General features: G+C 72.9%; 57 protein-coding genes and 1 pseudogene. 23 read left to right on the forward strand and 35 right to left on the reverse strand.

All coding sequences use genetic code 11. The features are described 5' to 3' along the window. The 13 genes from AB0435_RS13405 to AB0435_RS13465 all read right to left on the reverse strand — a co-directional run. A partial coding sequence (locus AB0435_RS13405; protein ID WP_366427036.1) for a DUF692 domain-containing protein occupies window positions 1-819 on the reverse strand: 819 nt, incomplete at its 3' end. 289 nt (window positions 820-1,108) lie between these two features. Then, window positions 1,109-2,905, reverse strand: a complete 1,797-nt coding sequence (locus AB0435_RS13410; RefSeq protein ID WP_366426994.1) for an ABC transporter ATP-binding protein — start codon at window positions 2,903-2,905, stop codon at window positions 1,109-1,111. Next, on the reverse strand, window positions 2,902-3,858 hold the full coding sequence (locus AB0435_RS13415; protein WP_366426995.1) for a cupin domain-containing protein: 957 nt from the start codon (window positions 3,856-3,858) through the stop codon (window positions 2,902-2,904). The genes AB0435_RS13410 and AB0435_RS13415 overlap by 4 nt, the downstream gene beginning before the upstream one ends. Before the next feature lie 99 nt (window positions 3,859-3,957). Further along, window positions 3,958-5,238 carry a lanthionine synthetase C family protein gene (locus AB0435_RS13420; protein WP_366426996.1) on the reverse strand — a complete coding sequence of 427 codons (1,281 nt, stop codon included), beginning with the start codon at window positions 5,236-5,238 and terminating at the stop codon, window positions 3,958-3,960. Further along, a complete protein-coding gene (locus tag AB0435_RS13425; protein ID WP_366426997.1) occupies window positions 5,238-8,429 on the reverse strand; it encodes a lantibiotic dehydratase in 3,192 nt (1,063 codons plus the stop codon). Before AB0435_RS13425 ends, AB0435_RS13420 begins: the two co-directional genes overlap by 1 nt. 90 nt (window positions 8,430-8,519) lie before the next feature. Continuing rightward, window positions 8,520-8,645 (reverse strand): hypothetical protein, encoded by a 126-nt coding sequence (locus tag AB0435_RS13430; RefSeq protein WP_366005598.1) that lies wholly within the window; start codon window positions 8,643-8,645, stop codon window positions 8,520-8,522. 189 nt (window positions 8,646-8,834) lie between these two features. Then, on the reverse strand, window positions 8,835-13,265 hold the full coding sequence (locus AB0435_RS13435) for a trypsin-like peptidase domain-containing protein (RefSeq protein WP_366426998.1): 4,431 nt from the start codon (window positions 13,263-13,265) through the stop codon (window positions 8,835-8,837). Beyond that, window positions 13,265-13,636, reverse strand: a complete 372-nt coding sequence (locus AB0435_RS13440; protein ID WP_366005596.1) for a CU044_2847 family protein — start codon at window positions 13,634-13,636, stop codon at window positions 13,265-13,267. Before AB0435_RS13440 ends, AB0435_RS13435 begins: the two co-directional genes overlap by 1 nt. Before the next feature lie 168 nt (window positions 13,637-13,804). Beyond that, window positions 13,805-14,251 (reverse strand): GNAT family N-acetyltransferase, encoded by a 447-nt coding sequence (locus AB0435_RS13445; RefSeq protein ID WP_366426999.1) that lies wholly within the window; start codon window positions 14,249-14,251, stop codon window positions 13,805-13,807. Between the two features lie 142 nt (window positions 14,252-14,393). After that, window positions 14,394-15,461 (reverse strand): hypothetical protein, encoded by a 1,068-nt coding sequence (locus AB0435_RS13450; RefSeq protein WP_366427000.1) that lies wholly within the window; start codon window positions 15,459-15,461, stop codon window positions 14,394-14,396. A gap of 254 nt (window positions 15,462-15,715) precedes the next feature. Beyond that, the gene (locus AB0435_RS13455; RefSeq protein ID WP_366427001.1) at window positions 15,716-17,230 is read right to left on the reverse strand and encodes a CoA transferase; all 1,515 of its coding nucleotides are present in this window, start codon (window positions 17,228-17,230) and stop codon (window positions 15,716-15,718) included. After that, window positions 17,227-18,198 carry a 3-hydroxyacyl-CoA dehydrogenase NAD-binding domain-containing protein gene (locus AB0435_RS13460; RefSeq protein ID WP_366427002.1) on the reverse strand — a complete coding sequence of 324 codons (972 nt, stop codon included), beginning with the start codon at window positions 18,196-18,198 and terminating at the stop codon, window positions 17,227-17,229. Before AB0435_RS13460 ends, AB0435_RS13455 begins: the two co-directional genes overlap by 4 nt. A gap of 26 nt (window positions 18,199-18,224) precedes the next feature. Continuing rightward, a complete protein-coding gene (locus tag AB0435_RS13465; protein WP_366427003.1) occupies window positions 18,225-18,962 on the reverse strand; it encodes an acetoacetate decarboxylase in 738 nt (245 codons plus the stop codon). 137 nt (window positions 18,963-19,099) lie between these two features. Between AB0435_RS13465 and AB0435_RS13470 the strand changes: the two genes are divergently transcribed. Next, complete coding sequence (locus AB0435_RS13470; RefSeq protein WP_366427004.1) at window positions 19,100-19,996, forward strand: LysR family transcriptional regulator; 897 nt, start codon at window positions 19,100-19,102, stop codon at window positions 19,994-19,996. 71 nt (window positions 19,997-20,067) lie between these two features. Here AB0435_RS13470 and AB0435_RS13475 read toward each other — a convergent pair whose 3' ends face one another. Genes AB0435_RS13475 through AB0435_RS13485 form a run of 3 tightly spaced genes read right to left on the reverse strand, consistent with a single transcriptional unit; the run spans window position 20,068 to window position 23,622 of the window. Next, entirely contained in the window at window positions 20,068-20,928 is an 861-nt protein-coding gene (locus tag AB0435_RS13475) for a geranyl diphosphate 2-C-methyltransferase (protein WP_366005590.1), read from the reverse strand. A gap of 37 nt (window positions 20,929-20,965) precedes the next feature. Next, window positions 20,966-22,156 (reverse strand): family 2 encapsulin nanocompartment cargo protein terpene cyclase, encoded by a 1,191-nt coding sequence (locus AB0435_RS13480; protein ID WP_366427005.1) that lies wholly within the window; start codon window positions 22,154-22,156, stop codon window positions 20,966-20,968. A gap of 50 nt (window positions 22,157-22,206) precedes the next feature. After that, entirely contained in the window at window positions 22,207-23,622 is a 1,416-nt protein-coding gene (locus AB0435_RS13485; RefSeq protein WP_366005588.1) for a family 2B encapsulin nanocompartment shell protein, read from the reverse strand. 663 nt (window positions 23,623-24,285) lie between these two features. On the opposite strand from AB0435_RS13485, the gene AB0435_RS13490 reads away from it, so the two are divergent. The 5 genes from AB0435_RS13490 to AB0435_RS13510 all read left to right on the forward strand — a co-directional run bounded on the left by AB0435_RS13490 (window position 24,286) and on the right by AB0435_RS13510 (window position 29,480). After that, complete coding sequence (locus AB0435_RS13490) at window positions 24,286-25,413, forward strand: FAD-dependent monooxygenase (protein WP_366427006.1); 1,128 nt, start codon at window positions 24,286-24,288, stop codon at window positions 25,411-25,413. Between the two features lie 93 nt (window positions 25,414-25,506). After that, complete coding sequence (locus AB0435_RS13495) at window positions 25,507-26,448, forward strand: VOC family protein (protein ID WP_366427007.1); 942 nt, start codon at window positions 25,507-25,509, stop codon at window positions 26,446-26,448. Between the two features lie 142 nt (window positions 26,449-26,590). Continuing rightward, entirely contained in the window at window positions 26,591-27,601 is a 1,011-nt protein-coding gene (locus tag AB0435_RS13500; protein WP_366427008.1) for an AraC family transcriptional regulator, read from the forward strand. Between the two features lie 126 nt (window positions 27,602-27,727). Then, window positions 27,728-28,138, forward strand: coding sequence for a helix-turn-helix transcriptional regulator (locus tag AB0435_RS13505; protein ID WP_366427009.1), 411 nt, complete (start codon window positions 27,728-27,730; stop codon window positions 28,136-28,138). A gap of 121 nt (window positions 28,139-28,259) precedes the next feature. Then, window positions 28,260-29,480 (forward strand): 4-hydroxybenzoate 3-monooxygenase, encoded by a 1,221-nt coding sequence (locus AB0435_RS13510; RefSeq protein ID WP_366427010.1) that lies wholly within the window; start codon window positions 28,260-28,262, stop codon window positions 29,478-29,480. Between the two features lie 14 nt (window positions 29,481-29,494). On the opposite strand, the pseudogene AB0435_RS13515 reads toward AB0435_RS13510, so the two are convergent. Further along, window positions 29,495-29,776: pseudogene (locus AB0435_RS13515) on the reverse strand (SAM-dependent methyltransferase); the annotation flags it as partial. Between the two features lie 154 nt (window positions 29,777-29,930). Between AB0435_RS13515 and AB0435_RS13520 the strand changes: the two are divergent. Then, on the forward strand, window positions 29,931-30,683 hold the full coding sequence (locus AB0435_RS13520; RefSeq protein WP_366427011.1) for a type 1 glutamine amidotransferase: 753 nt from the start codon (window positions 29,931-29,933) through the stop codon (window positions 30,681-30,683). A 61-nt stretch (window positions 30,684-30,744) separates the two neighbouring features. Here the strand turns inward: AB0435_RS13520 and AB0435_RS13525 are convergent, their stop codons facing one another. Both AB0435_RS13525 and AB0435_RS13530 read right to left on the reverse strand, forming a co-directional pair. Continuing rightward, window positions 30,745-30,978 carry a hypothetical protein gene (locus AB0435_RS13525; RefSeq protein WP_361520986.1) on the reverse strand — a complete coding sequence of 78 codons (234 nt, stop codon included), beginning with the start codon at window positions 30,976-30,978 and terminating at the stop codon, window positions 30,745-30,747. 1,142 nt (window positions 30,979-32,120) lie between these two features. Beyond that, window positions 32,121-33,368 carry an MFS transporter gene (locus AB0435_RS13530; RefSeq protein WP_366005619.1) on the reverse strand — a complete coding sequence of 416 codons (1,248 nt, stop codon included), beginning with the start codon at window positions 33,366-33,368 and terminating at the stop codon, window positions 32,121-32,123. Between the two features lie 89 nt (window positions 33,369-33,457). Between AB0435_RS13530 and AB0435_RS13535 the strand changes: the two genes are divergently transcribed. Next, window positions 33,458-33,910 (forward strand): helix-turn-helix domain-containing protein, encoded by a 453-nt coding sequence (locus AB0435_RS13535; RefSeq protein WP_366427012.1) that lies wholly within the window; start codon window positions 33,458-33,460, stop codon window positions 33,908-33,910. A gap of 139 nt (window positions 33,911-34,049) precedes the next feature. Here the strand turns inward: AB0435_RS13535 and AB0435_RS13540 are convergent, their stop codons facing one another. Further along, on the reverse strand, window positions 34,050-34,868 hold the full coding sequence (locus tag AB0435_RS13540; protein ID WP_366005581.1) for a helix-turn-helix transcriptional regulator: 819 nt from the start codon (window positions 34,866-34,868) through the stop codon (window positions 34,050-34,052). Window positions 34,869-35,000: 132 nt separating this feature from the next. On the opposite strand from AB0435_RS13540, the gene AB0435_RS13545 reads away from it, so the two are divergent. Then, the gene (locus AB0435_RS13545) at window positions 35,001-36,065 is read left to right on the forward strand and encodes an aldo/keto reductase (protein WP_366427013.1); all 1,065 of its coding nucleotides are present in this window, start codon (window positions 35,001-35,003) and stop codon (window positions 36,063-36,065) included. 141 nt (window positions 36,066-36,206) lie between these two features. Here the strand turns inward: AB0435_RS13545 and AB0435_RS13550 are convergent, their stop codons facing one another. From AB0435_RS13550 to AB0435_RS13580, 7 genes are all read right to left on the reverse strand, one after another. After that, window positions 36,207-37,274 carry an acyl-CoA dehydrogenase family protein gene (locus AB0435_RS13550; RefSeq protein WP_366427014.1) on the reverse strand — a complete coding sequence of 356 codons (1,068 nt, stop codon included), beginning with the start codon at window positions 37,272-37,274 and terminating at the stop codon, window positions 36,207-36,209. After that, window positions 37,274-38,443, reverse strand: a complete 1,170-nt coding sequence (locus tag AB0435_RS13555) for an acyl-CoA dehydrogenase family protein (protein WP_366427015.1) — start codon at window positions 38,441-38,443, stop codon at window positions 37,274-37,276. The genes AB0435_RS13550 and AB0435_RS13555 overlap by 1 nt, the downstream gene beginning before the upstream one ends. A gap of 57 nt (window positions 38,444-38,500) precedes the next feature. After that, entirely contained in the window at window positions 38,501-39,694 is a 1,194-nt protein-coding gene (locus AB0435_RS13560; protein ID WP_366005577.1) for a CoA transferase, read from the reverse strand. Window positions 39,695-39,868: 174 nt separating this feature from the next. After that, window positions 39,869-41,305 carry a CoA transferase gene (locus tag AB0435_RS13565; protein WP_366427016.1) on the reverse strand — a complete coding sequence of 479 codons (1,437 nt, stop codon included), beginning with the start codon at window positions 41,303-41,305 and terminating at the stop codon, window positions 39,869-39,871. Between the two features lie 69 nt (window positions 41,306-41,374). Further along, entirely contained in the window at window positions 41,375-42,112 is a 738-nt protein-coding gene (locus AB0435_RS13570) for a helix-turn-helix domain-containing protein (protein ID WP_366427017.1), read from the reverse strand. Between the two features lie 372 nt (window positions 42,113-42,484). Next, entirely contained in the window at window positions 42,485-43,174 is a 690-nt protein-coding gene (locus AB0435_RS13575; protein ID WP_366427018.1) for an SDR family NAD(P)-dependent oxidoreductase, read from the reverse strand. Further along, window positions 43,171-44,070 carry an NAD(P)H-binding protein gene (locus AB0435_RS13580; RefSeq protein WP_366427019.1) on the reverse strand — a complete coding sequence of 300 codons (900 nt, stop codon included), beginning with the start codon at window positions 44,068-44,070 and terminating at the stop codon, window positions 43,171-43,173. Before AB0435_RS13580 ends, AB0435_RS13575 begins: the two co-directional genes overlap by 4 nt. Before the next feature lie 68 nt (window positions 44,071-44,138). Here AB0435_RS13580 and AB0435_RS13585 point away from each other — a divergent pair, with 68 nt between their 5' ends. Beyond that, window positions 44,139-44,948, forward strand: a complete 810-nt coding sequence (locus AB0435_RS13585; protein WP_366427020.1) for a LysR family transcriptional regulator — start codon at window positions 44,139-44,141, stop codon at window positions 44,946-44,948. A gap of 4 nt (window positions 44,949-44,952) precedes the next feature. On the opposite strand, the gene AB0435_RS13590 is transcribed toward AB0435_RS13585, so the two are convergent. Together AB0435_RS13590 and AB0435_RS13595 are read right to left on the reverse strand one after the other, a co-directional pair. Then, entirely contained in the window at window positions 44,953-45,264 is a 312-nt protein-coding gene (locus AB0435_RS13590) for a nitroreductase family deazaflavin-dependent oxidoreductase (RefSeq protein WP_366427021.1), read from the reverse strand. Next, the gene (locus tag AB0435_RS13595; protein ID WP_366427037.1) at window positions 45,191-45,889 is read right to left on the reverse strand and encodes an FAD-dependent monooxygenase; all 699 of its coding nucleotides are present in this window, start codon (window positions 45,887-45,889) and stop codon (window positions 45,191-45,193) included. The genes AB0435_RS13590 and AB0435_RS13595 overlap by 74 nt, the downstream gene beginning before the upstream one ends. A 743-nt stretch (window positions 45,890-46,632) precedes the next feature. Between AB0435_RS13595 and AB0435_RS13600 the strand changes: the two genes are divergently transcribed. Then, complete coding sequence (locus AB0435_RS13600) at window positions 46,633-48,540, forward strand: ABC transporter ATP-binding protein (protein ID WP_366427022.1); 1,908 nt, start codon at window positions 46,633-46,635, stop codon at window positions 48,538-48,540. Window positions 48,541-48,623: 83 nt separating this feature from the next. After that, a complete protein-coding gene (locus AB0435_RS13605) occupies window positions 48,624-49,808 on the forward strand; it encodes a bifunctional class I SAM-dependent methyltransferase/NUDIX hydrolase (protein ID WP_366427023.1) in 1,185 nt (394 codons plus the stop codon). A 233-nt stretch (window positions 49,809-50,041) separates the two neighbouring features. Here AB0435_RS13605 and AB0435_RS13610 read toward each other — a convergent pair whose 3' ends face one another. Further along, window positions 50,042-50,935, reverse strand: coding sequence for an NADP-dependent oxidoreductase (locus AB0435_RS13610; RefSeq protein ID WP_366427024.1), 894 nt, complete (start codon window positions 50,933-50,935; stop codon window positions 50,042-50,044). Window positions 50,936-51,005: 70 nt separating this feature from the next. Here AB0435_RS13610 and AB0435_RS13615 point away from each other — a divergent pair, with 70 nt between their 5' ends. Continuing rightward, window positions 51,006-51,650, forward strand: coding sequence for a helix-turn-helix domain-containing protein (locus AB0435_RS13615; RefSeq protein WP_366427025.1), 645 nt, complete (start codon window positions 51,006-51,008; stop codon window positions 51,648-51,650). Between the two features lie 69 nt (window positions 51,651-51,719). Continuing rightward, window positions 51,720-52,082 (forward strand): cupin domain-containing protein, encoded by a 363-nt coding sequence (locus AB0435_RS13620; RefSeq protein WP_366002902.1) that lies wholly within the window; start codon window positions 51,720-51,722, stop codon window positions 52,080-52,082. An 85-nt stretch (window positions 52,083-52,167) separates the two neighbouring features. On the opposite strand, the gene AB0435_RS13625 is transcribed toward AB0435_RS13620, so the two are convergent. Further along, on the reverse strand, window positions 52,168-53,838 hold the full coding sequence (locus AB0435_RS13625) for an L-lactate permease (RefSeq protein WP_366427026.1): 1,671 nt from the start codon (window positions 53,836-53,838) through the stop codon (window positions 52,168-52,170). A gap of 210 nt (window positions 53,839-54,048) precedes the next feature. Then, window positions 54,049-54,792 (reverse strand): IclR family transcriptional regulator, encoded by a 744-nt coding sequence (locus tag AB0435_RS13630; RefSeq protein WP_366427027.1) that lies wholly within the window; start codon window positions 54,790-54,792, stop codon window positions 54,049-54,051. Window positions 54,793-54,880: 88 nt separating this feature from the next. Between AB0435_RS13630 and AB0435_RS13635 the strand changes: the two genes are divergently transcribed. Both AB0435_RS13635 and AB0435_RS13640 read left to right on the forward strand, forming a co-directional pair. Continuing rightward, window positions 54,881-56,056, forward strand: coding sequence for an aminotransferase class V-fold PLP-dependent enzyme (locus AB0435_RS13635; RefSeq protein WP_366002899.1), 1,176 nt, complete (start codon window positions 54,881-54,883; stop codon window positions 56,054-56,056). Between the two features lie 12 nt (window positions 56,057-56,068). Continuing rightward, window positions 56,069-58,972 carry an FAD-linked oxidase C-terminal domain-containing protein gene (locus AB0435_RS13640; protein ID WP_366427028.1) on the forward strand — a complete coding sequence of 968 codons (2,904 nt, stop codon included), beginning with the start codon at window positions 56,069-56,071 and terminating at the stop codon, window positions 58,970-58,972. 241 nt (window positions 58,973-59,213) lie between these two features. Here the strand turns inward: AB0435_RS13640 and AB0435_RS13645 are convergent, their stop codons facing one another. Beyond that, complete coding sequence (locus AB0435_RS13645; RefSeq protein ID WP_366427029.1) at window positions 59,214-59,543, reverse strand: hypothetical protein; 330 nt, start codon at window positions 59,541-59,543, stop codon at window positions 59,214-59,216. 265 nt (window positions 59,544-59,808) lie between these two features. Here AB0435_RS13645 and AB0435_RS13650 point away from each other — a divergent pair, with 265 nt between their 5' ends. After that, entirely contained in the window at window positions 59,809-67,782 is a 7,974-nt protein-coding gene (locus AB0435_RS13650; protein WP_366427030.1) for a type I polyketide synthase, read from the forward strand. A 70-nt stretch (window positions 67,783-67,852) separates the two neighbouring features. On the opposite strand, the gene AB0435_RS13655 is transcribed toward AB0435_RS13650, so the two are convergent. Beyond that, on the reverse strand, window positions 67,853-69,010 hold the full coding sequence (locus tag AB0435_RS13655; RefSeq protein WP_366427031.1) for a methyltransferase domain-containing protein: 1,158 nt from the start codon (window positions 69,008-69,010) through the stop codon (window positions 67,853-67,855). A gap of 404 nt (window positions 69,011-69,414) precedes the next feature. Between AB0435_RS13655 and AB0435_RS13660 the strand changes: the two genes are divergently transcribed. From AB0435_RS13660 to AB0435_RS13670, 3 genes are all read left to right on the forward strand, one after another. After that, window positions 69,415-69,963 (forward strand): hypothetical protein, encoded by a 549-nt coding sequence (locus AB0435_RS13660; protein ID WP_366002894.1) that lies wholly within the window; start codon window positions 69,415-69,417, stop codon window positions 69,961-69,963. 114 nt (window positions 69,964-70,077) lie between these two features. Continuing rightward, on the forward strand, window positions 70,078-71,424 hold the full coding sequence (locus tag AB0435_RS13665) for an FAD-binding oxidoreductase (RefSeq protein WP_366427032.1): 1,347 nt from the start codon (window positions 70,078-70,080) through the stop codon (window positions 71,422-71,424). Window positions 71,425-71,472: 48 nt separating this feature from the next. Then, complete coding sequence (locus AB0435_RS13670; protein WP_366002892.1) at window positions 71,473-71,805, forward strand: helix-hairpin-helix domain-containing protein; 333 nt, start codon at window positions 71,473-71,475, stop codon at window positions 71,803-71,805. 32 nt (window positions 71,806-71,837) lie between these two features. Here AB0435_RS13670 and AB0435_RS13675 read toward each other — a convergent pair whose 3' ends face one another. Continuing rightward, the gene (locus tag AB0435_RS13675; protein ID WP_366427033.1) at window positions 71,838-72,536 is read right to left on the reverse strand and encodes a helix-turn-helix domain-containing protein; all 699 of its coding nucleotides are present in this window, start codon (window positions 72,534-72,536) and stop codon (window positions 71,838-71,840) included. Window positions 72,537-72,811: 275 nt separating this feature from the next. On the opposite strand from AB0435_RS13675, the gene AB0435_RS13680 reads away from it, so the two are divergent. The 3 genes from AB0435_RS13680 to AB0435_RS13690 all read left to right on the forward strand — a co-directional run. Next, the gene (locus tag AB0435_RS13680; protein WP_366002890.1) at window positions 72,812-73,849 is read left to right on the forward strand and encodes a GDP-mannose 4,6-dehydratase; all 1,038 of its coding nucleotides are present in this window, start codon (window positions 72,812-72,814) and stop codon (window positions 73,847-73,849) included. A gap of 244 nt (window positions 73,850-74,093) precedes the next feature. Further along, window positions 74,094-102,689 carry a type I polyketide synthase gene (locus tag AB0435_RS13685; protein ID WP_366427034.1) on the forward strand — a complete coding sequence of 9,532 codons (28,596 nt, stop codon included), beginning with the start codon at window positions 74,094-74,096 and terminating at the stop codon, window positions 102,687-102,689. An 11-nt stretch (window positions 102,690-102,700) separates the two neighbouring features. Then, the coding region (locus tag AB0435_RS13690; protein ID WP_366427035.1) for a type I polyketide synthase at window positions 102,701-104,724 on the forward strand (2,024 nt) is incomplete at its 3' end.

Below are 104,724 nucleotides of genomic sequence, written 5' to 3' on the forward strand. Positions count from 1 at the left end.
ACCGCTCGCCGCAGCCGTTCCCGGATCCGGCGGCCCGGCGTCGAGCACCGCGCGTATGGCGTCGAGTTCGCGCGAGAGCTCCTGGGCCATCGGGTAGTCGCCGTCGCGTTCCAGGAGCACGCCGGGCGGGTCGGTGCGGGCGCGCAGGGCGGCGAGTACGTCCAGGACCGGCTCGGTCAGCGGGTGGGCGTGGGTGTCGTGCCAGAAGCCGGCGCGCTCGACACCGCCCGCGACGTGCGCGTACGCGACGGCGTGCAGCGGCAGGTCGTCGAGCGCGCGGACAGGGTCGGCGCCGAAGTTGACGTGGTTCGCGTGGAGGTTGGCGACGTCCACCAGGAGCCGCACCCCGGTCCGTTCGACCAGCTCGGCGAGGAACTGGGCCTCGGTCAGCTCGTCCTCCGGCCAGGCGAAGAGGGCGGAGGTGTTCTCCAGGGCCAGCGGCACCGGCAGGGCGTCCTGCGCGATCCGGACGTTCTCGGCGACGACGGCCAGCGCCTCGCGGGTCCGGGGCACGGGCAGCAGATGCCCGGCCTCCAGGGCGGGCGATCCGGTGCGTACGAACGCGACGTGCTCGGAGACCAGCGGCGAACCCAGCGCCACGGCACGGTCGGCCAGAGCGGCCAGCCGCTCCGGATCGGGGCGCCCGGCCCCGCCCAGCCCCAGTCCGACGCCGTGCGGCACCACGGTCAGGCCGCGCTCGCGGAGCAGTCGGAGCGACTTCGGAAGGTGCGTGGGGCAGATGGATTCGGCGACCACCTCGACCCAGTCGAGACCGGGCATGCGCTCGACCAGCAGGTCGATGTCCGGGCGCCAGCCCATGCCGATACCGAGCCGTTCCACCGGCTTGCCTCCCCCCACAGCAAGATCACTTGGGGGACACCGTAACCCTTTTGGTCAGGTTTTCGTAAAGACCGGCAAAAGGTGGGGTGTGCGGCCGGGTGCGCGCTCTGCGTACAGACGTCCTCCAGCCGACTTCGCCCTCTGGCGATCATCTGCGGCCAGGGTCCCGCGAGGCCATGGCCCGTCCCTACCTGCTCGGCCTCGCCGAGCCCGCCGAGCCCGAGCACTTCATCGGGCCTCCTCCGGCGGAGACCCCTTGGCCCTCCATTCACGAGTGGTCCAGCAACTGCGTGCGGACGAGCCGCGCGTAGAGGTCGTCCGTGGCGAGGAGTTCGCGGTGGGTGCCGGTGGCGCGGGCTCGGCCTGAGTCCAGGACCACTATCCGGCGGGCGTCGGTGACGGTGGACAGGCGGTGCGCGATGACGACGACGGTCGTCTCCCGGGCGATCTCGGCGACGGCGTCGCGCAGGGCCCGTTCGTTCTCGGCGTCGAGCTGGGAGGTCGCCTCGTCCAGCAGGAGCAGGCGGGGGCGGCGCAGCAGGGCGCGGGCGATGGCCACGCGCTGGCGCTGGCCGCCCGACAAGGCCGTGCCCCGGTGGCCGAGTTCGGTGTCCAGGCCCGCGGGGAGGCGGTCGACGAGTCCGTCGAGGCGGGTGAGCCGGAGGACCGCGTCCAGTTCGGCGGGGGACGCCCACGGCGCCGCTTGCAGGAGGTTGTCCCGCAGCGTGCCGGACAGGACGGGGGCGTCCTGCTCCACGTACCCGATGGTGGCCCGCAGTTCGGTCAGTGGCCAGTCCCGCAGGTCGCGGCCGTCGAGCAGGATCTGGCCGGAGCCGGGCTCGTAGAACCGCTCCAGCAGCGCGAACACGGTGCTTTTGCCGGCCCCGGACGGGCCGACGAGCGCGGTGAGCCCGCCGGCCGGGACGTCGAGCGACAGTCCGTCGAGGACGGTGGTGTCCCGGCCCGGATAGCCGAAGGAGACGCCCCGCAACTCCAGCGCGGAGGGCGCGGCTCGTGACGCGGGCGGCTCCGGAGCGTGGTCCGTGACGGGCTCGACGGCCAGCGCTTCGATCTCGTTGATGCGCTGGGCCGCGGCCGCGCCCCGCTGCACCAGACCCGCGCTCCCGGCGAGCTGGGTGAGCTGCGGGCCGATGAACAGCACGTAGAAGAGGAAGGCGACGAGCGTCGGCATGGTCATCTGCCCGGTGGCCACCCGCGTGCCGCCGAAGCCCAGCACGGTGAGGAACGCCAGCCGTACGGAGAGCCCGGAGGCCACCTCGGCGGCGGCTTCCCAGCCGGCGACGCGTACGCCGCTGAGCCAGGCCCGGCGTGCGGCGTCGCGGGCGGCCGCGGTCTCCTGCCGCTCCAGGCCGTTGGCCTTGACGGTGCGGAAGGCGCCGAGCGAGCGTTCCAGCGTGGCGCCGAGCTCGCCGGTGACCTGCTGGGAGGACCGGGCGGCGCGGCCGATCCGGGGCAGGGTGAGCGTGCCGATCCCGCAGACCGTGCCGATCATGGCGACCGTGGCACCCGCGAGCACGGCGTCGAGAAGGAACATCGCGGCCAGACCACCGAGGACCATCAGGGCCGAGGTCGCGCACGTCGCGAGGGCCTGGCCGGCGGCGGCCCGCAGCTGGGTGGTGTCGGAGGTCAGCCGGGCGACCAGGTCGCCGGGGCGCTGCCGGTCCATGTCGGCCACCGGCAGCCGCAGCACCCGGGCGGCCAGCCGCTCACGGGTGGTGCGCACGACACCTTCGGCGGTGCGTTCCAGCAGGTACGAGCCCGCCGTCGTGATCAGTACGGCGGCCAGCACCAGGGCGGCCAGGCCGACCGCGGACGCGGTGGGCGAGCCACCGGCGACGAGCCGGTCGATGAGGGCCTTGGCCGCCATGGGTTCGGCGAGCCCGGCCAGCCCGCCGAGGAGCGCGAGCGCCGCGCCCGCCGCGAGCCGGCCCCGGTGCGGGCGCAGATGGTGCGTCAGCAACAGGCGCAGCCCGGAAGGCGGTGCGGGCGCGGGTGCCGCGCGGCCGCCCGCCGGGGTGCCGAGCAGCGCTTCGGCGCTGCTCATGCGGTGCTCGCCGCGGAGTCGTGCGGTGCGCCGAGGCGGGCGGCCAGCGCGGCGATGCCCGGGTCGGCGCCGAGTCCGGGGACCGTGCCCTCGGCGAGTTGCGCGCGGCGCGCGTGCTCCACGACGGCCGCGGCGGTCAGCTCCGGCAGCCGGGTGCGGAACCGGTGGAGCAGCAGTTCGGCGGTCGCGTGCAGGGCGTCGTCGTCCAGGGGGCGGCCCGGCAGGGGGAGCGCGTCCAGCAGCAGGCGTTGCAGGGAGGCGAACAACTGTTGCGTGCTCACTTCCCGGATCGTGAGCGAGAGGTGGGAGGAGAGCCCCTCGCTGCCCACCGCCTGGTGGGCGAAGCCGCGGGGGATGTAGAGCACCTCCCCGGGACCGAGGGTGCCGTCCAGCAGGACCGGGCCCCCGTCGGCGGCCTCGCCGGGCTTCCAGTCGGGGCCGGTGGGGCCGCCGCACACCGTCCAGTGCTTGCTGCCGGTGCCCTGGAGCAGCAGGACATCGGCGTCGTCGCGGTGCAGGTCGAGCCCCTGCGCCCCTGGTGGGGTGACGAAGAAGAACGCCTCGACCCGGCGGCCGAGTTCGCCCTCCAGCCTGCGGGTCAGCGCGCGGGTGGCCGGGTGCCAGTGCTCGACGTTGCGCAGCACGACGGTGGCGCCTTCGGCGAGCAGCGCCCGTACGCGGTCCGGGTCGATGTAGCCGGGGGTGGTGATCCCCGAGACGGTGCGTGCCCGGGTGTACTGGGAGGAGTTCACGGGGTCGCCGGCCCGGGCGAGTTCGAGGTGGGGCGCCCGCAGCAGCCCGCCGGCCACCGCGGTGTCGATGTCCTCCAGGGTGAGCGGGGCGGTCGGTCCGGCGCCGGGGCCGGGCCGGAAGAGGGCCGGCGCGGCGCGCCAGCAGCCGTCCAGGAAAGCGTCCGTGTCGCCCACCCAGCGGGTGAGTTCCTCCCGGTGCATGGGATCTCTTCTCTCTGTAAGTACGTCGGTACGTTGGGGACATCGGGTATGTCCGGTACGTGGGTAGCGGGATCAGGCCGGGGCCGGGGCCGGGGCCGGTCAGGCCAGCAGGAGCGCGCGGTCCCAGCGCGTGGCGGGCGCGGTGTCCGTGGCGAAGGTGTGCAGGGCGAGCGCGGCACCGGCCGCGCCGGTGAGAAAGCCGCCCGGGTGCTCCTCGGGCGGGCGTTCACCGGGGGCGGTGGCGAAGCCGAACGGCTCGTCCTCGTCGACGAGGTCCAGCAGCCGGGCGGCCAGCAGCGGGAGGTGCTCGGCGAGTTCCGCGTCGCCGCTGTCACGGGCCACGCGCCAGGTGGTCTGGAGCAGTCCGGCCAGGCCGTGGCAGAGCCCGGGGCCGGCCGACGGCTCCGCTTCCCCCGCCGCGGCGCGGGCCAGCGCGGAGCGCAGCGCGGCGATGCCGGCCTCCCGCCAGTGGGGGACGTCCAGGGCGAGCCCCGCCAGGTGGAGGGCGCGGGCGATGCCCGGGGTGCCGTAGCACCAGGACGGCCGTCCGGGCCGCGGCTGCGCCGGACCCGAGGTGAGCTGGCCGGGCCACCAGGGACCCGCGGTGTCCGTGCGGCGCTGCGCGATGAGCCATTCGGCGAAGCCGGTGATCGCGGGCCGCTGGCCGGGCACGCGGACTCCCTGCCGCCAGGCGAGGGCCAGCAGGGCGAGCGGTCCGGGGACGCCGTGGGCCATGCCCAGGTTGGCGTGTCCCCGCGCCGGGGCGACCGGCCGGTACGAGTCCGCGTCGAGAGCCACCCACCAGCCGGGCAGCGACAGGCCGTCCGCGCGCACCGGTTGGGCGAGCGACGTCAGCGCCGACACCAGCCTCGTGACGGCGGCCTCGGCCGGGCCGCCGAGTTCCAGCAGATGGGCGCCGAGCCCGGCCTGCCCGCTGATGACGTCGTACGCGGTGAAGGTGGTGCACCCGAGGTGCTCGCCGAGGCGTCGTTCCTCGTGCTGGGCCCGGGCACCCGACAGTTGGGCGACCTGGTCCCTGAGATGGGCGCGGGCCGTGCTCTGCGCGCCCGGGTCCTCCGCCGCCCGGTGCAGGGCGAACGACAGCGCGGCCAGCGGCCCGTACAGCCCCTGCGGCCCGGGGGCCATCGCCTGGGCGGCGAGCGCGGCACCACGGCGGAGCCACCGGTGGGCGGTGGGCCGGTGCGCCGGATCGGTGTGCGCCAGCTCGGCGTGGAGCAGCGCGATGCCCGGCGCGCCGTCGCTGAGACTCGCGGCACGGAAGGCGGAGGCGTCCCAGGCCGGGTGGGCCTCGGGGGCCGTGAGCCGCTGTGCGACGGTCGCGACGGCGTCGGCGGCACGCTCGCGCAGGGTGTTCCCCATCACCGGGCCGCCCGCACGCGGCCCTGGCGGCTGCGCAGGGCCACGGCGGCCAGGGCGAAGGAGCGCTCCTCGGCGGGGCGGTCGATGCCTGTGAGCCGGTTGTGGTGCATGTGCAGGAGGGAATCCAAGGGGACCGTACCGGCGCCGAGTTCCCGCAGGAGCGTCCCGTACGCGGACAGGGCGGGGGCGCGGCGCTCCCAGCAGGCGAGCAGCGCCGGGCCGCCGGGCAGGGCACGCAGCCGCTGCCAGTCGCCGAGGGGGTCGATCAGCTCCCGCGCCCGGTCCTTGGCGGCGCGCGAGGGCTCGGCCGCCCCCGCGACCACGGGGCGGTCGAGCAGGTGCTGGACGCCCTCGGTGGTGCCCGCGACGCGGCAGGCCATGTCGACGTGGCCGAGCGCGGTCAACACGGTCCTGTCCAGGTCCAGTTCACGGCGGTCGAGCAGGGCGGCCTGTTCCAGGCAGGCGACGCTGTCGGCGTGGAAGGCGCGTTCGGCGGCGGCCGCCGCGGCCGGCCCTCCGTAGCGTTCGAGTTCGGGCTCGAAGGTGTCCAGCACCAGCCTGCCCCCGAGCCCCTCGGCGGCGAGCTGGTCGGACCAGCCGCTCAGCCGGGGCAGGAGGGATCCGGTGAGGACGGCGGGATCCCCGTGGAAGCGCAGCCTCAGGTGGGGGTCCGGGTCGCGGTAGCGGAGGTAGAACCAACGGTCGACCCCGCCGTCCAGCCTCTCCAGCAGGTGCGGCAGCCGCTGGGCGAGGATCTCGTCCTGGCGCTCGGCGGAGCAGTACACCTTGGCGTACAGCCACTGTGAACCAGGGAGATAGGCGACGCGGACGCGACGGGGCTCGGGGACGGACACAGGCCGGACCGAGCCGGGTACCGGCGAGCCGTCGGACGGCGGGGCCGACCGGATCAACGGGAAGGCGATCTCGTTGACCCGGCCCGGCCGGCCGGAGCCGTCGGCCAGCCAGCCGGAGCCGGGGCCACAGCTCGTCGGCAACTCCTGGAGGACGCCCCCCGGGCGACGCAGCCATTCGTCCCGCAGCAGCGTGCGGTGGAAGGGGCGCCGCAGGTCGAGGGCGATGCGGTTGTCGCCGCTGACGCTCTCCACCCGGTCGGGCACCCGCCAGCGGGACCGCCAGGCGTCGAAGAGCCGCTCCCAGTCGCCGGGCGCTGTGGCCCGGTCCTGGAGTGCCGGATCGGTCGGGCGCCAGCGGGCCAGGGCGAGTACGGTGCGCCCGCGCCGGACCCTGGGCAGGTACGGCAGGGTGTCCGCGGCCCCCCAGCGCCAGCGCGGCCAGGCCGGCAGGCCGTTCTCGGTCACCTCGTGCAGGAAACGGGCCGCGTTCGGCGCGTGCCAGGCCGTCGCGAGCATGCTGGGGACCACCGGCACGACCTCCTTGCCGAGCCGGGGCGCGACCACGGCGAGCCGGTGCGCGTCGGCGACGACGGCCAGGTCGGACACGCCGAGATCCGTTCCGTCCGTGCGGTCGGCGAACGCGCCGAGCGTGATGGTGTGTTCCAGACGGCGCGGCACCAACGCCACGTTGGTGGTCGCACCGCGCGGCGGCGGGAACCTCACTTGCGCGGCGACGGCGCCGGGTGTCACGGGCACCTCTCGCACCAGCCTGGTGACGTGGTCGTCCACGGCGCCCAGCACGAATCCGAAGCGCCCCGCGTGGGCTCCGGCCGTACGTGCCCCACCGGTGACGACCAGCCGGAAGTCACCGTCGGCCAGGGCCTCGGGGGTGTCGGCGAGCAACTGCGCCAGGATCTCGAAGGACGGCGGTGGCGTCGGCGCGTCCCCGCCTTCGGCGGCGAGCCGGTCCAGCAGCGCGTCGTCCAGGACGATCTCCCGCTCACCGTTGAGGGACGCCTCCTGGGCCAGCTCGGTCAGCAGCCGGTCCTGTTCCTGCCCCCGGGGGTCCGCCGGCCCCGCGTGCGGCGTCCGCGCGGTGGCGGGGAGCCGGTACCCGGCCGGGCCGCCGAGGCCGGTGTCCGGATCGAGGACCTCCTTGAGCGGTACGGCGCGCCCGGCTCCGTACCGCTCCAGGAAATCCAGGTGGTAGTGGCGCAGGTGAGCCGGGCCCGGCCGGGCCGCGGCCAGCCGCCACAGTGCCTCGGCGGCCTGTTCCGCCTCGGCGCGCACGGCGGCGGGCAGCCGGACCTCCACGTCGAGCCCCAGGTCGGCCTGGAGGAGGTGATCCGAAGGATGCAGGGCGGCCATGCGACTGCTCGCGGCACTTCTGGACTCAAGGCCGCGACCCAGGGGAGCGGTCGCGTACTCAGCCAACTCCTTCTGAATAACGGATAGTTCAGCTGTGATCCGGAATACTGAGGCCGGTAGTGGATCAGCGGTGGGGTTCGGCGTCGGCAGCAGGTCCAGCACATGGCCGAGAGGATCCGGGCCGTCGAGCGGAGGGCGCAGCTCCGTCAGCAGCACCTCCGATCCGACGAGGTCGACGAGGAGCCGTTCCACGGTGCCGGAGGAGGCCCCGGGGTAGGCGGCGAGGAGTTCGGCGACCAGATCGCCGAACCGTACGGGCAGGGCGGCGCGCTGCACGACGTGCAGCACCACCTCGCCCGCCCGCACCGACACCTCCTGGGCTGCCGGGCGCGTGCCCGCTCCGGGGGCCGGGAGGTACGGGACGACCAGCCGGCCGCCCCGTACGAAGCACAGGTCGTTGGCGGTCACACGCAGCGGCCGCAGCACGGCCGGCTCCCGCTCCAGCCGTGCCACCACGTCGGTCAGCCAGCCCATGTCGGGCCGCACCGCCTTGCGGTGGTGTCCGCCCCAGCCGACCGCGACGGTCCCGGGCTTCTCGGCGAAGCCGATCGCGGCCACCCCCGCCATGGTGCCGAAGGGCGTGGCCCGGCCGGACATCCGCAGTCGGTAGCGCGCCAATGCCCGTACCGCGCGCCGCAGTTGCTTGATCCGGACCGGTTCTCCGGCGAGCACGGCGTCGAGGGTACGGCTCAGCGAGGGGCTCGCCAGCGAGACCGCCTCCCGGAGCCGGTCATCGGCCGCGGCGGTGCGGAGGTGGGCCCGCAGGTCCGTCTCGTCGTCGCCGGGCTCGTCCGGGGCGCCGGGCGGCTCGGGCGGCCGGATCGCCGCCCGGAACAGCAGGGTGTCCGCGCAACGGAAGGTCGACGGACCGCGGGTGTCATCGCCCGGGTGGGTTGCGGGTACCGCCACGGGGAGCCTCCAGAGAAGTGCGGGGGGAACAAATGAGGCGGCCCGTGGGACCGGGCCGCCTCACCTGGCGGTTCTGAGCAGGACCTACCGTCAGATGGTGGTCTTGCAGTTGAAGGGCCAGGAGCCGGTGGCGGCCTGGACGTCGCCCTGCTCCTCCTCGACGGGGGCGGCGATCTCGATGATGTCCAGCTCGAACAGCTCGTCGAAGTTCGTCATGACGACTCCTTGCATCCGATGTGCCACCGTCTCCGGCAGCGGCCTCCGGGCTTCTCCCGGCGGCGTGCAAGAACCGTACAAAGGCGCGAACGACGTGGGGTTGACGCGCGATCGACGCGGTATCGACACGAGTTTCGCGGGTACTTCCTGCCCGGGCTCAGGACTGCGTACGACTCCGGTCGGCCACCGTCATGGGCAGGGGTTCTGGCGCGGCGTGCCTGGTGCGTACTTCTTCCATTGGCCGTCGGTGATGGAGTCTCCGGTGTACGAGCAGATCAGGTCGGCGACCTTGGAAGGGCTGGTGTCGAAAGAGAAGACCGAGGATCCGCTCGCCACGACGAAAGCGCGGTCCCGGGGGAACTCGACCGAATCGACCGAGCTTCGGGTGGGGGGTGTGACGGTCGCGGTGAGCTTCGGTGCCGCCGCGTTGCCGATGTCCCACAGCTGGACGTCGCCGCGCTCTGCCGAGGCGAGGTTCCAGACGGCCATGTGCTGGTTGTCCGGGCTGATGGTGATGCCTTGGGTGTCCTGGAGCGTGCGTATGGTGGCGGGGGTGCCCGGGTGAGCCGGGTCGCTGATGTCCCACAGGACGACGGTGTTGTTGCCGGTGCCGTTGACGACCACACGGCGGCCGTCCTGGCTCATGTCCAGCCGTCCGCCGTAGGACCCTTGCAGGGTGGCCGACGAGCGGACCTTGCCGGCGGCGACGTGGAGCAGGCGCAGGGTTCTGCCGCCGCTCGGGTGGTCTTGCGGGGTGGTCGCGATCGTCACGACGTTGTGGGCCCAGACCAGGGCGCCGTGGTTCGCTCCGGGGAGCCGTGTGCTCTCGCCGCGGACCGGATGTGCCGGGTCGCTGATGTTCCACCAGTCGATTCCGGCCGCTGTCGCGACCATGGCCGTGTCACCGCTGTCCAGGATGAGGCCGAGGCCGGCCTTCGGCTCGGGGAGGGGGACCGATCCGGTCTCGGTGGCTTTGCCGGAGTCGGTGATGTGCCACAGATGCATTTTGCGGTCGGCGCCCTGGAGCGAGACCAGGTCGCCGGAAGTGGTCGGACGGACGCCTGTATCGGCGATGGTGTCGGCGTCGAGGAACCGGGCTCCGGGGACGAACTCGGCGGTGCCCAGTGACGCCGCCTGTACGGGGTGGTGGGGGTCGCGCACGTTCCACAGCTGCACCACTCCGTTGTGCGCGACGCTCAGCAGGACCGCCGGCCTGAGGAAAGCGACCTGCTGCACTGTGTCGGGCAGGGTGACCTGGGCCACGCGGACGGGTCCGCCGGGGGCGGAGAGATCCCAGACCCCGAGAGACGAGGGAGTGGGGCCCTTGAACGTGACGTCGTCCTCGTGGGGGACCGCCGCCGCCATCAGGTTTCCGTCAGGGCTGAACGCCCAACTGGCGCTGTTGCTCGTCGCACCCACGGCGTGGGCCTCCGGCGCGGGTATGTGCCAGGACCGCACCACCCCGTCGGAGCCGCCGCTGAGCAAGGCACCGCTGTGCGCGTACGCGAGGGCCGGAGTGGTGTAGCCGGTCTTCGTGCAGCTGGGTGATATCAGGTCTTTCGGGCCGGTGGGAGGCATGCTCAGCAGGCACAGCTCGCTGTTGGTGTCGTCGGAGTGCATGCCGCCCATCGCGAGCTGGCGACTGTCCGGGCTGAAGGTCACCGCCATCAAGTCGAGACCCACGGCGTTGCTGTGCACCTTGATCTCCTCGGGCTTGGAGGGAGCCTTGACGACCCAGAACCCGATGTTGAGATCCCCGACGGCTGCGAGCTGGTCCCCGTCGGGGCTGAAGGCCACGGCGGAGTACCCGGTGTCCATCGTGGCCGCCTTCGTCGGCGAGGACGGGGTGGAGAGGTTCCACAACTGCGTTTTGCCGCCCAGGATGGTGGCGGCGAGCAGGTTGCCGTGCGGAGAGAACGCGACTGCGGCCAGGGCGCCTGAGCTTCGCTGTGTGGGGTTGTGGAGTTCGGCCACGAGACGGGGGTGTGCGGGTTGCTCCATGGACCACACCACTGCGAAGCCCTGTTCCGACGCGGCGGCCAGCAGGGTGCCGTCCGCGTTGATGGCCATCGAAGTGACCTGGTCGAGCTCCTTGCTGTGAGCGGGTTGCGGCAACTGCGCCGCGACGACGGGGTGCTGGGGAGTTGTCAGGTCCCATAGGCACAAGCCCGGGCCCTGGCAGCTGCCGGCCAGCAGTTTCCTGTTGCGCGGCGCGAGGGCGATCCCTGTCAGGCGTGTGTGGAGCGTGGCCTTCAACGCCGGGGCAGCCTGGTCGGCGAGGTCCCAGATCCGCAACGACCCGTCGGCGTCGACCGCTGCGGCCAGAGGCCCGTCCGGCTCCGTCGCCACCCGCAGAACCTCCTTGCCGGTGACGCCCACCACGCTGTCCAGCGGCGTGCGCGCCGCGGCGTACAGCTCGGTGGCGGTCTCCTGGGTCGGGGCCGACCGGTACGCGGCGACCGCGAGCTGAGCCGCGAGGCCGGGGTCGGTGGCCCTGGCCGCCTCCGCGTCGGCGGCCAGCCGCGACGACTGGACGACCGCCGACTTATGGGCGGCGTCCTCACCACGCCGTACCGCGAGCACGCTGAAAGCGGTGGCCAGCATCGCGAGGACGCAGATCACGGCGAGGACCCCGCGGCGGCGCCGGGTCCGGCGCCGCCGGTGGGCACGTCCCCGCTGCACGTAGTCGCGTTCGGCGTCGCTCAGGTCGGCGGCACGCTCGCGTAGCCATTGCTGGGCGCCGGCCAGGGCCATGGTGGTCGGCAGCAGGTCCGCGGCACGCTTGCCGCGCTCCCAGCGGTCCATGTCGTGGCGCAGGGACTCCCGCCACACCAGGAACGAGCGGTCCTCGCCGGCCCGGTCCCGCAGCCTGCCCCACCCGGTGATCAGGGCCTCGTGGGCGAGTTCCACGGTTTCGCGGCCCTCCGGGCTGAGGTCGGTGACCAGCAGCCGGGTACGGGCGAGCTCCTGCGCGACCCGCCACTGGTCCGTGTCCAGCTCGGGGCGTGGCACGGTGCGGCGGGTGGCGGCCGCCGACCCCAGCGGCACCCGGATGAGCTGGGTGAACAGCCGGCGTGCCGTTGCCTCGTCCTCCGGAAGGACGTTCTCGTCCCAGGCCTGGTCGGCGTAGGCGCCCAAGGCGCCGGTGACGCCGCCGAGTTCCTCGTAGGCGTGGTGTGTCAGCAGGCCGCCGGCCTGGTGCTGCCAGAGCAGGTCGAGGGTGAAGCCGAGCAGCGCCAGGGCGCCCGGCTCGCTGCTGGTGTCGGCCAGGATGCGGTCGACCAGGTGGGGTTCGTAGTACACGCCGGGGATGCCGTCGACCGGGGTGGTGACGATTTCCCGCAGTTGCCCGGCGCTCATCGGCCCGAGCGCGTAGATCTGACGGCCGCACAGCGGCCCGAGGCCCGGATGGGCGAGCGCCGCTTCGAGGAAGTCGGCCCGCAGCGTGGTCAGCACCCGGACGCCGCCGGGCAGGGTATCGCGGAACAGGACGTCGGCCAGTTCATCTACGGCTGCCGGGGCGAGGGTGAGCAGTTCCTCGAACTGGTCCACCACGATGAGCAGTTGACGGGTGGAGTGCCGGTGCGGCAGTCGGGGCACGATGTCGGCCAGCCCTTGCCGGTGCAGCAGGCCGGCCAGGTCGGGGGTGCGCTCCAGCTGCTGCGTCGCGGTCAGTCCGGGCTCCAGCAGGGGCAGCAGCGCGGCGGCCAGGGCGGACAGCGGGCTGCGGCCGGAAGCCGGCCGCACCACGACGGCGCAGGTGTCGGCCGCCCGTATCCGGGGGATGACACCGGCGAGGGCCAGCGACGACTTGCCCGAGCCGGAAGGGCCGACGAGCGTGGTCCACCGCTCGCGACTGAGCATCCCGACGAGCTCGTCGGTCTCGGCGCGCCGGCCGTGGAAGACCGCCTCGTCCGCCTCCTGGAAAGGCACCAGGCTGCGGAACGGCGAGGGGAGCAGGGCCAGTTCGCGCAGCGGGGACCAGGCTGCCAGCAGGCCGTCGGTGGGGACCAGGTAGCCGGCCGGTGGGTCTCCGGCCTCGGCCACCGTCACCATGCCGATCACACCGACGAGCTTCTCGTCCCATACCGGGCCGCCGCTGAAACCCCGGGAGATCCGGTAGCCGTGCGCGGCCAGATCGGCCTGCACCCACCCGTTGGACTGACGGCCCCTCAGTACGCCGGAGTGCCACACCCCTCCGGGGCGGCCGGCCGGGAAGCCGAAGGCCCGCACCGGGTGTCCCCACACGTCCTGGGCCTCGACCAGTCGGACGGGCTGGGCCCCGGGCAGCGGGGCGCTCAGCCGCAGCACGGCCACGTCCCCGGTGCCCGCCGGTTGTGCGGCGACCCAGTGCTCCACACGCGCCTCGGCCCTGTGGCCGTCCCGCGTGGAGCCGGACAGCAGCGGCAGATCCACCACCAGGTGCGCGGAGGCGTCCGGCCGGGCGCCTTCGGGCAGGCCCAGTGCGGCGGAGACCACGTGCGCGCAGGTCAGCGCCCGATCCGCGGTGACCAGGAAACCCAGGCCTACAGCGACGCCCCGCGCGTCGCAGATCCGCAGCACGGCCGCGTCCAGGGCCTTGGGCCCGGTTCTCTCGACGGCTCCAGGAGGTAACGGCATCAGCGTGAACCGTCCGAGGCCGGACCGGTTGCGGTGGAATCCGCGTCGTCTGTGGGCGGCCGTTGCCAGGTGAGGGAGACCTTGAAGTTGGCCTGGGCCGCCGTGCTGGATATGACGACGTCGGCCTCGGCGGACAGGGACACACCGAATTCGATCGCGATCTCGTCCGGTGCCATGGCCATGCTGCGGAAGCCCTCGACGAAATGCTGTGCCACAGGCCGGATGCCGGCCAGCATGTCGCCCAGCGACTGTGTGGCGCGTGCCACGATCCGGCCCGGCCTGGCGACCTGGACCAGTCCCTCCCCGACCTCCACGATCTCGACTTTCACCACGTCCGCCGCGCCGACCGGCAACTCCACCAGATAGGCCATGGATCCCCCGTCCGTACCTGAATTTCCTGTCGCACCGCGGGTGTTCACCCTGCGATCGTCCCCCACCAGCCTCTCAGCAGGACCCTTTGCCCGGGAGGCGAGAACTGGCCGAGGGCCGGGGTGCCGGTACGGGTGGCGGCCGGCGGCCCGGCATGAAGAGACCTCGCGTCAGGGGAGGGCGATGGCGAGCAGCGGCAGGGCGCGTCCCGGCAGGGAGCCGGACGGCCTGGTGCCGACGCGTGTGGCGCCCATGGCCAGGTAGAAGGGCTCGGCATGGGGGTCGGCCTCGATGGTGAGGCGCCCGAAGCCGTGCTCTGCCGCCGTAGCCGTGGCGTGCGCGAACAGGGCCCGGCCGACGCCCTTCCCGATGGCGTGAGGCTCGACGAAGAGCATGTCCAGGACCCCTGACGGAGGACTGCCCTCCACGATGACGAAGCCCAGGATCCGGCCGTCCTGCTCGGCGACCGCGGTCCCGGCGATCGCCGAGGCGGAAACGGTCAGTTCGTCGCGGCAAGCGGCCATGAACGCCTCGTCATAGCCCCAGTACGCCTTGGACCGGAGTGCGAGCCCGCTCAGGATCTCGGCTTCATCGGTCCGTGCGGCCCTGATCAGCACGATCGCCCCTCGACTGTCGTGTCACCGCCGTGTGCCGTTCGCTCCTGGCGGGCTCGTCCCATGGGACGAGCCCGCCCGCGCAAGGTGATTCTGCCATCCGGAGGGGTGAGGGGTGAGGGGTGAGGCGCCGCGACCTGATCGGTCACCCGTAGGCCGCCCGGAGCACCAACGCCCCGCAAGCCACGACGTACGCGGCGAGCCCGCACCACGCCCCGCGGTGGCTGATCCGTTCCGCCTGGGTCGCGCTGCCGCCTCGGGAGGTCCAACGCCAGGCGAGGACCGTACCCGCCACGGCGAGCAGGAGGAAGACGAGCGTGGCGATGTGGAGCCAGTCGATGAGAGTGAGGCCGTTGGCGCTGGTGACCACGTCGTTGGCCTGCTGCATGTTGAGTACGACGACGAACAGCCCGCCGCCCAGGACCCCGAGCCTGTTGTGGAAGCCCTCCAGCCGCGCGGTCGTCTCCAGTTCCTCGTGCCGGGAGGAGACGAGGAAGGTGGCGACGGCGATGAGCACGGCGAGGTAGAGCGGGATGGTCAGTTTCCAGAAGACGGTGGGGTCGGAGCGCTTGAGGTCGATCTGGAGGTGCACCCGGTCGTAAGTGCTGCCGTTCTTGAGGCTGGTGTCGCCGTATGTGGTGGTGTAGTGCTTGAGCGCGCTGAACAGCCGGAATCCGGTCAGCCGCCAGCCCTGAGGACGTGCCTCCGGGTTGGCCTGGGCATCGGCGTTGTTCACGGTGAACCGGAAGTGGCTGGCGTCCTGAGGGGAGGTCAGGACCACCTCGACGCGGTGGCGGTCGAAGGGGAAGTCCCGTACGTCCCACGCCTGCCGGAAGCTGGACTGCACCCGCACTTGGTCCAGCACGTGCCCGTCCTGCTCGATGATGTTCGGGTCGGAGGTATGGGGGTCGTCGGCATTGGCGAAGGAGACCTGGGGCAGCGGATCGGAGTGCCGGTCCGGACAGACGGTCCATATCCACAGCCGGGCGGAGAACCTGCCCTTGGCGGGATCGATGTCGTAGAGGTCGCTGAGGTAGGCGCTCACCTCGCACCTGACAGCGCCCGCCCGGCTGGGCGGGACGGCGGTCGCCGCTCCGGCCGGGCGGGTGGCCAGCAGCCAGATGACGCATGCGGTAGTGATCACGAGCAGGGCGGTGGCCGACGCGGGGGACGGCAGGCGACGGGCGCCCCGGTGCCGCGATTGCGTGGTCATATGGCTGTATGTTCCCGCCTTCGGTGGAGCGGGAACGGTCGTGTGGACGCACGCAGCGTTGCGAGAGACGCGAGGCCCGCGCCGTCCGCGGGGTGGGCGGGCGCTCGGCTCAGTAGCCGCTGACGCGGGCCGCGACCATGTGTGCGGGGTATCCCCGGGGGCGGGAACGCAAACGTCCCCCGGGGTTTATCCCTCACTCAGCGCTTGGCCGCTCCGGGGCCCGGCCAGGGGAAGGCCGGACCCCGACAGTGCGTTCAGTGGCCGGGTGCGAGCCACTCGGGGCGGCCCGAGCCACGGGGGGCGAGGACGGTGCGGAAGGCGCCCGGCGTCCGGGACATGACGACCTGGTCGGTGACGCCCTGGTAGCGGCCGCACGGGGTGTCGGCGGTGAAGGTGTCCGGGTCGAGGTAGGCGTGGCGCTCACCGGTGCCGGCGAGTTCGCGGGCGTAGTCCTTGTCGAGGATGCCGAGGCTGAGGATCCACAGGGCGACGCGGGTCAGCGAGACGTGCACGCGGTAGCTGCCGCCCTCGGTGGCACGCCGCATCAGGGCGGCGATGATGCCGGTGGTGGCCAGCCAGGGCACCAGGTAGTCGTTGACGACCTTGATCGGGGGCAGCGCCGGGTTGTCGTCGGTGCCTTCGAGGTTCATCATCCCGCTGACGCAGCCGGCGGTCTGGTCGAAGCCGACGCGGCCCGCCCATGGGCCGTGCTGGCCGTGCAGGCTGACGGTGGTGTGGATGATGCCGGGCCGGATCGCGGCCGCTTCCTGCGCCGTCAGCCCCATGCGCTCCAGGTAGCCGGCGCGGTGGTTGGCGTAGAAGACGTCGGAGCCGCGCAGCAGTTCACGGAGGACCGCCGCGGCCTGCGGGTCGCGGGCGTGGTCGAGAGTGGCGGAGCGGACGCCGACCTGGGCGGTGTAGTAGAGGATGTCGTTCTCGAACTGGCCGGGCCGCCAGATGTTGAGCGCGTCGGCGCCGTGCTGGGCCATGGTGCGGCCGATGGCGGCGCCGGCGATGACGTGGCCGAGGCCCAGGGCGCGTACTCCGTCCAGGGGCTGGGTGGCGCCGGGCGGCAGCGGTTCGGGGTCGCTGTCGTCGATCTTCTCGATCTCTATCAGCGGCATGTCGGCCAGGATGTCGCGGTACTGGCGGGTGTCGAGGAACTCCCGTGTGCCGCGCAGCATCGGCATGACCACGCCGGCGTCGGCGCCGGCCCGTTCCAGCTCGGCGCCGTCCCAGCGGGCGATGGCGCCTGCGACCGCCATGGCGTCGTCGGGGGTGCCGAGCAGCTTCAGGGTCCGGGACTTCAGCGCGGGGTAGACGTTCAGCGGCATCACCCAGCGGCCGTCGCCCGCGCGGTAGAAGGAGAGGGAGAAGGGGTCGTCGGGGGCGACGATCGGGTAGCCGTTGAGCTTCTCCCACTTGGCGTCGTAGAAGGGGCAGAGCCGGTGCGGGGCCTTGCGCAGGTCCATGCTGATGTCCTGGCCGGGGCCGCCGCGGTGCTGCCACAGCTTGGCCAGGGCGACGGACTTGGCGGTCAGGCCGAGGGCCGGTGCGGAGGCCAGCCGCAGGGTGGAGGGGACGACGGGGTCGGCGCCGGTGAAGGAGACCGTGCCGCCGGCGTCCTGTTCGCTCATGCCGACGCCGCCGAGGACGTCGTTCAGCGCGGCGTGGATGTCGAAGTCGTCGTCGGCCTCGCCGGCGACCGGCTTGTCGAGTGCGGCCTTGATCTTGTCGGTGAGCATCGTGCTGCCTTTCCGGGCGCTCATGCCTGGGCGTACGGGTCGGTGGTCTCGGCGAGTGCGCGCATCAGGGCGATCTGCGCGCGGTCGCGGCGGGCGGCCAGTTCGCCGATGGGCGTGTCTCCGAAGGCCTGCTCGGCCTGCCCGGTCAGCAGGGCGACGGTGGGCTCGTCGAAGGTGGGACTGCCGAGGCCGGGCCAGGCCGCTTCCATGGCGTGCCCGAGGTGCTGGATGAAGTGCGGCAGGCCGCCGGGTCCGCCGCCGAGGTGGAAGGTGCGGAAGGGGCCCGCGGCGGCCCAGCGCAGGCCGATGGAGTCGGTGACGATCTCGTCGAGTTCGGCCTCGGTCACCACGCCCTCGGTCACCAGGTGCACGCATTCGCGGAAGAGCGCGGACTGCAGGCGGTTGGCGACGAAGCCGGGGATCTCCTTGCGCAGGATCTGCGGCTTCTTGCCGAGCGCCGTGTAGAAGTCGTGGGCCTGGCGGAGGGTCCGCGCGGAGGTCCGCTCGCCGGGGACGATCTCCACGAGCGGTACGAGGTGCGGTGGGTTGAACGGGTGGCCGACGACGAGGCGCTCCGGCTGCCGCATCGCCTGGGCGATCGCGGTGGCGGGGATTCCGGAGGTCGAGGTGGCGAGCAGGGCGTGGGCCGGGGCGGCCTGCTCGACGGTCTTCCAGATCTCCTGCTTCACGGCCAGGCGCTCGGGGCCGTTCTCCTGCACGATGTCGGCGTCCGCGACCGCGGTGGCCAGGTCGGTCTCGAAGTGGAGCCGGGCCGTCAGGTCACCGGTGGGCAGGCCGAGTTGTGCGAGGGACGGGGCGATCTCGTCGAGACCGGCCAGGACCTGGTCCTTCACGTCGGGCCGCGGGTCGGTGACGACGACGTCCATGCCGTGGGCGAGGAAGAGTCCGGTCCAGGAGATCCCGATCACGCCGCCGCCGATGACGGTCGCCCGTCGGTATGGGGTGTGCGCGTCCGTGGTGTGTGCGTTCATGGGGTGTGCACCGCCTTCCGGGTCTTTCAGTGGGCGAGGTAGTCGTGGACGACCGTGGCCGGGCTCAGGGTGAGGTCGGTGAGGATGTGGCTGGCGGCGACGATCTCCAGCACCGGCAGGTCCGCGAGCGGCGCCAGCGCGTGGGGGTGGAGCTCCAGACGCGCCGGGCCGCGGAAGGCGCTCTTCACCGTGATGTCGGTGATCTGGGTACGGACCAGTTCGCAGATGCGCGGCCGGCCGTCGTAGCCGGGTACCGCCTTGACCATGAACGTGGGCACGCAGATCTCCGCCCGGGCCTCCTCCAGGTCCATCGGGTGGTGCTTGTAGCCCATGGTGGCGGTGGCCACGCGCAGCGAACCGTAGTCGAGGGTGCCGACCAGGGTGTCGGAGTCGAGGTGGAGCCTGGGCGAGCCGGCCTTCTTCGGGTAGGCGCTCAGCTCCCGTCCGCTGGAGATCGCCGGCACGCTGTCGAGATACATGGCGAGGTTGTATTCGCCGCGCTCGCCCTCGTGCTCGACGGGAATGACCTGGCCCGCCTCCGTGTAGTCGCCCAGCCCGGTCACGTCGGGCATGCGCATGATCTCGAACCGCACCAGCGGCTCGGGTATCGAGAGGGGCTCGGGGACGACCCGCCGCAGGGCTTCGGGGTCGGTGCGATAGGTGATGTTCAGGTATTCGCGGTCGGTGAACCGGTACCGGGTGGGGGCGAAAGCGGGTGCGTCCAGCGGGGTGGTGAAGAGCTGGGCGACGTCGTGCATGTGCATGAGTGGCTTCCTTGAATACGCCTGTGCCTGTCAGGGCGGGGAGCGGATCCGTCCGCTCAGCGCTTGGAACCACTGCACTCCACGGGATCAATGTCTGTCCAATATATGTTGCAGGCCCTTTCGATATCCTTGTCCATATGGAATTCACGAAACGCCTGCTGGAGCAGTTCCTGGCCCTCGCCGAGGAGAAGCACTTCGGGCGGGCGGCCGAGCGTCTCTCGATGAGCCAGCCCCCGCTCAGCCAGGCGATGCAGCGCCTGGAGCGCGGCCTGGGTGTGACGCTCCTGGACCGCAGGCCGGGGGATCTGCGCCTCACCCCGGCGGGCGCGGCCTTCGCCGTGGAGGCGCGGCGGCTGCTGGACACCCAGTCCGCGGTCGTCGAGCGCGTGCGGCGCGTCGCGCGCGGCCTGGAGGGCGACGTGCGAGTGGGGTACGTGAGCGTCCTCAGCCACCGCCACCTGCCCCGGCTGCTGCGGGCCGCCGCCGAGGAGCTCCCGGGTCTGCGCATCCACCTGCACCAGGACTCCACTGCCGCACTCGCCGACATGGTCCGCTCCGGCGCCCTGGACCTCGCGTTCATCCGCGACCCCTCGCCGGTGTCGGACGACCTGGCCGTCCACGACTTCGCCGTCGAGCGCATCGTCGCGGCCCTGCCGAACGAGCACCGGCTGGCCGGAGCCGATGTGATCGACCTGGAGGAGCTCCGCGAGGACGACTTCGTACTCCCCAGCGGAACCGCCCTGCCGGGGCTCGCGCATCAGGCCCGGCTCGCCTGCAGAGAGGCCGGATTCACCCCCCACTGCCGCGCCGGGGCCGACGACCTCACCGGCCTGCTCGGCTACGTCGCCGCCGGGCTGTGCGTCAGCCTCCTGCCGGAGGACCTGCGCGACTTCCCCATACCCGGGATCACCTTCGTGCCCCTGCGAAGGGAGTCACCGCACCTGCGGACGACCGTCGCGGCCGTGCACCGGCCTGACGCGGACGCGGCCGTACGCCGCCTCCTGGACCTCATCACCCGTCACGCACGCCCGTGAAGCCCTCATGAGGAGCGGCCGAGTCCCCGGTGCCGCGGGAGGTGCCGGCGCCGGGGACTCGTGAGGGAGGGTCAGACGCGGTCCGCCGCTATCAGGAGGTAGTGGAAGCTGCCCTCCTTGTACGCCGTCAGGAACGAGCCCTCGATCCCGGTCGCCACCGAGGACTTCGCCCGGAGCTCCCAGTAGGGAATGGTCCGGGCGGTCAGGTCGACGACGTCGATGGGGACGAGGCCATTGGCGGCGAGCGCCTTGAAGTAGGCGCTGCGGGGGTGGACGTTGCAGGAGTAGTGCTCGTCGATGCGGCTGACGGCCTTGGCGCGGCCGCCGGTGACGTCGTTGTAGCAGCCGGTGATGCAGACGTACCGGCCGCCGTACTCCAGCAGGCGGGAGAACTCGCCGAAGAGCTGGGTGAGTTCGACGTACATGGTGGTCTCGTCGGTCCAGACGGCCCGGCGGGAGCCGGTGCCGAGGCCGGTGTCGAGCATGTTGCGGAAGTGGAAGCGGACCCGGTCGGCCACTCCCCGTTCCTCGGCCTGGGAGTTGGCGAAGCCGACCTGGTACTCGGAGATCGTCACGCCGTCCACCGCGCAGCCGAAGCGCTGATGGGCCATGAAGCTGGTGCCACCGCGCCCGGACCCGGCGTCGAGGACCCGGTCCCGGTCCGTGATGCCGCCGAGGTGGTCGAGGAGGACCTCGGCCTGGGCGGTCTCCAGCCGGTGGAGCTCCGCGATGACGCGCCGGTCGCGGGTGTCCTCCGGCCCTTCGAGCACGGACGGGTCGTATTCCCCGACGCCGTAGTGGTGGTGGTAGAGGCCGTCGACCTCGCCGAGGCGGAGGTTGACGGGTGCCTGCTCACTGTCCCAGTACGCCGCGACCGACTTCTGGTAGGGGGTGCGGAGGACCTTGGCGGTGTGTTCGGCCATCGAGGTCATGGGGAACTCCTCTGTTCCGCTCTTTCCCGTGAGGCGGTCATGCCGCGTTGTAGCGCGGGGTGGTGCTGTGCCATTCGCGGTTGCCGCCGAGCCAGCCCCAGGTGCCCACGAGGAAGCGGCGCAGCGCGGGCGAGCCGTCGGCGGCGAGGGCGGCGGCCTCGGCCTCGAAGCTGTGGACGAGCTCGTCGTGGACGAGGGCGCTGCGGCGTACGGCCTCTTCGAGGGTGCACTTCTCCTCGGCGGCGATCACCGTCGGGAGGTTGAACTCCAGGCCGGGACCCGCGCTCTCGCGTGCCATCGAGTAGAGGTCGTTGACGAGCGTGGCGGCGGTGCAGGCCATGCTGAAGGCGCGGCGCACCCGGGGGTCGTAGTACTCGGCGGCGGGGACCTCGTAGCCGCCGACGGCGTCGACGAGGGTCACCATCGGCAGGAAGCTGTTGCACTGGCGGTTGACGAGGTACTCCCAGACCGGGGGCACGCGCCCGGCGGTGCGCCAGCCGGCCTCGGCGTTGAAGCCGGCGAAGAGGGCGGCCATCTCGTGGGCGAGCCGCCCGAGCTGGGCGGGCGCGGCGTAGCGGGCGATGTGTTCGACGGCCGAACGCAGGGCGGTCAGGACGGGGTCGTCGCGCATGGCGCGTTCCAGCTCCGGGGCGTAGCGGAGCGGGAGGTGGGCGGGGTCCACGGCGGCGTTGGCGACGCACAGCCGGGGGCCGAGCGCCCGCGGGTCGGCCCCGGCGGACTCGTCGTCGCAGTAGTGGTCGTCGGCCGCCCACTCCGCGAGCCCGCACTTGCCGGCGGCCAGCAGCCGGTCGGGGTCGTCGGTGTCGGGGTGGACGAGCATCAGCATGCGCCCGAAGTCGGTGGCCCGCAGTTCCTCCGACCGGCCCGGGTAGATGCCGACGTCGTCGGCCCAGGCGACCAGCCGGTCGTTCACCTCTTTGGCGAGGGCGGGGTCGTCGCGGACGGCGGGCGGGCAGTAGAGCGGGGGCACCGGCCCGCTCGACGCCGGCCGTACGGCTTGCGTACGGGGCGGCGCGGCCGCCGGTGATATCCGGGCGGCGGACGTCCCCAGACCGGTGGGGCCGGCGGGGAACCCGGCCGGCACCCGGCGAGGTAGGGGCGTCAGGGTGGCGGGGGCGGTGTGCCCCTGGTGGGCCAGCAGCGCGGTCACCAGGCCGGCGAGCTCGTGGGTGGCCGCGGTGGAGAAGGCGCGGGAGAGCAGTGACAACCGGGTCTCCTTACGTTCCCGCCCGCCGGAACGGCGAGGCGGCGGACGGTTCAGTCGCGGTGACGGGAGACCTCGACGTTCTCCAGGACGCCGATGGCATCGGGGACCAGGACGGCGGCCGAGTAGTAGGTGCTGACGAGGTAGGAGATGACGGCCTGGTCGTTGATGCCCATGAACCGTACGTTGAGGCCGGGTTCGTACTCGTCGGGGAGTCCGGTCTTGCGGAGGCCGATGACCCCCTGGTCCTCCTCGCCGGTGCGCAGGGCGAGGACGGAGGAGATGTTGTGGCCCCCGCCGTTGATCGGGATCTTGCCGCAGGGGAAGATCGGCACGCCCCGCCAGCCGGGCACCAGGTGCCCGTCGACCTGGACGCTGTCGGGATAGATCCCGCGCTTGTTGCACTCGCGGCCGAAGGCGGCGATGGCGCGTGGGTGGGCGAACATCATCCGGGTGCTGCGCCGCATGCTCAGCAGTTCGTCGAGGTCGTCGGGCGTGGGCGGGCCGGATCGGGTGGAGATGCGCTGGTTGTAGTCGGCGTTGTGCAGCAGACCGAAGTCGCGGTTGTTGACGAGTTCGTGCTCCTGGCGTTCGCGGAGCGCCTCGATGGTGAGCCGCAGCTGCTGTTCGACCTGGTCCATCGGGTCGTTGTAGAGGTCGGCGACCCTGCTGTGCACGCGTAGCACGGTCTGCGCGACGCTCAGCTCGAACTCGCGGGGCGAGAGGTCGTAGTTGACGAAGGTGCCGGGGAGTTCGGGCTCGCCCACGTGACCGGAGGCCAGTTCGACGTCGGCCTCGCCCTTCTTGTTGACCGACTGCTGGTGGGTGCTGAGGTAGCTGTCGATCTGGCCGCGCAGCGCCTCGGAGCGGCCGAGGAGTTGCCGGAAGGCCGCCCAGGGCAGGGCGAGGACGGTGCCGTTGGTGGTGGCCTTGACGGTGTGGCCCCAGGTCGGCTCCTCCTCCCGGAGGGCCTCTTCGCCGAGGTGGTCGCCGTCGGCGAGGACGCCGAGCACGGTGGGTTCGCCGTACTTGCCGGTCCCGAACCTGCTGAGTTTGCCGTGCGCGATGAGGAAGACCTCCTCGATCGGCTGTCCGGCCTCGACGAGCACGTCGCCCTGCTCGAAGTCCCGCTGGGTGAAACGCGAGGCCAGCTCGGTGAGGAGGCTCTCCTCCTGGAAGCCGCGCAGCGGGGGCACTTCGGTGAGAGTGGAGGCCACGACCCGGACGTCCGCGCCGGTCTTGACGAAGCTCACCCGCCCTCGCCCCACGGTGTAGGTCAGCCGTCGGTTGACGCGGTACGTACCGGCGCCGACTTCGTTCCAGGGCAGCATGCGGGTCACCCAGCGCGAGCTGATGCCCTGCATCTGGGGTATGGACTTGGTGGTCGTCGCCAGATTGCGGGCGGCCGCGGTGCTGAGACTCAACTGTGCCTGGGCTTCGGCCTGTTGCTGCTCCGATGGTGTCGTCACGAGGTTCCCTTCGCCATGGACGTCTCGGCGATTAGTAGGAAAACCTGATGAGCTAAGCCTTAGCTACGGCGTGCCGGGAAGTGGAACGCAACCCGGCAAAACAACTGCGCCCACCGAAAAGGCAGTGGAGGTTGTTCACCTGGGGATTCGCGGTGGCGCGCGGGTCGCACCCGGGCATTTGCTTACCTTTTCGAGGTGCGGTGCAGACGGAGGCTTCGAACGTGCGATCCCGCAGAATCGCAAGTGTGGTTGAAATCTGCCCTGCCGGTGTCCGGGTCGGGCGGCGGATACGGATGAAGAGGGCCGCTCGGGGTGAGGCACTTGGCATCGCAGCGCCCCCTTGCGGTCTGGAAGATGCGACAGGCGGTGACCGAGGTCCTTCAGAGTGACTCGGAGCGGTAGGTGATGACGTCGCCCTGTGCGGTTGGCGCTGGGGCCCGTCGTGCCGCGCCGCAACTGGGCAGCCACTCGGAGGCCCACGTGCCGTACGAACTCCATCTGGGGGCCTCGTTCCAGGAGGAGGCACGGGCGGGGCCGCGCGCCGACGAGGTCCTCTGGGGAGAAGGCCGCTTGCCGACAGTGGATGGCCGTCGCCCGATTCGGATATCGCGGAGCGCCGACGCGCCCTACGGTTTCGAAGAAATCGGCGCTCTGGAGGCGTACATGGAGGGCTATCGCGGTGCGCGGACAGCCGTGATCGTGGGTGCGGGCGTGGCTGGTCTGACAGCGGCCACCGCCCTGGCACGCGGCGGATGGCAGGTCGAGATCGCCGAGGCCGGCCCGCCGGAGGCGACTACCGGATGGGGGTTGTGCCTGACCGGTCCTGCGCTGCGCGCGCTGGACGAGCTGGGTCTTGCGGATACGTGTCTGGCCGAGGGCTACGGCATGAGCACGGTCACGCACGTGGACGTGAACGGCGAGCCCGCGGGTGAGGTCCAGTTGCCGCGCCTGATCGGTGCGCGGCGGCCGGCGGTGGTCGGTATCGCGCGCCCCGTACTGCACCGCATCCTGCGCGCGGAAGCCGATCGGTGCGGCGTAGTGGTACGCCACGGAGTGACCGTTGCCGCGGTGGATCAGGAGAGGGAGTCGGCCCGTGTCCGGTTGTCCGACGGGACGGCCCGGAAGGTCGCGCTGCTGGTGGGCGCGGACGGGATCCGCTCGTCGGCGCGGGGCCTGCTGGGGCTCGAGACCTCGCTCGACTTTCACGGGCAGATGGTCTGGCGGGCCCTGGTACCCCGCCCGCAGTGGGCCACCGGGATCCATCAGTTCGCCGGGAAGGCCGGCACGGCCGGCCTCGTGCCCCTCTCGGGAGGACAGGCGTACGTGTTCCTGACGGAGAACGGTGTGGAGCGGAGCGTCCTGCCCGATGCCGAACTCGCCCCGCGCCTGCGGCAACTGCTGGAGACCTTCCCGGGCCGGGTGGAGGAGATCCGTTCCCTGGTGTCCGCGTCGGAATCGGTGGTGCGCCGCCCGGTGCTGACGGCGCTCCTGGAGGGCGCCTGGAACCGGGGCAACGGCGTGGTCATCGGCGACGCCGCGCACGCGCCCGCACCGCAGATGGCCAGCGGCGCTGCCCTGGCCGTCGAGGACGGGCTCGTACTGGCCCGCGAACTCGGGCGGCACGAGTTCGTCGGCGCGGGGCTCCAGGCGTTCGTCAGCCGACGCGCGCAGCGGTGCCGAACGCTCGTGGAGACCTCGGTGGCCATCGCCGGCCTGGAACAGGCGCAGCGCCACCACGAGGCGTATCCGCTGGCCGACTCCTGCCACCGGCTCATGGCCGAGCCCGCGTAACTGTCCGCCGCCAAGGGTGCCCCGACGCCCTGCCGTTCGCACGACTGATGACCGAACGACCGAGCTGACCAGCGTAGTTCAAGGGAGTGCGCCATGAGTAACAGAAGTCCGATCACCCACCTGCGGCACATCGACATCGCCATGCCGAACTTCGCCGAGCAGCGCCGGTTCTACACCGAGCTGTGGGGGCTGGCGGAGACCGCCACCGACACCGGTGTCTCGTTTCTGGCAGCCGAAGGATCCCCGGAGCAGTACGTGGTGCGGCTGCGCGAGGACGCCCACAAGCGCACCGACCTCATCGCCTTCGGCGCGGCCAGTGCCGACGATGTGGACGCCATGGCCGCACAACTGGCATTGAAGAGCGTTCAGTTGGTCCACGAACCTGAAAAGCTGAACACTCCCGGAGGCGGCTACGCGGTCCGCTTCTTCGACAACGAGGGCCGCGTGGTCGAGGTCTCCGCCGACGTCTCCGCCCGCAGGCACCGCAAGGTCGAGGCCCGCGAGCCGGTGCCCGTGCGCCTCTCCCACGTGCTGATGAACTCTCCCACCCCCGAGGCCACGGTGGCCTGGTACATCAAACACCTGGGGTTCCGCCTCTCGGACACGATGTGTCTGGGCGACCGGGGCGAGATCATGTGGTTTCTGCGGTGCAACACCTTTCACCACAGCTTCGGCATCGTGCGCGGGCCGCACGCGGCCTTCCACCACGCCTCCTTCGAGATGCGCGGAATCGACGAGTTCATGCGTGGCACGGGCCGGATGCGGCGCCTGGGCATCGAGCGGCTGTGGGGGCCGGGGCGGCACCGTGCCGGCGACAACTCCTTCAGCTACTTCCTCGACCGGGCCGGCAACACCGTCGAGTACACCACCGAGCTGGAGATCCTGGACGAGGACACCTGGCACCCCCACATCTTCGACCTGCGCGATCCCGCCAACGCGGATCAATGGGGCACGGCCGACGAGATGGACGAGTTCATCGCCACCAAGTCCCACAACGACGTCGACCCAGGGCTGTTCATGGCCCCGCCGATCTGAGCGGAGAGCCCCGTGGAACCTCCGCGCCCTCGTCGGCAGCTGGAGGCCGGCTGGCTGGAGGCGGCAGCCCGCAGGGGACAGCCGCGGCGTACAGCTCGATTCGTACGCCCGCGACGGAACCGGCCAACCGCCATGGCTGACAATGGACTTCCAGGGAGGTGACCCCACCATCGTGCCGACGCCGCTGCGCAACCACCTCATCACCAGATCCCAGAACCCCGCCGACCTGCTCAACTCCGCCACCCGCCTCTTCGGCGGCTCGATCGCCACGTCGCCCCTGGACGAGCTGCGCGGCGGCGAACACGAGCTGCGCGGTGTCGCCGCGGACGACTTCGCGGTGGGCTACTTCGCCTCGCCACTCGATGTGCGCGTCGCCCCGGCCGAGGGCCGTGACCGCGGCTCCTACTTCGTCAACATCGGTGTCTCCGGAGCCCTCTCGGTATCGTGCGGCGGCCTGCGGGCGATCCTCGACGAGGCGACGGCGGGAGTCGCCAACCCCGGAGACACCCAGGAACTACGGCCCCTGAGCGGCCGGAGGACGAGGTTCCTGGGCCTGCGGATCGACGCCGCCCTCGTCGACCAGGAATTCGCCGCGCTGACCGGTCACCCGCCGGTGTCCACCGTGCGCTTCGCCCCCACCCTCGACCTGACCACGTCCAAGGGCCGGGCAGTGCGGCTGCTGGTTCATTCCCTCCTCGAACAGATGGACTCGGGAGACCACCTGTTCCAGCGCGCGGAGCTGCAGCGCAGCCAACTGCGTTGTCTCGTCACCGCCCTGCTCCTGGCCCAGCCGCACTCGCACACCGACGAGCTGCACGACGGTCCGCGACCCGGCCACCCGCGCTTCTTGCGGGCAGCCCTCGCGTTCATAGAGGCGAACCTCGCCGAGCACATCAGCCTCGGCGGCATCGCCGGTGCCGCAGGCTGCAGCCCGCGGACCCTCAGCTCCGCGTTCCGCGGCCGGCTCGGCCTCTCGCCCATGTCCTACGTCCGCAACCTGCGGCTCGACCGGATCCGCGAGGACATCCTCGCCTCCAGCGACCCCGTCGGCACGATCGCCTACCGGTGGGGCGTCTCACACCTCGGCCGCTTCGCCAGCGACTACCGCGCCCGCTTCGCCGAACTGCCCTCGGACACCGCGACTCGCAGGTGACCCGTCCCTGTTCGTCTTCGCGCTCGCGGGGCGGTCGGCCGGAGATCGCGCGGGCCGCCCTCGCCGCGGTGGCCGCGTAGGGCAGTGCCTCCTGGAGCACGTACTCCGATCGGTAGGCTCGAAACCGTGCCTGACATCCGCCGGAAGTCCCACCTCGCCACCGCCATCGAGGACAAGCGCGGACTGCTCGCCCATGGAGACGGTGTGGCACCCCACCGTCATACCGACGGACAGTTGCTCTATCCTTCGGCCGGAGTCCTCGCCACCACCTTGGCGGAGCTCGGACGGACGGTCGGGGCGAGCGAACGGACCCTGAGCCGTCTGTTCCGGACCGAGCTGGGGATGGGCTTCCACCGGTGGCGGAGCCTGCTGCGTGTCCAGCACGCGCTGGTCGGACTGGTCGAGGGGGACGCGGTCATCGACACGGCCACCCGGCTGGGTTGGGCCAACCCCACCAGCTTCATCGAAGCGTTCACAGCGATCGTCGGCCAAACGCCGGGGCGCTATCAGACGGAGCTCCGTCGCGGAGACCGGTGACGGAGGACCGGCGCCGTCGACCGGTGGAATCGGTGGAGTCCGCTCGGCCTTGGCGGGTTTCCGGAACATCTTGTCCGCATGACGGTGCCGCGCGGATCCGGTGTCCCGTGACCATGGAGGCATGACAACAGTCCCGGCCGGAGTGTCCCGGTCAGCCCCCGAAGCGCACGACAGCACCGCTGTGGTGATCGTAGGAGCGGGAGTCGCCGGACTCACCCTCGGAAACCTCCTGCTGCGCAGGGGGATCGGCTGCGTCATCCTGGAGAAACGCAGCCGTGAATACGTCGAACAGCGACAGCGCGCCGGTGTCATCGACACCCGGGCGGCACGCATGTTCCGGGAGTGGGGCCTCGAAGACCGGGTGATCGGAGGGGTCCCGGTCGAACCGGTGCTGAACTTCCGGATCGACGGCGAGACGCGTCCCCTCGCCCTCGCGCCGGACGATCACGACGGCGGACGCTTCTGCCCCCAGCAGGTTCTCGTCCGCAACCTCATCGACGTCTTCGTCAGCGACGGCGGAGACCTCCGCTTCGACGCCGAGGACGTCTCGTTGCGGAACATCGCCGACGAGGCACCCCCGCACGTTCGCTATCGGGACAGCGCCGGATCGACAAAGGTGATCAGCTGCGAGTTCGTCGCCGGCTGTGACGGTGACTGCGGTGTGAGCAGGACGGCCATCCCCAGCGCGAGCCTCACCCGGTACTCCCACGAATACGGGTTCGCGTGGCTGACCGTCCTCGCGGAGGTTCCCGCCCGTCACCAGTCCATGATGGCGCTGCACCCACGCGGATTCGCCGGTCAGTTCGCCCGCGGCCCACACGCGAGCCGGTTCTACCTCCAGTGCCCGCTCGACAGCTCGGTGTCACAGTGGACGGACGAGCAGATCTGGGACGAACTCGAGACCCGCTTCGGTGAACCCATGGCTGCCCGGGGGCCGATCGCCGGCACACAACTGGTGCCGCTGCGAAGCGTGGTGCACAGCCCGATGAGCCACGGCCGGCTGTACCTGCTCGGGGACGCCGCCCACATCGTCCCTCCGATGAGCGCGAAGGGAATGAACCTGGCCCTGCACGACGCCGAGATCTTCGCGAATGCCGTCACCCATTACCAGGCCAACAACCATGATTCGACCCTGCTCGACGGCTACTCGTCGACCTGCCTTCTCCATGTGTGGAACTACCAGGCCTTCGCGACATGGTGGACCGAACTGATACACAACGCCGGTGACGCCTCGTACCAAGGCGAGTTCCACCACCAGGTCGCCCGGGCGGACCTTGCGCGCCTGTTCCGGTCCGGCTCGGCGAACCGCCTGCTGAGCGAGTTCATCGCCGGGCTGAATTAGGGACTGTGCGAACGCTACGGCCGACGTCCCCACGCTGAGACCATCGGGGCGGTGGCCAGGTCCAGGCGTCCGGTGGCGACGTTCGCCAAGTGGCGGTCGATCTGCTCGTCGGTGGCGAGTCCCTCCGCCACCAGGCGGTGCCGGACCTGCCGCACGGTCGCGGCCTCCAGGACGGCACACGCCGGCGAGGTGATCGGGAAATACGCGTCGGCCTGGACGTCGTCCAGACCGGCCTCACGCAGCAACCTGGGCAGGGTGCGCCCGTACGCGAGGTCCGCGCTGCGGGCCGCCATCAACGGTCGGCGGTCCGGTGCGGCCGGGCTCCGTACGGCGCAGGGCAGGCAGGAGGGGTCAGGTCGCCCATACCCGCCTGGTCTCTTCCGCCCTGCCCCCATTAAGGTCTCCATCGATCCGCCTCCGCATTTCTCGTTCCTGCCAGGAGTCCACCTCATGTCTGCGAGCACCGTTCTGATCCTTCAGCACGTCGAGGTCGAGAAGCCCGGCCTGATCCTCGACGCCCTGGACGGGAGCGGACTGGAGGTGGACATCCGGAATCTGATCGACACTCCGGGCGCCTCGCTGGACGATCTGCCGCCGGCGTCGGATCTGGCGGGGCTCGTGGTGATGGGCGGCCCCATGAACGCCGATGACCTGACAGGCCATCCTGCCCTGAAGGTGGAGCGTGACCTCCTGTCAGACGCGCTGCGGTCCGGGACGCCGACGCTGGGCGTATGCCTGGGGGCCCAACTCCTCGCTCGGGCCCACGGTCTGACTGTCCGTACGGGTACGGAGCTCGGCCGGGAGAGCGAGATCGGCTGGGCCCCGCTGCGCGACGTGGACCGTGACGACCCGGTCGTCGGCCCGCTGGCTGACGCCCCCGCCATACTCCATTGGCACGGTGACCGCATCGTGCCCGACCCCGAGACCCGCGTGCTGGCCCGTACCGAGAGCACCGAGTGTCAGGCATTCCGTGCGGGTCCGGCCGCCTGGGGTCTCCAGTTCCACCTGGAGGTCACGCCCGGCCTCCTCGACGACTGGCTCGCCGAACCCACTTTCGCCACCGAGGCTGAGGAAGCCCTCGGCCTCGACGCCATCGAGCGGCTGCGCGGCGAAGCGCGCGCGGCCGCGCCCGCTCTGCACCCGTTGGCCAAGCAGAGCCTGACGCACCTGCGAAGCCTCTTCGAGGCACGCGCCAACCGCTGATCTGTCGACATGGGGCGGGGCGAGCGTGAGAGCACCTGCCGACGTGCGGGGCGGTGACGGCTCAGGCGTGGTCGGCCAGCCCGGAGTAGCCCTTGGCCCGCGCGCAGTGGGCGCAGCAGAAGAACATCCCGTCGGTCTCCAGGCCGTGGCCCAGGATGCGGCACCCGCAGGTGTCGCAGATCGGCGCGAGCTTGTGCGCGGCGCACTCGAAGCTGTCGAAGACGTGCACGGCTCCCGCAGCGCGCACCTCGAAGGCCATCTCGTAGTCGTTGTCGCAGACCTCGCACACCGCCATGTCGTTCATCCCTTGCTGATCGCCCGCCGCGAACGCTTCGTCCGCCGTCCGGCACTCGGCCGCCAGGATGCAGCACGACGGGGTCCAACGGTCGGCAACGCCACGGTCACCCGGGCCGATCAGGGCCTGTGCGTCGCCCGCCGGGAGCAACTCCGGCGCCCGTTCAGCCGCCGTTGCTGACACGCGGCCGCATCTGTTCCTCCAGCGTCGGTGCCGCCGCCGGCAGCGACACCATCCGCGCCGACGGTGAACCCGGTGCCCACCCTGTGCCCCGCTCGCCACTGCTCGCCACATGGAGGAGTTCGGCGTGTCAGAGCTGACTCGTACTGCACGGTGCGTCCCGACCGTTTTCCCAGTTCAGCACCCTTGTTGACGGGCCGGCCCGGTCGCGGCCACGCGTGGTGATGCCTTTGACAGTGCCCAGGGGGCGGTGTTTAGTGGCGGTGTCGGAAGACGCGTTTCCCTCGCACCCGCCCCGGCGGTGGCACACCCGCGGGGAAACGCGAGAGCCTCACCCCCTCCGTGCCGGCCAAGCGCTCGGGGATGAGGCCCTCTGCAACTACGGCGGGGCCTCGACCACCGGGTCGGGGCCTTTGCTACAGGCGGTTCGGTCAGGTCAACAGCTCCCGCACGGCCCTGACAACCGTGTAGAGCGGGCCGACCCAGCGGATCCAGCGGTAGAGCCGGTCCCACCTGTCGCCGCGGTGGCCCTTTGGAGCTCCCTCCATGAGGTCACCTCCCTCCCGGAGCCCGGTGTTGTTCGTGGACCCCATGGGCGACGCCCGCGAAGCACCGAACGGTCCCGGAATGGGAGTTGGTACTGGTAGGTTACCGGGCCCTTGCGATACCCACATGACACCGGGATGTCCGCGATCCGCCCGAAACCTCGTACAGGCAAGCGATCTGAGGGGCCGCCAGATATGACCTCGCGCCCCGGCCCTCCCGCCGCCGATCTCCATGCACCGCTGCCACCAGCGGTTTTACCCCTGGAGTCGGTCACGGGAGCGTTGGTGGGGGAGTGGTGCGTCAGACGGCAACGGTGGAGTGTGCGAGCGCGGGCCGATGGGCGAAAAGTCATCCTCTCGTACCAATGGAACGCCGTGCGGAGCACCTGACGGAGGGGCGGAATGCGGGGTCGTGTATCAGCGCCCGATGTCCGGGGTGCTGTGCCGTGTGAACGCCCACACTACGAGCCCGAGGCAGCTGAACGTGGCGCCCAGTGCGCATACGGCGCCCCAGCCGGCCACCGTGTAGAGGGACGTCGCTGCGATGGCGCCGGTGGCGCTGCCGATCGAGTAGAAGACCATGTAGCCGCCGATCAGCCGACTGCCCGCCTCCGGGTGCAGTGCGTAGATCAGGGTCTGGTTGGTGACATGGACAGCCTGCACGGCGAGGTCGAGGAGGATCACCCCGGCGAACAGGGCCCAGAGCGAGTCGCGGGTGAAGGCCAGGGGCAGCCACGAGACGACGAGCAGGGACAGGGCGATGCCGGTGGCCCGGCGGGAGAGGCCGCGGTCGTTCAGGCGGCCCGCCACGGTCGCGGCCAGGGCGCCTGCGACACCGATCAGTCCCAACGCCCCGATCGCGCTGTGTGAAAAGGAGTACGGGGCCTCGCTGAGCGGTAGCGCGACGCTGCTCCACAGGGTGCTGAAGGCGGCGAAGATCAGCAGGCAGAACAGGGCTCGTAGCCGCAGCAGTCGTTCCCGCGCGAACAAGGTGATCGTGGAGCGCAGGAGCTGCCCGTAGCGCAGGGTTGTCGGTGGGACGTCACCGTGGCGTGGCAGTACTCGGTACAGGACCAGGGCGAGCAGGGCGGTGAGCGACGCCGATGCGAAATAGACGGAGCGCCAGCCCGCGAGGTCGGCCATGAGGCCGGCCGCGGTGCGGGCGAGCAGGATCCCGATGACCACGCCGCTGGTGACCAGACCGACGACACGTCCGCGTTCGGCGGGAGGGGCCAGTGATGCCGCGAAGGCCACCAGTGTCTGTGTGACGACCGCGAGGAGCCCTGTCGCGGCCATGCCCGCGAGCAGGACCGCCGCCGTGTGGGCGACGGCCACCACGGTCAGCGCCACCACCAGGAGGAGTAACTGGGCCACGATGAGCCGTCGGCGGTCGGCCACGTCGCCCAGCGGCACGAGGAAGAAGAGACCCAGTCCGTATCCGACGTGCGTGAGGGTGACCACGCTGCCGACGAGTGCCGGGCTCATGGCGAGGTCGTGACCCATGGTCACCAGGAGCGGCTGGGAGAAGTAGACGTTGGCCACCGCGGCCCCACAAGCGACGGCGAACAGTGTGACGACGCCACGGGACAGGGCGGGCGCGGGACCCTCCTCACCTCGGGTCTCGGTCCGTCGTGTCAGAGCCTCACCGTTGCCGGGCATCGGCACTCCCTCTCGTTCTGGTTTCATCTCGCTACCAGTGGCGACGGTAACTACTCAGGTAGCATGTTGCAACCGATGTGGGAGTGGAGGACGCCATGGTGACCAGGACGCGCTTCGACGACAGTGAATGCCCCGTCGCCCGGTCGGTGGACGCGATCGGCGACTGGTGGTCCCTGCTGATCGTGCGGGACGCCTTCGACGGGAGCCGGCGCTTCGGGGAGTTCCAGCGCAGCCTTGGCGTGGCCAAGAACATCCTCACCGCGCGGCTGCGCACCCTGGTCGCGGGCGGTGTCCTCGAATCCGTTCCCGCCTCGGACGGCAGCGCCTACCGCGAATACGTACTGACTCCGAAGGGCAAGGCGCTCTTCCCCGTCATCGTGGCGTTGCGGCAGTGGGGCGAACAGAACTTCTTCGCCCCCGGCGAACCGCACTCGGAGTTGGTCGACCGACGGCAGGGACACCGCCTGCCCGCACTGGAGGTGCTGTCGGCGGACGGGCGGCGGCTGAACCCCGACGACACCACCGTCCACAAGGTCTCCGCTCAGTGATCCCAGCTGGAGACTCGGTGCCGCCCGTCTCTCCACCGCCGACCGGGTCGGACCGGTCGGCCGTCCGAGCAGGGCCGCCTTCAGCCGGGCCCGCCGTCGGCGCGGGACGCGCAGCCCTCAGTGCACGGACGGTTCGACATCACCGCGCGCACAACCGGTCCAATGCCGACTGGCTCTCGTCGTCCATGGCGCGGTAGATCACCAACCGCTGGTCCGGGTCTTGAAGTGGCATCAGCACTTCGAAATCCACTGTGATCACACCGACGTCAGGATGCCGCATCACCTTGCGTCCGCGGCCGTTGACATGGATGTCCCGATCGGCCCACAGCCGCGCGAAGTCCTCGTCGTGAGTGGTGAATTCGGAGATGAGGTCGGTCAACGCCTGATCCTCCGGATGCGCGGCCCACGCGGCGCGGAGGTGGGCGATTCCCTCCCGCACGACGCGTTCGCGGTCGACGTATAGATCGCGCAGCTCCGGATGCATCAGGCACAGCCACATCGCATTGCGCTGTGAGGGTGGCAGGGTGTCGAAATCCACGAGCAGCCTCGCCATTTCGTCGTTCCAGGCCAGGATGTCGTAGCGGTGGTTCATCAGCATGGCCGGCAGCGGCGACAGGTCGGCGACCAGCCGGGCCAGCGGCGGCGCCGCGCTGGTGGCTGGCTTGTCGGCGTTGCGGGGGCGCTGCTGGGCCAGGTCGAAGAGGTAGGCGCGTTCGTCGGGGGCCAGGCGCAGTGCCCGGGCCAGCGCCTCCGTCGCGTCCGCCGAGGGCCGCAGCCCGCGGGCCTGTTCCAGTCGCACGATGTAGTCGGTGCTGACCCCGGCCAGTTCGGCGACCTCTTCGCGGCGCAGTCCGGGGGTCCGCCGGGACCGCCGGCCCAAGGGCAGGTCGAAATCGTGCGGATTCAAGCGTTCGCGTCGGGTCCGCAAGAACGCGGCCAACTCCTGTGTCCTGTCCACGGTACGGGGCATCATGGTCGATGCAACAACCAGGGTAGGACTGGCGTTCCCAGGAATCCTCTTCCCTTACCTCCGGCTCCCGGCTGTCACAGACTCGTTCCCGGCAACGGATCACAAGCGCAGGAGGACATGATGTCGCTCACCCTCGACACCTACCGGCTTCTCGGCCGCTCCGGGCTGCGGGTCTCACCGCTGGCACTGGGCGCGGCGACCTTCGGCACCGAGTGGGGCTGGGGCGCCGACCAGGACGACGCACGCAAGCTGTTCGACCTCTACGTCGAGCGCGGCGGCAACTTCATCGACACCGCCGACACCTACACCGATGGCAGCTCCGAGCGCCTGCTGGGCGAATTCACCCGCGACAACCGCGAAAGCCTGGTCCTCGCGACGAAATACTCGACGCTGCGCCGGCCCGGCGATCCGAATTCCGGGGGCCCGCACCGCAAGAACCTGTTCGCGTCGGTGGAATCCAGTCTGCGACGGCTGAAGACGGACTACATCGATCTGCTCTACCTGCACCTGTGGGATTTCACGACGCCGGTCGAGGAGATCCTGCGTGGCATGGACGACCTGGTCCGGCAGGGCAAGGTCTTGTACGTGGCGATCTCCAACGCCCCGGCCTGGCAGGTGTCGCGCATGCAGGCGATCGCCGACCTGCGCGGCTGGTCGCCCCTGATCGCCCTGCAGATCGAATACAGTCTGATCCAGCGTGCCGGGGAACGTGACCTGATCCCCATGGCGGGGGAGATGGGCCTTGGCGTGGTCCCGTATTCACCGATGGGTGGCGGGGTGCTCACCGGCAAGTACAGCCGCGACGATCTGGCCGGCCCGAGCACCGGATCCGGGGAAAGTACCCGCAAGAGCCTCAACCACACCATGGGCTCGGTGACCGAACGCAACCTCGCCGTCGCCGACATGGTGAAGGAGGTCGCCACGGAGCTGGGCCGCACGCCCGCCCAGGTCGCTCTGGCCTGGACTCTGCAGAACCCCGGCGTGACGGCACCGATCATCGGCGCCCGCACCCCCACACAACTGGAGGACAACCTGGGCGCCCTGGAGGTCGACCTCACCGCCTCCCACCTGGCCCGCCTCGACGACGCGAGCGCGATTCACCTCGGCTACCCGCACACCCTTCTCGCCGGCGACTTCGCCCGCACGCAGACCCAGGGTGACCTGAAGATCGAAGCCCGGGGCTGATGCCAGATCGCCCCGAGGGCAGCCGCAGGGCTGCCCTCGGGGCGATCATTTGCTCATTCAGCGGCCGAACGATGATTTCGCCATCCAGGTCAGAGGCGGGGTGCGCGAAATATCCCCGGACTTCCAACATGGGGGCGGGGGTCAGGGCTCGGTGGTGAGGGCGGGCCAGAGGCCGGCGGCGGTGAGGGGCCGGGCCAGGCGGCGCGCCCAGTAGGTCTCGTCACCGTCCTCGTCGCGCCAGGACCACAGGCGGGTGGTGGCGAGGTGGAGCGGGTTGAGCTGGGTGATGCCGATGGCGCCGTGGAGTTGGTGGGCGATACGGGCGATCTCGGCGGCCGAGGCGGATGCCTGGGTCTTGGCGGCGGCGACGGCGAAGTGTGCGGCCGAGCTGCCGGTGTCCAGTGGTGCGGCGGCGGCTTGGACAGCGGCACGCACCAGGGCGGCCTCCTCGATCAGCCGTGCCTCTTCCTGCTTGACGGCCTGGAAACGGCTGAGCGGACGGCCGAACTGGGTGCGGGCGGTGGTGTGGGCGACCGTCAGCTCGACGCACCGTGCGGCGGCTCCGGCGATGAGGGCCGACCGCGCCAGGGCCGCGCGGAGCCGTGCCTCGTCGAGCAGCTCCGGGGAGATCCGGCGGACGTGGGAGGCGGGGACCTCAAGGGCGGCGAGATGCAGGTCGTCGCGGGGTTCCTCGGCGAGATTGCCACCGGGGGTGAGAACGGCCTGGTCCGGGGTGAGGGTGAAGAGGACGGGGCCGGAGGGGGCGGCCGCCAGGACGACCACGGCGTCGGCGGCGCGGGCCCAGGGGACGCGGCGCAAGGTGCCGCTGACCAGCAGGGTGTCGTCCTCGCCGAAGCAGCCGGCCGAGCCGACACCCGAGGCGGCCGGGTGGGCGTAACGGATCGTCAGATCGGGGGCGATGGCGTAGCTGAGCGGGCCCTCGGGGACGGGGAGACCGACGCGGCGCAGCAGCGGGCGGGCGACCAGGGCGGTTTCGGCGAACGGGGCGGGGACGGCACGGCGTCCCGCCTCCTGCGCGGCGGCGAGGAGTTCGGCGGTAGAGGCGTCGGGGGAGGGGAGGGCCACTGCGTCCGGGGCGGTGGTGTTGGTGACGGTGGCGATGGCGTCCGGATCGGTGAAGAAGACGGCGGTGTCGTAGTCGTCGGCGGGTATGGCGGGGGTGCTGGTGTCGATCGTGTGGGTGTTCATCAGTGCTGCTCCAGACCACGAGTGATGATGCCGCGAAGGATTTCGTTGGTGCCGCCGCGCAGGGTGTAGCCAGGGCTGTGCAGCAGGGCGAAAGCGAGCAGTTCGGTGTGGGTGCCGGGGGTGGCGTGCGGGTCCGCCGGGGTCGGCAGGATGCTGCGGACGGTGTCGATGAGCGTGCCCTCCAGGCGGGTGCCGAGGTCCTTGACCAGGGCGGCCTGGACGTCGGGCGAGGCTCCGGCGTCCAGTGCGGCGGCCACGCCGAGGGAGAGCCGGCGGATGCTGTGCAGACGAGCCGTCAGGATGCCGACCCCGGTGAGCTGTTCGGCCGTGGCGGAACCCTTACCGAGCTGGCGGAGCAGGGAGACCAGCAGGGGGAAGGTGGAAAGGTAGCGTTCCGGGCCGCTGCGTTCGAAGGCGAGTTCGCCGGTGACCTGCTTCCAGCCGTCGCCCCGCTGCCCGAGCAGCATGCCGTCGGGGACGTCGACGCCTTCGAGGTGGAAGGCGTTGAAGCGGTGCTCGCCGCTCATCAGCCGGATCGGCTCGACCCGTACGCCAGGGGCGCGCAGATCGACGATGAACTGACTGAGGCCGGCGTGTTTGTCCTCGGCGTCGTCGGTGCGGGCCAGCACGATGGCGTAGTCGTTGACGTGGGCGCCGCCGGTCCACATCTTGGTGCCGGTCAACCGCCAGCCGTCGGCGGTGCGTTCGGCGCGGGTACGCACCGAGGCGAGGTCGGAGCCGCTGCTCTTCTCGCTCATGCCGATGGAGAAGAAGCACTGTCCGGCGGCGATCCTCGGCAGGAAGAAGCGGCGCTGTTCCTCGGTGCCGTGCCGGAGTACGGACGGGCCGGCCTGTCGGTCGGATACCCAGTGGGCGCTGACCGGGGCACCGGCGGCGAGCAGTTCCTCGATCACCACATAGCGCTCCAGGAAGCCGCGGCCCGCCCCGCCGTACTCGGTGGGCAGGGCCATGCCGACCCAGCCGCGCTCGGCGAGGCGGCGGCTGAAGGCCGCATCCCAGCCGGCCAGCCAGGAGTCGGGGCGGCCGAGCACGGTGCCGCGGGTGCGCTCCTCATCGAGGAAGGCGCGGACCTCGGCGCGCAGGAGGCGGGCCGACGCGGGCAGGGCGACGTCGGGGAACGCGATCGGCGAAAGCGTCGAAGGAGACATGGATCATCAGCTTCCGTGTTGGTGTATCAACGGATGGTTTTCGTTAGGGGAATTCGGTCAGTTCGCGGAGTGCAGCAAGGAAGGGTCGAAGCCCGCTTCGAGGAGGACCTCGTCGGTGTGCTGCCCGATGCCCGGGCAGGGCAGCAGCTCCGGCTCCGGGTCGGCCGAGTAGCGGACCGGGCGGCCGATCACCCGGTAGGGGCCCTCGGTGGGGTGCTCGGCATCGCGCAGCAGGCCGCCCTCTTGGGCGTAGGCGGTGGTGGCGGCGGACTCCAGGTCGAGCACCGGGGCGGCGGCGATGCCCACCCGGTCGCAGAACTCCTGCCATTCGGCGCTGCTATGACGTGGAGTCAGTTCGGCGAGCAGCGGATAGAACTGGTCGGCGTTGCGGGCCCGGTCGGGGCCGGTGGCGAAGCGCGGGTCGTCGGCCAGGTCGGGGCGGCCGACGAAGGCGGTGAAGTCCCGCCAGTTCCGGTCGCTGTGCGGCAGGATGCACATCCAGCCGTCGGCGGTGCGCTGGGCCCGGCGCTCCGGGCTGAGCGAGCGCGCCGAACCGAACGCCCCGTCGGGCTCCAGGGAAGCCGCGCCCAGGTGCTCGACCAGGTTGAAGGCGAGCATGGTGTCCGCCATCGGGACCTCGATGTGCTGGCCGGTGCCGCCGTGCTCCCGGTAGTGCAGCGCGGCGAGCACCGACTGCGCGATCTGCATGCCGCAGATCTTGTCGGCCAGCACGGTGGGGACGTAGTGCGGCTGGCCGGAGACCTTGTGGTTGAGCCAGACCAGGCCACTGGCCGCCTGGATGATGTCGTCGTAGGCGGCGTGGGATCCGTAGCGGCTGTCGCTGCGGAAACCCTGGGCGTTGGCGTAGATCAGGCCGGGGTTGAGGGCCGCGACGTCGTCGTAGCCGAGGCGGAGCTTCTCCAGGGCCTGCGGGCGCAGGTTGGTGATGAAGACGTCGGCGGTGCGCAGCAGGGCGAGCAGGGCGTCGCGGCCGTGCGGGGCCTTGAGGTCGATGGCGGCGCTGCGCTTGTTGCGGTTGAGGTTGAGCGCCGGGCCGCCCATGCCGGGGTGGCGCCGCGGAGGGTAGTGGCGCGTCATGTCACCGGTGGGCGGCTCGACCTTGATCACGTCCGCGCCCAGGTCGCCGAGCTGCTGGGCGGCGTACGGGGCCATGATCACGCTGGCCAGTTCGATGACGCGGACTCCGGAGAGGAGTCCACGGCCGGACGGACCGCTCGGCTTCTCGGACATCTTTCGGTGCCTCCTGGGGGCTGTCGGGTGGGGTGGACGAACGGTGGTGCGGTACGGCCGGCGGCGGACACGTGGTGCCGTGCCGGGGGCTCGCCGGCCAGGTGAAGAGGGAGGCGAGGGCGAGCCCGGTCAGGAAGACGGTCGCGGTGATCCCGGTGTGAGCCGAAGAAGTGGCTAGCGCCACTGGAGCTCTGCGGACCCGAGCGGTGACCGCCGGCCGGGCTGGGGGACCGGGCGACCGCTGTACGCGAACGGCGTCGCCGGTTCGGTGAGCGGGCCGAAGTCGGTCCCGGTGGTCGACAGCGCGGCGAGCGCGCGCCCGGGACGGGGCAGGTCGCGTACGTCCTCCCGTGCCAGCAGCCCGAGTTCCTGCACCCAGTTGCACACCCCGGCCAAGGTCACGCGGATCCGCCACGAGCCGCCTTCCGTCGCACGCCGGCGCAGGACCGTTGCGACGGCGGCGGCCCCGAGGTAGGCGGCGAGGTAGTCGTTGAGGAGGTATGTCGGCGGCAGCGACGGCCGGTCGGTCCACTCCTCGACGGCGAATCCGGTCGCGGAGCAGGCGAGTTGGTCGAACCCGCCGCGTGCGCCCCAGGGGCCTTCGGCGCCCCAGGCGTGGTATTCGAGGGTGATGAGCCCGGGGCGGCGCCGGACGAGTTCCTCGGTCGACGCCCCGTGCCGGGCGAGTCCCCGGTAGGCGTGCACGAAGACGTCCGCGTCCTGGAGCGCGTCGTGGAAGGCCGCGCGGTCGTGGTCGTCGCGCAGGTCGCAGTAGGCGTTGCGCTTGCCGCCGCCGGTCATCGCGATCATCGGGATCGGGTCGGGGCGGTCGGGGCGCGTCACGTGCAGCACGTCGGCGCCGAACTGGGCCAGGAGCCGTGCCGCGACGGGACCCGCGATGACATGGGTGAGATCGAGCACCCGCACGCCCGTGAGCGCCTCGTCGGCCTCGCCGATCGGTTCCAGCGGGCGGACCGGTCCGTCGCCGACGCGCTCGATCTCGACGACCGGGCGCTGCGCGACGTACCGCCCCGCCGGGTGCGCGAGCCACTCGTCCCGGCTGCGCACCACGCAGGCGACGCCGCCCCGCGCGCAGATGGCCTCCTCCAGCGTGAAGGCGTCCCAGCCGGCCGCGGCCTGCGCGATCCCCACCTTGTCGAGCCCGCACTTCAGCACGGAGCAGACCGCGTCCCGCAGGTGAGGATAGGTGGTGATGATGAAGATCCAACGGCCGTCGCGCGCCCGGTAGAAGTCGTTGTTGCCGAGCAGCGACGGATCGTCGAGGAGGGTTTCGAGCGGGCGCCCCGAGAGCGTGGTGTGATACGTCGCCATGAGCTGGTCGATCGCGGCTCCGGCCTGCACCTCCACGCTCTGGTGCCGGTGACCGCGCTGTTCGCCGAGCGCCGCTGTCTGCCGGCCGAAGACACCGATCGCGGCGGACATGGCATCGGCGAGGCGGTGCACGGAGGGCACCAGGGGGTCGGTCCCGACGAGGGTGATGTCCTCGGCTCCCCGGGCCGGATCGGGGTCGCCGAGGGTGTGCAGCAGCCGGGAGACGATCTCGCCGGTGGGGGGCGTCGGCCCGGTCGTGGTCAGCGTGTTCGAAGTCATGCCGGGATACTCGTTCCCGGTCCTGCGCGAGTGCCCGGATTCACGGATATCCGTGAATCGGTGCGGACGTCACATCCGACTCTCCTGGAGGTGCGCGAGGAGCCGGGCCGCCGCCCGGTCCAGGGACAGCCGCTCCGAGCGGCCGCGGCGCCGGTGCGTCAGAACGAGCGCTCCCGTGACGACGGAGCCCTCGGTGACGGGAATCGCGAGCGAGCTGACCTCGGGGTCGGCCAGGCCCTCGCTGCGGCTGATCCGCGACGCGCGGATCGCCGGAAGAGCGCGGCGGAACTCGGCGACCGCCTCGGGGTCGTGGCGGGCGAGCTCGTCGAGCAGCCCACGGCGCTCCGTCTCGTCGGTGAAGGCCAGCAGCAACCGGCCCGCGGCGGTGCGCAGCAGCGGCCGGGCGACGTGCTCGTCGGCGAGCGGCACGAGGTGGGGAATCTCGTCCTCGCCGCCGCGCGCGAGGTGCACGGCGTCGAGCCCGACCCGCACCGTGAGCAGCACCGGGGTGCCCGCGACGCGGCTCAGTCCGTCGAGCTCGGCCTGACTGATCCGTGGGACGACCCGGCCGGCGATGAGGTTGAGGACGTGCGGGGCGGGCCCGAGCCTGAAGCGCCGGTGCTGTTCCAGCAGGAAGCCCGTCGCGACAAGGCCGTTGACCAGATCCTGCACCGAACTCGCCGGCGCATCGACCGCCCGTGCCAACTCGGCCACGGTCACCCCGCCCGGCGCCCGCGCCGCGGCCTCCAGGATCCACGCGACCCGGTCCACCGTACGGTGACGCGTCCGTCGGCCGTGCTCACTCATCCCGCCCCCACCTTGTCCTTCATGTGTGCCGCTGGCCGCTCGCACCCACACGGCCCGCCGGTCCTTTCCCGCACCACCCGAGTAGGACGAAAGGGCACCCTGCGAACCGACTCCTGAGGCCTCCCCTTGCCCGTTGGCGCACGCCTACGACCAGGTAGTTTGCGGTTGTCCTGAGCAACATACCGGCCCCGTTCGCAGGCCATTTCCTCGCCCTGGGCCGAAGGCCGTGGGAGGGGTGCGTGATGGCTGGCCCGTACGGGTTCCGACGTGACCAGGCGCCGTCGCCTCCAGCGGGCGACGGCGCCTGGTCATCAGGTTGCGCGGGACGGGCAAGGGGGCGCGCTCGACGGTGTGCGTCGCGAACAGCGGCCGCTACCAGGGAACGGTCTGGTCCTGGTGGTCGAGGAACTTCAGGCCGGGTTCGCCGCTGTGGCGGTCGATCGTGTCCGCCACCCCCGGGATGGACTGGCCGATGGTCAACGGGGCGTCCGGCCCGCCGAGTTCGGTGCGGACATGGCCGGGGTTGATGAGCAGGAGCGTGTGCGCGGATCCGGCGTACCGGGCGGCATAGCTGCGCATGAGCTGGTTCAGGGCGGACTTGCTGGCGCGGTAGAGGTCCTGACCGCCCCTGGTGTTCAAACCGATGCTGCCCTGGCGCGAGGACATGACGCCGATGGTCCCGGTCGGCGCGACCAGCGAGCGGAAGGACTCGACCACGCGCATGGGGCTGAGCGCGTTCGTGACCATGACCTCGGTGAACATCTCCTCCGGGACGTCGGCGATCGGGATGTCGCCCCTCGTGACGGCGGCGTTGACGAACAGCAGGTCGAGGGTGCGGTCCGCCAGACGGCCGCGCAGCGCGCTGACTTGCTCCGGCTTGGTCATGTCCAGTGACTCGACGGTGACCCTGCCCCCGGATGCCTCGGCCAGGTCGTGGAGACCGGTGCGGTGACTGCCGCGTACGGTCCCGATGACGTTCCAGCCGCGGCGGGCGTACTCGGTGGCGAGTCCGAGCCCGAGGGTGCGGGACGCCCCGACGATGAGGGCGGTCCTGGCGCTCATGCCTGGACCGCCGGCTTGAGAACCTCTTCGCACCATCGGCGGAATGCGGTCGGGCTCGCGGTCCCAGCGGTGCGCCGTACGCCGTCGTCGAGGCCGGCGTCCTTGGAGCGCATCATGTCCACGTAGCCTTCCACGACCGCGTCCCCGGCGCCCTGGCCGGTGAGCGCGGCGCGGAAGTCGTCGAGCGACTGCCGTTCGTAGCGGACCGGGCGGCCGAGCACGTCGGACATCACGTGTGCCATGTCGTTCGCCGAGAGGTCCTCGGGGCCCAGCACCGGGACCTCGCCCGTGCCCGTCCACGAGCGGTCGAGCAGCAGGCCGGCGGCGGCCGCGGCGATGTCCCGGGTGGCGGCCACCGGTGCCTTGCGGTCGGCGGCGACCGTGCCGGTGAACACGCCGTGGTCGCGGATCGAGGACACCTGCCACAGCAGGTTGTCCATGAAGGTCGGGTTCGCGAGCGCCCGGTAGGCCACGCCCGTACTCGCGATGAGGTCGTCCATGGCCAGCGACGCGGTGACGTGCCCGGCGCGGTCGGCGACGGGGGTGCCGCGGCCGAGCGCCGAGACGCCGACGACGTGGCCCACACCGTGGGCCGTGAACGCCTTCGCGGCCGCGCCGGTGAACCCGGAGTACGCCGCGTCCAGGCTCGGTGTCCGCGGCGGGGCCGGCGGGACGAGCCAGAAGACGGCGTCCGCGCCGGTGAAGGCCCGGTCCACGACCTCGGCGTCGTCGTGCGAGCCGGTGACGACATCGACGCGGGCGCGGACCGCCTCGGGGAGTTTCGCGGGGTCGCGCAGGACGACGCGCAGCTCTTCGCCGCGCGAGGGAGCCTCTTTGAGCAGGATGTCCAGGAGCCGGCCGCCGATCTGGCCGGTCGGAGCGGTTATGACGATCATGCTTCGAGTCTCGGGGCGGGCCACCCACGGCGTCCAATACCCTTCCTGGCGATTGATACCTTGAAGGCATGGACCTCGATCTGCGCAAGCTCCGCTACTTCGCGGCGGTGGCCGAGTACCGGCACTTCGGCCGGGCGGCGGAACAGCTCTACATCACCCAGCCGGTGCTCAGCCGTCAGATCAAGGCCCTGGAGCAGGAGTTGGAGTGCACGCTGCTGGTACGGACCACCCGCAGCGTGGAGCTGACCGTCGCCGGGAAGCAGCTCCAGGAAGAGGCGCGGGGGATCCTCGCGGCCGTCGCCGCGGCGGTGCGGCGCGTGCACGACGCCGACCGGGGCGTCCAGCGGCTCGTCGTCACCTTCTCCCACGGGCTGCGCGTGTCGGAGGCGATCCGGGCGTTCGCGTCGCGCCACCCGGACGTCGAGACCGACCTCGTCCCCTCGCCCTGGTGGGAGAGGGACGCGCCGCTCCGGGACGGCCGGGCCCAGGTCGGCTATCTGCGACGGCCGTTCGACGACTCCGGGTTGCACATCATCCCCATCGGCCACGAACCCAGGATCGCCTGCATGCCCGCGACGCACCCGCTCGCACACCGTGACGAGCTCACCTCCGCGGACCTCGCCGACGAGCGGATGCTCGACACACCGACGCGGCGCACGTCCTCACTTGAGGAGAAGTTCGAGCTCATCGCCTCCGGGCACGGCATCGCGCTCGTCCCGCTGAGCGTCGCGCGCTCCTACTCCCGCCCCGACCTCGTCCACATCCCGGTGACGGACGCCCCAGGGGCCGAGACGTGCCTGGCCGTCCCCGTGGGCCGGCACGAGAAGCTGGTGCGCGACTTCCTGGAGATCGCCACCGCGACGCTGCGGCACGCCTGAGCGATCAGCGGGCGGAGACCGCTGACGGCGCCGCGGCTCCCGGCAGGTGTTCGCCGGATCCACGACAGCCGCCGGTGCCGAGTGCCGGGATGTCGGCCGCGTGCACCGGGTCGAGAAGGAACAGCCGCAGGTTACGCGCGCACCGCTGCTCGTAGGCCTGGTAACTGCGGGCCATCGCCACGAACGCCGCCCAGATCTCCGCCCGTTCAGAGCCTTCCACGAGCCGCGCACGCACCGGGACATCACGGCCCCGCACCGCCACGGTCGCCTCGGGCAGAGCGAGGAGGTTCGCCGTCCATCCCGGGCCGCGTCGCATGCCTCGTCCTTCTCTCCGGGCCGAGGAAGTTCTCCACGCTGAAGACCGCGAGGTAGCTGCCGAGGAAGTGGACGAACTCGGACTCGGGACCGAAGGCCAGCTGACGCACACCGGAGTGCAGGCCGTCCGCCCCGATCACCAGGTCGAAACGGCGCGGACGGCTGCTCCGGAAGCCGACCGCCACGGCGTCGTCCTCCTGTGTGATGGAGGTGATGACATCGCCGAACAGGTACTCGGTCCTGGAGTGGCTCGCGTCGAACAGCAGGGCTGTCAGGTCGTCCCGCATGATCTCGACGTCGTCGTTGTCGATCAACCCGCCGGTCAGGGTGGCCTCGGTGGACCTGGACAACTCCTCACCCCGGCTGTCCACGAACGACATCCCGCGCATGTCGGTCGTCGCGGCTCGGACCTCCTTGAGCAACCCCATCCGCTCCACGACCTGTAGCGCGACGCCACGGATGTCGATGGCCTGCCCGCCCTCGCGCAAGCCGGGCGCCCGCTCCACGACGGTCGGTCGGAAACCCGCGCGTTGCAACCAGTAGGCCAGAGCCAGACCCGTCACACTCGCTCCGGAGATCAGAACACTCCTGTTTCGCACGACACTCTCCCAGTGTTGCCGACGCATATTTCGGCGACCGCGTCGCCCGCGCTCGCGGACATGTCGAGTCTCGACAGGGGATGCCGTGGCGGCAATGCACAGTTCGGCACGCAATCATTCCGTCCTGAGCAATGCCCGGGACGGGGCCTGACCGACCTGGAGTTGAGCGGGTGACGTCGTCGGTGGGCGTGCGACGCGTGACCGGCCGGACCACCCGTAGCCGACTCCAGCCGATTCTGCCTGGGCTCGGCCCGAGCCCCACCGCCGGCCTTGGCCACCGCGACGCAACCCCCGGATCGGGTGACCGGCCACGGCCGGGTGAATCGCACAAGCCCGCCGCGGGCCCCTGCCCTGTGCGGGCACGTGGATTGACGCGATACCGAATTCACGCGCGACGAAGCGCCCTCCGGAGGCCGTGACGGACCCGATCGGGGGTCGTTTTTCCGATCGTCCGTCCGATCCACGCGTCAAAGAGGAGGCGCAGTGCATCACCTCCACACCCGCCGTACCAACGGCACGAGAATGCCCTTGCCGTTCGAACCCAGTCCCTCTACAGCCTCCATGGGGAGGCGCGACCCGCTGTCCGGGCACGGCCGGCCGAGGGGAGGGCGCGGGTGAACGAAGCGCCGTGATCGAAGGGCCGCGTCAGGCCCTCACCGCTGCCCATCGTGTGGATTTCCCCTTCCGGAGGTGTGGTGTTCAACCGATTCAGGAAGCCGGTCGGCAAGCCGGCTCTCTCCCGCAGTGAACAGCTCTTGTTCAGCGGGGCGTTGAGGCATGACAAGTCATGGGCGCAGTACGAGAACCCGTTGCTGCGCGTGTCGTTCTGGTCGATGGCGAGGCAGTTCCCGGCGATGATGTCGATCGTCGCGCGGGCCGCGTGGCGTGAGGACCGCCGGGCTCTGCTGGTGCTGCTCGGGGCCGAGCTGGGCATCGGGCTGATGCGGGCCTTCACGCTCGTGGCCACCAACCAGATCCTCGTAGCGATCTTCTCCGCCGGCCCGACCGCCGACCGGCTCGTGGACGCCGCCCCCGCGCTCGGTGCGGCGGCCGCGGTGACGGTGGCGTCCTCGGTGCTGTCCGCGCTGAGCGTGGCGGTGTCCGGGCGTCTGGAGCCGAAGATCGAGCGGGCCTGCACGGCGCGGTACTACCGGGGCCTGGCCCGGGTGGAGCTCGCGACGCTGGAGAACAAGGAGGCCCAGCGGGCCCTGGACGCCGGCCGGTACGGCATCCGCTCCATCCGCTCGATGCTCGGCTCGGCCATCCAGGTCATCAACACCGTCATCGGTCTGGTGGCCGCGGCCGGGGTGCTGGTGCTCCTGCACCCCGTCCTCGTGGGCGCGCTGCTGCTGATCGCGGCGCCCAAGGCGTGGGGCGCGGTGGCGGTCGTCCGCCGGAACTACGCCTCACGCCGCGTCTGGCTCGACCATGTCCGGGCGACCGACATGATCACCTATCAGCTCTCCCGCCCCGAGGCGGGCCCGGAGGTCAAGGCACACAAGGCCGGTGATCTGCTGGCGGGGGCCTACGAGGACATGGCCGCCACCTCGGCTCTGGAGAAACAGCGCCTGGCCTACGCCGAAGCCGGCACCGACCTCGCGGCGTCGGCGCTCTCCGGAGTGGCCGCGCTCATCTCCTACGGAGCCCTGTGGGCGTTGCTGTGGTACGGCGACATCCCGCTGGCGGCCGCCGGTACGGCCGTGCTCGCGGTGCGTACGTCGAGCCAGAACCTCACCGGGCTGGTGATGACCATGAACCGGCTCTACGAGGAGTCGATGTACCTGTCCGACCTGGAGACCTCCTACGAGCTGGCCGACCGCCACGCCATCCCCACCGGCGGGCTTCCCTTGCCCGAGGGCCCGGTCGAGGTGCGCTGCGAGAACGTCACCTTCTCCTACCCGGAGGCCAAGCTGCCGGCCCTCGAAGAGGTCTCCCTGACGATCCCCGCGGGGAAGGTGGTGGCCCTGGTCGGCGAGAACGGCAGCGGCAAGACGACGCTGTCCAAGCTCGTCGCCGGACTGTACCTGCCCTCACAGGGCCAGGTCTTCTTCAACGGCGTCGACGTACGCCAGGCCGACCGCGACGCCCTCTTCGGTCAAGTGGGCCTGCTGTGCCAGGACTTCCCCCACTGGTCCATGACCGCCCGGGCCAACATCCACATCGGCCGCCCCGACCAGGACCTCGACCAGAACCGGATCGAGCGGGCCGCTCTCGACGCCGACGCTCTCGACGTCGTCGACTCGCTGCCCGACCGGTGGGACAGCATCGTCGTCAGCGGGTTCGAGCGCAGCACCCAGCTCTCCGGCGGACAGTGGCAGCGCCTGGGCAGCGCCCGGGCCCGCTACCGCCGCGCCCCGCTGATGATCGTCGACGAGCCGACCTCCGCCCTGGACCCGAAAGCCGAGATCGAAGCCTTCCAGGCCCTGCGCTCCCTGACCGACGACGGCACGACGGTCCTGCTCATCACCCACCGGCTCGCCGCCACCGCGACCGCCGACCTGATCTACGTCCTCCACGACGGGCGCCTGATCGAACACGGCAGCCACGCCGACCTGATGGCGCTCGACCAAGGCCACTACCGAACGCTGTACGAGATGCAGGCCCGGCAGTACCAGGACGCCCCGGTGCCGGGACCCCGGCGGCGGGCCGGCACGGTGAAGAACGGCGGTGAGCGGTGAGTGGCACCCCGACATGCCGGCAACGCGCGCTGCTACGCCCCGCGAGCCCGGGGCGACTTCAGTACCGAGACGAGGGGACGTCGATGAACGACATGACCGCCGAGCGCCGGGTGTGGACCGACTTCGGGCGCTTCCACCTCGACCGCGGGACCAACCCGCCCGAACCCGTGCGTATGGACTGGGGGTTCTGGGGCGAGGGGCCCGGCGATGAGGTCCTCGGCGACCTCGCCGGCCTCCGGGTGCTCGACGTCGGCAGTGGCACGGGCCGTTACGCGGTGCACCTGGCCCGCGCGTACGGTGCGGCCGTCGACGCGGTCGACGGCTCACCCACGCAGCACCAGCGGGCACTCGACCGGTACGGCGCGGGCGAACCGGGCGTGCGCTTCGTCCTGGCCGACGTCCTGGATCACCTCCAGCGGGAGGCGGAGCCGTACGACGTCGCGTACGCGACGCACGCCTTCGGCTTCATCGACCCGCACCGGCTCCTCCCGGCACTCGCCCCACGCATCCGCCCCGGCGGCCGCCTGGTGTTCTCGGTTCTGCACACCAACCGGGACGGCCTCGGCCCGTCCCCGACGGTCGGCTCGCGTCACGAGGAAGTGCGCCTGGCCGACGAGGGCATGCTCGCGACCCCGATGTGGGTCCTCACCCCCGCGCTGTGGGAGGACCTGCTCGTCGAGGCCGGATTCCTCGTCGAGGACGTGACCCTGCTGCCGTCGCCCGTGGACGACGACCCGGTGGTCTGCCTGTTGATCACCGCGCGCCGGCAACAGACCGTCCCACGCGCCCGGGTGGCCAGCCGGCAGCGCGGTACGAACCCGCCGGTCGCCCAGGCCGCTCTGGGGGTGTGCGTGATCGTCACCGACTCCGGCGGGCGGGTCCTGCTGGGCCTGCACCGGTCCGGGGTCTGGGAGTGCCCCGGCGGGAAGGCCGACCCGGGGGAGTCCATCGAGGAGACCGCGGTGCGTGAGCTGAGAGAGGAGACCTCGCTGTCCGCGCGAGCGGAGGACGTGGAGGTGATCGCGCTGCTGCTGGACGAGGTCGGCGGCATGAACCGGATGACCGCCGTCACCGTCGTCGCCGCTCACACGGGGAGCCCGACGGCAGCGGAACCGGAGTTGGTGAGCCGGTGGGAGTGGGCGGAGCCGGACGCGCTGCCGAGCCCGCTCTTCGTCCCGTCGGCCCAGGGCCTCCGCGCGTGGCGGCCGGAGCTGCCGGTCGACCACCCCCATGCCCACGTCTACGGGATCGGGCCGAAGCGGACATAGCGGGGGTCGTGAGACGGCGCCGTCTCATGGACGGCGCCACCTCCTCACGAACCACGACCCGGAATCCGTGAAGTAGCAGGATGCGGGCCGGCACGAGGCCGCCGAGGTCGGCGCCGATGACTGTGACAGGTGTGCGCACGGGAGCTCCTCGCCTGTCGCACACCTGCCAGGCGGGCCCGGCAGGTTCTGGAAGGAAGACGGCTGCCGGGCCCCGCGACTCCGTGCGAAACGGCTCAGACGACCAGGACCCGGCGCCCGCGCGTGTGACCGGCCCGGCTGTCGACGTGCGCGGCCGCGGCCTCGGCGAGCGGGTATGACTTCTCGACCGGGATGTGGAGCTTTCCCCGCGAGATGAGGTCGGCGGCCTCGGCGAGGGCGCGTGGCACGTCCCCGGTCACGCCGGAGTACCGGGCACCGAGCTCCGGTGCGCCGAGATCGGCGATGGAGATCACCTTCCGCGGGTCCCCGGTCAGTTCGACGAGTTCGCGGATCACGCCCGAGCCGGCCAGATCGAGAGCCGCGTCGACCCGGCCGAGCCGGCGCACCCGCTCGACCCAGCCCTCGCCGTACGTCGTGGCGAGGGCGCCCAGGCCGCGCAGGTAGTCCTGGTTCGCGGCCCCGGCCGTGCCGATCACCGTGATGCCGCGGTCGCGGGCGATCTGCAGCACCGCCGAGCCGACTCCCCCGGACGCGCCGCTGACCAGCAGCATCTGCCCGGACCGCACACCGGCTTCGCGGATGATGCGCAGCGCCGTCTCCACCACGGAGGGGTACCCGGCCGCCTCCTCGAAGGTCAGGCCCTCGGGCATACGGGACCAGGCCGACAGCACGGCGAACTCGCCGTAGGTGCTTGAGCCCCGCCCGAACACGTGGTCACCGGCCTCGACTCCTTCGACGCCCTCGCCGACCTCGTCCACCACCCCGGAGGCGTCCTGCCCGACTCCGGCGGGCAGTTCGATCGGACGGACCTTCTGGAACTGGCCTTCACGGATCCTCCAGTCGACGGGGTTCACGCCCGCCGCCCGCACGGCGACGCGTATCCGGCCGGGGCCCGCGTGGGGCTCCTCGGCGTCTATGAGTTGCAGGACGTCGGGACCGCCGAACTCGGCGAAGCTCACCATCTTCATGCGGCCGACCATAACCCTAACCGTTAGTGTTTAGAAACTGTTCCTGTTACGTAGCTGATAGCGTTGGGGCATGACCGAGCCGTCCGGACGCCGTGAACGCAAGAAGGCCGCGACCCGTCAGAAGATCGCCGACACCGCCCTGCGGCTCTTCCTGGAACGCGGGTACGACGCGGTGGGCATCCGTGACGTGGCCGCCGAGGCCGACGTGGCCGTCACCACGCTCTTCTCCCACTTCGCCTCGAAAGAGGCCCTGGTGTTCGAGCAGGACGAAGACTTCGAGCGACGCCTCACGCGGGCGGTCACCGGCCGGGCGCCGCACGAGCCGATCGTCCCCGCGCTGCGCCGCGAGATCCACGCTTTGGTGCGGCATTGCACGGGGGACGGCGCCGCCCCGGTCTGGCGCATGATCGTCGAGTCACCCGCCCTGCGGGACTACGAGGAGTCGATGCGGCTGCGCCATGCGGAGTCGCTGGCGACGGCCATCGCCGACGATCCTGATCTGTCGCGGACGGTGACGGCCTGCCGGGCGATCGCGAGGTTCGTGATCGACGCCTATGCGCTGGCCCGTGAGGCGGCCGACCCGGAGGCCGCCGTGGACGAGGTCTTCGCAATGATCGAGGCCGCCTGGGAGGTCACCAGCGCTTCCTCCGCTCCGGCCGGGGGCGGGCCGAGGCCGGTGAAGACACCGAGTGCGGCAGCTACGCAGCGTGGTTGAGCCTGGTGAGAGTCACCTTCTGCGACTAAAATCGAGTCTGCTGACCCCTGACACCGCACTGGAGGCGCCATGTCTGGTCTGGTCCGGGTGAGCTTCGACAGCCCCGACGAAACGCGGCCGTTCGAAGAGGGCAAAGGGAAGCTCCAGGTCATCAACTCCGAGTCCGGCCCGGTGGGCCGGGCGACATTCGAGCCTGGCTGGCAGTGGTCCAAGCACGTCAAGCCGATCGCCGGGACCGACAGCTGCCAGGCCCCGCATGTCGCGTACTTCGTCACCGGCCGCATGAAGGTCGTCATGGACGACGGTGAGGAGAGCGAGTTCGGGCCGGGGGACCTGATGGTCTGCCCGCCCGGTCACGATGCCTGGGTCCTCGGTGACGAACCGTGTGTCGTCATCGACTGGCAGGGCTACGGCGATTACGCCAAGAGGTAGGAACTCGGGGGACGGGGGACGTGCCCGGCTCCGCCGTGGCGTCAACTCCCGCGCGCGGCGGGCCGAGCACGGTCCTGGTGGCCGTTCAGCCGCCCGGCACCATCCAGCCCAGGACCGACGTGGACTGCAACCACGCGAGCAGGCACAGCGCGGCCAGTACGCCCAGGCTCCAGCCGATCACCTTGCGGAGGATCTCGCCCTCGCGTCCTGAGATGCCCAGCGCGCCGGCGGCGATCACCAGGTTCTGCATGGCGGCGGCCTTGCCCTGGACGCCGCCGGTGCTGTTGGTGGCGGCCATGAGCAGAGGGGAGAGGCCCGCTTGCCGGGCGGCGGACGTCTGCATGGCGCCGAACAGGGCGTTGGAGGAGGTGTCCGAACCGGTCAGCGCCACGCCGAACCAGCCGAGGAAGCCGGAGAGCAGGGCGAACGCGCGGCCGAGGCCGGCCAGCCAGGTGCCCAGCGAGACGGCCATGCCCGAGAGGTTCATGACGTAGGACAGGGCGAGCACGCACGCGATGGTGAGCGCGGCCCGGCGCAGCCCGTACAGCGTCTGCGCGTAGCAGCGCACGGCCTGGCCGGCCGGTACCCGCAGGATGGCGGCGGTCAGGCCCCCGGCGATCAGCAGCAGGGTGCCGGAAGCGCCCAGCCAGCCGAAGTCGAAGACGGTGACGGTGACCGGGCGCCCGTCGGTGCCGAGGACCCCGAGGCCGGGCCAGGAGAAGGTCACGTCCTGGGACGCGAGGAGGCGCTGTACGGGGCCGTGGTAGGAGGTCAGGGCGAACAGGACGATCAGGAGCGCGTACGGGGAGAAGGCCCGGGCGACCTCCAGGGGGCGGTCGGGGCGTGTGTCGGATTCCACCGCTTCCACCGCGCCCGTTTCCCCAGTGCTTCCGGTCACTGGTCCGGCCGCCACGGCCGCTGCCGGGACCGCTGTGGGGGAGAGCTTCCGTGGCCGCCACACCCGCAGGAGCACGATCAGCGCGGCCGTCGAGGTGAGGGCCGCGACGATGTCGGTGAGTTGGTAGGCGAAGTAGTTCGAGCACAGGAACTGTCCCGCTCCGAAGCCCACCCCGGCGGTCAACGCCGCGGGCCATGCCTCCCGGAGGCCCCTGCGGCCGTCGAGCATGAGCAGCAGGACGAACGGCACGAGCGCCGCGATGACGGCGGACTGCCGGCCGACCATGGCGCCGAGGTCGTGCGTGGGGTAGGCGGTCACTTTGGCCAGCGCCTGGATCGGGTTGCCGACCGAACCGAAGGCGGCGGGCGCGGTGTTGGCGAACGTGGCGACCGTCGCCGCCTTCAGCGGGCTCAGTCCGAGGGTGAGCAGCAGCAGGGAGGTGATGGCGATCGGGGTGCCGAATCCGGAGAGGGACTCGACCATGGCGCCGAAGCAGTAGGCGATGAGGATCGCCTGGACGCGCGGGTCGCCGGAGAGCGAGGAGAAGGTCCTGCCGACGATGTCGAAGTGGCCGCCGACGCGCTGCAGCCGGTTGATCCACACGGCGTTGAGGACGATCCAGACGATGGGGAAGAGTCCGAAGGCCGCGCCTTCGGCCGCGCCGTCGGCGACCTGGGGGAGTGGCATGCGATAGACGGTGGCGGCGATCAGGGCGGCTGTGGCGAGACCGCCGAGGGCGGCGCGGTGGGAGGCGGTGCGCAGGACCCCGAGGAGGGTCAGGAGCACCAGCAGGGGGAGGGCGGCGAGGAGTGCGGTGAGGGCCGGATGCCCGAGGGGGTCGGTGACTTGTCGGAACACGGACGCGTCTCGCTTTCTCCGGTGTGCCGAAGGGGCGCGGCGTGGCCGTCCGAGCAGAGGTGACCCACGGGGCGAGCGGGGCCGAAGTGACGTGAGCCACGCGATAGTTCCGCCATGCGGAAGGGTGGTTTCTGTAGTCGGCAGGATGCGTCGCCGGTGTTCCGCCGTCAAGAGCCCCGGCGCGCGGGAGCGACGGACTGCGCCTCGCCGTCAGCGATCCTTCAGCGCGGCACTCAGCGTCTTCGCCGCCTCCGCGACCAGCGCGCCGAACGCCGTCCGCGAGGCCTCGCTCATCCGGCTCGTGGGGACGTTGACGCTGATGCCGGCCACCGGCAGCCCGGATCCGGCGACCACCGCCGCCGCGACCGCCGAGACGTCCGCACGCCACTCGCCGCCGTTGGCCGCGTAGCCCCGCGCCCGGACGACGGTCAGCTCCGCCCGCAGCCGTTCCGGATCGGTGATCGTGGTGCCGGTGTAGCGGGGCAGGCCCTCCGCGAGGTAGCGCTCGACCGTCTCCTGGGGGCTCGCGGCGAGTACGGCCTTGCCGTTCGAGGAGGCGTGCAGCGGCAGGTGCTGCCCCAACGGCAGGACGATACGCACCGGCTGGGACGTCTCCAGCCGCTCGATCAGCACGAGCTGGCCGCCCTCCGGCACCGTCAGGTGGACCGTCTCGTCGGTGCGTCGGCGCAGCTCTTCCAGCACCGGGAGGGCCACGTCCCGCAGCCCCAGTTCGCCGGTGGCGCTCCGGCCCACCCGCAGCGCCTTCGTGGTGATCGCCCAACGGGTGACCGAATCGCCGGCGGGCCGGATCCAGCCGGCGTCGTGGAGCGTGACCAGTGCGCGCTGTACGGAGCTCTTCGGCAGGTCCAGTGCCCGGGCCAGCTCGGCGACGCCGGCCGGCTGGCGGGCGGCGACCTCCTCCAGCGTCCGCAGCGCGTTGAGGACGTTCTGCATCCATTGACTCCTTCCGCTCCCCGTGCCTACGCTCCGGCATGCCTCATCACGGTACGGCGTGCCGTAACACGGCACAATCCTTGGGGAGTTGATCGTCTTGGCCTCCCGCATCGGACAGCACTTCCTCCAGATCCCCGGCCCCACCAACGTCCCCGACCAGGTGCTGCGCGCCATCGCGGCACCGACGATCGACCACCGCGGGCCGGAGTTCGCCGCGCTCACCCTGCGGCTGCTCGACGGCCTCAAGCCGGTGTTCGGCACCGACGGCCCCATCGTGATCCACCCCGCCTCCGGCACCGGTGCCTGGGAGGCCGCCCTGGTCAACACCCTCAGCCCCGGCGACCGCGTGCTCTTCTGCGAGACCGGCCATTTCGCCACCCTCTGGCAGCGGATGGCCCGCTCCCTCGGCCTCGACGTGGTCTTCCTGCCCGGTGACTGGCGGCACGGCGCCGACCCGGACGCCGTACGCGACGAACTGGACGCCGACACCGACCGGTTGATCAAAGCGGTGTGCGTCGTGCACAACGAGACCTCCACCGGAGTCACCAGCCGCATCCCCGAGCTCCGGCGGGCCCTCGACGACGCGGGCCACCCCGCGCTGCTGCTCGTCGACGTCGTCTCCTCGCTCGCCTCGACCGACTACCACCACGACGCCTGGGGCGTCGACGTCACGGTGGCCGGCTCGCAGAAGGGCCTCATGCTCCCGCCCGGACTGGGCTTCAACGCCGTCGGTCCCAAGGCACTCGACGCCGCGCGCACCGCCCGGCTGCCCAAGTCCTACTGGGACTGGCGGCCCGTCATCGAGGCCAACCGCCACGGCCACTTCCCCAGCACCCCCGCCACCAACCTCCTTCACGGACTGGAAGAAGCCCTGCGCCTGCTCCACACCGAGGGCCTGCCGCAGGTCTTCGCCCGGCACGCCCGCCACGGCGCCGCCACCCGGGCCGCCGTACGCGGCTGGGGGCTCGAAGTGCTGTGCGCCGACGAACGCGAGCACTCCGCCACCCTCACCGCCGTCGTCCTGCCCGGGGACCACGACGCCGACCGGGTCCGCGCGATCATCCTGGACAGGTTCGGCATGTCGCTGGGCGCAGGCCTGGGCAGACTCTCCGGACGTGTCCTGCGCATCGGACACCTCGGCCGGCTCGGCGACCTCACGCTCGCCGGTACCCTCGCCGGCGTGCAGATGGGCCTCCAGCTCGCCGGTGTCCCCCTCGACCCGCGCGGACTCGACGCCGCCCTCGACCTGCTCCGCGCCCCCTGAAGGGAGACGTCCGTGTCATCGACTCCCCGAAGCGGCACGGCCGACGGCCTCGCCCGCCGGCTCCACCGCGACCTCGACGGCGAGGCCCGCTTCGACGACTACACCCGGCACCTGTACTCCCGCGACGCCAGCATGTACGCCATCACCCCGCTCGGCGTCGCCTTCCCCCGGCATGCCGACGACGTACGCTCCGCCGTCGCCGCGGCCGCCGAACACGGCGTGTCCGTCACGGCCCGCGGTGCGGGCACCAGCCTCGCCGGGCAGACCGTCGGCCCCGGCCTCGTCCTCGACCTCTCCCGCCACATGCACCGCATCGTCGACCTCGACCCCACGGCCCGCACCGCCGTGGTGGAACCCGGAGTCGTCCAGGACCAGCTGAACCGGGCCGCCGCCGCGCACGGGCTGATGTTCGGCCCCGACACCTCCACCAGCGACCGGGCCACCATCGGCGGCATGATCGGCAACAACTCCGCCGGCAGCGGCTCCCTGCGCCACGGCATGACCATCGACCACGTCCGCGCCCTGGACGTCGTCCTCTCCGACGCGACCAGCACGCGCCTCGCCCCCGTCACCGAGCAGGAACGCGCCCGCCGCGCCGCCCTGCCGACCCTCGACGGCCGCATCCACCGCGACCTGCCGCACCTCCTCACCACCAACTCCCGGGCGATCGCCGAAGACTTCCCCGCCTTCTGGCGGCGCGCCTGCGGCTACCGCCTCGACCGCCTCGCCGACAGCTCCCCCTTCAACCCCGCACACCTCGTCGTCGGGTCCGAAGGCACCCTCGCCCTCACCACCCGCGCCGAGGTCGCCCTCGTACCCGCCCCCGCCCGAACCACCATGGCCGTCGGGCACTTCACCTCGGTCGCCGCCGCCGTCGAGGCCACCGAGGACGCCCTGGCCTGCGGCCCGGCCACCGTCGAACTCCTGGACCGCACCATCCTCGACCTCTCCCGGCAGAAGATCGAATACGCCTCGCTGGGCACCGTACTCGAAGGCGATCCCGGCGCCCTGCTCTTCGTCGCCTTCGCCGGAGACGACGAGGACGAACTCCGCACCCGCCTCCACGAACTCACCGCCCTGTGGGCCCGCCACGGCCACGGCTACCACACACTGCACGCCACCACCCCCGACCGGCAGGCCGCACTCCTCAAGGTCCGCAAGGCCGGACTCGGCCTGCTCATGTCCGCGGGCGAAGGCACCCGCCGACCCCTGGCCTTCGTCGAGGACACCGCCGTCCACCCCGCCCACCTCGCCGCGTACACCCGGCGCTTCCGCGCCGTCCTCGACCGGCACGGCCTCACCGCCGGCTTCTACGGACACTGCTCCGTCGGCTGCCTGCACATCCGGCCCTTCGTCGACCTCGCCGACCCCGCACAGGTCCGCACCATGCGCGCCGTCGCCGAGGAGATCAAGGACCTGGTCACCGAGTACGGCGGCGTCAACTCCAGCGAACACGGGGACGGCCTGGCCCGCAGCGAGTTCAACCGGGAGCTCTTCGGCCCCCGCCTCTACGAGGCCATGCGCGAGGTCAAAAGCCTCTTCGACCCCGACAACCGGCTCAACCCCGGCAAGATCGTCGACGCCCCCGCCATGACCGACCACCTGCGCGACGCCGCCCTCGGCCCCGCCCCACAACTGCGCACCCACCTCTCCTTCTCCGTCGTGGGCGGCATGCGGGGCGCCGCCGACCGCTGCATGAACATCGGCGCCTGCCGTAAGTCCGGCACCGGCACCATGTGCCCGTCCTACATGGCCACCCGCGAGGAGCACGACTCCACGCGCGGCCGCGCCGGGGCCTTGGTCAAGGCGCTCTCGTCCCCCGACGCCCACCGCGCCCTGGGCGACGAACGCCTCCACGAGATCCTGGACCTGTGCCTGATGTGCAAGGCGTGCAAGAGCGAATGCCCGCTCGGCGTCGACATGGCCACCCTCAAGGCCGAGGCCCTCGCCCACCACCACGACCTGCACGGTGTCCCGGCCCGCTCCCGCGTCTTCGCGGGCGCGCGCACCCTCAACCGGCTCGGCTCAGCCACCGCGCCCCTGTCCAACCTTCCCGGCCGGATCCCCCTCCTGCGCACCCTGCTCGACCGGACCCTGGGCATCACCCCGCACCGGCCGTTGCCCGTCTTCGCCCGCCGGAACCTCGCCCGCTGGTCCCGGCGGCGCAACCGCACGGTCCAGCTCGCGCCACTGGGCCAGCTCACTTTCCTGGCCGACTCCTTCACCACCTACACCGAGCCGGACATCGGGCGCGCCGCCGTCGAACTGCTGGAACACTGCGGCTGGGAGGTGCGCCTTGAGAGCGGTGGCTGCTGCGGGCGCGCCGCCCTTTCGAAGGGCCTGGCCGACGTCGCCAAGAGCCAGGCCCGCACTCTCGCCCACCGCATCTCGGCCTCCTCGCCCCCCGGTTCACCGGTCGTCGGCTGCGAACCCTCCTGTCTGATGACCCTGCGGGACGAACACCGGGCCATGCACCCGGACGACCCCGTGATCAAGGACCTCGCCGGACGGGTCCGCCAGATCGAGGAGTTGCTCCTCGACGCGGTCACCGACGGCCGGCTCCGGCTGCGCGCCGACTCCTGGCCTGCCGGCCGCCGCTTCCTCTACCACGGCCACTGCCACCAGAAGGCCGAGGTCGGCACGGCGGCCACCGTCGCCCTGCTCCGAGCCGTCCCCGGCGCCGAGGTCGTCGAGCCGGACGCGGGCTGCTGCGGCATGGCGGGCTCCTTCGGCTACGAGTCGGAGCACTACGAACTCTCCATGACCGTGGGAGCGGACCGGCTCTTCCCCGCGGTGGAGGCCCAGCCCGACGACACGGTCATCGTGGCCACGGGAACCTCGTGCCGCCAGCAGATCCTGCACGGGACGGGGCGAAGGGCCTGGCATCCGCTGGAGGTCGTGCGTGCGGCGTTGTGAGGGCCCGGACCGGCAAGCCCTCCGCACGCAACCGGTCGAGGACCGTTCGTCCGGCCCTGCCTGCTCCGCCGCCGGTGACAAGGACAGGCTGCACGTGCACGGCGATCGCCTCCTGCCTTCGGCTCACCGGCGAGCCAAGAGCCCGACGGACGGCACCCCGGCAGAGGCCAGGGCCGGGCGAACAGCTGCGATCCCTTACGTCAGTTCTCCGGACCGCCCCGGGACGGGGCTCCGCTCCACGTCATGCCGTGATGGTGACGGTCGTATGGCCGGAGACGCTCCACCGGCCGTCGGTGTGGCCGACGACGTAACTGACCCTGACTCTGCCGGGCGTGGGCCAGGGCATGTGGAAGAGCGCGCTCGCGCCCACCGCGGGGGCGGTGACGAGCCGGGTGTCGACCAGTGAGGTGCGCAGGACTCCGGTGTCCCAGCGCAGGTGCACCTCGTCCCCGGCGGACATGCCGGAGTACGGGCAGATTCGCACGACGAGCCGCGGTGCGCCGGCGTGTGTGGTGATCACGCCGTTCCTCTCCCCTGCCACCTCGGGCGGGGTGAGCGGCTGTGCGTCCATCCTTCAGGACCTCCTACCGGCCGTCATCCATCCGCCGGGCAGCGGCGGACCCGGCCCCGGGGCCATAGTCCCCTGGTCGGTCGATCCGTACACGTCCCGTTTTCCCTGCGTTCATGAGGATGGGCAGAGCTGTCGCAGCGGGCCTGGAACATGGGTGCCGGTAGCCTGTTGGCGTATTGCCGGGGGAGTGCCGTGAGTCAACATCCCGCTCTCGACGAGGGTTTCGCGGAGCAGGCTCTTTCGTCCGGTGGCCGAAGGGGTGGGGATGACGGAGATCCGCGACGAGTTGATCCGTGCGTTGCCCGGCGTGCTGAAGGAGCGCGCGGCGCGAGTGGGAGGGAAGACCGCCTTCCAGGACGCGCGCCGTGGCGTCACGTACAGGGAGTTGGAGGAGCGGACCAGTCGTCTGGCGGGCCACTTGGTGCGGCTGGGAGTACGGAGGGGCGACCGGGTCGCGCTGCTGCTGGGCAACCGGGTGGAGGCGGCGGAGAGTTTCCTCGCGGTGCTGCGGGCCGGAGCGGTGGGCGTCCCGCTCGATTCCGGCGCCGCGGACGCCGAGCTCGCGTACTTCCTCGACGACTGCGGGGCGGTCGCGGTGGTCACCGAGGAGGTGCTGCTGCCACGGGTCTCGCGGTTGGCGGCCGTTCGGCCGCGGTTGCGGCCGCGGGTCCTGGTGGCGGGCACGCACGAGGCGCCCGCGGGCACGCACGACTTCGAACGGCTCGCCGGGTCGGATCCGGGGTGCGCGCCCCGTGACGACCTCGGCCTGGACGAGGCGGCCTGGATCCTCTACACCTCGGGTACGACCGGGCGGAGCAAGGGTGTGGTCTCCAGCCAGCGCACCGCGCTGTGGTCCGTGGCGGCGGCCTACGTCCCGCTGTGGGGCCTGGAATCGCGGGACCGGTTGCTGTGGCCGCTGCCGATGTTCCACGCCTACGCCCACTCGTTGTGCTTGCTGGGAGTGGTGGCCGTGGGCGCGAGCGCGTACCTCCTCGACCGGGGTGCGAGCGTGGCGCAGGTGCTGGCCGGGCAGCGGTTCACCATTGTCGCCGGTGTGCCCGCCACCTACCGCCTGCTCACGAGTGCGGTCCGCGACGCCTCCCGGCCGCAGGCCGGCATACGTCTGTGTGTCACCGCGGGCGCGCCGTGTCCCCCGGAGCTGCGGGCGGACGTCGAGGAGCTGCTCGGCGTACCGCTGCTCGACGGCTACGGCAGCACCGAGACATGCGGGAAGATCACGGCCGACCGGCTCGACGGCTCCGGGGGCGCCGGTCCCACCGGTTTGCCGGTGCCCGGCGTCGATGTGCGGCTGACCGATCCTTCCAGCGGCGACGACGTCGCCGACGGGGCCGAGGGGGAGATCTGGGTCCGGGGCCCGAACGTGATGCTCGGGTATCACGGCCGCCCGGACGACACCGCCCGGGCGTTCAAGGACGGCTGGTACCGCACAGGAGACCTCGGTCGCCGCATCCGGCACGGCGGTCTGCGCGTCACCGGCCGTGTCAAGGAACTGATCATCCGTGGCGGCGAGAACGTCAACCCGGTCGAGGTCGAGCACGCGCTGCTCGCCTGCCCCGGCGTCGTGGACGCGGCCGTCGTGGCCAGGCCGCACGACGTGCTGGGCGAGGTGCCGGTCGCGTTCGTGGTCGCCGACCCGCAGTTCGGCGTCGACACCGACCGGGTGCGCGCCGTGTGCCGGGAGCGGCTCTCGGGCTACAAGGTGCCCGACGAGGTGTACGAGACCGACTCCGTGCCCCGTACGCCCTCCGGCAAGACCGACCGCTCGGCGCTGGGCCGGCAGTTGGCCGAGCGGCACGGGGCGGCGCGCGAGGCCACGGCGTCCGCCCTGCGTGGGCGCCTTTCGGCGCTGACCCCGTCGGAGCGGTACGGTGCCGTGCTGCGTCTCGTCCTCGCCGCGACGGCGCGGGCGAGCGGCGTGCCGGAGCGGGACGTGGAGCCGGGGCGGCCCTTCACCGCCTTCGGGGTCACATCCCTCGGGGGCGTGCTGCTGCGGGACCGGCTGGGCGCGGCCACCGGCCTGGAACTGCCCGCCACCTTGGTGTTCGACCACCCGACGCCCGCCGCCGTGGCGGGATTCCTGCGGACCGCGCTGCTCGGTGACCCCGCCCCGGACAGCGCTCCCGGCAGCGGCAGGGCGCGTACGCCGGAGCCGGTGGCCGTCGTCGCGATGGCCTGCCGGTATCCGGGCGGCGTGGCCTCCCCCGAGGAGCTGTGGCAGCTCGTCGCCGACGGGATCGACGCGACCTCGGACGCCCCCGACGACCGTGGCTGGGACCTGCCCGGTCTCTGCGACCCCGACCCCGACCGGCTCGGCACGTCCGTCACCCGCCGTGGTGGATTCCTGCGCGGGGCGGCCGGCTTCGACGCGGCCTTCTTCGGGATGTCGCCGCGGGAGGCGCTGGCCACCGACCCGCAGCAGCGGCTCCTGCTGGAGACCACCTGGGAGGTCCTGGAGCGGGCCGGCATCGACCCGACGGCCCTGCGCGGCAGTGACACCGGCGTCTTCGTCGGCGTGATGCACGACGACTACGCCGGCCGTCTGCTGCACCGTGGACCGCACGAGCTGGAGGCGCATCTCGCCCTGGGCTCGGCGGGCAGCGTGGCCTCGGGCCGTATCGCCTACGCCCTGGATCTGCGCGGGCCCGCCGTGACCGTGGACACCGCGTGCTCGTCGTCGCTGGTGGCGATGCACTCGGCGGCACAGGCGCTGCGGTCGGGCGAGTGCTCGCTGGCCGTGGCCGGGGGTGTCACGGTGATGGCCACCGTAGCGCCGTTCATAGCATTCAGCAGATTGCGCGGACTGGCGCCGGACGGCCGGTGCAAACCGTTCTCGGCCGCCGCCGACGGCACCGGCTGGGGCGAGGGCGCCGGGGTGGTCCTGCTGGAGCGCCTCTCCGATGCCCGGCGCAACGGCCATCCGGTGCTGGCCGTGCTCCGGGGCTCGGCCGTCGGTTCCGACGGCGCCTCCAACGGCCTGACCGCGCCGAACGGCCCGGCCCAGCAGGAGGTGATCCGCCGGGCCCTGGCCGCCGCCGGGCTGTCCCCGGCCGACATCGACACGGTCGAGACGCACGGCACCGGTACCGCACTCGGCGACCCCGTCGAGGCCCAGGCGCTCCAGGCCGTGTACGGGCGGGAGCGGCCCGGCGACCGGCCGCTGTGGCTCGGGGCGCTCAAGTCCAACATCGGCCACACCCAGGCCGCGGCAGGCATCGGCGGTGTCATCAAGACGGTCCTGGCGATGCGTCACGGACGGCTGCCGCGCATCCTGCACTGCGAGGAGCCGTCGCCGCGGGTGGACTGGTCGTCGGGCGCCGTACGGCTCCTGACGCGGGAGGAGGAGTGGCACCCGGCCCGGCCCGGTGGCCCGCGCCGGGCCGGGGTGTCCGCGTTCGGCATCGGCGGGACCAACGCGCACGTCATCCTGGAAGAGGCACTTGAACGGCCCGCCGCGGAGGTGTCGGCCAAGCCGTGGAGGACGGTCCCACCGCTGCTGCTGTCGGGCGCGGATCAGCGGGCTCTGCGCGCGCGGGCCGGGCAGGTGGCGTCCCTGCTGCGGGAGCGGTCCCGGCCGTCCGCGCTGGATGTCGCGTTCTCCCTGGCCACGACCCGGGCGGCGCTCCCGCATCGGGCGGCTGTGACCGGCGGGGACCGTGAGACGCTGCTGAGCGCTCTTGACGCATTGGCGGCGACGGGTGCCGGAGCCGCGGTGAGGCCGGGCGCGCCTGCGGGGCGGCTGGCGTTGCTGTTCTCGGGTCAGGGTGCGCAACGGCCGGGCATGGGGCGGGAATTGCATCAGGCCTTCCCCGGGTTCGCGGCCGCATTCGACGCCCTGTGCGAACGGTTCGACGGCACCGGCGGCCTGGAGCGGCCCCTGCGCACCGTGCTGTGGGCGGACGCGGACACCGGCGACGCCGCTCTGCTGGAGAGGACCGACTTCGCGCAGGCGGGGCTGTTCGTCCACGAAGTGGCGCTGTTCCGGCTGCTGGAGTCCTGGGGAGTGCGGCCGGACGCCGTGGCCGGTCACTCTGTGGGCGAGCTGGCAGCCGCTCACGTCGCGGGCGTCCTGTCGGAGCCGGATGCGGTGGAGCTCGTCGCGGCCCGGGGGCGGCTGATGCGTGAACTCCCCGGCCACGGCGTCATGGTGGCCCTGGAGGCCACCGAGGACGAAGTGGCGCGAGAGCTGACGGACCTGGCGCACCGCGTGGCGATCGCGGCGGTGAACGGTCCCCGGTCGGTCGTCGTCTCGGGGGAGGAGGAAGCCGTAAACGCCGTCGCCGCCCGGTTCACCGGGCGCGGACGCCGCACCACGCGGCTGCGGGCCGGCCACGCCTTCCACTCGCCGCTGATGGAACCGATGCTCGCCGAGTTCGGCCGCATCGCCTCAAGGATGACGTACGGGGAGCCGGGCATCCCGGTGGCATCGACCCTGACCGGCCGTCGGGCCGAAGGGGACGATCTGCGGTCGGCGGCGTACTGGGTGCGCCACGCCCGCGAGACCGTACGGTTCGGGGACGCGGTGCAACAGCTCGTGAACGACGAGCGGGTGACCGCCTTCGCGGAGCTGGGACCCGACGCGCAGCTCACGGCGGCCGCTATGGCCGGCGTCGCCGGGGAGCGCGAGGGGCTGCTGTTCACGGCCACCACGCGGGCCGGAGCACCGGAGGCGGAGACGGTCCTGGCCGCGCTCGGCCGGTTGCACGTACACGGCCTGCCGGTGGACTGGACCCGGGTGTACGCGGGCAGCGGCGCCCGGCGGCTGGACCTGCCGACCTACCCCTTCCAGCGACAGCGCCACTGGCTGGAGGAGACCACCGCCCCCGCACCGTCCGGCACGGAACATCCTCTGCTGACCGCGACGACCACCGTGCCCGGCACGGAACGCCTGCTGTGCACCGGCCACCTCTCCACCGCGGCCCAGCCGTGGCTGCGCGACCACGTCATCGCCGGGCAGCCGCTCGTACCCGCCGCCGCGTTCGCCGAGTTGGTGCTCCACGCGGGCGACGCGAGCGGGCTGGAGTTCGTCGAGGACTTCGCGCTGCTGGCCCCGCTGCCGCTGTCCGGCACGGGTGACAGGGTGCAGGTGCAGGTGGTTCTCGGCGAGCCGGACGCCTCCGGCCGCCGCACCGCGGACATTCACTCCCGCCCGCGGGAGTCGGGGTCGCTGGGCACCTGGACGCACCACGCGACCGGGCGGCTCGGCCCGGCCACCGGGCAGGGCGACCATGTCTCCGGCACCTCGGAATGGCCGCCTCCGGGTGCCGTGCCCATGGACCTCACGGGCGCCTACGAGCGCTTGGCCGACGCCGGTTACGCGTACGGTCCCGCCTTCCGGGGCGTCACGGGTGTCTGGCGAGGGCCGCGCGAGGAAGTGTTCGCCGAGGTGCGGCTGCCAGGGGCGGCGGGCCCCGACGCCGGCCGGTACGGCCTTCACCCCGCGCTGCTGGACGCCGCCTGGCACGCGGTACTGCTCGCCGAGCCCACCGCCGGTCCCGCCAGGATGCCCTTCGCCTGGCGCGGTATGCGCCTGTATGCCGTGGGTGCCACGGCGCTGCGCGTTCGCATACGTACCACTGGCCCGGACACGGTCGCCGTGGACCTCGCCGACCCCGCGGGGAGGCCGGTGGCCCGGGTGGATTCCCTGACCACCCGGGCCGTACCGGAATCCCTCGGTGCCATGGAGGAGAGCACGGTCTCGGGTCTGTACGGCCTGCGGTGGGTCGGTGTGCCGGCCGACGGCGACGGGCCGCTCCTGTCCGTGGCGGAACCCGACGACCTCGGTCTCCGCTCCGTGCTCCCCGGGCCGCCGGCCGGAACGGGGAGCGCCCTGATCTCCCTGTCCTGCCTCTCCTCGGGGGCCGGCCCGGTCGCGGACACCCATACCCTGACCGCGCGTGCCCTGGCCGTGCTGCGGACCCACCTGTCCGCCCCGGCCGCGCCGGGATCGCGCCTCGTCGTGGTGACCCGCGGCGCCACCACCGCCGTACCGGACCTGCCGGCCGCCGCGCTGTGGGGTCTCGTGCGTTCCGCGCAGGCGGAGTATCCCGGGCGACTCACGCTCATGGACACCGACGGCCGGCCCGACTCCCTGCGCCTGCTGCGCGCCGCCGTCGCCACCGGTGAACCCCAGCTCTCCCTCGTCGAAGGCGCCGTGCGCGTCCCCCGGCTGGTCGGCGCCGACACCCCGCAGGGCGGTTCTCCGGTGGAGGGCACGGTCCTGGTGACGGGCGGCACGGGAGCCCTCGGCGGGTTGCTGGCCCGGCACCTGGTCACCCGTCACGAGGTGCGCCACCTGGTTCTTGTCAGCCGTCACGGCCTCAGTTCGCCCGCCGCGCGACGGCTGCAGGCAGAGCTCGAAGAGTCCGGCGCCCGCGTGGACGTGATCGCGTGCGATGCCGCCGACCGCACCCGGCTGGCCGCCGTCGTGGAGACGTACGCGCACAGGCTGAAAGCCGTCGTGCACACCGCCGGGGTCCTGGACGACGGTGTGCTGGAGGCCCTGACACCCGGGCGGCTGGCCGCGGTGCTGCGGCCGAAGGCGGACGCCGCCTGGAATCTGCACGAGCTGACGAGGCGTCTGCCCCTCTCGCACTTCGTGCTGTTCTCCTCGGCGGCCGGACTGCTGGGCACCGCGGGCCAGGCCAACTACGCGGCCGCGAACACCTTCCTGGACGCGCTCGCGCAGCACCGCACAGCTCTCGGCCTGCCCGCGCTCTCGCTCGCCTGGGGCCCGTGGGCGGGCGGGGAGGGAATGGCAGCGCGTACCGCCGCCCCCGACCGCGCCATGGACGGCGTGCTGCGCGCCGTCCCGCCCGCCCAGGGTCTGGCGATGTTCGACGCCGCGCTGGGCAGCGCCGAACCGGTGCTGGCCCCGCTGCTGCTGGACCGTTCACGGCGGCCGGCCACCGCCGGGCAGCCCGTACCGCCGCCCCTGCGCGGGCTGTTGCGCGTGGCCCGCCCGGCGGCCGGTTCCGGGGGTGCGGCCGGGGCGGGCGATGATCCCGGGACCGAGGCCGGAGCGTGGCGGGAACGGCTCGCCGCGTTGCCCGCGTCCGACCGGACACGGGCCTTGACCGAGTTCGTCCGCGAGGAGGTCGCCGCCGTGCTCGGCCATGCCGACGCGTCCGCGGTGGCGCCGGAACATCCCTTCACCGAGCTGGGCTTCGACTCCTTGACCGGGGTACTGCTGCGCAACCGCCTCAGCGCGCTCACCGGCCTGCCCTTGCCCGCCACCGTGGTGTTCGACCGGCCCAGCGCCGCCGAGCTGGCCCGCCACCTCGACGACGAGCTGGGCAAAGCCCTGCCCGAAGGAGCCTCCGCCAGGCGGGGAACGGAACGGCCGCCGCAGACCCTCGCCTCCCTCTACCGGCGCGTGTGCGAGACCGGCGACGTCGTGTCGGCGATGCACTTGCTGGTGACCGCCTCGCTCGCCCTGCCCGCCTTCGACCACGCCGACAGCGCCCGGCACGAGCTCGCGCCGCTCAAGCTGGCCGAAGGCACCGCCGGTCCCGCGCTCGTGTGCTTCCCCGGCTTCTCTCCCACCCTCGGCAGGCCCTGGCACGCCACGCTGGCCGCCTCCTTCGACGGCGAACGGGACGTCATCGAGATCCAGCACCCCGGCGTCCGGCACGGTGACGCCGTCCCGCGGGACTGGCGGACCCTCGTGGACCTGCACGCCGGCACCGTGCGCAAGCACCTCGGCGACCGCCCGTACGCCGTCCTCGGTTCCTCGATGGGAGGCTGCCCCGCGCACGCGGTGGCCGCCCGCCTCGCGGCCACCGGCACACCACCGCTCGGCCTCGTCCTCATCGACACCTACCACGTCACCCCGGATCTTGAGAACGAGCCGTGGCTGCTCGCCCTGCCCGCCCGCATCTCCCGGCAGATGGGCGAGCGGTTCGACACCGCCGTGGACGACATGTCGATGGCCGTCCTCGGCGCCTACACCCGTATCGCCCGCGGCTGGCAGCCGGAACCGACTGACGTCCCCACACTGCTGCTCCGCGCCGCGGAACCGCCGCCGCAGTCACCGGCTCACGTCAGCCCCAGGACGCGGGTGGGGGAGCGGCGGACGTCGTGGCCGGTGCCGCACATCGCCGTGGACGTCCCCGGCGACCACTGGAGCATGACGGAGGAGCACGCGCACACGACGGCGGAGGCCGTCAGGGCATGGCTCGGCACACGACTCGCGGCCACCGGCCAGGGCAAGCCGCAGTAGTCGGTGAGAGGGGTGGCTTCCAGGCCGCCGGCCGGGCCTGGAAGCGGGCCACTGCCTGGCCGGCGGTGGTCTATTCGTCGGCCGGGCCGCTGCCGTCGGTGAAGACCGGGAGCGACGTGGTCTCCTCCCGCACCCACATCCACTGGCGCTCCGGGGTCGCCGTCATCCCCCAGTCGTACAGGCCGGGTTCGCCTGCGGCCGTCCACCACTTCCACGCCCGTTCGACTTCTCCGGCCAACCGGCGCGGCCCGCCCTGGCAGACGAGGACAGTGCCGTCGTCCTGGGCGTAGAAGGCCGCCCATGACGATGTGCTGTCGTTGAGCCAGACGTTGACTCCGTCGGCATCGGTGGTGCTGGTGATGTGCACATCCGGCAGCAGGACGCGCAACGCGAACCGCAGGTGCCAATCCGCATGCAGAGGGGACAGTTCGAGGTGTGCCTGGTGTTCGTGCTCGGGTTCCCGCCCGGCGCGTACCCGCGAGAAGTGTCGACGCGGGCCCCCGGAGCTTCCTCGGGCGGGCATGAACTGCGCGAGCCCTTGGACGTACCCGCGCGCGGATCCGGCGTCGTCGGCCACGGCCAGGGCCACGAGACCGAGGTGTCCCCAGGGGGTGACGACGCGGCCGCCCGGCCGGGCCTGCCCGACCCATGTCCAAGGGACGGTGTCGACGGCGTAGGTGGAGATCACGCGGTCGTAGGGCGCGCTTCGGGGCCAGCCTTCAGCGCCGTCCCCGACGACCACATGGACGTCGACATGGGACTGTTTCAGGCGCTGTCGCGCGTGTTCGGCGAGCTCCGGGTCGGTCTCGATGCTGACGACGCGCCCGGGGCCCGCCCGGTGGGCGAGAAGGGCCGCGTTGCGGCCGGTTCCCGTACCGAGTTCGAGCACGCGGTGGCCGGGCCGGACGTCGAGGCAGTCGAGCATGTCGGCGACGACGGACTCGCAGGACAGACTGGAGGTCGCCAGGCCGTCGATGATCTGAGTGACGGCCGCTTCGTACACGCTGCCGTACACAAGTTCCGTCCACCGCCCGGGATCGCTCCCGCGGTCGACCGGTACGTACACACGGCCGTCCCACTGCCACAGCCGGTCAGGGGCGAAGTGGTCGCGGGGGAGCGCCGCGGCGGCCCGGCGGATCCACGGGGAGCCCTCGGGCCACCCGTGGATCCGTTCCATCTCCGCGTCGTGCGCCTGGTGCGGGGAGGCCGGCTCGTGCACGGATGTCATTTCCTGTGCGTGCCGGACGGCGGAGGCGGGGGCGGCACCTGTCCGTCCGTATTGCCGGGCGGCGGCTCGCCCTTGTCCAGGTCCGGGTCCGGCTTGCGGTGATCACCCATGGCCAGCCACTCCGTCATGTGTCACGTCGAGGGCGGGGGGCATCGTGCCACAGCGGCCAGGCAGGGCGCCAGGGGTGTCAGCTCCGTGAGTCGGCCCGGCGGTCCTGAGGGTGCCTCCGCCCCGTCCGTGACCCGCCCGCCGCGCCCGTCGTCTCAAGGAGCAAGAGGAGGTCTCCCCGGGTGAGGTGCCTGGCACTCGGCCCGGCCGCAGGGGAGAACCCGCCGGGGAGCGGTTTCCTCCTGTTTCCCCGGGCGCAGTATCGAGAAGGGCGGCACAGCAGAGGGGAGCGCGCCATGACCGTGATCGCCGGGCTCGTGCACGACGGGCGGGTGCATCTGGGCGGGGACTCGGCCGGTGTCTCCGGCCTCGACCTCACCGTTCGCCGGGATCCGAAGATCTTCCGCAACGGTCCCTACGTCATGGGCTTCACCACCAGCTTCCGTATGGGGCAACTGCTGCACCACGCGTTGAAAGCCCCCACTCCCAAGGGCGACTTGGACCGGTTCATGACCACCGTCTTCGTCGACAAGCTGCGCACGTGCCTCAAGGACGGCGGCTGGGCGAGCAAGGACTCCGAACAGGAGAAGGCCGGGACGTTCCTCGTCGGTGTGCTCGGCCGCCTGTTCGCCGTCCACGACGACTACCAGATAGCCGAGCCCGCCGACGGATACGCGGCCGTGGGGTGCGGGGGCCGGTTCGCGCTCGGCGCTCTGCACGCCACCGCTGACCTGGGTCTGAAACCACGCAGGCGACTGGCGCTGGCCCTCACGGCCGCAGGCCACCACAGCGCCGGGGTCTCCGCGCCCTTCAGCTACGTCTCCGCACGAAAGCGCCCTGCCTGACCGGGAGCGGCCACACGCTCGGCGAACTGCAACCAGGTGGGTTCTACGCTCCGTCCGGAGGCATGTCCGATTCCTTCAAGATGTCATCTTGAGCTGCTTGATTACATGGCGGGCATGAGCACGCACATCGAATGGGCCCTTCAGCCCGGTGAGCCGGGGTACGACGACGCCCGGCTGGGGCTGAACAGGGCAGCTGAATCACAGCCGGCCTATGTGGTCGAGGCGGCCACCGAGCAGGATGTGGTGGCCGCGGTCAGGCTGGCCGCCGAGCAGAAGCGGCCCGTGGGTGTGATGGCCACCGGTCACGGCCCGTCCGTGTCGGCCGATGACGCGGTGCTGGTCAACACGCGGCGGATGGACAGTGTACGCGTCGACGTGGCCCGGGCGACGGCGTGGATCGAGGCAGGAGCGCGCTGGCGGCAGGTGCTGGAGCACACCACCCCGCACGGGCTCGCGCCGCTGAACGGCTCGAGCCCCAACGTCGGCGCGGTCGGCTACCTGGTCGGCGGGGGCGCGGGCCTGCTGGGCCGCCGCTTCGGGTTCGCCGCCGATCACGTACGGCGGCTGCGCCTGGTCACCGCCGACGGCCGGTTGCGTGAGGTGACGGCCGAGGCCGACCCCGACCTGTTCTGGGCGGTGCGCGGCGGCAAGGACAACTTCGGCCTGGTCGTGGGCATGGAAGTCGATCTGTTCCCGGTCTCACGGCTCTACGGGGGAGGGCTCTACTTCCCGGGCGAGGCCACCGCCGAGGTGCTGCACGCCTACGCCGAGTGGGTCCGGCACGTACCCGAGGAGATGGCCTCCTCGGTGCTGCTGCTCCACAATCCCGACCTGCCCGACGTGCCGGAGCCACTGCGTGGGCGATTCATCACCCACCTACGTATCGCCTACAGCGGCGAAGCGGCGGACGGGGAGGATCTGGTGCGGCCGCTGCGCGCACTGGGCCCGGCGCTCCTGGACACCGTGCGTGACATGCCCTACGCCGAGGTCGGCACGATCCACCACGAGCCCACGTCCATGCCGTACGTCGCCTACGACCGCAATGTGCTGCTGAGCGACCTGACGGACGATGCCGTCGACACCATCGTCGCCCTGGCGGGACCGGCCGCGGGGGCGCCGTTCGTCACCGAACTGCGGCACTTCGGCGGCGCGTACGCCCGCCCGCCGGAGGTCCCCAACTGTGTGAGCGGGCGCGACGCGGCCTTCACGCTCTTCACGGGTGCCGTCCCGGGAGGAGAGAACCTGCGGCGCCGCGACGACTTCCTGGACCGGATGCGTCCGTGGAGCACCGGCGGCGTGAACCTCAATTTCGCCGGTGTCGAGGACACCGATCCAGCCGACGTGCGCGCCGCCTACACCCCGGCTGATTTCGACCGGTTGCGGGCTGTCAAGGCCCAGTACGACCCCGACAACCTCTTCCGCGTCAACTTCAACATCCCGCCGGCGGAGCCCTGGACGTGAGCGTGCGACTGAGCCCCCTCGGCATCGTGACGGAGAGAAGGAGCCCAGGTGACCTCCTCTGACGGATCGGACCTCACCGAGCTGGTCAACGTGGGCCGGTCCGTGGCGAGGTACTTCGAACGCATCGGCATCACCGAGATCGCGCAGCTGAGGCACCGGGATCCGGTCGAGCTGTACGAGCGGATGTCGGCCGCCTTCGGCGAGCGGCTCGACCCCTGCCTGCTCGACACCGTCATGTCGGCTGTGGACCAGGCCGAAGGTCTGCCCGCTCGCCCCTGGTGGCACTACACCCCTGAGCGCAAACGGCTGCTGGCCGGCGAAGGCCACGGCCGGGCCGGCAGGGCCGCGAGGGAGGACGGCGGCACAGAGACACAGGCGTGAGCACAGGGGAGACGGCAGTCACTGCCGACCGGTCACCTCGCGACCAGTTCGCCCAGCGGTCTCCCCGCCATCTCCCGCACGTCACGCGCCAGATGAGCCTGGTCCGCGAAGCCCGCCAGAGCCGCCGTCTCCGCGAACGGGACACCATCGCGGGCCAGGGCCAGGGCGCGCTGCATGCGCAGGACCCGGGCCAGGGTCTTGGGTCCGTATCCGAACGCGGTCAGGGAGCGGCGGTGGAGCTGCCGCGCGCCGAGACCCACCGAGTCGGCGGTGGCTGTGACGGAGCGGCCGGCGTTCAGGGATGCCACGACCGCTCGCAGGAGCGGGTCGACGGGTTCCGCGTCGGCCGCGAGACGTAACGCCAGATCCTCGAGCGCGGCGGCCGGGTCGGTCGCCGCGTCGACGCGTTCCGTGAGGCGGCGCGCCCTGGCGCCGGGCCAGAGATCGGCGAGATCCACTCGCTGGTCCCGCAGTTCGTGCGCGGGGATACCGAGCAGGGCGGGGGCGACACCGGGGGAGAAGCGGACACCCACCCAGAATCCCCGGCCAGGGCTGTAGGCACCGGTATCGGGCCCGGAGACGACGAGGCGGCCCGCCGTCCACAGCAGGTCTATGCAACCGTCCGGCAACACGGACGTCGCCTCACCGCCACCTGCGCACCCGGGCGTTCCCTGCGCCCAGACGATCGCACCCGGCAGCCGGGACACACGCTCTACGTACTCGGAGGACACGCCGAGAATTTTACGCCCCGAGCGCCTCACCCCCGATGAACAGGTGTCCGTGGCGGCCGGGCACGGTGACGTCGCCCTGCCGGAAGGCCGGCGCGGGTGGTTCCGCGGGTGCGGCGGACCGCCGGTGAAGAGGGAGGAGCGGGGCGTCCGGGTGATCGCGTCCCGAAGACTCGGAAATTCCGTAGCCCGCTCCGTGATTCCGTGATCCTGCCGACCGTTGGGTGAGGACTTGCGGCCCTCGACCGGCTTTGTCCGTGGCAGTGAAAGGGGACCGAATGTCCAAGCGCGCGCTGATCACCGGAATCACCGGGCAGGACGGCTCGTATCTCGCCGAGCATCTGCTCGCCGAGGGCTACCAGGTGTGGGGACTGACCCGAGGTCAGGCCAACCCCCGCAAGGACCGGGTGGCCAAACTGATACCCGACCTCACCTTCGTGGACGGCGACTTGATGGACCAGGGCAGCCTGGTCTCGGCCGTTGACCTGGTGCAGCCGGACGAGATCTACAACCTCGGGGCCGTCTCCTTCGTGCCGATGTCCTGGCAGCAGCCGGAGCTCGTCACCGAGGTGAACGGCACCGGAGTGCTGCGCATGCTCGAAGCGATCCGGATGGTGAGCGGGCTGGGCAAGTCCGTGGGCGGAGGCGACGGCCACGGCCACATCCGCTTCTACCAGGCATCCTCCTCGGAGATGTTCGGGAAGGTGGTGGAGTCGCCGCAGAGCGAGCAGACCCCTTTCCACCCGCGCAGCCCCTACGGGGTGGCCAAGGCGTACGGCCACTACATCACCCAGAACTACCGTGAGTCCTACGGGGTGTTCGGGGTCTCGGGGATCCTCTTCAACCACGAATCGCCCCGCCGCGGCGCGGAGTTCGTGACCCGGAAGATCTCCCTCGCCGTGGCGCAGATCAAGCTGGGCCTGCAGGAGAAGCTGCTGCTCGGCAATCTGGACGCGGTGCGCGACTGGGGCTTCGCGGGGGACTACGTCCGCGCGATGCACCTGATGCTCCAGCAGGACAGGCCCAGGGACTACGTGGTGGGCACCGGCCGGATGCACTCGGTGCGGGACGCGGCGCGCATCGCCTTCGAAGCCGCGGGCCTGGACTGGGAGGAGCACGTCGTGGTGGACCCGGCGCTCGTGCGGCCCGCCGAGGTCGAGACGCTGTGTGCCGACTACGGTGACGCCCACCGGGAGCTGGGCTGGGAGCCCGAGGTCGGCTTCGAGGAACTGATGCGGATGATGGTGGAGTCCGACCTCCGCCAGGCCGGCCTCGAGCGTGACCACGGCGAGCTGCTCGCCGCGGCGAGCTGGTAAGGCTCTAAGCAAGAAAACACCTGCTCACCCCCATCGCGGAGCCGGGGCCGGCCGACTCTACGGGTTTTCGTGGACACGCCCGCCGAGACTGGGCGCGTGGTGCGCGGGGGGTGGAGCAGTGCCCCGTGCGGGGGCCTCCAGATGACTCATTCGCTGTGGACCGCCTTCCCTGGCGCCGGATGTCCACACCGAAATCCTCTGCTGTCCGTCGGTCTTGAGATGGGTTGAGTTGAACGTGGCGAAGATGGACAAGGAACAGAAGCTCCGGGACTACCTGAAGCGGGCGAGCGCGGATCTGCGGCGTTCCCGGCAGCGGGTGGGCGAACTGGAGGCCGCGGCCCGGGAGCCCATCGCGATCGTGGGCATGAGCTGCCGCTTCCCCGGGGGCGTGACGACTCCCGAGGAACTCTGGTCCATGCTCGTCGCCGGTGAGGAGGGCATCACGGAGTTCCCCGCCGACCGCGGCTGGGAACTGCTGACGGAGGACGCCGGGGACACGCGGAAGTTCTCCGGCGGGTTCCTGCACGACGCGGCCGAGTTCGACGCCGGATTCTTCGGGATCTCCCCGCGCGAGGCCCTCTCGATGGACCCCCAGCAGCGGGTGCTGCTGGAGTCCTCCTGGGAGGCGTTCGAGCGGGCCGGCATCGACCCGGCCGCGGTCCGGGGCACCAAGACGGGTGTGTTCGTCGGGGCCATGCCCCAGGAGTACCGGGTGGGCCCGGAGGACGACGCCCAGGGCTTCGTCCTGACGGGCGGTGCCACCAGCGTCCTTTCGGGCCGGCTCTCCTACTTCTTCGGGGCCGTGGGCCCGGCGGTGACGGTGGACACCGCCTGCTCGTCGTCCCTGGTGGCCCTGCACCTGGCCGCCCACTCCCTGCGCCAGGGCGAGTGCTCCCTGGCGCTGGCCGCGGGCGTCACGGTGATGTCCGCACCCACGACGTTCGTGGAGTTCAGCCGCCAGGGCGGGCTGGCCGCCGACGGGCGCTGCCGCTCCTTCGCCGACGCAGCCAGCGGCACCGGCTGGGCCGAGGGCGCGGGCGTCCTCGTCCTGGAACGGCTCTCGGAGGCCCGGCGCAACGGGCACGAGGTCCTGGCCGTCATCCGAGGCTCCGCCGTCAACCAGGACGGCGCCTCCAACGGCCTGACCGCGCCCAACGGCCCCTCCCAGCAGCGGGTCATCGAGCAGGCGCTGGTCAACGCGCGCCTCTCGGCCGACGAGGTCGACGTCGTCGAGGCGCACGGCACCGGCACCACCCTGGGCGACCCGGTCGAGGCCCAGGCGCTGATCGCGACCTACGGCCGCAACCGCGCCGAGGACCGCCCGCTGCTGCTGGGCTCCGTCAAGTCGAACCTCGGCCACACCCAGGCGGCGGCCGGCATGGCCGGCATCATCAAGATGGTGCTGGCCATGCGGAACAGCACCCTGCCCCGCACGCTTCACGTCGACGCGCCGTCCTCGCACGTCGACTGGTCGGCGGGGACCGTACGGCTGTTGACCGAGCAGGTCCCGTGGCCGCAGGGCGAGCAGCCGCGCCGGGTCGGCATCTCCTCGTTCGGGCTCAGCGGCACCAACGCGCACACGATCCTGGAGGAGCCGCCGGCCGAACAGGCCGCCGAATCCGGGCCGGAGGGAGCGGGGGATACGGCCGCGGACGGCGCACCGGCCGAACTCGCCGCACCTGTCGGACCCGTCGAATCCGTTGAAACCGTCGCCGCCGGCGCTCTCCCGTGGCTGCTCTCCGGCCGTACCCGGGAGGCCCTGAGCGCCCAGGCCGCCAGGCTGCTCGACCTCCTCGCCACCCGTCCCGGCCTCGCGCCCGCGGACGTGGCCTACTCGCTGGCCACGACCCGCTCCGGCTTCGAGCACCGCGCCGCGTTCACCGCCGCCGACCGCGACGGGGCCCTCGAAGCCCTCACCGCGCTGGCCGGCGGCGAACCGGCGCCGAGCGTGGCCCACGGCACCGTGCAGGGCCGCGCCAAGCTCGCCTTCCTCTTCGCCGGCCAGGGCTCCCAGCGGCCGGGCATGGGACGGGAACTCCACGCCCGCTTCCCCGTCTTCGCCGCCGCGCTCGACGAGCTCCTCGCCCACTTCGACCAGGGGCTCGAACGCCCCCTGAAGGACGTGCTGTTCGCCGCCGAGGGCACGCCCGAGGCCGCGCTGCTGAACGAGACCGGCTACGCGCAGCCCGCCCTGTTCGCGATCGAGGTCGCGCTGTACCGGCTGGTCGAATCCCTCGGCGTCAAGCCGGACTTCCTCGCCGGGCACTCCATCGGCGAGATCGCCGCCGCGCACGTGGCAGGGGTCTTCTCGGCGGCCGACGCCGCCGCCCTGGTGCTCGCCCGCGGCCGGCTCATGCAGGCGCTGCCCGCGGGCGGCGTCATGGTCTCGCTGGAAGCGACGGAGGACGAGGTCCTTCCCCTGCTCCAGGACCGGCAGGACCGCGTCTCGATCGCGGCGGTCAACGGACCCGCCGCCCTCGTCGTGGCCGGCGAGGAGGGCGAAGTCGACGCCGTCGCCGCGCACTTCGCCGCACTGGGCCGCAGGACCAAGCGGCTGCAGGTCTCGCACGCCTTCCACTCCCCGCTCATGGAACCCGCGCTGGAGGAGTTCCGCGCCGTCGTCTCCGGCCTCGCGCCGCAGGCGCCCGTCGTCCCGGTCGTCTCCGGCCTGACGGGCACACTCGCCACGGTCGAGCAGCTGACCTCCCCCGACTACTGGGTGGACCACGCCCGTCACGCGGTCCGGTTCGCCGACACCGTGGCCTGGCTCAGCGGCCACGGCGCCGGCACCTTCCTCGAACTGGGCCCCGACGGCGTCCTGTCCGCCATGGCCCGGGCCTGCCTCGACGCCACCGCCGACGACACCTCCGGGACCGTACCCGCCACGCTCGCCGTGCTGCGCCCGGGCCGCCCCGAGGCCGAGACGCTCACCACCGCGCTGGCGGGCCTGCACGTCCGGGGCGTGGCCGTCCAGTGGGAGCCCTGGTTCGCGGGCACCGGCGCCCGGCGCACGGACCTCCCCACCTACGCCTTCCAGCGCCGCCGCTACTGGCCCAAGGGACTGCCCGCGCAGGGCGCCGACGTCCGCGCCGCCGGCCTGGGCGCCGCCCGCCACCCGCTGCTCGCGGCGGCCGTGTCGGTCGCCAACTCCGACGGCCTGCTGCTGACCGGCCGCCTGTCGCTGCGCACCCACCCCTGGCTGGCCGACCACGCGGTGCGCGGCACGGTGCTGCTCCCGGGCACCGCCTTCCTGGAGCTCGCCGTACGGGCGGGTGACGAGACCGGCTGCGGCCGCGTCGAGGAGCTCACCCTGGCCGCACCCCTGGTCCTGCCCGCGGAGGGCGGCGTCCAGGTGCAGGTGTGGGCCGGCAGCCCGGACGAGTCCGGCCGCCGCGCCCTGAGCATCCACTCCCGCCCCGACGGGCCCGAGGAACTCCCCTGGACGCAGCACGCCGCCGGCACCCTCGTCGCCGGTGAGCAGCGCGCCGCCTTCGACGCCACCGTCTGGCCCCCGGCCGGCGCCCAGCCGCTCGACCTCGAAGGCTTCTACGACCGCATCGCGGACGGCGGGTTCGCGTACGGCCCCCTGTTCCGCGGCCTGCGCGCCGCCTGGCGCAGCGGCGACGACGTCTACGCCGAGGTGACGCTGCCGGAGACGGGCGCCTCGGACGCCGTGTCGTCCACCGGCTCCTTCGGTATCCACCCGGCGCTGCTGGACGCCGCGCTGCACGCCTCGGCCTTCGCCGGCCTCGGCGAGCAGGGCCACGGTGGCCTGCCCTTCTCGTGGCAGGACGTGACCCTGCACGCGAGCGGGGCGACGACGGTCCGGGTGCGGCTGACCCGGGCCGACGACGACGCCGTGGCGATCGCCGTCGCCGACACCACGGGCGCCCCGGTGGCCTCCGTCGGCTCGCTCGTCCTGCGCACGATGCCGGACGAGCAACTGACCGCCGCCGCTTCCCTCGTGCGCGACGCCTTGTTCGAGCTGCGCTGGACCCCGCTGCCGGAGTCCGCCGTGGCGGAGCCCGCCGCGGTGGGCGTCCTCGGCCCGGACCTCTTCGGTCTCGCCGGGGCACTGGCCTCGCCGGACCGCACGGTCGTCGCCCTGCCCGGCCCGGACGCCGCCGAGATCCCGGACGTCGTGCTCGCCCCCGTCGCCGGCACCACCGATGACGGACCCGTCGCCTCCGCGCACGCCCTCACCGCCCACGTCCTGGACCAGCTGCGGAGCTGGGTGGAGAGCGAGCGGTGCGCCGGCTCGCGGCTGGTCTTCGTCACCCGCGGCGCGGTCACCACCGACGGCGGTCAGGCGCCGGACCCGGCGGCCGCCGCCGTCTGGGGCCTGGTGCGTGCCGCGCAGGCCGAACACCCGGGCCGCTTCGGCCTGGTGGACCTCGACCCCTCTGGCCCCACTGACCCTGCCGACCCCTCCGGCTTCTCCGCGCCGCAGCTCGCCCGGGCCCTGGCCGCGGACGAGCCGCAGACCGCCCTCCGCGGCGGCGCCGTGCTCGGTGCCCGTCTCTCCCGCGCCCAGGCGCCGGAGAGCGACACGCGGTGGAACCCCGAAGGCACCGTGCTGCTCACCGGCGCCACCGGCGGCCTGGGCCGCGTACTGGCCCGGCACCTGGTCGCCGAGCGCGGCGTACGGCACCTGCTGCTCGTCAGCCGCCGGGGCGCCGCCGCCGAGGGCGCCGACGAGCTCGTCGCCGAACTGACCGGGCACGGCGCGCAGGTCGCCGTGGCGGCCTGTGACCTCGCCGACCGCGCCGCCGTGGAGCGGCTGCTGGCCGACGTGCCCGCCGAGCACCCCGTCACCGCCGTCGTGCACAGCGCCGGCACGCTCGACGACGGTGTCATCGAGTCGCTGACCCCCGAGCGGATCAGCGCCGTCCTGCGGCCCAAGGCCGACGCGGTGTGGCACCTGCACGAGGCCACCCGTGGGCTCGACCTGGCCGCCTTCGTCGTCTTCTCCTCCCTCGCCGGCACCGTGGGCACGCCGGGCCAGGGGAACTACGCCGCCGCGAACGCCTTCATCGACGCCGTCGCCCAACTGCGCCGCGCCGAAGGGCTGCCGGGGCTCTCCCTGGCCTGGGGCCCGTGGGCGCCCACCGGCGGCATGACCGGCGGGCTGACCGACGGCGACCTCCAGCGCCTGGCCCGCATGGGCACGCCCGCGCTCACCGAGGAACAGGGCGTCGCGCTCTTCGACGCCGCGACCGCCACGGCGGCCGCCGTCCTGCTGCCGGTCAGGCTCGACCTGTCCGTCCTGCGGGTCCGGGGCGAGGTGCCGGCGCTGATGCGCGGCCTCGTCCGCACCCCCGTCCGCCGCTCGGTGGTCTCCGGCTCGGAGACGGCCGTGAGCCTCGTCCAGCAGCTGTCCCGGCTGGAGGAGGCCGACCGCGACGAGGTGGTGCGCGACCTCGTGGCCGGGCAGGTGGCCGCCGTGCTCGGCCACTCCGGCGCCGCCGAGATCGACGCGGAGCGCCCGTTCAGGGAGCTGGGCTTCGACTCGCTCACCGCCGTGGAACTGCGCAACCGGCTGCGTACGGCCACCGGTCTGCGCACCGCGGCCACGGCGATCTTCGACTACCCGACCGTCGCCGCGCTCGCCGCGCACGTCCTCGGCGAGCTCATGGGCTCCGAAGCCGCCACCACGGCGGCCGCCCCCCGCGCCGCCGGCGACCAGGATCCCATCGTCGTCGTCGGCATGAGCTGCCGCTACCCGGGCGGCGTCGCCTCGCCCGAGGACCTGTGGCGACTCGTCAGCGAGGGCACCGACGCCGTCTCGGGCCTGCCCACCGACCGCGGCTGGGACCTGGACGCCCTCTACGACCCGGACCCGGACCACCTCGGCACCTCGTACACCCGCTTCGGCGGATTCCTGCACGAGGCGCCCGAGTTCGACCCCGCCTTCTTCGGCATGAGCCCCCGCGAGGCGCTGGCCACCGACTCGCAGCAGCGACTGCTGCTGGAGGCGTCCTGGGAGGCCGTCGAGCGCGCCGGCATCGACCCGGTGTCCCTGCGGGGCAGCCGCACCGGCGTGTTCGCCGGCGTCATGTACAACGACTACGCCGCGACGCTCGCCGGTGGCCAGTTCGAGGGCCACCAGGGCAGCGGCACCTCGCCGAGCGTCGCCTCCGGCCGCGTGTCCTACACCCTCGGGCTGGAGGGCCCCGCCGTCACCGTCGACACGGCGTGCTCGTCCTCGCTCGTCGCCATGCACTGGGCGATGCAGGCGCTGCGCGCGGGGGAGTGCTCGCTCGCCCTGGCCGGCGGCGTCACCGTGATGTCCACGCCGGGCGCCCTCATCGAGTTCTCCCGGCAGCGCGGCCTGTCGCCCGACGGGCGCTGCAAGGCCTTCTCCGACAGCGCCGACGGCGTCGGCTGGGCCGAGGGCGTGGGCGTGCTCGTCCTCGAACGGCTCTCCGACGCCCAGCGCAACGGGCACCGGATCCTGGCCGTCGTACGGGGCTCCGCCGTCAACCAGGACGGCGCGTCCAACGGCCTGACCGCCCCCAACGGCCCGTCGCAGCAGCGGGTGATCCGCCAGGCGCTGGCCGGCGCCGGCCTGTCCGTCGCGGACGTCGACGCGGTGGAGGCGCACGGCACCGGCACCACGCTCGGCGACCCCATCGAGGCCCAGGCCCTGCTCGCCACCTACGGACAGGACCGCGACCCGGCACGACCGCTGCTGCTGGGCTCCGTGAAGTCCAACATCGGCCACACCCAGGCGGCGGCCGGCGTCGCCGGCATCATCAAGATGATCATGGCCATGGACCGTGGCGTGCTGCCCCGCACCCTGCACGCCGACGAGCCGTCCTCGCACGTCGAGTGGGACGCCGGAGCCGTACGGCTGCTCACCGAGGAGACCCCCTGGCCGCAGACGGGCCGGCCGCGCCGCGCCGGAGTCTCCTCCTTCGGCTTCAGCGGCACGAACGCCCACATCGTGCTGGAGGAGCCCCCGGCCGCCCCCGCCCCGCGCGACGAGCCCGGACAGCCGCCGCTCGTGCCCGCCGTCGCACCGTGGATCCTCTCCGGCAGGAGCCGGGCGGCGCTCCGGGACCAGGCGGCCCGCCTGCGGTCCTTCCTCGACGACCGCCCGGCGTACGACCCGGCCGACGTCGGCCTGTCCCTCGCCACCACCCGCTCGGCCTTCGACCAGCGGGCCGTCGTCACCGGCGACCGCGACGAACTGCTGCGCGCGCTCGCCGCGCTGGCCGCCGACCGGCCCGACGCCGCCCTGACCGAGGGCGAGGTCGGCGGCGCCGGCAAGCTGGCCGTGGTGTTCTCCGGGCAGGGCAGCCAGCGCCCCGGCGCCGGCCGTGAACTCGCCGCCCGCTTCCCCGCGTTCGCCCGGGCCGTCGACGAGGTGACCGCCGCCCTCGACCCGCACCTGGACCGCCCCCTCAAGGACGTCCTGTTCGCGGAGGAGGGCACCCCCGAGGCGGAGCTGCTGGGCCGCACCGAGTGGACCCAGCCCGCGCTGTTCGCCATCGGCGTCGCGCTCCACCGCCTGCTGCGCACCTGGGGCATCCGCCCCGACGTGCTGCTCGGCCACTCCATCGGAGAGATCACCGCCGCGCACGTCGCGGGCGTCCTCTCGCTGACCGACGCGGCCCGCCTGGTGACCGCGCGGGGACGGCTGATGCAGGAGCTGCCCGCCGGCGGCGCGATGATCTCGCTCCAGGCCGCCGAGGACGAACTCGCGCCGCTGCTCGCCGGGCGCGAGCACGAGGTCTCCATCGCCGCCGTCAACGGCCCCCGCAGCGTCGTGGTCGCCGGTGACCTGGCCGCCGTCGAGGAGATCGCCGCCCACTTCACCGCCCAGGGCCGCAAGACCAAGCGCCTTGAGGTCAGCCACGCCTTCCACTCGCCGCTCATGGAGCCCGCGCTCGACGGGCTGCGCGAGGTCGCCGCCGGGCTCACCTACCACGCGCCGGACGTGACCGTCGTCTCCGGCCTGACCGGGCGCCCCGCCACCGACGACGAGCTGCGCTCCGCCGACTACTGGGTCGCGCACGCCCGCGGCGCCGTCCGCTTCGCCGACACCATGCGCGCCGCGCACGAATGCGGTGCCGGCACCTTCCTCGAACTCGGCCCCGACAGCGTGCTGTCGGCCGCCGCCCAGGACGCCCTCGGCGACGACGCGGACGCGCACATCGTCCCGATGCTGCGCACCGGGCGCGGCGAGGAGCGCTGCGCGGCCACCGCGCTCGCCCGCCTGCACGTCCACGGCACGGCCGTCGACTGGCCGGCGTACTTCGCCGGCACCGGGGCGCGCACCGTGGAACTGCCCACGTACGCCTTCCAGCACGAGCGCTACTGGCCCGAGACCGCCCCGGCGGTCCACGCGCCGCAGGCCGCCGCCGACCCCGCGGACGCCGAGCTGTGGAGCGCCGTCGAACGCGGCGACGCCGCGGGCCTCGCCGGCCTGCTGGGCCTGCGCGACGAGCAGCACGCCTCCCTCTACGCGCTGCTGCCCGCCCTGTCGTCCTGGCGCCAGCTCCGGCAGGAGAAGGCGCTGCTGGACTCCACCCGCTACCAGATCGCCTGGCGGCCCGTCCGGGCCTCCGCCGCACCCGTCCTCGACGGCACCTGGCTGGTCGTCACCGCCGAGGGGACCGACGGCGACGAGGTCCTGGACGCGCTGCGCGGCCACGGCGCCCAGTTCGAGACCCTCGTCCTGGAACACCGCCCCGACCGCGCCGGGCTCGCCGCCCGGCTCACCGCCGCCCGCGGCGAGGAACGGACCTTCTCCGGTGTCCTGTCCCTCCTCCCGCTGGCCGACAGCGCGGACCGGGCCGCCCGGCCGCTCGGGGCCGAGCCGCCGGCCGGACTCGCCCTCACCCTCGTCCTGATCCAGGCACTCGCCGACACCGGATCCGGCGCCCCCCTCTGGTCCCTGACCCGGGGCGCGGTCTCCACCGGCCCCGCCGACCCGCTCACCGACCCCCTCCAGGCGGCGGTCTGGGGCCTGGGCCGCGTCGCCGCCCTGGAGCACCCGCAGCTGTGGCGGGGCCTGATCGACCTGCCGGCCGTCCTCGACGCGCCCGCCACCCAGCACCTCGTGAGCGCCCTCGCCGCGCGCAGCGGCGAGGACCAGCTCGCGATCCGCACGGCCGGCGCGTACGGCCGGCGCCTCGTGCGCCACCCGCTCGCCGAACTGCCCCCGGCCGACGCCTTCACCGCCCGCGGCACCGTGCTCGTCACCGGCGGCACCGGGGCGCTCGGCGCCGAGGTCGCCCGCTGGCTCGCCCGCAGCGGCGCCGAGCACCTCCTGCTCACCAGCCGCCGCGGCCCCGACGCCCCCGGCGCCGGCGAACTGGCCGCCGAACTCGCGGACCTGGGCGCCCGCGTCACCATCGCGGCCTGCGACACCGCCGACCGCGACGCGCTCGCCGCGCTGCTGGCCTCCGTACCCGACGAGCACCCGCTGACCGGTGTCGTGCACGCGGCCGGCGTCGGCCAGGCGGCCCCCCTCGCGGAGACCCCCCTCGACGACGCCGCGGCGACGATGGCCGCGAAGCTGCTCGGCGCCGCCCACCTGGACGCCCTCCTCGACGGCCACGACCTCGACTTCTTCGTCCTGGTCTCCTCGATCGCCGGAGTCTGGGGCAGCGCGGGACAGAGCGCCTACGGCGCCGCCAACGCCTACCTCGACGCCCTCGCCGAACACCGGCGCGCCCGCGGCCTGGCCGCGACCTCCGTGGCCTGGGGCCCCTGGGCCGAGGCCGGCATGGCCACCCACGAGGGCTTCGCCGACCAGCTCCTCAAGCGCGGGCTGCGCCTGCTCGCCCCCGCCGCGGCCATCGCCGAACTGCGGCGCGCGGTCGTCCAGGACGACGTCACCGTCACGGTCGCCGACATCGACTGGGAGCGCTACCACCCCGTCTTCACCTCCACGCGCCCCAGCGTCCTCTTCGACGAGCTGACCGACGTCCAGGCCCTCGCGCACGCCGAAGGCGAGAGCGCCGCGCCGGAGTTCGCCGCGCGGCTGCGGGGCCTCGACGAGGCCGGCCAGGAGCGGCTGCTGACCGACCTGGTGCGCACCGAGGCGGCCGTGGTGCTCGGCCACGACTCCGCCGAGGGCGTCACGGAGCGGCGCGCGTTCCGCGAGGCGGGCTTCGACTCGCTGACCGCCGTCGAGCTGCGCAAGCGGCTGGCCGCGCTCACCGGCCTGTCCCTGCCTGCCACCCTGGTGTTCGACTACCCGACCCCGGCCGCCCTCGCCCGTCACCTGCGCGCCGAACTCCTCGGCGCGGAGGGCGCGGTGGCGGTCCCCGCGGCCGTGCCCGCGGCGAGCCTCGACGAGCCCATCGCCATCGTCGGCATGAGCTGCCGCTTCCCCGGCGGCGTCCGCTCCCCGCAGCAGTTCTGGGAGCTCGTCTCCGAAGGCACCGACGCCATCACCGACTTCCCCGTCAACCGCGGCTGGGACACCGGCCTCTACCACCCCGACCCCGACAACCCCGGCACGACGTACTCCACCCAGGGCGGCTTCCTGCACGACGCGGGCGAGTTCGACGCCGCCTTCTTCGGCATCTCGCCGCGCGAGGCGGTCTCCATGGACCCCCAGCAGCGGCTGCTGCTGGAGACCACCTGGGAGGCGTTCGAGCAGGCCGGCATCGACCCCACCGGCCTCCACGGCAGCCCGACCGGGGCCTTCATCGGCTCCACCTATCAGGAGTACGGGTTCGGCGTCGACGACGGCTCCGCCGGCCATCTGGTGACCGGCACCAGCCCGAGCGTGCTCTCCGGACGGCTCTCCTACCTCTTCGGGCTGGAAGGCCCGGCGGTCACCGTCGACACGGCCTGCTCCTCGTCCCTGGTCGCCCTGCACCTGGCCTGCCAGTCGCTGCGCAACGGCGAGAGCTCCCTGGCCCTGGCCGGCGGCGCGACCGTGATGACCAACCCGAACCCGTTCGTCGCCTTCAGCCGGCAGCGGGCCCTCGCGGGCGACGGCCGCTGCAAGGCGTTCTCCGACGGCGCCGACGGCATGACGCTCGCCGAAGGCGTCGGCATCCTCGTCCTGGAGCGGCTCTGCGACGCCCGCCGCAACGGGCACGAGGTCCTCGCCGTCGTGCGGGGCTCGGCCATCAACCAGGACGGCGCCTCCAACGGCCTGTCCGCGCCCAACGGCCCGTCCCAGCAGCGCGTCATCCGCCAGGCCCTCGCCAACGCCGGGCTCGCCCCCGGCGACATCGACGCCGTCGAGGCCCACGGCACCGGCACCGCCCTCGGTGACCCCATCGAGGCCCAGGCCCTGCTCGCCGCCTACGGCCGCGACCGTGACACCGCGCAGCCGCTGCTGCTGGGCTCCGTGAAGTCCAACATCGGCCACACCCAGTCGGCGGCCGGAGTCGCCGGCATCATCAAGATGGTCATGGCCCTGCGCCACGGCCAACTGCCCCGCACCCTGCACGCGGACGCGCCCTCCACGCACGTCGACTGGACGTCCGGCACGGTCTCCCTGCTGACCGACGGGGCCGACTGGCCCGAGGGCGAGCGCCCGCGCCGCTGCGCGGTCTCCTCCTTCGGCATCAGCGGAACCAACGCCCACACGGTCCTCGAAGAGGCGCCCCGGCCGCAGGAGTCGGCCCCCGCGCCGGAGACCGCGACGGTGCCCCCGGCCGGCGGCGTCATCCCCTGGGTGCTGTCCGCCCGGACCCCCGGAGCCCTGCGCGCCCAGGCGGCCCAGCTCGCCGCCCACCTCGACGGCACGTCCGTGGCCGCCCTCGACGTCGGCCATTCCCTGCTGACCTCCCGCACGCTCTTCGAACACCGCGCCGTCGTCGTCGGCACCGGCGGCGACGAGGCGAGGGCCGCCCTCGGCGCCCTCGACGAAGGACGCTCGCTCCCCGGCGTCGTCCAGGGTGTCGCCGACACCGACGGCAAGACCGTGTTCGTCTTCCCCGGCCAGGGCTCCCAGTGGGCCGGCATGGGTGCCCGGCTGCTGGAGGAGTCACCGGTCTTCGCCGAGCGCCTGGCCGAGTGCGCCACGGCCCTGTCCGCGTTCGTCGACTGGTCGCTGCTCGACGTCATCCGCCAGGCCGAGGGCGCGCCCACCCTGGACCGCGTCGACGTCGTCCAGCCCGCCTCGTGGGCCGTCATGGTCTCCCTGGCCGAGATGTGGCGTGCCCACGGCGTCACCCCCGACGCCGTCGCCGGCCACTCGCAGGGCGAGATCGCCGCGGCCGCCGTCGCCGGCGTCCTGTCACTGGAGGACGCCGCCCGCGTGGTGGCGCTGCGCAGCCAGGCCATCGGCCGCGTACTGGCCGGATCCGGCGGCATGATGTCGGTCCCGCTGCCCGTGGCCGACGTCGAGCGGCGCCTTCGCGCCTACGAGGGCCTGTCCGTCGCCGCCGTCAACGGACCCCGGTCCGTCGTCGTCTCCGGCGCCCCCGGCCCGCTGGACGCCCTGCAGGCCGAGCTGGCCGCCGAGGACGTCCGTGCCAAGCGCGTCGCCGTGGACTACGCCTCGCACTCCGCGCAGGTCGAGCTGCTGCGCGACGAACTGCGTACGGTCCTCGCCCCCGTCCGCCCCCGCCCCGCGCAGGTGCCCTTCTTCTCCACCGTCACCGGCGACTGGCTGGACGACACCACCGGCACGGACGCCGACTACTGGTACACCAACCTCCGCGGGACCGTCCGTTTCGAGCCCGCCATGCGGGAGCTCCTCGCCCAGGGGCACCGCTTCTTCATCGAGGTCAGCTCCCACCCGGTGCTGTCCATGGCCGTCCAGGAGACGGCCGAGGACGCCGGCCGCCCGGCGGTCGTGCTCGGCACGCTCCGGCGCGACACCGGCGGCACCGACCGCTTCCTGACCTCCCTGGCCGAGGCGTTCGTCCGGGGCGCCACCGCCGACTGGTCCCGCGTCCTCGACGGCACCGGCGCCCACCGCGTGCCCCTGCCGACGTACGCCTTCCAGCGCGAACACCTGTGGGCCATCCCGGCCAAGCCGCGCAGGACACACGAGGAGGCCCCGGCCGACGCCGAGTTCTGGACGGCGGTCGAGGACGAGGACGTCGACTCCCTCGCCTCCAGCCTGCGCCTCGACCGCGCCCAGCTGGCCCCGGTGCTCCCGGCCCTGTCGCACTGGCGCAAGCACCGCCGCGACCTGTCGACCGTGGACTCCTGGCGCTACCGCGCCACCTGGAAGCCGCTCACGGGCCTGCCCCAGGCGACCCTGACCGGCACCTGGCTGGTCGTCACCGCCGAGGGCGTCGCCACCGACGAGCTCACGGAGACCCTCGCCGCCCACGGCGCGGACCCGCGCACCCTCGTCCTGGACGGCACCCGCGCCGACCGCGCGGCCCTGGCCGCGCGCCTGTCCGGGCTCGACGACGCCGCGGACCTCACGGGCGTGGTGTCCCTGCTGGCCGGCGCCGAGGACCCGGACACGGACCACCCGGCGCTCACCTCCGGGCTCGCCCTGACCGTCTCGCTCGTCCAGGCGCTCGGCGACGCCGGGATCGAGGCACCCCTGTGGTGCCTGACCCGCGGTGCCGTCTCCACCGGCCGCGCCGACCGGCTGACCCGCCCGGCCCAGGCCCAGATCCTCGGCCTCGGCTGGACGGCCGCCCTCGAACACCCGCAGCGCTGGGGCGGCTTGGTCGACCTGCCCGAACAACTCGACCGGCGGGCCGGCGAACGACTGGCCGCCGTCCTCACCGGCCGCACCGGCGAGGACCAGCTCGCCGTACGCGCCTCGGGCGTCCTCGCCCGCCGCGTCGTGCGCGCCACCCCCGCGGACCCCGCCCCGGCCACCCCCTGGACGCCCCGCGGCACCACCCTCGTCACCGGCGGCACCGGCACCCTCGCACCCCACCTGGCCCGCTGGCTGGCCGGCCAGGGCGCCGAGCACATCGTGCTCACCAGCCGCCGCGGCCCGGCCGCGCCCGGCGCGGCGGACCTCCTGCGGGAACTGGCCGAGCTCGGCTGCGAAGCCACCGCCGTCGCCTGCGACCTGACCGACCGCGACGCGGTCGCCGGCATGCTCGACGCGCTCAAGGCCGAAGGACGCACCGTCCGCACGGTCGTGCACACCGCCGTGAACATCGAGCTCGCACCGCTCGCCGAGACGACCCTCGACGACTTCGCGCGGGTCATGGACGCGAAGGTCACCGGCGCCCGCCACCTCGACGAACTCCTCGACGACGACGAGCTCGACGCCTTCGTCCTGTACTCCTCCACCGCCGGCATGTGGGGCAGCGGCGCGCACGCCGCCTACGTCGCCGGCAACGCCTACCTCAACGCCCTCGCCGAGCACCGCCGTGCCCGCGGGGCCCACGCCACCGCCGTCTCCTGGGGCATCTGGGCCGACGACATGAAGCTCGGCCGCGTCGACCCCGGGCAGATCCGCCGCAGCGGACTCGTCTTCATGGAGCCCCAACTGGCCCTCACCGGGCTGCGGCAGGCACTCGACGACGGCGAGACGGTCCTCGCCATCGCCGACGTGGACTGGGAGCGCTACCACCCCGTCTTCACCTCCGCCCGGCCCACCGCGCTCTTCGAGGACGTGCCCGAGGCCCAGCGCCTGGAGGAGGACCGGGACCAGGCCCCGGCCTCCGGCGGCGAGTTCGCCGCCCGGCTCCTCGGCCTGACCGCCGCCGAACAGGACCGCCTCCTGCTGGACCTCGTCCGGGGCGAGGCGGCCACCGCGCTGGGCCACGCCTCACCCGACGTGCTGTCCGAGCAGCGGGCCTTCCGCGACGTCGGCTTCGACTCGCTCACCGCCGTCGACCTGCGCAACCGCATCGCCGCCGTCACCGGCCTCGCCCTGCCGAGCACCATGGTCTTCGACCACCCCAACCCGCTCGCACTCGTCGCCTTCCTGCGCGACGCCCTCGCGGGCACCCGCACCGGGGACGCCGGAGCCACCCGCACCACCACCGCCCCCGCCGCCGACGAACCCCTCGCCATCATCGGCATGAGCTGCCGCTACCCCGGCGGCGTCGGCTCCCCCGAGGAGCTGTGGAAGCTCATCACCGAAGGCGGCGACGCCACCGGCGAGTTCCCCACCGACCGCGGCTGGGACACCGACGGCCTCTACGACCCCGACCCCGACCGGCCGGGCCACACCTACTCGACCCGCGGCGGGTTCCTCCACGACGCCGCCGACTTCGACGCCTCCTTCTTCGGCATCTCGCCGCGCGAGGCCCTCGCCATGGACCCCCAGCAGCGCCTGCTGCTGGAGACCTCCTGGGAGGCCATGGAACGCGCCGGAATCGACCCCGCCACCCTGCGCGGCAGCAGCACCGGCACCTTCATCGGCGCCAGCTACCAGCACTACGCCGCGGGCAGCACCGGCCCCGAGGGCGCCGAGGGACACCTGATCACCGGCACCATCGCCAGCGTCCTGTCCGGCCGTCTGTCCTACACCTACGGCTTCGAGGGCCCGGCCGTCACGCTCGACACCGCCTGCTCCTCCTCGCTCGTCGCCCTGCACCTGGCCTGCCAGTCGCTGCGCAACGGCGAGAGCTCGCTGGCCCTCGCGGGCGGCGTCAGCATCATGTCCACGCCGGGCGCCTTCATCGGCTTCAGCCGGCAGCGGGCGATGGCCGCCGACGGCCGCTGCAAGGCCTACTCCGACCAGGCCGACGGCATGAGCCTGGCCGAAGGCGTCGGTCTCGTCCTCGTCGAACGCCTCTCCGACGCCCGGCGCAACGGGCACGAGGTCCTGGCCGTCATCCGGGGCTCCGCCGTCAACCAGGACGGCGCCTCCAACGGCCTGACCGCGCCCAACGGCCCCTCCCAGCAGCGGGTCATCCGCCAGGCACTCGCCGACGCCGGCGTCGCCGCCACCGAGGTCGACGTCGTCGACGGCCACGGCACCGGCACCGCCCTGGGCGACCCCATCGAGGCCCAGGCCCTGCTCGCCACGTACGGCCAGGGCCGCGACCCCGAACACCCGCTGCTCCTCGGCTCCGTGAAGTCCAACATCGGCCACACGCAGATGGCCTCCGGCGTCGCCAGTGTCATCAAGATGGTCATGGCCCTGCGTCACGGAACCGCCCCGCACACCCTGCACGTCGACCGGCCCTCCTCGCACGTCGACTGGGACGCCGGAGCCGTCCGGCTGCTCACCGAGCCGCTGGCCTGGCCGAGCACCGGACACCCGCGCCGCGCGGGCGTCTCCTCCTTCGGCCTCAGCGGCACCAACGCCCACACCATCCTCGAACAGGCGCCGGAAGAGACACCCGAAGAGGACACCACCACTGCGGCCGCCCCGGCCGACCCCACCGCCGTCCCCCTGATCCTGTCCGGGCGCACGGAAGCGGGCCTGCGCGCCCAGGCCGGCCGGCTCCTGTCCCACCTCACCGACCGGCCCGGCACCCCGCTCACCGACCTCGCCTTCTCCCTCGCCACCTCCCGGGCCGCCCTGGAGCAGCGCGCGGCCGTCGTCACCGACGACCACGTCACGCTCGTCCACGCCCTGACCGCCCTGCGCGACGGCACCCCCGACGGCGGCCTGCTCACCGGCGACCGGGACCACGGCCGCCTGGCCTTCCTCTTCACCGGCCAGGGCAGCCAGCGCCCGGGTATGGGACGCGAGCTCTACGACCGCCACCCCGTCTACGCCGAGGCCCTCGACGCCGTACTGGCCCGCTTCGACCTGGAACTCGACCGCCCGCTGCGGGAGATCCTCTTCGCCGCCCCGGGCACCCCCGAGGCCGCGCTGCTCGACGACACCGGCTACACCCAGCCGGCCCTCTTCGCCCTCGAAGTGGCCCTGTTCCGGCTCGCCGAGTCCTGGGGCCTGCGCCCCGACTACGTCGCCGGGCACTCCATCGGCGAGTTCGCCGCCGCGCACGCGGCCGGAGTCCTCTCCCTGGAGGACGCCTGCACCCTCGTCGCGGCACGCGGCCGGCTGATGGCCGCCCTGCCCGCGGGCGGCGCCATGGTCTCCGTCGAGGCCACCGAGGACGAGGTGCTTCCCCTGCTCGACGCGTACGACGGGCGCGTCTCCGTCGCCGCGCTCAACACCCCCGCGTCCCTGGTCGTCGCGGGCGACGAGGACGCGGTGCTCGCCCTCGCGGCCGGCTTCGAGGAGCGCGGCCGCCGCACCAAGCGGCTGCGCGTCAGCCACGCCTTCCACTCGCCGCACATGGACGCGATGCTGGAGGACTTCGCCCGCGTCGCCGCCGGCATCACCTACGGCGCGCCCGCGCTGCCGTTCGTGTCCACCGTCACCGGCACGCTCGTCACCGCCGAAGAGCTCCGCTCACCGGAATACTGGACCGGCCAGGTCCGCGCCACCGTCCGCTTCGCCGACGCCGTACGCGAGCTCACCGGGCAGGGCGTGACCACCTTCCTGGAGCTCGGCCCCGACGGGGTGCTCAGCGGCGCGGTCCGCGGCACCGCGGGCGAGGACACCCCCGTCGAGGCGATCCCGGCCCTGCGCCGCGACCGCCCCGAGGCCCCCGCGCTCACCACGGCCCTCGCCCGGCTCCACGTCCGCGGCACAGGGGTCGACTGGGACGCCGTGTTCGCCGGTGCCGGCGCCCGCCGGACCGACCTGCCCACCTACGCCTTCCAGCGCGAGCGCTTCTGGCTCGACCCCGCGGCCCCGGCCACCGCTCCGGCGGGCCCCGCCGACGACGCGGACACCGAGTTCTGGTCGGCGGTCGAGCGCGCGGACATCCCCTCCCTGAGCTCCTCCCTGCAACTGGACGACGCCACCCTCACCGCCGTCGTGCCCGCCCTGTCGTCCTGGCGCCGCAAGCGCCGCGAACGCTCCACCGTCGACAGCTGGCGCTACCGGGCCACGTGGAAGCCCCTGACCGGAGCCTCCGCACCCGGCACCGCACGCCCGGCCGGCACCTGGCTGGTGCTCGCACCGGCCGGCGCCGCCGACCCGGCGTGGCTCGACGCGGCCGTCGGCGCCCTCGCCACCGACACCGTCCGGGTCGAGGTCGCCACCCCGCAGCGTGCGGCCCTGGCCGACCGCCTGCGCGAACTGACCGCAGAGGGAGTCGAGTTCACGGGTGTGCTGTCCCTGCTGGCCGTGGACGACGAGGACGGGCGGGACGCCTCCGACGTGCCCACCGGCCTGCTGCTGACGGCGACCGCCGTCCAGGCGCTGGGCGACGCCGCCGTCGAGGCACCCCTGTGGTGCGTCACGCGCGGCGCCGTGGCGGTCGGCCGCTCCGAGCAGCTCGCCCGCCCCGCCCAGGCAGCCGTCTGGGGCCTCGGCCGGGTGGTCGCCCTGGAACACCCCGAGCGCTGGGGCGGCCTCGTCGACCTCCCCGACGAGCTCGCCGACACCACCCTGCGCCGACTGGCCGCCGTCCTCACGGGCGGCGCCGACGAGGACCAGGTCGCCGTACGCGCCACCGCGACGTTCGCCCGGCGGCTGGCCCACCACCCCGTCGGGGACGCCCCCGCGCCCGGTGGGTTCCGGCCCACCGGCACCGTGCTCGTCACCGGCGGCACCGGAGCCCTGGGCGGCAGCGTCGCCCGCTGGCTCGCCGCACGCGGCGCCCGGCACCTGCTGCTCGTCAGCCGCCGCGGCGCCGACGCGCCCGGCGCCACGGAACTGAGCGCCGAACTCACCGCGCTCGGCAGCCGCGTCACCCTGGCCGCCTGCGACACCGCCGACCGGGACGCGCTCACCGCCGTACTCGCCGCGATCCCCGGGGAACACCCGCTCACCGCGGTGTTCCACACCGCCGGCACCGTCGACGACGGCACCGTGGACGCCCTCACCCCCGAGAAGTTCACCGCCGTCCTGCGCGCCAAGGTCACCGCCACCCTCAACCTGCACGAGGCGACCCGGGACCACGGCCTCACCGCCTTCGTCCTCTTCTCCTCCGTCGCCGGCACCCTCGGCGCCCCCGGCCAGGGCAACTACGCCGCCGCCAACGCCTTCCTCGACGCCTTCGCCGAGCACCGCCGCGGCCACGGCCTGCCCGCGACCTCCCTCGGCTGGGGCCCCTGGGCCGAGGCCGGCATGGCCGCCGACGGATCCGGCGTCGAGAACCGCGTCCGCCGGGGCGGCTTCACCCCCATGGCACCCGCACTCGCCCTCACGGCGATGGGCCACGCCATCGAACACGGGGACACCGCCACGACCCTCGCCGACATCGACTGGGAGCGCTACGCGGACGCGTTCACCGCACTCCGCCCCAACCCCTTCGTCGGCGACCTCCCCGAACTGCGCCGGACCGGTGCCACGACCCCCGCCGGCACACCCGGGGCCACCCCGCGCGAACCGGCCCTGCGCCAGCGGCTCGCCGGACTCTCCCCGGCCGCGCGCCCCGGCGCCGTCCTGGACCTCCTGCGCGGACAGGTGGCCGCGGTACTCGGCCACTCCGGCACCGGCGCCATCGGCGCGGACCAGGCCTTCAGCGACCTCGGCTTCGACTCGCTGACCATCGTCGAACTGCGCAACGCCCTGACCGCCACCACCGGGCTGAAGCTGCCCGCGACCCTCGTCTACGACCACCCGACCCCGCGCGCCCTCGCCGGGTTCCTGCTCACCGAACTCCTGGGGGCCCTCCCCGAATCCGGCCCGGCCGTACCGGCCACGTCCGGCCGGGCGGCCGACGACGACCCGATCGTCGTGGTCGGCATGAACTGCCGCTTCCCCGGCGGCATCCGGTCCCCCGAGGACCTCTGGCAGCTGCTGATCCGCGGCGGGGACGCCATCTCCGGATTCCCCGCGGACCGCGGCTGGGACCTCGCCGGACTCGCCCGCGGAGCCTCGGCGACCCTCGAAGGCGGATTCCTCGACGGCGTCGGCCTCTTCGACGCCTCCTTCTTCGGGATCTCGCCGCGCGAGGCCCTGGCCATGGACCCCCAGCAGCGGCTGCTGCTGGAGACCACCTGGGAGGTCTTCGAGCGCGCCGGGATCGACGCGACCACCCTGCGCGGCAGCCGCACCGGCGTCTTCGTCGGCACCAACGGCCAGGACTACGTCACGCTCCTGCGCCAGGGCACCGCCGACGTCCGCGGCCACGTCGCCACCGGGAACACCGCCAGCGTCATGTCCGGCCGGCTCTCCTACGCCTTCGGCTTCGAAGGCCCGGCCGTCACCGTCGACACGGCCTGCTCGTCGTCGCTCGTCGCCCTGCACATGGCCGCGCAGTCCCTGCGCAGCGGCGAGTGCACGATGGCGCTGGCCGGCGGTGTCTCGGTCATGTCCAGCCCCGACGCCTTCACCGAGTTCACGGTCCAGGGCGGCCTCGCCCCCGACGGCCGCTGCAAGGCCTTCGCCGACTCGGCCGACGGCACGAGCTGGTCCGAAGGCGTGGGCGTCCTCGTCCTGGAACGGCTCTCCGACGCGCGCCGCAACGGCCACGACATCCTGGGCGTCGTCAGCGGCACCGCCGTCAACCAGGACGGCGCCTCCAACGGCCTGACCGCCCCCAACGGGCGGGCCCAGCAGCGCGTCATCCGCCAGGCCCTCACCGACGCCGACCTGACCCCCGCCGACGTCGACGTCGTCGAGGCCCACGGCACCGGCACCCGGCTCGGCGACCCCATCGAGGCCCAGGCCCTCATCGCCGCCTACGGCCAGGACCGGCACCTCCCGCTGCTCCTCGGGGCGGTCAAGTCGAACCTGGGCCACACCCAGGCCGCCGCCGGCGTCGCCGGCGTCATCAAGATGCTCCTGGCGATGCGCCACGGCGCCCTGCCCAGGACCCTGCACATCGACACCCCCTCCGCGCACGTCGACTGGGCGGACGGCGCCCTCTCGCTCATCACGGAGGAGCAGGCGTGGCCGGAGACCGGGCACGCCCGGCGGGCCGGTGTCTCCGCCTTCGGCGTCAGCGGCACGAACGCCCACGTCATCGTCGAGCAGGCACCGGCGGCGGAACCCGTGGCGGACGAACCCGCCACGGCGCCGGGCCCGGTGCCCTGGCCGGTCTCGGGCAGGTCCGAGGCCGCTCTGGCGGCGCAGCTGGAGCAGCTCTCCGCGCTGACCGGCGTTTCGCCGGCCGACGTGGGGTACTCCCTGGCCGCCGGCAGGGCCGCGTTCACCCACCGCGCGGTGCTGCTGGCCGACGGCGAGCGGATCTCGGAGCTCGCACGCGGCACCGCCCAGGACGACACCGGGAAACTCGCGGTGCTCTTCTCGGGCCAGGGCTCGCAGCGGGTGGGCATGGGCCGCGAACTCTACGCACGCTTCCCGGTGTTCGCCGAGGCTCTCGACGCGGTGGCGGCCCACTTCGACGCGGAGCTGGACCGGCCCTTGCGGGACGTGATGTCGGGTGCCGCGGACGGGCTGGACGAGACCGGGTACACCCAGCCGGCGCTGTTCGCGATCGAGGTCGCGCTGTTCCGGCTGACCGAATCGTGGGGCATCCGCCCGGACCTCGTCGCGGGGCACTCGATCGGTGAGATCGCGGCGGCCCACGTGGCGGGGGTGTTCTCCCTGGAGGACGCGTGCCGCCTGGTGGCGGCACGGGCACGGCTGATGCAGGCGCTGCCCGCGGGCGGTGCGATGGTGGCCGTCCAGGCCACGGAGGAGGAAGTGGCCGGGCGGCTGGCCGACGGCGTCTCGATCGCCGCGGTCAACGGGCCCGAGTCGGTCGTCCTCGCCGGTGGTGAGGCCGAGGCGCTGCGTATCGCCGAGAAGTTCGCCGCCGAAGGCCGCAAGACCCAGCGGCTGTCGGTGAGCCACGCCTTCCACTCGCCGCTGATGGACCCGATGCTGGAGGAGTTCCGCCGGATCGCGGAGAGCCTGAACTACGAGGCGCCGCGGATTCCCGTGGTCTCGAACGTCACGGGCGGGCTCGTCCCCGAAGAGCTGGTGTGCTCGGCCGGGTACTGGGTGCGCCACGTCCGTGAGACCGTCCGCTTCGCCGACGGCGTCCGTACGCTCGCCGCCGAAGGCGCCTCCGTCTTCCTGGAGCTGGGCCCGGACGGGGTGCTGACGGCCATGGCCCAGCACATCCTGGACGGCACGTCCGTGGCCGTACCGGCCCTCCGCAAGGACCGCCCCGAGGAGACCGCTCTCCTCGCGGCCCTCGCGCGCCTCCACGTCGCGGGGACGGACGTGGACTGGCCGGCCCTCTTCGAGGGCACCGGCGCCCGCCGCGTCGACCTGCCCACCTACCCCTTCCAGCACGAGTGGTTCTGGCCGGAGCGCGCGTCCGCCGGGCAGGGCCGGACCGGCGACCAGGACTCCCTGGACGCCGAGTTCTGGGCCGCGGTGGAGAACGAGGACCTGGAGTCGCTCTCGGCCGGCCTCGGCCTCGACGACGACGCGCTGTCGGCCCTCGTGCCCGCCCTGTCCGCCTGGCGGCGCGAGCGCCTCGACCGCTCGACCGTCGACGGCTGGCTCTACCACGTGACCTGGAAGCCCCTCACCGGGGCCGCGCCGGGCACGCTCACCGGACCGTGGCTGGCACTGGTCCCCGAGGGCACCGCCACCGACGAGTGGACCGCCGCCGTGATCGCGGCACTCGGCGACGGCACCGTCGTCGCCGAGGCCCGCCTGACCGACTCCCCCGCGCTGACAGCCCGCCTCACCGAACTCGCCCCCGAAGGGGCCGGGTTCGCGGGAGTCGTCTCCCTGCTCGCGGCCACGGCCACCGACGGCGTCCCCGTCGGCCTGGCACAGCCGGGCGAGACGGTCCGGGCGCTGGCGGACGCCGGTGTCGACGCCCCGCTGTGGTGCGTCACCCGGGGCGCCGTGTCGGTGGGCCGCTCGGACCGGCAGGAGGACGACGCGCCGGCCGCCGTGTGGGGGCTCGGCAGGGTGACGGCCCTGGAGCACCCGGACCGCTGGGGCGGGCTCGTCGACGTACCGGACGTGCTCGACCGGCGCTCGGCCGACCGGTTCCGCGCCGTGCTCTCCGGCATGGACGGCGAGGACCAGGTGGCGCTGCGGCCCTCGGGCGCCTTCGGGCGCCGGCTGGTACGCGCCGTGGCAGCTGCGACGGAGACGCCGTGGCAGCCCTCCGGCACCGTCCTCGTCGTCGGCGAGGCGACCGGCTCCGCCGGACACGTCGCCCGCTGGCTCGCCACGCAGGGAGCCGAGCACGTGCTGCTGGCCGGACCCGCCGCACCCGACGCGGCGGAGCTGCGCGCCGAACTCGACGCGCTGGGCACCGGCTTGACGACCGTCACCTGCGCACCGGCCGACGGCGAGGCACTGCCCGCGGCGCTCGCCTCCCTCCCGGAGGCGCGGCCGCTGACCGCGGTGGTGTACGCCCGTGAGGACGAGCCATCCTCCACCGACGACCCGGCCGCGGCCCTGGCCGCGCTCCACGCCAGCCTGGGTGACGTGGCGGCCGCGGCCGACGCGGCCACCGGCGACCGGCCCCTGGACGCCTTCGTCCTCTTCTCCTCGATCGCCGGGACCTGGGGTGCCGCCGGCCGGGGCACGGCCGCGGCGACCGGCGCCCACCTGGACGCCGTCGCCCGGCGGTACAAGGCACGCGGGGTGCGTGCCCTGTCGGTCTCGTGGGGCGCCTGGGCGGACACCACCGCCGACAGCCTGGCCGCACACCTGCGCGCCAACGGGCTGCCCGCGATGGACGCCCAGCGCGCGCTGACCGCGCTCCTCCGGACCGCAGGCGACGACGCCTCCTCGGTGACGGTCGCCGACGTGCGGTGGGACGTGTTCGCCCCGGCCTTCACCCGCACCCGGCACAGCACCCTCTTCAGGGAGCTGCCCGAGACCCGCGAGGCACTGCCCGGCTCCGGCGGTACCGGCCCGGACACGGCGGCCGCCGCGTCCGGACTCCGGGCCGGCCTCGCGGCCCGCCCGGCCGAGGAGCGCACCGAGGCACTGCTGGCCGTGGTCCGCGCCGAGGCGGCCTCGGTGCTCGGGTTCGCCGACGCCGACGCCCTTCCGACCGGACAGCCCTTCAGGGACCTCGGCTTCGACTCGCTGACCGCGGTCGACCTCCGCAACCAGCTCGCCACCGCGACGGGCCTGTCCCTGCCCGCCACGCTCGTCTTCGACTACCCGACGCCCGAGGCGCTGGCCGCCCACCTGCTGGCCGAACTCCACGGCGAGGACGGCGAGAAGGACACCGGCACGGTCGCGATACGGCCGCGTGGCGCCGACACGGGCGACAACCCGGTCGTGATCGTCGGCATGAGCTGCCGCTACCCGGGCGGGGTCCGCTCGCCCGAGGAGCTCTGGGACCTGATCGCGGGCGGCGGGGACGCCATCGGCGGCTTCCCGGCGGACCGCGGCTGGGACCTGGACCGCCTGCTGCACGGCGACGCCGACGGCCGTGGCGCGACCGTCGCCCGGGGCGGCGGGTTCCTCCACGACGTGACGGACTTCGACCCCGGCTTCTTCGGGATCTCGCCGCGCGAGGCCGTGGTGATGGACCCGCAGCAGCGCATCCTGCTCGAAGCCTCCTGGGAGGCCCTGGAGCGCACCGGCATCGACCCCGCGGAGCTGCGCGGCGGTGACACCGGTGTGTTCATCGGCGGCGGCTCCGGCGACTACCGGCCCGAAGCGGGCCAGTTCGGCCACGCCCAGACCGCGCAGTCGGCGAGCCTGCTCTCCGGCCGGGTGTCCTACACCCTCGGTCTGGAAGGCCCGTCCGTCAGCGTCGACACGGCCTGCTCGTCCTCGCTGGTCGCACTCCACCTGGCCGCCCAGGCCCTGCGCAACGGCGAGTGCTCCCTCGCCCTCACCGGCGGTGTGACGGTGATGTCCACCCCGGTGAACTTCGTCGAGTTCGGCGAGATGGGAGCGCTCTCGCCCGACGGGCGCTGCCGTGCCTTCTCGTCCTCCGCGGGCGGCACCGGCTGGTCCGAGGGCGTCGGCGTCCTCGTCCTGGAACGGCTCTCGGACGCGCTGGCCCGCGGGCACGAGGTGCTGGCGGTCCTGCGCGGCTCCGCGATCAACCAGGACGGTGCCAGCAACGGCATCACCGCGCCCAACGGCCCCTCGCAGCGCCGCGTCATCCGCCGCGCCCTGGCCGACGCCGGTCTCGCGCCGGCCGACGTGGACGCGGTGGAGGCGCACGGCACCGGCACCACGCTGGGCGACCCGATCGAGGCCCAGGCACTGCTGGCCACGTACGGCCAGGACCGCGAACAGCCGCTGCTGCTGGGGTCGCTGAAGTCCAACATCGGCCACACCCAGGCGGCCGCCGGCGTCGCCGGAGTGATCAAGATGGTCCTGGCGATGCGCCACGGCGTCCTGCCCAGGTCCCTGCACCTCGACGAGCCGTCGGCACACGTCGACTGGACCGCGGGCGCGATCGAGCTGCTGGCCGCCGAGGCCGCCTGGCCGGAGACCGGCCGTCCGCGCCGGGCCGGCATCTCGGCCTTCGGCGCCAGCGGCACCAACTCCCACGTCATCATCGAGCAGCCCGCGCCGCCCGCCGGGACCGTCGTCGAGTCCGGGCCCGCGGCCGAGCACAACGGCCTGCTGCCCGTACCCGTGTCGGCCGCCGCGCCGGAAGCCCTGCGGGCCCAGGCAGGGCAGCTGCACTCCTACGCGGCCGCCCGGCCCGAACTCACCGTCGGTGAGCTCGCCCTCTCCCTGGCCACGACCCGGTCCGCCTTCGCGCACCGCGCCGCGATCCTCGCCGCCGACCGCGACGAACTGCTCCAGGGCCTGGCCGCACTCGCCGAAGGCCGCACCACGCCCCAGGTCGTCCTGGGCGCCGAGGCGGCGCGCCGGGGCAAGCTCGCGGTGCTGTTCTCCGGCCAGGGCTCGCAGCGGGTGGGCATGGGCCGCGAACTCTACGCACGCTTCCCGGCGTTCGCCGAGGCCCTCGACGCGGTGACGGCACACCTGGACACGGAGCTGGAACAGCCCCTGCGGAAGGTGATGTTCGAGGACCCGGAGCGGCTGGACGAGACGGGCTTCACCCAGCCCGCCCTGTTCGCCCTGGAAGTGGCGCTGTTCCGGCTGGTCGAATCCTGGGGTATCCGCCCGGACTTCGCCGCCGGGCACTCCGTCGGCGAGATCGCCGCGGCGCACGTGGCCGGTGTGTTCTCCCTGGAGGACGCCTGCCGGCTCGTGGCCGCCCGGGCACGGCTGATGAACTCCCTCCCCACGGGCGGGGCCATGGTCGCCGTCCAGGCCACCGAGGAAGAGGCACTCGCCCACCTGACCACCGGCGTCTCGCTCGCCGCGGTCAACGGCCCGGAGTCCGTCGTCCTCTCCGGCGACGAGGCCGCCGTGCTCGGCGTCGCGGAGAAATTCACCGCCGACGGACGCAGGACTAGGCGTTTGCGGGTCAGCCATGCATTTCACTCACTGCACATGGACGCCATTCTCGAGGACTTCCGACGGGTCGCCCGGAGCATCGCCTACGACGCCCCGGCCATCCCGCTCGTGTCCCACCTGACCGGCGAGGCGGTCACCGGTGAGCAGGTGTGCTCCCCGGACCACTGGGTCCGCCACGTCCGCGAAGCCGTCCGGTTCGGCGACGGAGTACGCACGCTCGCCGAGCGCGGCGTGACCGTCTTCCTGGAGCTCGGCCCCGGCGGCGCGCTGTGCGCCATGGCCCAGGACACCCTCGACACCCTGCCCTCCTCCCGGGCGGTGACCGTACCGGCCCTGCGCAAGGACCGCGGTGAGGAGGAGTCCCTCGTCACGGCGCTCGCCCGGCTGCACGTCGGGGGAGTGAGCCCGCGCTGGCACGCCGTGCTGGACGGGGCCGCGACCGCGTCCCGCCGCACCGACCTGCCCACCTACCCCTTCCAGCACCAGCGGTTCTGGCCGGAGACCCGTCCGGCCGCCGGGCCCGCCACGGCGGGCGCCGCGGACGACGGCTTCTGGACGGCGGTGCGCGAGGAGGACTTCGCCTCACTGGAGACGACGCTGAACGTCGACGGCGACGCCCTCGCCAAGGTGCTCCCCGCCCTCGCGGACTGGCGCCGCCGGCGCGGCGACCTGAGCACCGTCGACGGCTGGCGGCAGCAGATCACCTGGCAGCCCCTGGCCCTCGCACCCTCCGGCACCCCGGCGGGCACCTGGCTCGCCGTGGTCCCCGCCGGACACGCCGACGACCCCTGGGTCGCCGACGCCGTCGCCGCTCTGGGACCGGACACCGTACGCCTGGAGGCCGACGGCCTCGGACGCGACGAACTCGCCGAACGGCTGCGGGAGGAGACCACCGGCGGGCGTGCCTTCACCGGCGTGCTCTCCCTGTTCGCCCTCGCGACCACGCCCGCCGACGGGGCGGACGCCCCGCAGGGCCTGGGACTCACCACCACCCTGATCCAGGCGCTCGGCGACGCGGACGTCACCGCACCCCTGTGGTGCGTCACCCGCGGCGCGGTCGCGGCCTCGCCCGCCGAGCCCGTGCCCGGCGCCGCCCAGGCCGCCGTGTGGGGGCTGGGGCGCGTCGCCGCCCTGGAACACCCGCAGCGCTGGGGCGGCCTGATCGACCTGCCCGAGACCCTCGACGACCGGACCGCGGCCCGGTTCGCCGCGGTCCTCACGGCCCCCGGCGGCGAGGACCAGATCGCGGTACGCCCCTCCGCCGCCTTCGGCCGCCGGCTGGTCCCCGTACCGGCCGGAGCGACCGAGGCGTCCGAAAGGGAGTGGAACCCCACCGGCACCGTCCTGATCACCGGCGGCACCGGCGTACTGGGCGCCCGGGTGGCACGCGAACTGGCCCGGGCCGGAGCACGGCACCTGCTGCTCCTCAGCCGCCGGGGCCCCGACGCCCCCGGCGCGGCCGAACTGCGGGCCGACCTCGCCGCACTGGGCGCGGACGCCACCCTCACCGCGTGCGACGCCGCCGACCGCGACGCGCTCGCCGCCGTCCTCGCCGGCATCCCCGCGGAGGCGCCCCTCACCGCGGTCGTCCACACCGCGGGCGTCCTCGACGACGGAGTGCTCGACGGCCTCACCCCGGACCGGTTCGAGGCCGTCTTCCGGGCCAAGGCCACCTCGGCCCTCGCCCTGCACGACCTCACCCGAGACCTGGACCTGGCCGTGTTCGCCCTGTTCTCCTCGACGTCCGCCGCGGTCGGCAACCCCGGACAGGCCAACTACGCCGCCGCCAACGCCTTCCTCGACGCCCTCGCCGAGCGGCGCCGGGCCGACGGCCTCGCCGCGACCTCGATCGCCTGGGGCGCCTGGGACGGCGGCGGGATGGCCGACGACGACCGGGCGGCCGCCGCGGCCCGGCGCACCGGAATCCGCCCCCTGGACCCGGACCTCGCCGTCACGGCGCTGCGCCGGGTGGTCATGGGCGGCCGGCCCACCGAGGTCGTCGCAGACGTCGAACACGAGCGGTTCGTCCGGTCCTTCACCGCCCTCCGGCCCAGCCCGCTCCTCGGGGAGCCGGCCGCGGGCACCGAGTCCAGCCCGGCCGGGCAGACGGACGAGGAGGCCACCGGCACCGCCCTGCGCGAGCGACTGGCGGCCCTGCCGCCGGCGAAGCGCCCCGCGGCCGTACTGGACCTGGTGCGCACCCGGGCCGCCGCCGTGCTCGGATACCCCTCCACCGACGCCGTCGGCGCCGACCGGGCGTTCCGGGACCTCGGCTTCGACTCCCTCAGCGCGGTCGAACTGCGCAACCAGCTCAACGCCGCGACGGGGCTCGCTCTCACCGCCACGCTCGTCTTCGACCACCCGAACCCCGCGGACCTGGCCGACCACATCCTGCGCCTGCTGGCGCTCGATGGGGAGGCCGGGGAAGCGGCCGGTGAAGGGGGCGGCGACGGCGACCTCGACCAGGCCGGCATCAGGGCCCTGCTCGCCTCCGTCCCCGTGGCCCGGCTGCGCGAGATCGGCGTCCTCGAACCCCTGCTGAAGCTCGCGGCCGAGCAGAGCGCCGCGCCCGACGGCGAGGCCACGCAGGAGGCGCACGCCTACGACGAGTCGATCGACGCGATGGACGTCGACGACCTGGTGCGGGCGGCACTCGACGGCAATTCCCACAACGAGCGCTGAAAGAGCGGACCATGACCACATCCAGCGAAAACGTCGTCGCGGCTCTTCGCGCCTCGCTGAAGGAGACCGAGCACCTGCGCCGGCAGAACCACAAGCTCGTCGCCGCGGCCAGGGAACCGATCGCGATCGTCGCCATGAGCTGCCGCTACCCCGGCGGCGTGAGCTCGCCCGAGGACCTGTGGGAGCTCGTGGCCTCCGGCAAGGACGCGATCTCCGGCTTCCCCACGGACCGGGGCTGGGACCTCGACGCCCTGCGGGACGCCGGGGTCGACCGGCGCGGCAACGCCGTCAGCCAGGAAGGCGGCTTCGTCGACGGTGTCGGGGACTTCGACGCCGGCTTCTTCGGGATCTCGCCGCGCGAGGCCGTGGCGATGGATCCCCAGCAGCGGCTGCTGCTGGAGACCTCCTGGGAGGCGATCGAACGGGCCGGCATCGACCCGGTGTCCCTGCGCGGCAGCCGCACCGGTGTCTTCGTCGGCACGAACGGACAGGACTACGCCTACCTGCTCGTACGGTCCCTGGCCGACGCCACCGGCGACATCGGCACCGGCATCGCCGCGAGCGCCGTCTCCGGCCGGCTCTCCTACGCGCTGGGCCTGGAGGGCCCGGCGGTCACCGTCGACACGGCGTGCTCCTCCTCGCTCGTGGCCCTGCACACGGCGACCCACGCCCTCAGGGCCGGCGAGTGCTCGCTGGCCCTGGTCGGCGGGGTGAACGTCATGTCGTCCCCCGGGTCGTTGATGGAGTTCAGCAGGCAGGGCGGCCTCGCGGCGGACGGCCGGTGCAAGGCGTTCGCGGACGCGGCGGACGGCACGGGCTGGTCCGAGGGCGCCGGCGTCCTCCTCGTCGAGCGCCTCTCCGACGCCCGCCGCAACGGGCACCCGGTCCTGGCGGTCGTGCGCGGTTCCGCCGTCAACCAGGACGGAGCCTCGAACGGTTTCACCGCGCCCAGCGGTCCGTCCCAGCAGCGGGTGATCCGGCAGGCGTTGGCGAGTGCCGGGTTGTCGGCGTCCGAGGTGGACGTGGTCGAGGCGCACGGCACGGGTACGGCGCTGGGTGATCCGATCGAGGCGCAGGCGTTGCTGGCCACGTACGGTCAGGACCGTGATGCGGGGCGGCCGTTGCGGTTGGGGTCGGTGAAGTCGAACATCGGGCATACGCAGGCTGCTGCGGGTGTGGCGGGGATCATCAAGGTGGTCCTGGCGATGCGTCATGGTGTGCTGCCGAAGACGTTGCATGTGGACGCGCCGTCGTCGCATGTGGACTGGTCGTCGGGTGCGGTGGAGCTGTTGACGGATGCCGTGCTGTGGCCGGAGGTGGAGCGGCCGTGGCGTGCGGGTGTGTCGTCCTTCGGGATCAGCGGCACGAACGCCCACGTGATCGTGGAGCAGGCCGAACAGGCGGAGCAGGCCGAGCAGGTGGGGGAAGAACAGGGGAACCCGCCTGCCGTCGTTCCGTGGACGGTCTCGGCCAGGTCGGAGCGGGCGCTCACGGCGCAGGTGGAGCGGCTCTCGTCGCTCACGGGTTCGCCGTCGCCGCTGGACGTGGGTTTCTCGCTGGCTACGGGCCGTTCGGCGTTCGAGCACCGCGCGGTCCTCCTGGCAGGCGGTCCCGACGGCGAGCTCTCCGAGGTGGCCCGGGGACGCGCGGACACGGGCCGTTCTCTGGCGGTGTTGTTCTCGGGTCAGGGTTCGCAGCGGGTGGGCATGGGCCGCGAACTCTACGCACGCTTCCCGGTGTTCGCTGAGGCCTTCGACGCTGTGCTGGCTGGTTTCGACGGTGAGTTGCGGGAGGTGATGTTCACCGATGCGGAGCGTCTGGAGGAGACGGGGTGGACGCAGCCGGCGTTGTTCGCGTTGGAGGTGGCGCTGTTCCGGCTGACCGAGTCCTGGGGTGTCCGTCCGGATTTCGTGGCGGGGCATTCGATCGGTGAGGTCGCTGCGGCGCATGTGGCGGGGGTGTTCTCGTTGGAGGACGCGTGCCGCCTGGTGGCGGCGCGGGCGCGGTTGATGGGTGCGCTGCCCGTGGGTGGTGG

Source organism: Streptomyces sp. NPDC051173 (assembly GCF_040689515.1).
Classification (GTDB): Bacteria; Actinomycetota; Actinomycetes; order Streptomycetales; family Streptomycetaceae; genus Streptomyces.

Coding starts and splice junctions, on each gene's coding strand:
- AB0435_RS13410 (WP_366426994.1), bottom strand. CDS start 2,905: ATGAGCAGCGCCGAAGCGCTGCTCGGCACCCCGGCGGGCGGCCGCGCG.
- AB0435_RS13415 (WP_366426995.1), bottom strand. CDS start 3,858: ATGCACCGGGAGGAACTCACCCGCTGGGTGGGCGACACGGACGCTTTC.
- AB0435_RS13420 (WP_366426996.1), bottom strand. CDS start 5,238: ATGGGGAACACCCTGCGCGAGCGTGCCGCCGACGCCGTCGCGACCGTC.
- AB0435_RS13430 (WP_366005598.1), bottom strand. CDS start 8,645: ATGACGAACTTCGACGAGCTGTTCGAGCTGGACATCATCGAGATCGCC.
- AB0435_RS13435 (WP_366426998.1), bottom strand. CDS start 13,265: ATGCCGTTACCTCCTGGAGCCGTCGAGAGAACCGGGCCCAAGGCCCTG.
- AB0435_RS13440 (WP_366005596.1), bottom strand. CDS start 13,636: ATGGCCTATCTGGTGGAGTTGCCGGTCGGCGCGGCGGACGTGGTGAAA.
- AB0435_RS13450 (WP_366427000.1), bottom strand. CDS start 15,461: ATGACCACGCAATCGCGGCACCGGGGCGCCCGTCGCCTGCCGTCCCCC.
- AB0435_RS13455 (WP_366427001.1), bottom strand. CDS start 17,230: ATGAGCGCCCGGAAAGGCAGCACGATGCTCACCGACAAGATCAAGGCC.
- AB0435_RS13460 (WP_366427002.1), bottom strand. CDS start 18,198: ATGAACGCACACACCACGGACGCGCACACCCCATACCGACGGGCGACC.
- AB0435_RS13465 (WP_366427003.1), bottom strand. CDS start 18,962: ATGCACATGCACGACGTCGCCCAGCTCTTCACCACCCCGCTGGACGCA.
- AB0435_RS13470 (WP_366427004.1), top strand. CDS start 19,100: ATGGAATTCACGAAACGCCTGCTGGAGCAGTTCCTGGCCCTCGCCGAG.
- AB0435_RS13475 (WP_366005590.1), bottom strand. CDS start 20,928: ATGACCTCGATGGCCGAACACACCGCCAAGGTCCTCCGCACCCCCTAC.
- AB0435_RS13490 (WP_366427006.1), top strand. CDS start 24,286: ATGGAGGGCTATCGCGGTGCGCGGACAGCCGTGATCGTGGGTGCGGGC.
- AB0435_RS13495 (WP_366427007.1), top strand. CDS start 25,507: ATGAGTAACAGAAGTCCGATCACCCACCTGCGGCACATCGACATCGCC.
- AB0435_RS13500 (WP_366427008.1), top strand. CDS start 26,591: ATGGACTTCCAGGGAGGTGACCCCACCATCGTGCCGACGCCGCTGCGC.
- AB0435_RS13510 (WP_366427010.1), top strand. CDS start 28,260: ATGACAACAGTCCCGGCCGGAGTGTCCCGGTCAGCCCCCGAAGCGCAC.
- AB0435_RS13520 (WP_366427011.1), top strand. CDS start 29,931: ATGTCTGCGAGCACCGTTCTGATCCTTCAGCACGTCGAGGTCGAGAAG.
- AB0435_RS13525 (WP_361520986.1), bottom strand. CDS start 30,978: ATGGCGGTGTGCGAGGTCTGCGACAACGACTACGAGATGGCCTTCGAG.
- AB0435_RS13535 (WP_366427012.1), top strand. CDS start 33,458: ATGGTGACCAGGACGCGCTTCGACGACAGTGAATGCCCCGTCGCCCGG.
- AB0435_RS13545 (WP_366427013.1), top strand. CDS start 35,001: ATGTCGCTCACCCTCGACACCTACCGGCTTCTCGGCCGCTCCGGGCTG.
- AB0435_RS13550 (WP_366427014.1), bottom strand. CDS start 37,274: ATGAACACCCACACGATCGACACCAGCACCCCCGCCATACCCGCCGAC.
- AB0435_RS13555 (WP_366427015.1), bottom strand. CDS start 38,443: ATGTCTCCTTCGACGCTTTCGCCGATCGCGTTCCCCGACGTCGCCCTG.
- AB0435_RS13560 (WP_366005577.1), bottom strand. CDS start 39,694: ATGTCCGAGAAGCCGAGCGGTCCGTCCGGCCGTGGACTCCTCTCCGGA.
- AB0435_RS13565 (WP_366427016.1), bottom strand. CDS start 41,305: ATGACTTCGAACACGCTGACCACGACCGGGCCGACGCCCCCCACCGGC.
- AB0435_RS13570 (WP_366427017.1), bottom strand. CDS start 42,112: ATGAGTGAGCACGGCCGACGGACGCGTCACCGTACGGTGGACCGGGTC.
- AB0435_RS13575 (WP_366427018.1), bottom strand. CDS start 43,174: ATGAGCGCCAGGACCGCCCTCATCGTCGGGGCGTCCCGCACCCTCGGG.
- AB0435_RS13580 (WP_366427019.1), bottom strand. CDS start 44,070: ATGATCGTCATAACCGCTCCGACCGGCCAGATCGGCGGCCGGCTCCTG.
- AB0435_RS13585 (WP_366427020.1), top strand. CDS start 44,139: ATGGACCTCGATCTGCGCAAGCTCCGCTACTTCGCGGCGGTGGCCGAG.
- AB0435_RS13590 (WP_366427021.1), bottom strand. CDS start 45,264: ATGCGACGCGGCCCGGGATGGACGGCGAACCTCCTCGCTCTGCCCGAG.
- AB0435_RS13595 (WP_366427037.1), bottom strand. CDS start 45,889: ATGCGTCGGCAACACTGGGAGAGTGTCGTGCGAAACAGGAGTGTTCTG.
- AB0435_RS13605 (WP_366427023.1), top strand. CDS start 48,624: ATGAACGACATGACCGCCGAGCGCCGGGTGTGGACCGACTTCGGGCGC.
- AB0435_RS13610 (WP_366427024.1), bottom strand. CDS start 50,935: ATGAAGATGGTGAGCTTCGCCGAGTTCGGCGGTCCCGACGTCCTGCAA.
- AB0435_RS13615 (WP_366427025.1), top strand. CDS start 51,006: ATGACCGAGCCGTCCGGACGCCGTGAACGCAAGAAGGCCGCGACCCGT.
- AB0435_RS13620 (WP_366002902.1), top strand. CDS start 51,720: ATGTCTGGTCTGGTCCGGGTGAGCTTCGACAGCCCCGACGAAACGCGG.
- AB0435_RS13630 (WP_366427027.1), bottom strand. CDS start 54,792: ATGCAGAACGTCCTCAACGCGCTGCGGACGCTGGAGGAGGTCGCCGCC.
- AB0435_RS13645 (WP_366427029.1), bottom strand. CDS start 59,543: ATGGACGCACAGCCGCTCACCCCGCCCGAGGTGGCAGGGGAGAGGAAC.
- AB0435_RS13650 (WP_366427030.1), top strand. CDS start 59,809: ATGACGGAGATCCGCGACGAGTTGATCCGTGCGTTGCCCGGCGTGCTG.
- AB0435_RS13655 (WP_366427031.1), bottom strand. CDS start 69,010: ATGACATCCGTGCACGAGCCGGCCTCCCCGCACCAGGCGCACGACGCG.
- AB0435_RS13660 (WP_366002894.1), top strand. CDS start 69,415: ATGACCGTGATCGCCGGGCTCGTGCACGACGGGCGGGTGCATCTGGGC.
- AB0435_RS13665 (WP_366427032.1), top strand. CDS start 70,078: ATGAGCACGCACATCGAATGGGCCCTTCAGCCCGGTGAGCCGGGGTAC.
- AB0435_RS13680 (WP_366002890.1), top strand. CDS start 72,812: ATGTCCAAGCGCGCGCTGATCACCGGAATCACCGGGCAGGACGGCTCG.
- AB0435_RS13685 (WP_366427034.1), top strand. CDS start 74,094: ATGGACAAGGAACAGAAGCTCCGGGACTACCTGAAGCGGGCGAGCGCG.